The sequence below is a fragment of the Acinetobacter sp. NigerLNRRAM0016 genome, from assembly GCF_054112845.1.
Map to the genome: position 1 here is coordinate 1 of NZ_JBSYVT010000005.1, position 115343 is coordinate 115343.

Here is a 115343-nt window from a genome sequence, read left to right on the forward strand (position 1 = left end):
GAATGCTCAGGATACTTGTTAATGATGCTATCGGCAGTTTGCACATGGCTTAAATCCAATTCAGCTAATTCCAGTGTGTCTGGATGCGCTATAAGTAGTTGATTTAGATCGTCAGGCACTTGAGTTTTATCCCGAATAGTTGCGATTACACTCCAGTGTTGATTGAGTAACTCGCGAACCAATCCTAAACCAATGCCTCTTGAAGTTCCCACTACAATTGCACGTTTATTCTCTTTAGACATAAAATTTTCCTATTCATTATATATTTCGTGGTCTAAGAATCATCTTAAAAGTAAATGTCATTCTAGGATGTTTGAACTATAAATTCTGTTAGATATTAACAAGGGTTTTATCGAATGGATTGTTTTGATAAATAAAAAAGCATGATAACAAGAAGGCTGATTACATCCTTTCCATTTCTAAAATGCTGCGTACAGGTATATGATGTCGCACGGCTGATCATTGATTTATTTCGAGTATGATGAATACGTTTTCTGAGAATAAGCAAGTTAAAGTAGTTTCGAGTTTTCATGAACTCGTGAATTCGCATTTTCAGGGGACGATGAATGCGCTTTGCTGGTCTCGAAATTTGATGGGCGATTTTCAAGAGATCGTGGCTAAACTTGAATTAAAAGAGAATATTACCGAAGTATCTGTTAATGATCTTTTAGCACTGCAACTTTCTGAAAATGGTAGTTTAGCAAGAGTCGTCCTTTTAAGTGATATACAGCTACTAACAGATTTTGGTGCATCCCCGACACTGAATTTATTGAAATGTTACGAGCGCGATGATGAGTTGGATTTCATTTCAACCGATGTTTACTCGTATCATGTTGATCGCTCTCCCATCGCCACAGATACTTTTTTATGTACGTATCATGGTGCTGCGAGTGATATTCTGCCGAATGATCAAGTTGAACAGAAAATTTTGATTCCAGAAATTCGGGCAAAACTCCAAGAATTATACGACGGTCCTGAATCTGAGTTTGACGCTTTTCTAGAAGAGTATTTCTTTGATCTACATTACCAGCCTAAACCCAATGTTACGCCTGTGAATTTGGGTATGGGACATCTTTGGCGCTTGGCAGTAGACCATCCGAGGCAACAGGTTTTACCTTGTGTGCACAGAGCACCTGTTGAAAAAGATGGTGAATATAGACTGCTTCTGATTTGTTAAATAAGTTTCAAAGAAATTCTAGAAAATTGAATTTACGATTTAAGCGGATGATCTTTAAATAATTGTAGTAACCACTCAATAAAAACTTTAAGTCTCGGAGTTAATCGTGTTCTGGAAGCATACAGTAAGGAAACTGGCAAAGATGGTACAGCATAGTCCTTTAATATTTCTTTTAAACTGCCCTGCTCTAGTTCTACGATATGCCCGTAGCGTGGTACTTGAATGATCCCCAAATGTTGTTTTGCTGCAGCCGAATACGTATTTGCACCGTTGACCTGAATCTTAAAAGGAAGTTGGTAGTTTTTTACTTTTTTCTGCACTAAAAATTCTAATGGCAGTACTTGATGCTGTGCTGTGGAATAATATCCCACCATATAATGCTGTTTGAGCTCATCTAAAACTTGTGGTTCACCATGTTCAGCTAAATATTCTGGGCTGGCCAAGGTGATTTGCTGGATTTCTCCAAGGTGTCTGACAATAAGGTCACTATCATTGAGTTGACCTATGCGAATTACGCAATCCATTGCTTCTCTAATTACATCGACATATCGATCATTTTCAATTAGTTGTATTTGAATTTCTGGAAATTCTGATAAAAACTCAGGTAACTTGGGCAGAATAAAGTTCGAGGAAAAAAGACCATGCACGCCAATTTTTAAATTTCCTTTGGGTTTTGCATGCAGAAACTCATGATCTGATTCTTCTATAAAGCCCAAAATATACTTACAACGCTCGTAATAGAGTTGTCCTTCATTGGTCACACTGACCTGTCGCGTGGTGCGAATCAATAAACGCGTATTTAGTTGTATTTCCAGTTGCTTAATTGCATCGGTCAGCGTTGAACGTGGGATATTTAGAATCTCTGCCGCTTTGGTAAAACTGCACTGCTCTACTACATGAATGAAAGCCGTCATTGCATTGAGTTTATCCATATTCCTTTCTTATATTGTCCGAAATACTCGAACAAAAATGTCAGATATTTCCAGATTATGCAATTAAATATGAACAGTATCATGTGACTTAAGCAAAAGTGAGAGCGACTATGAGCAAGAAAGTTATTTTAATTACGGGTGCTTCAAGAGGAATCGGTGCATTTACTGCGAATATATTGGCGCAACAAGGTCATAGCATTATTACCAATTATGCACGTCATGACGAAGAAGCAAATAAGGTAGTGAATAAGATACTTGCCTCTGGCGGATCAGCGAGTGCATTTAAAGCCAATATCGCGCATTCAAATGAAGTCAAGGCGCTATTCGAGTATGTCATTCAAACCTATGGCAGATTGGATGTTCTGATTAATAGTGCGGGGATAATGGCTTTAAGTAAAATTGAACATGTAGAAGATGACAGCATCAATCAGCTTTTAGATGTCAATTTGAAAGGGTCTTTGTACACCATGCGTGAGGCGGCTAAACATTTGAGTTCTGGCGGAAAAATTATAAATTTATCAAGTAGTGTGGTTGGCATGAATCTCGAACAATATGGAGTCTATACGGCAACTAAAGCAGCGATTGAGTCCCTGACCGTGATTTTGGCGAAAGAGCTAAGAGGTAGAAACATTACCGTAAATGCGATAGCACCAGGACCCACTGCAACGGAGTTGTTCCTAAATGGAAAAAGTGAAGAACTGATTAAAAAGTTAAGTCAAGCAGCGCCTTTAGAGCGATTAGGAACAGTAGAAGATATTGCAGCTGTGTTAGATTTTGCGGTGAATGAGGCTAGTAATTGGGTCAATGCTCAAGTTCTGCGTGTTAACGGCGGTATGATCTAATTGTTTTTATTAAATAAAATGAAACTGAGCGCTTAAATTTAATTTGCTATTTTTCTATGTTAATCGATTGAAATTAGGGCATATCTTGATGAGTTATGCCTTAATCATTTAAATCCCACGTAGTGTTTTTCTGAATGTACTAGGCGAACAACCAAGATATAATTTAAACGACCGAGAAAAATTGGAGGCAGAGGCAAAATCCAGTTCTTCTGCAATTTCAAAAATACTTTTATTGCTTTGACTCAACATGTGTTGCGCTTTTTGCATAGCGACATCCATTTTAATTTGCTGAAACGTCATTTTTTTGACTTTTAAATGACGCTGTAATGTCTTTGTGGAAATGTTTAATAGCTGCGCACATTCTTGCATGCTCAGTGCTTCGGTAGAGCTCATTAATAATTGTTTCAGCCATAACACCAAATCCATATTATTTTTTATTGCGTAGATTTGCTCTTGGCATTTTAGCTCTATCGCCCTACGCGTTTCCTCATCGGCTAAACGTAAAGCTTGGTGCAGTAATTTTTGATTCAGTCGAACTCTAAAGCTCGGTTGTTTTAAAGTATTAAAATGAAATTTGACTTTGGACAGCTTCTGATAACGCTGTATATGTAAGGGTTCATTGATCGACATGAAAATATCATAAGGGATTAATCGATCTTCAAGTAATTCATGAATAGAACAATGCAGCGCAACGGCAATTGCCTCTAAATGGAAATTTAAGGCCAGTCGGTCCATCTCATAAACTGGCTCGCAGACCAATTCCATCGATTGATCTTCGTGGTAAAAATACGAAACTCTGAAACTTGGAATAATTAAGGTGAAATATTTCGAGATATAGATGAGAGCTTGTTCTAAATTACTACTGGTTAAAATGGCATAGCCGACCAAGTTGTGAGAACTGACCTTTAAAGATCGCCCAATTTCAAAGGCTAAATCATAATTTTTAGGATATTTCAGACAGAACGAAACAAACTGACGCACTTGTTCTTGGGTAATGGTTAAATCAGGGGCAGTTAAATATTTTTTTAAATCGACATGAATACTCGAAAGCACTAATTCCGTAGATATCTGCCTTTCTTCAAGAATATTCAGAATTCTAAAATAATAGCGTGCGGGTATGTTTGGAATTTGATTTTGCATCGTCTTATCTTTGTTATGGGTAGCAAATAATAGAAAGCATTTGATACCGTCATTGACCTAAATTTCGACCATCTCGAAATCAGCTTTTGAAACGCCACAGTCAGGGCAAGTCCAGCTTTCTGGAATATCTTCCCAAGCCGTTCCCGCAGTTATACCCTCTTCAGGGATGCCATGAACTTGCTCATAAATCCATCCACAAACAATACATTGATAACGTTTCATAAGGTAGTCACCTCTGCTGCCGCATGTTGAAACTCATGCGCATATTTTTCTGAAATCCTTTTATACTCAGGAGCATATACGTTTATTTTATGAATATCGCCTTGATAAAATTGAATTACCTGTTTGTCCATAATACTAAACCAAAATGGTGGAATGAAAACTTGTAAAAATAAGCTGGCATAGCCCGAGGGTAATAGCGGCACATTTTCATAATGGCGTAAAGCCTGATAATTTCGTGTTGGATAAGCATGGTGATCTGAATGGCGTTGCAATTGATACAGTAATACATTGCTAAATAAATTATTGTTATTCCAGCTATGAACAGGCATGGTGCGCTCATAACGCCCATTTTCTAATGTTTGACGTTTTAAACCATAATGCTCCATATAGTTCACTGCTTCAAACAGAGTAATGCCATATAAAGCTTGTGCAATTTGGGTGGGGATAATGTTTTTACCAAATAGTTTCAACATCAAAGCATGATACGTGGCTGACATTGCTCAGCCCTGCAGTAACTCATTGTGGATGGACCAAAATGAATATCCCTTACGTTCTAATCGGCGCTTTTCAATGTGAATGGCAGATTTAAAACTGCCTCTGACGGTTCTTGGCCAGAATTTCCAGAAACTTTCACCAAATTGCGAGGATGCAGGGTCTTCAGGTGTGGCAACACGTAAATGATGACCATAAGGATGTTCAATCCTAAAGTGGTTGTAACCCGTGGGTGCTAAGCACAAATGAGATAAATAATGCTGCAATTTACCCGATTTATGACTTAATTCATGTGCAGTGTTAATGGCTACACCATTCACCACGCCTAGTGTCAGCCCAATTAATATGCGATCGCTCAAAGGCGTAGTTTCTTTACTGGCAATGTAGTTTCCATAGAGGTTGGCAATATATTGCAATGGAATATACAGGTGAATAATTTTGGCGTAATACAGGTCTGCTTCTAGTTCGGCAATCGCCTCTTCGGGGGGATTTTCAGGGTCTTGACCTATGTATTTATCTAATAAGGGAATTAAGCCATGTAACACCAGTGGTCCTGCGGCAGCCAAATAGTTTTTTGGTCTTTTTCGGACCGAATTGATAGCCCAGCATGGTAACATTCGCGATGTTTGGAATAACCAGACCAAGCATCCACAGTTTTCTTTTTTTATCTTTAAATTGAGCAGCTTCCGTTGCAAGTTCTGTCTTTGCATTCATTGAACAACCTTATCACCTTTGACTTTGGGTTGTATTATCATTATGGATTAGGCGTACTCTGTAGATGCTTGAAAAGACACAATCTATTCTTTACAGGACATTTGGTATTTTTAAAGTTTTAAAATGATCAATAGAAAAATGGCGTATTAGGGTCTAAAAATATCCTGTGACTTGGAGTAATTGATGAGATCACTCCAAGTCATTCATTTCAAAACGTCGAATTCAAGAAGAAAGAGCCAAGAGTTGTATAAAATCTTGGCCTATCCCCGCTTAGAATGCCCATTGAAGGGTTGCCGTTGCTTTAAGTGGTTCACCTGGTTGTACCCAGTTATTGGTATAACTAGCGACGTAGTAGTCCCGATCAAATAAATTCTCAATATTTAACTGGACACGTACATCTGGGCGTACTTGAACATATCCTCCTAGATTTACCACGGTGAACTCAGGTAAGCTGCTGCCATTATCGATATAATTAGCACTACGCTTGCCATAATAATTTAAATTGCCAATTAAACCTGCTGCATGCCCGACCAAATTAAACTGATAGTCGGCACTTAAGTTGGCAGTATGCTTTGGAATATTTTTAAGTCTCGCCCCTTTTGCTTCAACTTCACTTTCTACGATTGACGCATCGGTATAGGTATAGTTGGCATTGACCCGCAAATGATCTGTGAACTGGTGTTGCAACTCCAACTCCAGACCATGGCTTTGCACTTGACCACTATCGACATAGTTATCACTAATACCTTCTGTAAGTAAATGCTGTTTATCCATATCGAAATAGGTCAAGCCTAACCAGTTTTTTTCCAAGAACTGATACTTGCCGCCAATCTCCCAACTTTCAGTTTTTTCAGGGTCATACAGCTCATTGTCTTTATTCAAGCCTGTATTCAGCTCAAAAGCTTTGCCCCAGTTGGTATAAAAAGAAAGTTTTTCGGTGGGTTGATAGTTAATCCCTGCGCGTGGGGTAAATGGTGTAAATGCCTGCTCCGATGAATTTCCCGTACGATGATCATCAATTTGCTGTTCCAAGCGATTGAAACGACCACCAATCAAGACATTCCACTGATCATTAAGGAAAATCTGATCTTGAATATTTACGCCCAACATATCCTGCGTTTCTTTCGTATCTTTGGTGATGCGGGTTAATGGAAGAATATCCTGTCCATACACAGGATGGTAGAGATCAATCTGGCTGGATGCCCCTGCCGCACTACGGCGTTGGATCTGATCAATGGTATAGTGCCCCGCTTCTAGATTACTGACCAGTTCATGTCGGATCACTCCTGTATCGAACTTGCCGCGTAAAATGGACTGAAAATTGGTGGTATTGGTTTCAAACTGACGTGAGCGACGAAAACGATTGGCAGTTTGTCCATCTGCTGCAATAGACGAAATTTCGGTCGACGTCCCCCCACGCTCGCCATGACTATAGGTAATTGCTGTGGTGTTGTTCCAATTGTCATTAAACTCATGATTTAAGCGTAATTGATACATTTGATCTTTAATATCAATGTCACCATCACTCGGTTCACCTAAAAAGGTTTTTTTATTCACAGTAAACTGACCATTGACCATTGGAATACCGCGATCAAATACTCCTTTGGATTGCGCAAATTCAGTATCCAGATTCAACTGGGTTTGCTCTGAAAGCTTCCAAGCCAGTTGTGGGGTAATATAATAATGTTCACTATCGACATAATCACGGAAGCTCTGATTATTTTCATACGCCAATCCAAGACGATAAGCCATATCCTGATTGATTGCACCTGTAGTATCCAAAGCAGCACGGTATTCTTCTAAGCTACTGCCACTCAGACTTAAACTGTTCTTGTTCTGCCATTCGGGCTGCTTGGTGGTAATGTTCATGATGCCGCCAATCGCGCCCTGTCCATACATCGCCGCCATAGGTCCTTTCAGGAAATCAATCGCTTGGATATTGACCATATCTCTAGGCGTATGAATACCACTCACGGAACTTAGCCCATTACGCATGTAGATTGTTCCCATATTCGGGTCGGTACTAAAGCCGCGGAAGGAATAATTATCCCAAAAACCTCCACCATAACTGTCTTGATAAACCACACCATTGACCAATGACAAGGCATCACTCACACGTTGAACATGATGATTTTGAATATCTTCAATGGAGACATGAGATTTGGTAAAAGGTACTTCCAACAAGTCATGATTAAACTGGGTAATCGCCTGAGACGAGGTATGGCGCTCATCCTGCTTCTCAGCAGTTAAGGTGATGGTTGCGAGTTGTGTCGTGCTATTTTCATTTGTTTCAACAGCAGCGACGGTGCTCATTGAAAATTGTGCCAGTAAAATACTTAAAGTCAGTGGATGAAAGATAAACTTCGCCATGAGTAAAACCTAAAATCTTTTAAAACTTGAATATGGGTTTTGTTCAATACGGCGTGGTGGTTTGATCTGATCGCTGATAAGAAGCACCGAAATCATTATTCCGATATTTGGCTTAGCGTTTTACACAAGCCTCAAGATCTTGATCATTTGATGAGATCCCTATTTTTTCTTCAGCATGCTTCCTAGCAAAATTAAAATATCTGAAATGAAAACAAGGAGATCTACGTAAAACCACGAAGTATGAACAACACAAAGTTAAACAAATCACGCTAAAGCCGTTTGCTGTAAAACGTACATGGATGATTTGCTACTGGAGTTTTAGGCGAATAAAGGCGGGGCTCGTCCTTGAGGACTTAAAAATAAGCGTTGTAATACAAAGAAGACATGCTTAAACGCTTTCTGAAAAGTCAGTAAACGGATTTGTAAGCGTTCAAAAACTTCTTTGATCTCAAGATTTAAGTTTGCAATTAAATGTCCATAGACAGTACAGAACATACACTGATGATCAATCGTATGGTCATGCTTAGAACTGGAGGTCTGAAGCTGCTGAACATCTTGCTGATGCAAATCATGAGTTTGCATTTGATGCATGCTATGCACCGTTGATTTGGACGTTGTAGATAATTCAGCAATCGTGACGCAAACCCGAGAAATCTGAAATTGCTCAGGTAACAGGGGCTGTAAAAATACAGCAATTTGTAAAAACATCGCCACTAATGCGAGAACCAAAGCCGTTCTCAATCTACCACTCATCCCTTTTTCTTGAGCTCAGGGAAATTAGCATAGATATCATGATGAACGCAACGTAAGGTTTTAGATCAATCTATTGATCATAAACGGCTGGGATCGCGCCCTATAGATACTTTGCAGCTACCTTAACTAATTTAGAATACTGGCAAACGTCTTAATCTCGCCAAGATTCCCCTTTTATACTTAATGTTTCATATGTTTTAAGATTTGTCCGATCGCGAAAATGGCATGTAATACCACTACACTTACGACCCATACAGGCACTAAAAAATAGAGTAAAACTAAGCTAATAATAAGAAGGCTTAAAGGTAGAACATGAGCTTGCTGCCAAAGTTGAAGCAAACTCTTATTCAATTGCTGAATGGACTCTGCGGGACGGCTATAGCTCCACCATGCACGATAAGCAAAAGCGGTAATCACTAATATCCCGAGTGCGCTCAGTACCAAAATCAGTTGATTCCACCAACCAAACAAAACCCCAATATGCATATCGACACCCCAACGCGTCAATTTCGCAGACACGGGGAAATCTTTGAAATGTACTAGATCAATCACTTTTTGTTGAGTGATATCAACCGCTAAAGCATCTACTTGAATAGGATGACGATGATTCATTTCCTCCACCATCCATGCCTGATTGTGCTTATAACTTGGTTTAATCTGTAAGGCCTTTGCCATCAGTCCGTTAGCTCTGGCAATGGTGACCATCTGATCAAAATAGTCTAAGTTCAATACACGCATATCCGTAGCCATATTCATCATGGCATGATGCTCCGCATGTGGGTCGACATGCTGTGAATGTGATGTCATTTGAATTTGTCTATTCAAGGTTGGCGTATCACTATTTAACCAATGCCGAATTTCTGCAATATTGGCGCCTGACCATTTCGACCAAGTTAAACCCGTAATGGATAAGAATAGAAGCATCGGTAAAATCATTAACGCCGTCAGATAATGCCAGCGAATCAAACGATTGCGCTGATGCTGTGAAGTTTTAATTTGTTGCCGCTTAAGCCACCATTGCAACAGCCCTGTAAGTGTAAAGATTCCCAACCAACTTGCGGCCAGTTCGCTATAAAGACGTCCCCATTCTCCAAGCAATAAGTTACGATGAACTTGATCTAGTAAAGTACGTACAGGCAGTACGCCACTGGTGCCATACGCAGCAAGCTGCCCTTGTACTGCCAGCGTATAAGGATTCACAAAAATAGCCATGGTTGTCACGGAATCTTGTGGAGCTTGATACAGAATTCTAGTGGTACTGCTCTCTGTCGGAGCAGTACGTACAGCAATGATTTGGGTATCTTTAGGCAAAACTTCTTGAGCAGCTTTGACCTGTAAACTCAAAGGCTGAGCCAAAGCTCCAACCTCATGTTCGGCAAACAGTTGCTGATGATAAATACTCTGCTCAATTTGTGGTGTTAGGGCGTAAAGTAAACCCGTCAATGCAGCAATAAAAATAAAGGGGGCAATTAAAAGTCCGAGTTGACTGTGACTTAGACGTAACAAGGATTTCAGCATTCTGCCCTCTTAGTTGCTCATCGGCTGATCTTTACCCGACAGGACATCTGTTGAGTCAATGTGCGAGGCATTATACGTAGGAAAAGATGGGGATGAAAACTGCTGATGATCCTAACGCCGTTAGGTCACTGTCTTTATAATGAATTTATCTGAATGTCTTTCTTATAAAATCCTTAACCAAAAGTAATTAACTGAGAACATTAATCATAAAGCCGATATACATCTAAGGCTTGTCAGTAACATCGTTGGATTCTGTGTAATAAATATCCATTAAACGCTTAGCATTATCTTCGCAGCTCATGTCATCTGGTTTATTCTGAATCGACTCGATTAGCTGAAGTAAGTTCTTTTTATTCTCGCTCAGTATTTTTTGCATTTTCGTAATTTCTTTAACTTTATCATTTAAGGTTTCAACCAGTTTTTCATGATTCCAATTTGAAATATTGGCGGGAATTAAGGACTTAATTTCTTCTAAAGAAAAACCGACTTGTTGTGCCTGTTTAATTAAATAGAGTTGTTGGAGATCATTTTCAGAATATTTACGATAGCCATTGGCAAGTCGTTTGGCTTTAGGCAACAACTTGATTTGTTCGTAATAACGGATTGTCGGTGTATTTAGACCACTTAACTTCGATAGCTCACTAATATTCATTCCAATAATCCTCTTTACCTTACTATGATGCGATTTACTACACAGGTGGTCATGGTGTGATGTTTGACTTTTTAGACAATCAAGATCTGCAACGCATTCAAGTTTACTTTAATCTTATAGTATCTCTCTCAAACCTAGGCTCCATATAAAATAAACAAGACTTATCAGGAGAATATTAATGACCGCTACCGAAACAGCACAGTTTGATTTGGTTGTATTTGGTGCCACCAGCTTTGTGGGACAAATTTTAACAACTTATCTGACGCAGTATTTTGCCGAGCAAGGTGCATCAGGTGAACAAATTCATTGGGCAATTGCAGGTCGTTCGCAAAGCAAACTGGATGCTTTAAAACAAACATTGGGGAATGCAGCCAAAGATTTAACCACCATCATTGCCGATGTAAATGATGCCCATGCCATTAAAGCACTGTGTGAACAAACTAGTGTGGTGGTGTCGACTGTAGGTCCTTATGCACTGTATGGTGAAGCCATGGTTAAAGCCTGTGTAGAAACGGGAACAGACTATTGTGACCTGACTGGTGAAACACAGTGGATCAAAAAAATGCTAGATCGTTACCAGAGTCAAGCTGAGCAAACAGGTGCACGCATTGTAAATTGCTGCGGTTTTGATTCTGTGCCATCCGATATGGGCGTCTATTTCTTGCAACAACAGGCTCAAAAACACTGGCACGCACCTGCGACACAAGTCAAAATGCGCGTCAAGGCACTTAAAGGTGGTGCTTCGGGCGGTACGATTGCCAGCATGATCAATATTATTCAGGAAGCGGCAGCCGATCCTGTACTGCGTAAACAATTAGTCAATCCATATTTACTTGCCCCAGAAAATCATGGTTTCCAAAAGAAACAACATTATGTGAAGACTGCTGAATTTGATACAGATTTTAACGCTTGGATTGCACCCTTTGTGATGTCTGCAATTAATGAGCGGGTTGTGCATCGCTCTAATGCACTTGCTAAGCATGCCTATGGCGATCAGTTTTCTTATAATGAAGCGATGCTGATGGGTCAGGGTTTCCGTGGTCGTGCCAAAGCGTATTCTTTGGTGGCGGGGTTAGGTGCTTTCATGTTAGGTGCAGTGAGTAAACCGATTAGCAAAGTTATGGAGCGCTACATGCTTCCAAAACCTGGTGAAGGTCCAACACCAGAACAACAACTTTCAGGATTTTTTGATATCCGTTTTATGGGCAAATCGGACGATGGAAAAATCATGCAAATTAAAGTGACTGGAGATCGTGATCCGGGCTATGGTTCAACTGGAAAAATGCTTGGTCAGGCAGCACTGAGTTTGGTGCTCGATCATCATCGGTATGGGCAGAAAACTGGGCGAAGTGGCGGATTTTGGACGCCTGCAACCATGTTTGACCAACGCTTTATTGAGCGTTTAGAGCACTATGCGGGCATTGATTTTGAGCTGATTTCAATATCTTAAAATTGCTGATAACCAGAAGCGCTTAAGCCGAATTCGCTCGATAGATCTCTTATATGTGATGGTCTAATTTCAAATTCTAGAGCTGGAAAATTTGGATACATCAAAAAAGACCTGATTCAGATTTATACAGAATCAGGTCTTGAAAATGGGTTTGAGCTTTACTCTCAAAAATTACCGAATTGAGGCAATGATATCTTCCGCATGGCAACTTAGGCCCTGTTGCATGATGATTTCTAATACTCCAGTTTGATGCGCTTGCACAGGAACTTCCATTTTCATGGCTTCCATAATGGCGACCACTTGTCCTTGCTCGACCTGTTCACCACTTTTGACCTTCCATGCGCTAATTACCCCGTTAATGGGAGCAAGCAAATGTTCAGGTTGTAGGCTTTGTTCAGGCGTAACCATTGTTTGAGTCGTGTTGACTGGACTTTGTGCAAACATGTTTGCAGGTAGACCTAAACGATGGAGTTTGCCATCAATTTCAATATAGCTCAGAAGCCATGGCTGTTGATGCTTGGGGATACTGCGTTGTGATGGCTTTAACTCTTGCTTAAAGTCATTTTCAATCCAGCGCGTATGCACCTTAAAATCATCTGTGAAATCAGTTTCGTTTAATACCGCACGATGGAAGTCCAAAACCGAGGCAATACCTTCTATTTTGAATTGTTTAAGCGCTCGTTTAGCGCGTGAAATTGCAACGTCGCGTGTAGGACCTGTCACAATCAATTTCGCCATGAGTGAGTCGAAATGACTGGAAACCAAGGATCCTGTACGAACCCCTGTATCTACACGCACCCCAAGTCCAAATGGTGCATCAAATAAGCTGAGTGTCCCAAATGCGGGAATAAAACCGCGTGCTGGGTCTTCGGCATTAATACGAAACTCGATGGCATGCCCTTGGGCTTTTGGTGTTTCTGTAATCGAGAGCGGATGCCCTTGCGCTACGCGAATTTGCTCAACCACCAAATCGACCTTAGCTGTTTCTTCAGTCACAGGATGCTCGACTTGCAAGCGCGTATTGACTTCCAAAAAGGAAAGCTTTCCATCTCGGCTTAGTAAATATTCCACTGTCCCCACGCCGACATAGTTGGCTGCCTGACAGATATTTTTTGCTGAACTAAGAATTTGCTGATAAATCTCATCACTGATAAAGGGTGCAGGTGCCTCTTCAACCAGTTTTTGGTTGCGGCGTTGTAAAGAGCAATCACGTGTGCCCAGTACCACAATGTTGCCGTGCTGATCGGCAATCACTTGTGCTTCTACATGACGGGGTTGATCTAAATATTGTTCAATAAAACACTCACCACGCCCAAAGGCTGCTTTAGCTTCCCTAACGGCGGAATCATAAAGCTCTTTTACTTCGTCAAGTTTCCAAACAACTTTTAAGCCGCGACCACCACCGCCAAAAGCAGCTTTAATTGCAATTGGTAAACCGAACTCTTTGGCAAATGCCAATGCTTCATCGGCATTATTTAGAGGGTCTTGTGTACCTTGTACCAAAGGCGCCCCCACTGAAGCAGCAATTTTACGTGCTTCAATTTTATCTCCCAATTTCTCAATCGCACTGGGTGATGGTCCGACCCACTTTAACCCTGCATCAATCACGGCTTGGGCAAATTCGGCACGTTCAGATAAAAAACCATAACCAGGGTGAATCATGGTTGCTGCGGATTTTTGAGCAATTTCCAAAATTTTAGGAATATTTAAATAAGTTTCAGTGGCGGTGGCTCCTTCTAACCCCCATGCCTCATCTGCCAGTTCCACATGCATACTGCCAATATCATCATCTGCATAAACTGCAACAGATGGAATACCCAGATCACGGCAGGCATGAATAATCCGAACAGCAATTTCACCACGATTGGCAATCAAAAGTTTTTCAGTCTTCATGCTTTGTTCTCTAAATCTGTAAATTCGGCAATTTTTCTAAATTTGATTTGGCAACCTGCTGGAATCTGCGCCACCAAGTCCCAATGGTGTTTCGCCACACTGGCAATGACGGGATATCCGCCAGTAAGCGGGTGATCATTCATAAACAAAACGGGTTGCCCATTGGGCGGAATTTGTAAGGCGCCTATACACGTTCCTTCACTTTCGAGTTCGCGGGTAATTTTGCGCACCAAGGGATATTCTCCTAAAAGTCGTAGCCCGACCCGATTGCTTTCTTGGGTGACCAACCATGTTTGCTGGCATAAATGCTCAATACTGTCCGTATTAAACCAGTCGGTACGCGGTCCCATCACAATGTCCAGCTCAACCACATCCCCAACTTTAGGCAAATTCAGCTTGGCCACTTCAGTTACGCTAATGTGTGTTGTTTTGACCTGACCTTGATAAAGGGTATCGCCGACTTTTAACGGTTCAGGTCCCAATATTGCCAAACTATCAAATGAGGCACTTTGAAGCACAGGTTCTACATCCAGTCCGCCACGAACAGCGAGATAGCTACGCAATCCAGCGGTCGGTGTTTGAATGAAAAATTCATCCCCTTCATCTAGTGCGATGGCTTGATAACTTTCAAAGTTTGCAGTCTGACCATCCGAAAATTTAATCAGGATGGTTGAGATTGCCCCCGTAACTGCAATTACCGTTGCACGATGCACTTTGGCTTTTAAGCCGCCGTTTAAAACTTCAATGACAGCAGTTTGACTCGGATTTCCCACAATGCGGTTGGCACTATGCATGGCGGATAAATCCATTGCACCTGCACTGCCGACACCAATCTTGCTTTGGTGGAGGCGTCCTTCATCTTGGATTAGCATCTGTAAGCTGGGTGCAATTACTGTGAATAATGCATCAACAGATTGAGGCTTGATTGTTGGCACAATTTTTTCAGGCACACTGACGGTGGTTGGCTGATGCGTGACATCTTCAAAATGTACGGTCATACCCGGCAACAGTAGCGCAGGATTTTGACGCTGTAAATCCCACATTTTTTCCGAGGTCGTTCCGATCAACTGCCAGCCCCCGGGACTGTCTTTGGGATAAATACCTGAGTATTGCCCTGCCAAGCCTAAAGCGCCTGCAGGAATTTTTTTACGCGGAACCGATAAGCGTGGAATATCCATAAAGGGTCGATCAGGACTGGTCAAATAGGCAAAGCCTGGAGCGAACCCGATAAAGGCAACATTCCAAACACTTTGCTGATGTTTTTGAATGACTTCAGCAACCGAAAGTCCTTGTAACTCTGCGACTTGAGCAAGATCTTCGCCTGTGTACCGAATCGGGATAATGATCTCTTGGCTATGCAGCTCATAGTTAGAATCGACGGTTAATGACTGAATACAAGTCATTAGGGTTGTGAAATTGGTCTCCAGTTCATTAAAAAACACTAAAATGGTTTTCGCAGCAGGAATTAAGTCTTTAATGCCTTGGAATTGCTTGTTCTGCAATTGATTATATAACGCCATAGTTTCTTCGAGACTGGCAAGCTTGATTAAAAAACAATCTACGTTTACCGATAAAAACCGCATTTGTGTATCCTTGCAAATTCTACTTGGGTCTCAACTCGCCCACCCACACCTAATAAGAAATGCCTGAATTGGGTATAAGCCCTTGAGTCACTTTCTTCAGTTAATGTGCTGCTGTCGTTTTTTGTATAAATGAGCCAACTTGGATGTCATGCTTTTGCAGTTCAGTTTTAATCGCCATTGCCATTTCTAGTGCTTCAGCAGTATCGCCATGTAAACAAATCGTGTCAGCTTGAATTGGAGTAAAGACACCATCAATCGAGTCTACGCCACCATTTTTTAACATCGCGACGACACGGCAAGCAACCATTGCAGCATCATGTAACACAGCACCGTCTAAACGACGCGATACCAAGGAACCATCACTGTTATACGCACGGTCAGCAAAGGCTTCGGACACCACAGTTAAGCCTGCTTCACGTGCTTGATCTACCAAGTTGGAACCCGCCAGCGCCACTAAAACCAATTCAGGATTATACATTTTAATGGCATCAATCACGGCGGCAGCCTGTACTGCGTCTTGTGCGATGGTGTTATAGAGTGCGCCATGGGGTTTTACATAGTGCACTTTAGAGCCTGCAACTTTTGCCAGACCATCCAGCGCTGAAATTTGGTAAAGCACATCAGCAATCAGTTCATCACGGGACAGTTGCATATTACGGCGACCAAAACCAACCAAGTCTGGATAAGAAACATGCGCACCAATTATTACTCCCAATTCAACAGCTTTACGCACGGTGTTTAAAATTCCGAGCGGGTCGCCTGCATGAAATCCACAAGCAATATTGGCACTGGTCACGAGCGGCAAGATTTGGTCATCATTGCCCATCTTCCATGAGCCATAACTTTCCCCCAAATCACTATTTAAGTCTACAAACATGGTCAATTCCTTCATTATCTTTTGAATTCCAGCTATATCAAACTGAACAATACGTTTTTATGTCGACTGATCTGAATGCTGCAAACGCCATAACAGTGTTTGCCGCGCATGTGCAACCCGAGGTTGACGTAATGCGCTTGGCATCCAGATCAGATAGTAGTGAATTTCAGTATGCGCACGTGGCGGAGGAATGATCTGCAATTCGCCATTGTCCAACTGCTGCTGGCATAGAAATTGTGGCATCACCGACCAGCCAGTTCCCTGTACCAATAAACTTCGATGTGCACGTAAATCCTGTCCGACCATGGCAGGCATCAACTCTGCGAGTTCAATCCGATTATGTTGTAGCCAAGGTTCTACCAGTGATAACTCGAGATTGTATGCCAGCAATGGCTCTTGCAGTAACGCTTGCGCAAAATTCTCAGCGTGTTGTATGCGTTGAACTACGCTAGGGGCTGCGACGGCAATCACCTTGTCCGTTAAAATGGTTTCGCTTTTTAGGCGATCATCAGTAACGGGATGGGCAGAGATTCCCAAATCACAATGACCTTCCAGTAACATCTGCGTCACCATGGGGCCATCGCCCGTATGCATTCGGACTCGAATTCCCGCTTCCAATAAAGGCGCTAACTCTGGCGCCAGTTTTTCAGCCATAAAATCAGCATGACCAATCAGTTGCAGTGCACCTGCAACATCGCGTGAACGTGCGCGTGCAGAAGCCAATGCCGCCTCTGCTGCATCTAATTTATCTCCAATATCTGCCGCGAGTTCTTCCGCTGCCGATGTGGGGATTACGCCACTGACTTGACGCTCAAAGAGAGGACGCCCGATTGCGACTTCAAGCCCTGCAATATGTTGTGATACTGCTGGCTGCGTGAGGTTTAACTGACGTGCTGCACTGCTAATGGAACGTTGCCGATAAACTTCTATAAAAGTTCTCAATCTAACCAAAGACATACGTAGCCATAAATTTATTTATACCCCTACCAAAATAGCATTATTATTACTCATACAACAAGAAGTCGTAAGCTTATCTCAACATCAATTACAGCCAAAAATGAGAGAATTTATTATGTTGACGAAAGAGCTTTATCGTACTTCTGCGACTGCCACAGGTGGCCGTGATGGTTATGCACGTACAGAAGATGGTTCACTGCATGTCTGGTTAGGTACACCCAAAGCATTGGGTGGTCGTGATTTCGGCAATAATCCAGAACAACTGTTTGCCACAGGTTATGCGGCATGCTTTTTAAGTGCCATGAAAGCCGTTGTTGCAAGCCAAAAATCACAATTTGTCAAAGTCCCTGAGGACACCAAAGTCACCGCAGAAGTTGCGATTGGTCCTTTAGAAAATCAAGGATTTGGGTTGGCAATCACATTAAAAATTGAAATGCCCAATGTCGATAAAGCCGATGCTGAAGCGCTTGTGGCTGCGGCACATCAAGTCTGTCCTTACTCAAACGCCACGCGTGGCAATATCGACGTCCAATTATTGGTGATCTAAACCGCGCTAACTACCCCATCTAAGGTTTGAAGGACATGACAATGAATTTGCAACAATCTAAAACTGAATTATATAGCATACTAAATAGCTTAAAACGTGCTCACTTAAAACATGGACCGGCCAGTGCGGCTTTGCGACGTGATCGTTTACTGCGAGCAGTACAATTGCTAAGTGAAAATCGTATTGCACTGACCGCTGCAATTGCTGCAGATTTTGGTCATCGGAGTGCTTATCAAACCCTGCTTGCAGATGTGATGAGCAGTATTGCTGCTTTAAAATTTGCGGCAGAACATGTTGAACAATGGATGCAAGCTGAAGTTGTAGCTGCCCCTGCTGAGGGAATGCAAACATGGATTCAACAGCAACCTCTTGGCATCGTTGGTATTATCAGTCCATGGAATTTTCCACTCAATCTTGCCTTTGGGCCGCTGGCTGGCATTTTCGCTGCGGGGAATACCGCGATGCTGAAACCCTCTGAGCTGACACCACGAACTTCTGAATTGCTCGCAGAATTGGTGGCGCGTTATTTTGAACCACATGAGTTGGTGGTGGTTCTAGGGGATGCCGAGTTGGGTCAAGCATTCAGTGCTTTACCTTTCGATCACTTGGTGTTCACAGGGAGCAGTACAGTGGGTAAACATATTATCCGTGCTGCAGCAGAAAACTTAGTGCCAGTCACATTAGAGTTAGGTGGAAAATCGCCTGTGGTTATCGCGGCAGATGCGGATATTCAACAAGCTGCACAACGTATTATGACGGTGAAAACCTTTAATGCAGGACAAATCTGTGTTTCACCCGACTATGTGCTTATACCAGATGCTCAAGTAGATGGCTTTATTGCTGCTGCCCAACAGTTCATCAGCGAAAGCTTTCCGAAAGTGCAACACAATGATGATTACACCTCAATTATTAGCCCTAGACACTATGAACGACTGCTAGCCTTATTATCAGATGCGCGAAGTAAAGGCGCTGAAATCATCAGTTTAGCAACTGCCGATGAGCCTGATTATGATGCGAATACCCGAAAAATTGCGCCACATCTGATACTGAATGTGACGGATGAGATGCTGATCATGCAGGAAGAAATTTTTGGTCCACTATTGCCTGTCAAAACCTATCAACAATTTGAAGAGACAATTGACTATATCAATGCTCATCCGCGACCTTTAGCAGCCTATTATTTTGGTCAAGATCAAGCAAAACAGCAACATTTTGCTACGCATACAACATCGGGTGCGCTCGTGATCAATGATGTTATGACCCATGCTTCCATTGATACATTACCCTTTGGCGGTATTGGCGCTTCGGGTATGGGCGCATATCACGGCATTCATGGATTTAAACGTTTTACCCATGCCAAAGCGGTTGTGGTACAAAGTATGGATGGTGCTTCCAATCTCCGTTTACGCGCTCCATATGAACAAAAGCAAGCTGCTTTGACTACACTTTTTCACAATTAAAACAGATCCACGATATACAACCCGATGAACGGGACAAGGAGTAACTGATGAAGATTTTAATGGTATTAACTTCACATAGTGAACTGGGTAATACAGGACATAAAACGGGCTTCTGGTTAGAAGAGTTTGCCGCACCTTACTATACTTTTAAAGATGCAGGTGCAGAGATTATTTTGGCATCGCCACAAGGTGGATACCCCCCACTCGACCCTAAAAGTGCACTTGAAGATTTTCAAACCGAATTAACACATAGATTTAACCAAGATGCTGAAGCACAAAACGCACTGGCCAACACCGTGAAATTGGACACAGTGAAAGCAGACGATTTTGATGCGGTGTTTTATCCAGGTGGTCATGGTCCATTGTGGGATTTGACCAACTCGGCAGACTCTATTCAGTTGATTGAAGCATTTACTGCTGCGAACAAACCGACAGGCTTTGTTTGTCATGCTCCCGGGGTTTTGCGTCATGTGAAAGCAGCGAATGGCGATGCTTTGATTAAAGGGCGGAATGTCACAGGCTTTACCAATGGCGAAGAAGCCGATGTGCAACTCACAGATGTGGTGCCTTTCTTGATTGAAGATGAGTTTATTCGTCTAGGCGCGAACTACCAGAAAGCTCAAAATTGGATGCAGAATGTCGTCACTGACGGTAAGTTGGTTACTGGTCAAAATCCTGCAAGTTCAGCGCCTGTTGCAGAAGCCCTGTTAAAACTCCTTTCTTAATATGCTAAATCAACAAACATAAGTTTTGATTAAGCCTCTCAATTTGGGAGGCTTAATCGGTTTTCAATATAGATTCATCATGTGCTTCGAGATGTTAGGTATAGCTTTAGACGACTAGCTTTAAAGATTAAAGCCTAACACTTCAATAGGATGGGCTTTAAAATTAAAATTTTAAGCTAAAAGATACTAACGCTGTAACTCATTGATGGTCACACCACCTTGTTCAGCCATCCATTCATCTCGACGTTTAAATAATTGCGGCGCAGCTAAATTGACCTGTTCGATTAAAGCTTGCAAATCAGCATTCAACAGTTTGCGGTTTTCAACCACTGTTTGCCCATTGACCATGGTCATATGTACATCTTGTCCTTGTACGGCATGGACTAAATTGCTGTGCAAGTTAAATAAACGCCCCTGATCAATCAACGGGGTCATTCGTGGTGTCGCCATATCTAAGATCCGCCAGCTTACCAGCTTCGAGTGAACCAATTTGATGTTGCATGCCGAGTGCTTTGGCTCCCATATTGGTCGCCATTTGACAGACTGACCACGCATCGAGTGCTGCAGCATCCAGTCCAGAAAACTTCGCCAATAATGAGGCTGTTTTCATTTCTTCAAACATATCCAGATTATTGTTTTCCTTTTCCCCATCTGTCCCTAAACCCACCGCGATACCCTGTTGCAGCATTTGCATAATGGGTGCAGCACCTGACGCCAGTTTCATATTGGAAATCGGGTTATGGGCGACCCCAACATTGTAATGCTTTAAAATCTCAATTTCGGCAGCGTTGCTCCAAACACAATGCGCCAACAATGCTTTAGGAACATCAAACATCCCAAGATGTTCCAAAGTTTGAATGGGTCGCATGCCATAACGTCGTATATTTTCCTCGACATCAAACTGACTTTCATTACTGTGGGTATGAAAACCCGTCTGATAGTCATTACAGAGTTTTTGAATACGCGCGAGGGCCTTTTCTTCCGCATAAAAGAGATGTTCTAGCCCGACCCAAACCTGAATACGTCCTTGTGCGGCTTGATGCCATTTTTGTAGCAGTTTTTCATTACTACTTAGCGTTTCAAAATAGTGATGATCAGGATGTTCAGCGACATACGGCACCAACACGGCTCGAATACCCAATTCTTCTGCAGCTTCAGCACTGCCATCCATATAACGCCACATATCCACGACAGTGGTCGTGCCTGAAAGTAATGCTTCGGCATAGCACAAGTATGAGGCAATTTTGGCATCATGCGGAGTCAGTACGCGGTGCATGGGGGCGATAAACTGTTGTAGCCAATCCCAAACTGGTAGACCTTCAGCCGTTCCTCTTAGCAAGCCTGAATGGCAATGCGTATTGATCAGTCCGGGCATCAGTAAACTCTTTGCATATTGCGTCACTTCAACATGCGGATATTGCTGCTGAATCTCCTGCAAAGTCCCCACCTGCTGGATATAGGCTCCATCAATTAAAATCGCACCGTCCTTGATACACTCCAAGGCTGAATTCATGGTCAACACATAATCTGCGGTGATAATTTTCATACTTTTTCTCATGTCGATGTGCTTAAGGACTAAAGGTTTTGCCCAATGATGCAGGTAAATTCAGTTTTAATAATTTCTTGTCACGTGAAATAAGCACCAGCACGACAATGGTCGCGAGATACGGCAGTGCTGATAAAAACTCATTTGGAATTTCGATACCTAAAGCCTGCGCATGGAACTGCAAAATGGTCACGCCACCAAATAGATACGCTCCAAGCATCAGGCGTGTTGGTTTCCAAGCGGCAAAAACCACTAAGGCAATGGCAATCCAGCCGCGTCCCGCCACCATGTTTTCAATCCACATGGGGGTGTAAACTGTAGATAAAAATGCACCGCCAATACCTGCCATCAAGCCGCCAAATAAGACAGCGCCATAACGAATTGCCAGCACGTTATAGCCCATAGCATGTGCACTTTCTGGTGATTCACCGACTGCTTTGAGTAACAGACCCAAACGGGTTTTGCTTAACACCCACCAGACCGCAATGAAGGCAAAGATTGAAAGATAAACTACATAATTTTGCTGGAACAACACAGGACCCAGTACAGGAATTTCTGAAAGCCCAGGAATATTTAAATTAGTCAGACCGGGTAAAGTTGTACTGACATAACTTTGACCAATAAATGCTGAGATCCCAATACCAAAGATGGTCAGTGCAAGTCCACAAGCCGACTGGTTAGTGCTCATCGACAAGGTAAAAAAGGCAAAAATCAGCGCCATAAATGCACCCGCTAAACCGCCAATCAGGAGTGCACTTGCCACGCTGGCATCGTACTGGCTTGCAAAGGCAAATCCTGCAATTGCCCCAACCAGCATCATGCCTTCTACACCTAGATTAATCACCCCTGTACGTTCGGCAACCAGTTCCCCTAAACCTGCAAAAATAATCGGAGTTGCAGCAGCGACTGTGCCTGCCAGAATTGCAGTTAATTCAATACTCATATGATGTTCCTTATGATGAAGCCACTTGAGTTGTTACGGCAGTTGCTTTGTTTTTCTTTTTAGAAAAGCGGTAACGGTTTTCAATTAACGCATCGGATGCCAATAAAAAGAATAAAAGTAAGCCCTGAAATACGCCTGTAATGGCTACAGGAAGTTGTAATTCCATCTGAGCGAGTTCGCCGCCCAAGTAAATGAGAGCCATCAGAAATCCTGAAAGAACAATGCCAATGGGATTTAAGCGACCTAAATACGCTACAATAATTGCCGCATAACCGTAACCAGGCGAAATATTGGGGTTCAATTGACCAATGGGTCCTGCGACTTCACAAATACCTGCGATACCAGCCATTAACCCAGATAAACCCAAGCTGAGCCAAATGGCTTTGCGGGCAGAAAATCCTGCGTATTTAGCCGCTTGAGGTGCTTGTCCACTCACTTCAAGTGTATAAGCCAACATGGTTTTACGAATGAAAATCCAAAACAGCCCCACTGCAACCAAGCTAATAAAAATAGAGGCATTGACGCGAGTCCCCTCAATAATCAAAGGTAAAGTCGCACTTTCGCTAAACATCACCGATTGCGGGAAGTTCATGCCATCAGGGTCACGCCATGGACCATTGACCAAATACATCAGTAAGAAAAAGGCAACATAGTTCATCATGAGCGTGGTGAGCGTTTCTTGTGCATTGAAATGCGTTTTCAGCAAGGCTGGAATCAGCCCCCAGATTGCGCCTCCAATTGCTCCCATCACAATCATCAGCGGTAGAATCCACCAGCCCATTTGCTCATGGAACAAGATCGCAATACCACCGCCTAAGATCGCCCCCATGGTCAACTGGCCTTCTGCACCAATATTGAATAACTGTGCGCGAAAGCCGACTGCCAGACCCAAGGCAATCAGGATCAATGGACTGGCTTTAATCAGCAATTCACTCAAGTTATACAGTGAGGTTAATGGCTCAATAAAGAAGATATATAACGCTTTGGCTGGATTCACGCCTAGCATTAAAAACAACAGACTACCGACCACAAGCATTGCCAATAGCGCGAGAATGGGTGATAACCACTTCATTAATTGAGAAGGCTTTTCTCTAGGTTCTAATAAATACATGTTTCTACCTTATTCGTGTCTTTACTGAACTTGTGCATTGTGTGCAGTATGTGTTGCTTGTGCAGAAGTTGGTGGCACTTGAATGCCAGACATCAGTAACCCAATCTGTTCTGCATTGGTTTGCTTTGTTGCAACGGGTGCTGATAATTTTCCAGCAGCCAGAACACAAATTTGATCGCTGATTTCAAATAACTCTTCGAGTTCTTCTGAAATCACCAAAATTGCAACACCTTGGCGGGATAAATCAATCAGGGTTTGTCGAATGAACATTGAAGCCCCCACATCAACGCCCCATGTGGGTTGAGCAATAATCAGGACTTTGGGTTGTTGTAGAATTTCACGCCCGACAATAAATTTCTGTAAATTGCCACCAGATAAACTACGAGCTTCGGCTTGAGGACCTGATGCCTTGACCCCGAATTTTTCAATGCATTGCTGGGTTAGCTGGCTGACTTTATTAAATTGAATAAATCCAAATTTGTTTAAGCCTTGGCGGAACGCGGTCAACAGCATGTTTTGTGTCAGAGGCATCTTAGGCACAGCACCGCGACCTAATCGTTCTTCGGGGACAAAACCCAAACCAAGGTCACGTCGTTTACCTGCAGATAATTCAGAAATATCCTGATTTAAAATGAAAATCTGGTTTTTTTTGCAGGTTTCTTCACCTGAAAGTAGGGACAAGAGTTCTGCTTGACCATTACCTGAAATTCCCGCGATCCCAAGAATTTCACCTGCTTTCAGCGATAAATTGATCTCGGAAAGTGAAACGCCAAAAGGATCATCGGTGACATAATTTAACTGCTTCACTTGAAACAGCGTTTCGGTACAGCCTAAATATTCGGGATGCTCATAACTTGGCAGTTCCCTTCCAATCATTAATTTAGCCAATTCTGCCGTGCTTTTTTCGGCAGGTAATACCTGCCCTGTGACTTTACCATTACGTAAAATTGTTGCTTCGTCACACAGCTCTTTAATTTCATGCAATTTATGGCTGATATAAAGAATAGAAACACCTTGTGATGCCAGTAGTCGCAAGGTTTTAAATAACTGTTTAACTGCCTGCGGTGTTAATACAGAAGTAGGTTCATCTAAAATCAGCAATGAAGGATTTTGTAATAAGCATCGAATAATTTCGACCCGCTGCCGTTCACCTACAGAAAGTGAATAAACTTCACGGCGTGGATCTACAGGTAAGCCATATTGTTCAGAAACAGCGACAATTTTGGCATTTAGGGTTTTTAAATCTATTTTTTCGTCCAGACCCAGCAGAATATTTTCAGCAACCGTCATGGTTTCAAACAACGAAAAGTGTTGGTACACCATGCCGATGCCGAGCTTTCGGGCAGCGGATGGGCTATCAATTAATACTTCTTTACCATTCCAAACAATTTGCCCAGTATCCGCTTTGGTCGCACCATAAATAATCTTCATTAATGTGCTTTTTCCAGCACCATTTTCCCCTAAAATGGCGTGAATTTGCCCTGCCTGCACTTTTAAATGGATGGCATCATTGGCTTTTAGTGAATTGTAGCTTTTGCTGATATTGACTAATTCAAGACGCAAGCTTTTCTGTTCCTGCGTTGATGTTTTGGGTATGTCGCTCGACATATTCGGCAGGCTATTCATCTATTGCCCTCCACTTGTATACGGCTCAGTACATGAGTTCTTCATGAACTGAACCGTTTGAACACTCTAACTTTGCTTCAGCTTTTAAATAACGTAATTCAATTTGTGATTTATTTAGGTAATGAACCTTCAACCCCTTTTACATAGAAGTTCATTTTTGCAAGGGCTTGGTCATTCATTTGGCTGCCTTTTGCAATCGCTAAACTGCCGTCTTGTTTATAGATTGGACCTTGGAAGGGATGTAATGTGCCGTTGTGAATTGCACTTTGGGCATTTAAAGCAGACTGCTTCACTTTGGCAGGCACAGCAGGACCGAAGTTTTCAATTTTTACAGCATCTTGACGTACGCCGTACCAAATTGCAGAGGGTTTCCACGTTTTATTGGCTACGCTTTGCATCACAGGCGTATAGATTTTTTCCCAGTGTAAAACAGAAGCTGCTAAGTGCGCTTTAGGACCAAATTTGGTCATATCCGAATCCCAACCAAAGGCATATACGCCCTTTTGTTGTGCAGCTTGAACCACTGCTGGGGAATCTGTGTTTTGCATGAGCACATCGGCTTTTTGTGAAATTAAAGCCAAAGCAGCATCACGTTCTTTGCCTGGGTTAAACCAAGAGTTCACCCAAATCACTTTGGTTTTGACTTTAGGATTTACACTTTGTGCGCCCAACGTATAGGCATTAATGTTACGTACCACTTCAGGAATAGGGAAAGAAGCGACCACACCCAAGGTATTGGTTTTTGTGGTCTGACCAGCAACTACACCCAACATATACGCACCTTCATAGGTCCGCACATCATATACACCTAAGTTCTTACCTTGTTTATAGCCTGTAGAGTGCATAAACACAGTATTGGGGAACTGTTTAGCGACTTTTTCCATTTGGTTCATATAACCAAAAGAGGTCGCAAAAATGACTTTATTGCCCTGCTGAGCCAAATTGCGAATTACGCGTTCAGCATCGGCAGTTTCAGGGACATTTTCAATATACGAAGTCGAGAATTTACCGCCCAAAGCCTTTTCAGCTTTCATACGACCTTGATCATGCGAATAAGTCCAACCATGGTCGCTGGTCGGACCAATGTAAACAAAAGCTGCTTTATCTGCGGCAAAGCTTTGGCTGCTAAGCACCAAGCCAATTAGCGCAGAGGAAATTAAAGAAAGAACAGTTTTTTTGCCCATATTATGTTGCTTTGCCATATGGCACTCCATGAAATCAATTTAGGTATTCGATGATTAGGCATTGAAATGTGTGCACTTCAAAATGCGGTCTCATTATTCTTCATAGGTTAATTAGCAACATCTATTCCATGTTTTTCTAAAAAAATGACAATGAGCTTATTTTTATAAATAATTTTTAGAACATGCTGTTCATTATTTTTTTTGTTCAATATAAATCATTATTTTTAAAGCCTAATCATGAATTAATGTGGTTCTTAGATTTATAGCATCAAATGTATGTACTCGGATAATCTGTTAGATTGACAGTGGCTTGTGCTGCTATTTTTTATAAAATTGACCTTTAGTTAAACTATAAATATATGAAAAAATTATAGATATACTGCATTTAAAATTGATGACTTGCTTAAATTTGGTGCATAAAAAATGACTGTGCCTTGTTTAGAGTCAAGATATGAAGCGGCATTTCTAATACATTTTGCTCAGTTTTTTTATGAGCATGGAAAAGTTTTAAATTAAATTTATATTTATGGAATTATTATCAAGGGTTATAAACTTATTATTACTTGGATAGATTAAATAGATATTTTTTATTTAAAATATAAATATTCTTCAATATAAAAATCGAAAATATAAGCGAAGCACTCATTATCTAGAGTGCCAAAAATCTTGTTGGAGTTTTACGGTTTCAGCTTCCAATTCTACCACTGGGCCGATTAATTCAATATTTTTCTGACCATGGGAAAATACATATTCTGCGGAGACACTCATGGTCGGGTTCTCACCATGATTGCCAGTACACGCCAATAATCTTTCTTCAGACATGGCATAAACCACCCGACCAATGTTTGCCCAATAAATGGTCCCAGAGCACATACAACACGGTTCTACCGCAGTATATAGCGTACAGTCCGCAAGATATTCAGGCGTGTAATTGCTTGCTGCAATTCGCGCCAAAGTCGATTCGGCATGATTTACCGTATCAATATTACACTGGGTCAGTAAAACAGTCTCATGATCTGGTGCAACCAGTACAGCACCGAAAGGATGATGTCCTAAGGACATCGCTCTTTTGGCGACTTCATTTGAAAGTCTTAAAAAGGATAACATTTGGTTATGGCTAGGCTGTGTCATATATGGCTCAATCTTTTAGAAACGAATCTCGATACACGACATGCATGCTGATATTACGCTTGTAAAATTACTTATCATGTTTGAGGTATTACTGGTAATACCACCGCTATGTTTTATGATTAAAGCAATATTGATGCCATACTGAATTTTTAAAATTGAAGACTTAAGACTCACCTTGTTGCATTATTTTGCTCCTGTTTACACCAATCAATTCATTTAAAATGAAGCAATTGTTTTTGTCATACAGCGTTACTGCTCTTTTTTAGCGCTTACTTGCCTCAATACTAGAGAAGTCCCCTTTTACAGAGCAAATGATTAAAAATCTGCTTTTATACTTTCCATGTTTTGCATCAAGCTCTGTATCAGAAGTTTGGATATTCTAGAAAGTTGGCGTCGTGAACCTGCACAAAGTGCCAAGGTTAGCGGCTGTACCGCTCGATCTACAATTTGAATGAAAACCAGATCTTGATTTTTCACAGCAGAATAAACATCAAGATAACTCATGATTGAAATGCCCATGTTGCGTTTAAGCATAGAAATCATTAAATGGATATCGTTGGTTGATGTCTCAAAAGCAGGGATAAAATTCTGTTTTTTATAAATCGCCATGACCCGTTCATGGATGACGAGTGGTCGATCCGCAATGATATGTCGGTATTCGATGGTGTCTGATAGGTTGAGTTTTTTATTTTTAGCGAGAGGATGTTCTGGACTCATCACAAAACCGAGTGGAATTTCGATAAAGGATAAGACTTCCAGTTGAGCATTTAAAATCGGATCTAGAATCAGTCCAAAATCAATTTCAGTATTGATAATTTTTTCGACAATCTCATCACTGCCATTGGTATGAATATTAAAAGTCAGCCAAGGATATTCGGTTTGTAATGAGGTCAAAGCATCAATGACAAACCCTTCGCTTAACGCTGCAATCAGTCCAAACTCTATCGAACCTCGTTTCAGTCCCTGTATTTCATCAAAACGTACACAGGTTTGTTTAAATTCTTTCTGCCAACGCAGTAAATCTGCATAAAGCAATTCTCCAGCAAGCGTCAACTTCAGTCCATTGGGTAAACGCTCAAACAGCAAAACACCAAGCTCTTCTTCTGCCAGTGCAATTTGTCGATGTACTGCTGAAGCTGAAATAAACAGTTGGTCGGCAGCTTTTCTCAGATTGCCTGATTTGGCCACGACAAGGAAATATTCACTGAATCTTGAAAAAGGTGCGCTCATTTGTGTTCTAAAAAAAAGAATGATGTCTTTAAATCATTGTAATAGACAGAACACAAAAAGCAAATCAAAGTAAAGACAAAGATAGATTATGACTTGAAACAACATGAATGCTCCTATTTCAACCTTAAATTTACATCTCCCTGCGCATTGTTCTTTTACAGCACAAGACTGGTTGTTACTGGCAAAGTATTGGTATCCCGTTGCGCGTGTAGAGGATATTCAGGCTGCACCTGTCAAAGCTACATTGTTGGATGAGCCTTTGGTGATTTATCGGGTCGAAGACCAAATTGTGGTTGCGAAAGATGTTTGCCCACATCGTGGGGTACCACTTTCCTTAGGGCGACATGATGGTGAAGGTGTCGTGTGTCCATATCATGGCTTACGTTTTGGTGCTCATGGTCACTGCAATCGCATTCCTTCCAGTCCAAATCAAGCAATTCCAGCCAAGTTAAATCTTTTTACTTATGCTTCAGAAGTTCGTTATGGCTTGGTCTGGACGTGTTTAGCACTAGAACATGAAACGATTCCACACATGCCGCTTTGGGATGAAACAGATGTACAGCAAGTCGTATGCCCACCCATTGATATTCACGCTTTTGCAGGTCGTCAGGTGGAAGGATTTATTGATGTCGCGCATTTTGCATGGGTACATACAGGAACTTTTGCAGACCCGAACAATCAACTGGTTCCAGACTATGCAACGCAAGAAACTACTTACGGATTTACAGCAGATTATTGGAGTACGGTTGGTGACTACCCAGCCAGTGATGACTTTAAAAAGGAGCCAGATTTTAAAATTCTACGTCACTTTGAAGTGCATGTGCCCTTTACTGCAACCTTAAGTATTCACCTGCGTAATGGTGCAAAAATGGTGATTATGAATGCGGCTTCACCTGTTTCAGCCAAAGAAACCCGTCTGTTTGCACCGATTGTGAAAAACTTCGATTTGAATGACAAGGTCGAAGACATTATTGAATACAACTTAAAAATTTTTGAAGAAGATCGTTTGATGGTAGAAACCCAAAAACCCGAACGGTTACCTCTAGATTTGACGATTGAAGCGCATATTCCAGCCGATCGGAGTTCCATCATGCTGCGTCGTAGTTTGAAAAAAGCAGGTTTTGGTGAGTTTTTCTTGGCTTAAAACCCATCTGTTTTTCAGCCAGTGAATGTGAATCAAGAATAATTGAAGTATATGGAACAATGATATGAAACAACTTTCTGTGGTCGTCGATCGCCTTTCACGCCAAGGGAAAAACAATCTTGCCGTTACCCTTGTTCCTGCGGGTCAAGAAACACTTCCCGCTTGGCAAGCAGGTGATCATATTGATCTGTTTTTACCGAATCAGTTGATCCGTCAATATTCTTTAACGGGTTGCCCCAATGCGCAAAATGAATATCTTATTTGTGTAAAGAAGGAACAACAGTCCAGAGGTGGTTCACGTTATGTGCATGAACAATTAAGAGTTGGGCAAACCCTGAATATTTCATTGCCACGGAATGCCTTTCCCTTGGTTGCCGCACAGCGTTATATCCTTTTGGCTGCTGGCATTGGTATTACGCCATTGTTGGCTTTCGCAGAACAGTTAGACGTGCAGCAAACGCCTTTCGAGCTTTTTTACTATGTAAAAGATTTAGAAGATGTCGCATTTAAAAAACGTTGGCAGAAAGGTTTCAAACATGGACGATGTCATCTTTTATTCAGTAATCATGGGCAAAGTGTACGTCATGGTTTACCTGAAATCTGCCACCAAGCGAATCCCCATACACAACTGTATTTATGTGGTCCAGAAGCCTTCATGCAACATTGTCAGCTGCAAGCCATGCAATTGGGTTGGTCAGCAGATCAGATCCAACTGGAAGCTTTTGCCCCTAGCCAAAATAAATCTCTAGAAACAAATCCAGCATCGGCAGAGTTCAGGGTCATTCTTCGATCGACTGGACAAAGTTTTGAGGTCCCCGCGAACAAGAGCATTGCACAAACTTTGATAGAGCAAAATATTGCTGTACCGGTTTCCTGTGAAATGGGCATGTGTGGCGCTTGCTTAACACGTGTTTATCAAGGGGAAGTCGATCATCAGGATACCGTACAAACCGAAAATGAAAAAAATGCCGCCGAGCAATATGTCGCTTTGTGTTGTTCGCGAGCCAAATCTGCCCTTTTAGAAATTGCATTGTAATTACATTGAAATTTAAATTTCAGAACTTTTAGGAAAAATCAGCATGAATGCCATCCCCGTGATCAATTTAGTTAATAAACCATGTTTCAGTCAGTTTGAAGATCAGGATTGGGACATTCTTTCACAGCATTGGTATCCGATTGCACGGATTCAAGACGTCTCGCAGCAACCGCAGCAAGTGACCTTACTTGACATTAAAATGGCATTGTACAAAACCGAATCTGGTCAAATTCATCTGGTTCGTGATATTTGCCCGCATCGTGGTGTGCCATTAACCAAAGGTTGGGTTGAGGGTGAGGAGATTATTTGTCCTTATCATGGCTTGCGCTATAACGCGGAAGGTAAATGTAGCAAAATTCCTGCACAACCCGAATTAACCAAAATTTCTGATCGCTTTAGTCTGACCAAATTCCCCGTGGTGGAAAAATATGGCTTAATCTGGACCAGCATTCAAAATCGCGATCCAAATACCGCAAATTTTCCTGTACTAGAAACGTGGGATACCGCAGAACATCAATCTATTTTGCCACCTTATGTCGACATTAATGGTTCTAGTGGTCGTCAACTGGAAGGCTTTATTGATGTTGCACATTTTGCATGGGTACATCACGAGGCATTTGCCAGTCGTGAAAACCCCGTCGTGCCTAAATACAGCACAGTAAAAACCGATTATGGTCTACAAACTGAATATATCAGTGATGTTAGTAATTATCCCCATGGGCTACAACATTTGGCGCCAGAAGGATTTTTATGGAAACGTGTTTTTGATATCTATCCACCATTCTCAGCCATTTTGAGCATTGAGTTTCCAAACCAAGGTCTACTGAAAATTTTAAATGCCTGCTGTCCTGTGTCACATAATAAAACCCGACTGTTTGTGCCATTAACGCGTAACTTCGATACCACAGGCGATTTACAAGAAGTCTATGATTTTAATGCACAAATTTTTGCAGAAGATCAGGACATGGTGGAATCCCAAAAGCCTGAAGAGCTGCCGTTGGATTTAACTATGGAAGCCCATTTTGAAGCAGACCGTTCTTCTACCATGTATCGTCGAATTTTGGCAGATTGGGGCTTAAGTAAACGATATACAGTCTAATAGTTTTGTTGGGTTGATCTAAAATGTAATCCAATCGATTGCATTTTAGATCTTTAGTACTGAAATATTGATCAGATCTTGGGCCTTCTTTGTATTTAAAACTTTTACCATTTCAAGCTGATTCATAAAGAATTTTTTGGAAATAAGAGCATTAAAAGAATCAATAAGAGAACTAATGGTGTGGATCAGCTGAGAATTAGAAACTGAAAAGAAGAAGAGATGGGTTTTTAGCTAAAGCACTAATTCAATCGCTTTAATCGAAATATCTGTAATCAACGCCGAGTCTTTGTAGTGTGCTTCGAGTAATACCACCAGCTCTTTCGCCCGTTGTTCCGTGTAATAACAATCCCCTGCACTGAGCTGCTCTAACCATTCTGGTAGAGAACCCAATATCGTCCGCTTACCATGACGTGTGCCATAGTACACATCTACGCCAGACTTTTTGGCTATGATGAGAAATTGTGACATAAGGAATATCCTAAGTCATGGACTGAAATTTTACTGTTCGGTTGAAATTACATTAGACATTAAGTTGACTGAACATGACATCACCATTCCTTGTGATATTTATCAAGATAACTTTCACTCTGTGAGTATTATGTGATCAACTTAACTATCCTAATTTACCAATTCTACATGCAAAAAAGAAGCCTATATTGTATGAATGACAGCAATTTTTGCGATTGAGCCTTCAATATGATGGGTGTGCTATTTTTATCTATAATTTAATATAATTCAATAGATTATATTTTTTATTCGAATTACATCTGGAACAGCATCCAGCAGTCATATAAATAAACCCCCAGTCGATAGTAAGAGTCATTTCAAAGTTATAAGCCTATGTTAAAATTAGAGCAAATCTACTTTAGATAGGTCATGCCATGGAAACAATAATAATTACTGTGATCTTGCTGATCATTGTGGTGTTACTGGTGTTTTTTTATAACAAGAAGAAATAATGAGCCTTGTTATGTTTTATTCAAGAAAGCAAAAATAAAAAAACACCGCTTTCACGGTGTTTTCTCAATAGAAATTCAGCTTAGATCAATTACGATACGTGGTCTGGTCATTTGGAATTAATGGTTGAACCAAAGCGGATTCAGCTTCTTCAGCCTCAACTTTATGACCTTCAGTTTTAGCAACGACAGCCGTTGCGATACTGTTACCAATAATATTGGTTGCTGTGCGTCCCATATCTAAGAAATGGTCAACTGCAAGAATCAACAGAATACCTGCTTCTGGTAATTTGAACATTGCCAATGTCGCAGCAATCACTACCAATGATGCACGTGATACCCCTGCAATACCTTTACTGGTAATCATCAAGGTCAATAACATCAAGATTTGTTGAGAAACGCTCAGTTCAATGTTATAGGCCTGTGCAATGAACAGCACTGCAAATGACATGTAAATCATTGAACCGTCTAAGTTAAATGAATAACCGAGAGGCAACACAAAACTGGTAATACGTTTAGGTACACCAAACTTTTCCAAGGCTGCCATTAACTTTGGATACGCAGACTCACTACTTGCAGTGGCAAAGCCTAAAGCGACAGGTTCACGTACAGTTTTAAGTAAACGGAAGACATCCTTTTTAAGAAAGATATAACCGACACTGATAATAATGACCCAAAGAATGATCAAGCTTGCATAAAACTCGCCAATAAAAACACTATAGTCGAGAATGATTTGCGGGCCTTTTACGGTAATTGCCGATGCAATTGCAGCAAATACAGCAATTGGTGAAAACGTCATGACATAGTCCGTAATACGGAACATGATACGACACAATTCATCAATAATTTTGGCAATAACAGTGCCTTCATCTTGCTGATGATGCACATATGCTAATGCGAACCGAAGAAGATCGAGAATATAAGAATCTGTAAGATTTCATTATTCGCCATCGCTTCAGCAAAGCTTTTTGGGAAGATATGCGTAATAAAGGTTTGAATGCTGAGATTGGCTGCACTTACGCCTACATCTACAGGTGCTGTAGGAATTGGGAGATTCATTCCTACGCCTGGTTGGAAGAAATTGGCCATGCCCATACCCAATAATAATGAGATGAGAGAAGCACCAATAAACCAACTCATCGCCTTGAGTGTGATTGAACCTAAAGATGATGATTTGCCCATGGAAATCAGACCAGAAACGATGGTCGCGAATACCAATGGTGCAATAATCATTTTAATTAATCTTAAGAATATATCTGTAAGAATCTTGAAATATGACGCGATATTTTCAGCTTGAGTAGGACTCAAATTACTATGAAAAAGCCAACCAATTAATATTCTAGACACCATGGCGACAAGAATAAATTTTAATAGTTTTTTCTGATCCATATAAAATTTCCTTTTAATACCCTAAAATCCATAAAAACATCTTATTATTTTATAAGATGTTATGATTTTCTTCCTTCTACGCCAAATATCCATTTGACCTAGGGGTGTTGGCAGAATCTAACCAATATTTATAAAAATTAATAATGCAAAAAAGTATTTTCTCATGCAAAAAATGCATAGGGATTATTAAGAATTAATACAAAATGCCAATGGCAGCTTAGCTGCAAAGATTCTTAAATATTGCCAATGTTTGTAGGAATCAAACATTGTTGTTTATGGAATTTAAAGAACTAGGATCTGGTTAATGATAAATAAAACTCTCCAAACATGCGGCTTGGCACTTACTCTCCTTGCATCTTCTATGGCGCTATATGCAAAAAATAATGTGGTTGTGGTTGCTACAGGTGGAACGATTGCTGGCGCGGGTGCAAGCTCGACCAACAGTGCAACCTATAGTGCAGCTAAAGTTCCTGTTGATGCACTGATTAATGCTGTACCACAAGTTAATGAGCTGGCAAATGTGACGGGTATTCAGGCGCTTCAAGTTGCATCTGAAAGTATTACCGACAAAGAGTTATTGTCTTTGGCGCGCCAAGTCAATGATTTAGTGAAGAAACCTTCTGTAAACGGTGTGGTCATTACCCACGGTACAGACACCATGGAAGAGACAGCATTTTTCCTGAATTTAGTAGTACATACAGAGAAGCCAATTGTATTGGTTGGCTCTATGCGCCCTTCAACTGCCCTATCTGCGGATGGTCCATTAAGCCTGTATAGCGCGGTTGCACTTGCTTCTTCAGATGAGGCAAAAAATAGAGGCGTTATGGTCTTGATGAATGATTCTATTTTTGCGGCACGTGATGTGACCAAAGGGATTAATATTCATACCAGTGCTTTTGTTAGCCAATGGGGTGCTTTAGGGACTTTAGTTGAAGGAAAACCCTATTGGTTCAGAAGTTCCGTGAAGAAAAATACCAACAACTCTGAATTTAATATTGAGAAAATTCAGGGTGATGCGTTACCAAGTGTGCAGATTGTTTATGGTTCTGACAATATGATGCCAGATGCTTACCAAGCATTTGCCAAAGCTGGTGTAAAAGCGATTATTCATGCGGGTACAGGCAATGGTTCTATGGCGAATTACCTAGTGCCTGAAGTAAGAAAACTGCATGATGAGCAAGGCATTCAGATTGTTCGTTCATCACGTGTGGCTCAAGGTTTTGTGATTCGTAATGCGGAACAACCAGATGACAAATATGGCTGGATTGCAGCACATGACTTAAATCCACAAAAAGCCCGAATTTTAACGGCATTGGCACTGACTAAAACCAATGATGCCAAGCAAATTCAGGACATGTTTTGGAAATATAAAGCATTAGTGTAAGCCGAGTGATATAAAGAAAGCCAGATTCAAGAATCTGGCTTTCTTTTTTTGAATAAAAATGAATACATACAGTCTTTATTCCAGCTTAATTGGACCTGTGGTTTGAGCATCAGAATCATACCAAGAGCCTGCATTTCCATGCATTGAGTTGCCTTCTAGCCGATATTGAATAAACCCTTGCTTAAAGACTAAGCCACCATCACTTCTTTTGGCGGTAACTTTTTTGCCATTCACCCAGACATTTTCATCATTATCTACCCGTATGGTGGCAACGGTTTGTCCTGTACTAGCATTTTTTGCCACCCATTGCCCTGCATAAGCATGATGATGCATAGGATAAGAGTCTGCACCAAAACCAGCTTTTTCATTCTCAGCTTTGGTTTTATTAATATCACAGCCCATCATTTCAGACATTTGGGTACAACCCGACTGCTCTAACTTGGTTCTGTATTTAGCATCGATAGCATGTGCCGTATTGAAACTACACAATGCCAAAAGGATCAGACATGTACGACTCAACTTTTTATTTATTCGGTACATCCTTTTATAATGGTATGACATTACTCACAATCAGATGAACTCACTTTATTAATGGTGTTGATACGACCATTGTAAGTGACCGTTGCAATACAACTCGAATTGCTTGAATTCCACCAGTAGTTGGTTTTAGAGCTATAGTCAGCTGAACGACCCGTTAATTGATAGTTATAACGCTTGAATACAGATGTTGCAGAGTTTGCTTTAGTTTCTTCCAGATTTTTTATTTCTGGTGGAATTTGTAGGCTTTCATTCTTTTTATTCGAACTATCTGCGTATTGGGCTAATGCAGAAATTGAAGCTATAGATAAAGCTGCACTGGAGAGCATGGAGGTATTGGTCGGATATTGTTCTTTTGAATTTTCTGATGCACTGTCCTTGGCATTTATCGAAATATTATTCAGTTGTGCAAGTTCGGATGGCGTCGCAGCTTGTGTCAGGGCTGATGTAAGACTGAAGAAGCACAAAGCACTGATTGTTTTATACATATTTTTCATTTTATGACTCCCCTTAATCCGTGAGAAGATTTTTGTTATAGAGATACTCTAAGCTTTTTTTTCCGAAAAAAAAAGCGCTGAAATAATTTTAAATAAAACAAATCTTATTGAAATTTATCCTTATTTTTGTGTGAATGTTTACTTTTCAACTATTTAATATATTTCTAATACATAAAAATAAAATAGCTAGGATGAATGCATCCTAGCTATTTAAAAATAAGTTTAATACAGGGATTAAACGTAATCTGCTTTACTCTGATCTAATAGGCTAAGTTGTAATAGTTTTTTCTTTTTATAACGATAACCAATAAATAGACCAATAAACCAAATTGGAGAAAGCACCAGCGCCACTAATGTATCGTGATCAAATGCTAAAATAACAATAGTGAATGCCAAGAATAACAGGGTGAACCATGCCATAAATAATCCGCCCGGCATTTTGTAGTTAGATTGCTGATGTAATTCAGGATCTTTTTTACGATATGCAATGTAGGAAAGCACAATTAACATAAATGTAAAAATACATAAAATTGAAGTCAGTGCAGAGATAATGGTAAATGCTGTCATGACATTTGGAACAATAAATAAAATTGAGGTTCCAAGTGTTACACACACCATAGAAAACACTAAACCACGGATTGGAACTTTACTTTTTGACAACTTACTAAAGCTTTTCGGTGCATCATTTTCTAAAGACAAACCGTATAACATACGACTGGTCGCGAAAATACCACTGTTCGCAGAGGATAATGCTGAAGTGGCGACAACGAAGTTAATTAAGCCCGCAGCAATTGGTAATCCCACATGGGTAAACATTTCTACATATGGACTCTTTTCTGGAGAAACCTGTGCCCAAGAAGTCACTGCAATAATACAGATCAGAGAGCCTACATAGAACAACAAAATACGTAATGGAATTGAGTTGATGGCTTTCGGTAGTGATTTATGAGGATCTTTAGTTTCTGCCGCAGTTGTACCCACCAATTCAATACCGACAAAGGCAAAAATTGCAATTTGGAAACCAGCCAAGAAGCCAGTTAAACCATATGGGAACATTGAACCGCTTTCAAAAACATGTGAGAAAGATGCAGTCACACCATTTGGCGAGACAAAGCTGGTACTAATTAAATAAAGACCCGCAACAATAAATAGAATAATGGCGGTAATTTTAATTAAGGAGAACCAGAACTCGAGTTCACCGAATATCCTGACGGCGACAAAGTTCAAGATGGTGAGAATGGCGAGCGATGCAAATGCAGGAATCCATACGGGCATGTCTGGATACCAGAATTGCATGTATCCCCCAATGACAATGACGTCTGCGATTGCCGTAATAATCCAGTTACACCAATAGGACCAGCCTAGAAAGAATCCCGCCCAAGGGCCTAAATATGCAGTTGCAAAATCGGCAAATGTTTTAAAGTTGGTATTTGCAAGAAGCAATTCCCCCATCGCACGCATGACGAAGAAGAAGAAAAAACCAATAATTAAATATGTGAGGATAATTGAAGTCCCAGAAACACTCAGTGTTTTACCAGACCCCATAAATAAACCTGTGCCAATTGCACCGCCAATAGCAATCATCTGAATATGACGATTGGTTAATGAGCGTTGTAATTTTTCTTCTTCTTGCTCAGTCATATGCTGACTACCAAGAAGATCTCCCTCTAGAAATGGCTTTCCCTTTTCCGTACTCATGTAGTTGTCTACTCCAATTTAAACACTTGTTACAAGCCCTTTAATGCCGACTCAACTTACATAATGAATAATCTCAATGATTTAAATTAATAACCGTCGTTAATTTAAATAGGTCTGAATAAAATTCATTTATATTGTTTGTTTTAAGTCTTGCCTGACTACTTTATTAAAGGGATTGCTCAAATAAGTTTTATTTAAAACTCAATAATCACTCCAATAAGAATGTGAAATGAATGCCAAAGATTTAATCCAAACAGTCGCTTTTCAGTACTATATTTAGCCGAAATAATAAAAGCGTGGATCATACAGCACACTTAAAACTTTTAGGTTTAATTGCATTTTATTTTTGCTTAATTTAAGAACACTTGTTTAGCTTAAAATAAACGTTTAGCTAAAAAATATGCAGAAAATGGTTGCAATTATCCATTACTCTAGTGTGTTTTATTTTAAGAATTGATGGCTTTAAAATAATCGCCATCAATCCAATTCTGAAGATATTTGAGCATTCAAATGCTCAAATATTTATAAACAAATACCAGGTGAAAGGTTCTCAGGCAAAACCACCTTGTCGCTTTCCAGTGAAGCCATTGGCCAAGCACAATAATCAGCTGCATAAAATGCACTTGCACGATGATTGCCTGAAGCTCCTACACCACCAAATGGTGCAGCACTCGATGCACCTGTCAAAGGCTTGTTCCAGTTCACGATTCCTGCACGCGCCTCAATTAACAGACGCTCAAACAATGCTCGATCTGGTGAAACCAAACCCACGGATAAGCCAAAGCGGGTATTGTTTGCGATGTTTAATGCTGCATCGAAATCTTTATAACGGCAGATAGTCGTTAATGGTCCGAAGTATTCTTCATCAGGAACATTCACATCGGTGACATCCAGAATGCCAGCTGTCAGCAATGAACTGTCTAACTGAGGTCGAGTCATTGCTAACAGTGTTTTTGCACCTAAAGAAATCAGATTAGCTTGTGCCTTAAGAATCTGATCTGCTGCCTGAGATGAAATCACCCCACCCATAAATGGTTGAGGTTCAGCATTCCAAGTACCAACCACCAGCTTGCTCGCTGCTTCAACGAAACGTTGAACAAAGGCATCGCCATTGGCACCTTCTTTCACCAAAATGCGTCGTGCACAGGTACAACGTTGTCCTGCTGAAACAAAGGCAGATTGAATCGCCAAATGCACCACGGCATCGAGTTCCGTCACTTCATCAATAATGAGTGCGTTATTACCACCCATTTCTAAAGCGAGAATTTTCTCTGGACTACCTGCCATTTGTTTATGCAAGTGATAGCCTGTATTGGCACTGCCTGTGAAAAGCAAACCATCAATCTGAGCTGAAGCCGCCAGTGCTTCACCTGTTTGACGTCCACCTTGTACCAGATTCAACACACCCTCAGGTAAACCCGCTTGTTGCCATAGTTTTACCGTTTCTTCAGCGGTCCACGGCGTGAGTTCACTTGGTTTAAATACAATGGTATTTCCAGCAATTAAGGCAGGAACAATATGTCCATTTGGTAAATGACCTGGAAAATTGTACTGACCAAAGACTGCCAAAACGCCATGTGGACGATGGCGCAAAGATGCCACGCCATCAGCCATCACGGTTTCACTAGCACCCGTTCTTTGATGATAAGCACGCACAGAAATTGCCACTTTGGCAATCATGGACTGTACTTCCGTGAGTGTTTCCCAAAGTGGTTTGCTGGTTTCTTGGCTAATGACTTCTGCCAGATGTTTTTTATTCTGCTCGAGCAATGCCGCAAAACGTTCAATCATCTCGATGCGCTGTTCAATTGGACGCTTCGCCCATGCAGGAAAAGCTTCACGCGCTGCAAGCGTGGCTTCTTCTACATCGGCAGAATTGGCTTCATGTGCCGTCCAAAGTACTTGGTTGCTGACTGGATCGGTTTTGATCCAGTCTGTACCCTGCCCATCCAGCCATTGCCCGTTGATGAATTGCTTGCCCTGAATCATGCTTTGTGCTCTTTTGGATTGAGAGACAAAACACGTACAACATCACCTTGCGCCACTTTAAGTTGTTCAGCCTGTGCTTGAGTCAACTGAATGGTTTTTTGCTTTGGATCATGCTGAACCAAAATGCCACGGAACTCTTGGTAATGGTCATTTGAAATTAAATAAGGTTCTGCTTCATTCAAAGTTGCTGTTTCAACAATCGCAACTTGAAGAACCAAGCTTTCTTTAATTGAACGTAAGTTTTCAACATCTGCTTCTAAGGTTGCACCGCCATCGAAAATGTCGACATAACCTTGGAAACGTAAACCTTCACCCAACAATAATTTGTAGGCAGGTAAGGTATTTGGATGAACTTTACCAATCACTTCTTTCGCTGCCGCAGGCAACATATCGACGTAAATCGGATAACGTGGCATCAATTCAGCAATAAATGACTTCTGCCCTGTACCACTCAGATAATCTGCCTTTCTAAATTCCATATCGAAGAATTTATGTCCGACAGCATCCCAGAATGGTGAATTACCAACATCATCTGAATAGCCACGCATTTCTGCGACAATGCGTTTTTCAAAAAGATGTCTAAACGCCGCGATGAACAAGAAGCGGATTTTTGACAGGAATTTTCCGTTCATGTCTTTACGATAATCAGGATCGAGGAACAAGGTACACAATTCACTACATGTAGTATGGTCATTACTCAAAAACAAAGTTTGATGCGCTTTATACACATTTAAATTTTTTGAAGAATGAACCTGAGTGCCCACATGGAAGTTGTACCAAGGCTCACTTAAGCCTAGTGCAACTTCAATACCGCAAAGTCCCACCACCTTGTTAATACTGGTATCTTCTAGAACAAAGAAATAACCTTGATCTGCTTTGCTTAATTTACCGCGCACGGTATCGCAAGCACGTTTCAGTTTTGCCGCCAAAATTTCCAAGTTTGGCTGTAATGATGTCAGTCCATAGCCTGCTTTTTCGGCAAGTTGGTAAATATCATTGATATCGTCTTCGCGGATATAACGGATAATCATCATTTATGCACACTCCTTCAATTCTTGAGCAAATTTTTCTAGGGCTTGTTCAAAACGGCGTAGCCCTTCATCGATATCTTCAAATGGAATAATCAGTGACGGTGTGAAACGAACGACATTTGGACCTGCAACCAGTGCCAGTAAGCCTTCTTCACCAGCCAAGTTCACAATCGTTTTGGCTTGACCCGCATGCTCAGCTTTAAGCACACAGCCAATCAGTAAGCCTTGACCACGGATTTGCTCAAACACATTAAATTTGGCATTGATTTTGTTGAGACCACTGACAAAATGATCAAAACGTTGCTGAACGCCTTCTAGAACTTCTGGTGTATTGATGAATTCAAACACCGCATTTGCTACCGCACACGCCAATGGGTTGCCGCCATATGTTGTCCCATGATCACCTACGGCATACATGTTTGCGTATTTGTCTGTGGTAATCATTGCACCGATTGGGAAACCACCGCCCAATGCTTTAGCCGTGGTTAAAATGTCAGGAGTAACCCCTGTATTCATGTAGGCATACAATGAACCTGTACGACCCACACCCGTTTGTACTTCATCAAAAATAAGCACTGCGCCATGTTCATCACAGAGTTGGCGTAAGCCTTTTAAAAATTCTAAATCAGCCGGTAATACACCACCTTCACCTTGAATCGGCTCAACAATCACCGCACAGGTATTTTCATTGATGACTGCTTTTGCCTGCTCTAAGTCATTAAACGCTGTATGCTGAATACCTTCTGGTAATGGTGCGAAATCTTGAGAGTACTTTGGCTGACCACCTGCAGTTACGGTGAACAAGGTACGACCGTGAAAGGCATTTTTAAACGCAACAATTTGGTTTTTCTGCGGATTGCCACTGAGTAAACCGACCTTACGTGCAAGTTTTAATGCCGCTTCATTGGCTTCTGCACCTGAGTTACAGAAGAAAACTTTGTCTGCAAAAGTATTTTCAACCAACTGTTTGGCTAAACGCAGAACGGGTTCATTGGTATAACCATTGCCAATGTGCCATAGCTTAGTTGCCTGTTCAGTCATGGCTTGAACAGGCACTGGGTGCGCGTGACCAAGGGCGTTTACTGCAATACCACCTGCGAAATCGATGTATTGCTTTTCATTTTGATCCCAAACTTGAGAGCCTTGACCACGAACCAAGATGAAATTTGCTGGTGCAAAAACTGGAACCATCCAATCATTAAAATTTGCACGATTCACGGCGACGTTATTCATTTTGCTTCCTCTTCAATATTTCCAAATTTATTTATCTTTAACGCGTTGTCAAAATCGCCAAAGAAAAGTCCTAATATCTCTGTGCAATGCGCCTAAATTCTGTGAAGCTGAATTGTTATAGAAAACTAGAATTTGTTTCGGATCCTGCAAGACCGAGTAAAATCCAAGATAGGGAAAAATGATGTTTAATCATCGTTTGTGCATGATGGTTATAAGCTGAGGTCATCGATTTTTCCCTTAACAATTTGAGCTTCCATGGCGCTAGGAATCTTCGAAGAAAGATGATCATCAACTTCATCTTGAATGAATCCCATGCGGTTTTTAGTTTTGAAATAAACTGAGTCTTCCGCAGGCCTAGCGCATTTCTATATTATTCAAAATCAAAATGAGTAAAAAAATTTGTACTTTTTTTTAAAATGAATTATTTTTTTCCAAATTGACAATTGCAGGATGCAAAATGAGTGAAATTGATCAAATCATTCTAGGTTTGCTTAAAGAAAATGCTCGAATATCTGTCACGGATTTGGCAGAAAAAGCTGGAGTATCTCGACCAACCATTAAAAGTCGAATTGATTATATGGAGTCGGCGGGAATTATCACGGGATATACCGTACGCTATCGTCCAGATGTCGATCGAAATATTATCCGTGCATGGATGAGTATTATGGTGGAAGGCACAAAAGCCCGTTCGGTGATTAGTGAATTACGCCTAGATTCCGCAGTTGAGCGTTTGCATAAAACCAATGGCAAATGGGATATTTTGGTCGAGATTCAAGCAGATTCACTGGAAAACTTTGATAAGGTTTTAGAGAGAATTCGTTGTATTTCAGGAATATATAACAGTGAAACCAGTATTTTGCTGTCAACGTTTAAGACTTAGTTATAGCTTTTTTGTGAGCAATTTTTATAAGCTAATGATAAGCATATAATTTTCTAAATATTTTCTAGGTAGGTTATATTCATACTTCCTACCTAGAATTTGCATTAAAGGTTAAAAGCGTTCTAAGTTAATTTTCGAATACTCCCATTTATTCTTACATTAAATTTAAAAACTTATGACCATTTTTTTGAAATATAGTCATTCATTTTATCTTTATAGAAATAGGCAATCGCTAACCAAGCAAACCAAAATGGAGCGAGATACAGTCCGACACGCGTATCTTGTTTAAGACAAATAGCAATTAAGACAAAACCAAAGAAAATCAGACACATCCAAGAAAGCACCTTGCCTGCAGGCATTTTGTATATTGAACTTAAATGTAAGTCTGGACGTTTCTTGCGATATGCTAAGTACGCCAAAATAATTAACGACCAAATAAAAATGAGCAAGATTGCTGACAGTGTCGATAATAAGGTAAATAAAGTCATAACATTAGGAATAAAAATTAAAAGTACAGCTCCTGAAAACATACAAAATCCAGAAATAATCAATCCTCTTAATGGAATATTGGCTTTGGATAATACTTTAAAAGTTTGAGGTGCTTGTTTCTTCCAAGCTAAGCCAAATAACATTCGGCTCGTGGAGAAAACACCACTATTCGCGGATGAAAATGCAGAAGTTAATACCACAAAATTGATGACTGCTGCAGCTGCGGGCAATCCTGAAAGTGTAAAGAGTTCGACAAATGGACTTTTATCAGGCGCAATATAATGCCAAGAGGTCACGGAAATAATACAAACCAGTGACAGCACGTAAAACAGCATAATGCGGATCGGAATCGAATTGATGGCTCGAGGTAAATTCCGTTCAGGATTTTTAGTTTCTGCTGCGGTTACACCGACCAGCTCAATGCCGATAAACGAAAAAATAGCAATTTGAAAACCCGCAATAAAACCCAGTGCTCCATTTGGAAAAATAGTTCCAGATTCAATCACATGGTGAAAGGATGCTTGTACGCCATTTGGAGATTTAAAGCCAGTAAAAATCATCCAGAAGCCAACCATAATTAATAGGACAATGGCACAAACCTTAATGATTGCAAACCAGAATTCGGCTTCGCCAAATGCTTTAACGGACAATGCATTGAGCAGAATCAACAAGGTTAAAGCTGAAAATGCGGGGACCCATAAAGGAATGTCTGGAAACCAAAATTGAAAATATCCGCCTATCACTACGACATCGCCAATACAGGCAACAACCCAACTGAGCCAATATGTCCATCCAATAAAAAAACCTGTCCAATTCCCTAAATATTCACCTGTGAAATCTGCAAATGAACGATAGTTTGTATTGGAAAGTAGTAACTCTCCCAAGGCTCTCATGACGATAAACATAAAAAAGCCGACTATCGTATAGGTGAGAATGATGGATGAGCCTGATAAATGAATGGTCTTACCCGATCCCATAAATAAGCCTGTTCCAATCGCTCCACCAATTGCAATTAATTGAATGTGACGGTTTTCGAGTTTCTTCTGTAAATGAACTTCTTGTTCTGTAGATACTACAGTCATATCTGATGATTTGATTTCCATTTCATCCCCTTACCAATAATAAATGCGATTAAGTACTCAATGATTTACTTCCTAAAATCACTGTATTGAATGCTGCCATCTTAATAATTTGTGTTTAGTTAATCGGCTGTCTGATGTGTTAGGAAAATTTCAGCCAGCATGCAGCGTGCTCCACCTCCGCCGAAATCTTCAATGACATCGATAGGTGCTAAAGCAATATGTGCATAATTGGATAATTGATGTTGCTGTTCTGGTGTAAAGGCTTGCCATGCGCGTTGAGACATTGCGTACACAGGTTGATTATTCTTGTTCTTTAACTCTAAGATATTACAGGTGAAATTTTCCATTTGGCTATAACTAACATCAATGATCATTTTGCCGCAGCGTTCCAAATGGCTAATTAAATCGTGGCGTTCTTCATTATTTTTCACAGATTCAAGGCAAACAACAGCAAAGCGTTTGCCTACACTCATCATGACATTTGTGTGATAAATGGCATTGCCAGTACGGTCAACTGCATCAAACCAAAACAGATCATAGCCTGCCAATTTTGCGTATTCCTCCCCCACCAATGTTGCACTACGTGATGAGCGACAAACAAAAGCTTGACGATATTCGTGTTCTAAAATTAAGACACCTGTACCTTCAAAATACATTCCCTGATTTTCGTATGGAGATAAGTCTATGTGTTTATTACAGATAAATTGCTGATGTAACGCCTTCAATATTTCAGGGCGTCGTTCACGACGACGATTTAAAGCTTCCATTGGAAAAGTAAATATCGTGGCATCTGTAGAGGTGCTGATCCAGTTATTAGGAAAAATAGAATCAGGTGTTTCATGAATTTCAGCATCCTGAATTACTAAAACATTAACACCTGCACGTAGCAGCACATCGTGATATTCATCAAATGCATGTTGAGCTTGTTGAGTTACCAAAGCATCTTTTTCACATTTTTTTTGAAAAGAATTAGTTTGTAACGTTTGCGGATTACCATAAAAAGTCGCAGGTCTTACCATCAAAACGGTATCTGTCGTTTGCATAGAAAATACTCAATAAAATTATAAGGAAAAGTTCATTGTTTCTTAAAAGATCTTCATTAAGGTGCATCTTTTTATGCTTAAACTATTGAACTTTTCACTATTATTGAGAATCAAAATGGGTAAATAAATTTATAAGATGAACTCCATTTTTCTATTTTTTTCCAAATTGAAAAGTTTTTTTTCAATTTGATCAGATATTGTCATGCATTTGAGACGTTACTTAAGCTATTGCTTCTGATCTTCGTGAATAAGCTATTGTTAAACTTATTCGGCTTGGTACTAAAAACATATAGGTAATTTAGAATCTTCAATGAACAAATAGTGATAGAATTTTTTGGAAAAAATATAAGTGAAAAGTAGGAAGCCATGATGACACAATTAGAGTTTTATCAAGCCAAACTGAACTATGAAATGGACTCTTGGGATTTATTCGAAGCAATAAATCAGGGGCAGAATATTGTGGTAGTCGATGGTCGAAGTACAACGGCATACGCGCATGAGCACATACCCAATGCCATTAATATTCCACACCGTGGAATTACCGCTGAATCCTTAGCACATTTAGATCAGTCTATATTGTATGTGACCTATTGTGATGGAATTGGTTGTAATGCTTCGACTAAGACTGCTCTTAAAATGGCGACTTTGGGCTTTCAAGTCAAAGAGCTTATCGGCGGTTTGGATTGGTGGAAGCGAGATGGCTACCAAACAGCGGGTGAAAATGCACAAGCAGGCACCAGCTTAGATTGTGGCTGTGCAGGTTAAATTTAAAATAAAAGAAGCTTGATTTGTATTCATTCAGATCAAGCTGATTTCACCCAATATAAGAAAAAACAAAGGGCCATCCCATCAATAACATTAACAAATTATTGCGTATTTTCTTAGCTGCATTTTTGATATTCTTTATGATAAAAATCAACTTTTAATTCATCTTAAGCATCATAAACTGAATAAGACTATTAAAACTTTTGGCAACATCAATAAAACAGAAGTCAGGAAAGACTGAATCGACAAACTAAAAAGCTTGCTAGGGATGGTGGCAATGGATTTCAAAACTCAACGCAATACACCTACTTTCTTCTCATTACATGCAATTGCCATTATTACCTTTGCTCAACTTTTTGGTACATCATTATGGTTTAGTGCCAATAGTGCTGCGCTAGATTTAATCCGAGAATGGCACATTACGGTCGCAGATATCGGCTGGCTGACCAATGCGGTACAAGCGGGTTTTATCATAGGCACCTTTCTCATTGCATTTACAGGTTTTGCCGATCGCTTCAAGGCGAGTTCCATTTTTACTATTGCGGCATTATTAGGTGCATTTTTTAACCTGTATTTTGCTTGGTTTGCACACGGTTTAGTCGATGGCATGATTTATCGCTTTTGTGTGGGTGTTTGTCTGGCAGGTATCTACCCCATTGGAATGAAATTGGTGGTGCAATGGGCACCTAACCGAGCTGGGCAGGTTTTAGCACTTTTGGTTGCCATGCTGACCTTAGGTTCTGCCTTGCCTCATGCCTTAAATGGCTTATCTGCCAATTTAAACTGGCATTATGTAATCACCTTATCCTCAATTTTGGCATTGATAGCCGCATCACTTATTTTCATGTTAGGTGATAGTCAAAATGCAAAATCGTCATTAAAAAAGATGAACAAAGCCTCAGCATTTCAGGTATTTAAAATTCCAAAATTTAGAGCTTCTGCATTGGGATATTTTGGGCACATGTGGGAGTTGTATGCCTTCTGGACAGTACTTCCTCTGCTCATTGCTCATTCTGGGGTATTAAACATACTGCGTTTTTCTAACCTCGCCTTAACCACCTTTTTTGTTATGGCTTTTGGGGCTTTAGGCTGTCTGTTAGGTGGATATTGGTCAAAAAAATATGGCAGTGACAAAGTCGCGATTGGGGCTTTATTTACATCAGGCCTAAGCTGTCTGATCTTTGCGATTGGTTGGCGTTCTTTGCCTGAGTGGTTGATATTGCTGGTGCTAATTATTTGGAGTGCATCTGTGATTGCCGATTCGCCACAATTTTCTGCACTGTCTTCTGCTGCTTGTCCGCCTGAGAATTTAGGTGCAGGGCTTGCTTTACAGAATTCAATTGGCTTTGCCATTACCATCATCTCTATTGCTTTGACCACTCATGCGTTTGATCGCATTGGTTTAGATTCAACTTGGATCCTACTGATTGGACCTGTACTCGGAATCTTTGGTTTTTATAAAACCCTCATCAGCAGTGAATTAAAACAAACTATTAGATAGTTACTATATTTTAGTAAGTATATTCACCTTGCAACTAACTATTCTATTGATGCCGATTTAATTCAGGTAAAAGTATCCATCATGATGATGGATACTTTTTCAAATAAATTAGTATTTTATGGTGTAACTCAAAGCGAAAGTTCGTCCTTCTGCTGGAATTGCTAAGAGTGAATTGGCATTGGTCACAGCAGCTTGTTGTGCAAAGACAGTTTTATATTGCTTACCCCAAACATTATAAACTCCAAAGTCCACACGTCCTTTTGCTAGTGGGAAGTGTGCCAATACATCCATTATTGTATACCCTTTAATTTCTGCTGCACTATTGCCATCGCTCAGTCCAGCAGCTTCAAGCTCTAGGTCATCTTTATAGGCTTTATTGGTTCCTTGAATAGCCAACATTTGCGCACGTAGACCATAACCCGCAGCATTGCTCCATTCCGCAAATAATGTTCCTTTCATCGGTGAGATTGTGAAAGCATTTAACTCATGCCATTGGTCGGCTGCATCTTTGTATTGACCACGGGTATAACCCAAAGTTCCGCCTACTTTATAGTTCTCCAAAAACGGATAACTCACAGTGGCTTCTGCACCATAAATACGTTGATCGGTATCGACTATATTCACAGATCGGTCTGAGTTAAATTGAACGACTTTATCTGAGGTATTGTAGAAGCCTGTTAAACCCAAATTTAAACCAGAATCTTGGTTGAATCGCCAACCCAGTTCATAACTGTTTACGGTAATTGGTTCTATGCCAGACGTGGTCAGTGTATACGCTGCCACATCTCTTAATACACGCTGTACATCTGGGTAGCTATAACCCTGAGAGAAGTTGGCATAGATTTGTTGTGCATCCGTCAATTGAAACACTGTGCCTAAGTTAAACAGAAACTTATCCGAGTCAGTCGAATCGGCTGCCATTAAGGTATAAGGCTTACGTGCTGTTAAGTAACTGTCTGTATCTGCCTGTACATACTGGTAGCGTACTCCTGCCTGTACATTGAGCCGATCTGTTAAGGCATAATCCCCTTGCACAAATGTTCCAATGTTTTGAATTTCAGTATCGGGACCTAAGCCTTGAGTTTCCCCCGTTGCGGTATACACCAAACCATTGTTGCTTGGCGTATAAAACTCAGCCCATTGATGGTCTTTTTCCCAATCATAATCCAGACCATACGTCAGTTTTAAATCGCGTTCGGCAACTTTTAGGTCCGACTGTAGGGTTGTTCGAATTCCAGCAAAGTCCACATCTGACTGACTTTGTTTAACATTTACACCGTCCGCAGAATAACCATAAGGAACGAAACGGGATTTTTCATTTCGATAATAGGCTTCAACATTTAAAACCTGCCCTAAGAAACTCTGATTTTGATACTGGGTATTGAAGGCATAACGCTCTGTGAATGGCTGTTTGTCTAAGCTCCAGCCTTTTACTGCTTTTAAGGAAGGTTCTGCGTTTGTCTGTAGATAAGAGTAATCTGGACCATATTCTGTATCTTGTTCATCTTTATAATATTGCGCACCAAAACTTAAACTTTGGCTATCAGTCAAATTAAAATTCAGGCGTCCATTTACATCTATGGTATCGGTATCCATGGTACTGCCTTGCCATGGGCTTAGCGCAATACGATCTCTGTTGCCATCAAACTGCGAACCGCGACTGGTATAGTCCACACCTAAAAAACCATCGACTGAATCATTGGAAAATGAAGCACTTTGTCCAACTTGATAAGCTAAGCTATCACCCCGAAAATTATCTGCCGATGTCACCCCTAATTTTGTTTCGAAACTGACAGGTTCCGATTTGTCTGCACGTTTGGTAATAATATTGATAATACCGCCTGTTGCCCCAGAACCATAAATACTGGTCGCGCCCGAAACCACTTCAATATGATCAATCATATTTGGGCTAATACTATTCAATTGACGCGCGACATCTCTAGATCCTGTTTGAGATACCCCATCAATCATCACCAGTACATTACGTCCACGCATGGTTTGCCCGTAATTACTGCTGGTTCCACTACTCGGTGCTAAAGATGGCACCAGTTGAGCAAGAATATCTGCGACTTTTTTCCCTGGTGCTGCTTGTTGAGCAATTTCGGCTGCCGAAATGGTTTGTACTGTTCCTGCAATTTCAGCAATACTTTTCGGTGTACGTGTCGCAGTCATCACAATGGTTGGAAGCTTCGCTTCGGCATTTTGTGTTTCAGTCCCTATTGCAACGGAATCGTCTGCATAAAGTTGACTGCAAATTGCTGTTGTAAGCACGCAAAGGCTAAAGTGTGACAAGCGCATTTTTATTTCCAAGTAGTAAGTATTAATATTGGTGCAAATAGTAATCATTATTATTATCAATGTAAAACGGTTATTAACTTTTTATCATTCAGTCACGTGTCTTAACGCCTATGGCACTATGTAATCTAGATACAGTCGCTGCGAACTCTATAAGATATCTTTATTTTCTGAGATTCTTTTCAGTTTATTCCTTACCAACTAAAACATAGTTACTTTCTTTTATTATTTTTTTAAGGATATAAACCACATTCTTTTAACAGGATCTGCTCATGTTAGAATGCAAAGCATCGACTTGATAATAATTGAGAGAAACTCATGCCGTATAACTTTGCTGACTATTTGGATTAAACAGTTTATGGGTATTGCTATCTTCTGTCTGATTCTCGGTTTTATTATTGGCTATTTATTTCGTGATTCTCGTAAAGAGACAAATGCCCCAAATGCTAAAGCCAGACCCAATACACGAAATGTTTATTTGAGTTTTAACGAAAGACAACGCGCCAAACTTCAACATTACAGCGATGCAGATCGTATTCGAGAGCTTAATTTACTCTCTCCAAATGAAAGCAAATTCATGCGTTTATTACAGCATCATTTTCAACATGAATTGTTGATTATTAAAGATCGTCGCTTTTATATTGCAGATCAAGACCGCTACCCGATAGCAATCTTTGAATATCGGGATGGTTCCAAAGAACTTAAAGTCCAAGACGTGGAAGATGGTATTCCCGTTTTTATTTATAAGGCGATTCTTTCCAGTGATGCCATTGCTGAAGACTATCTATTCATGAAGAACAATAACTCTGCGAGAAAGTAGAACTATCTCATAAGTCCTTTTCAAATATTCCCTAACAAGCCCTCTCATCCTTGCCTTCTCTAAAAATGAGAAGGCATTTAAATGTTGAAAGTATGGACTACTCATCAGTTGCGTATAGCCATTCACCATCCAACGCGATAGATCTGACAACCAGCTTAATCGTTAGTTTTAATGAAAAACAACACTCCAAATTAAACGCAATGCAATTCCAGCCAAGAGCACCCCCATCATTTTTTCAAGTACCGCGTTGTATTTGAGAAAACTTGATCGAATGTTGGGTCGTGTGAAGATCAAACTGACGCCTACAAACCATAGCGCATTCACCAAACACATCCATCCTCCGTAAAAGATCTGAATGCCTAGCGGTGTTGTTGCATTTACAATGCTGGTAAAAATTGCGAGAAAGAAAATGGTTGCTTTGGGATTCAAAGCATTGGTTAAAAAGCCCGTCATAAATGCTTTCTGAGCGGTCATCTCAGCTAAATTGGATGCTTGATCAATGCTCAATTCAAGTGGTTTGGAAGCCCCTTGAATACAATTCCAGCCTAAATAAAGTAAATATGAGGCACCTATCATTTGGAAAATGCTCATAAAATTTTGATTCTGAGACAAAATCAGTCCAACCCCAATGAGGGTATAAAACACATGGACTGAAATACCACAGCCTATGCCCAGCGCTGTTATACATCCAATACGATGACCATAGAGCGTGCTTTGTCGAACCGTCACTATAAAGTCAGGTCCAGGAATAATCACCGCGAGAAAATGGATAAGCGCTAAAGTTAAAAATTCATGGCTATAAACACTCATCCCGCATGTCCTAAAGCTAATCCATAACGTATAGTGAGTTTTCCTTTCTTGATTTCAATTTTCTGAATCTCAATTTCACCTATTTCTACCAGCGATTGGACATGTGTACCACCACATGGATAGGCATTGAAATGACCAAATGCAATTTCACGAAAGCCCTCAATATTGATCGTGATTTTGGCAGGAAGATCAGCATCAATCGCCTGTTTAAGAAGGTTTTTTAGATGCAGATAATCTATTTCTTCGTTTTTTTCAGTTGCTATAAATTGTACTTTGGCATCACTTGGCCAATGCTGTGCTTTAGTGGGCTGCCACCCGTAAGCCTCTACAATATGTCCGATTAAATGCCCTGCACTATGTAACCGGCTATGCAAATGTCGCTGCTGTTGATTTACTTTTGCAGATACATGACCTAGGGGAATAGCTTGTTTGCACTCATGAATAATGTTGCCATTTTCAAATGCAACATGAATGACTTCGCTCTCTGCAATCGTTCCGACATCACTCGGCTGTCCTCCGCCCTGCGGATGAAAGGGCGTTTGATTTAAGACGACTTTGAAATTTTCATTCGCAAGTTGTTCACATGATAAAACTTCAACTTCATGTTCGGTAATACCATATAAATAAAGATTTTTTTCCATCAATCACAATCCATTCCAGCTTATGGAAAAATTGTATAACGTTGTTCTGATCGTGATAATCTATTAAAAAACCAAATAACTTTTGCCTTATGAGCACAAATCAAAATCTAAACTTACTGAATGAAATGGCGACATTTGTGAAAGTGGTAGAAACCAATAGTTTCTCAGAAACGGCACGGCAGATGGGGACTACGCCATCAGCAATAAGCCGAGCGATTTCAAGGCTCGAAAAAGCTTTGGGGACGCGATTAATTCAACGCACCACACGAAAACTGCGTTTGAGTGAAAGTGGACAAGCCGTCTATGAGCGTTGCCTCGACATGGTGAATGCTGCACAAGCCGTAATGGAGAGTTCAGAGAAATTTCATGCGGAACCACAAGGACAAATTCGCATGAGTGTACCTAAAGCAGTTGGGCATTACTTAATTCACCCGCATTTACCAGAGTTTTTAAGACTGTATCCCCAAATAGACATTCAACTGCTTTTAGAGGATCGCTATGTAGATTTGATTGAGGATGAAGTTGACCTTGCGATTCGTATTACGGAAAAGCCACATAATGGCTTAATGGGGCGAAAACTGATTGAAATTGATCATGTGATCTGCGCATCTCCCGAATATTTAGCGGAGCATGGAACACCACAACATCCACACGATTTAAAGGAGCATTCTTGCATTTATTTAGGCGAACAAGCCATTGATTCAAAATGGAAATTTCAACAAGGCAGTAAAAATATTTCAGTGCATGTTAAAGGTCGCTATGCAGCCAATCATACTGGAGTGCGGCTAGATGCTGCCTTACAACATATTGGTATTGCTAGTTTGCCGTACTTTGTTGCCAATCAGGCCTTGCAAAATGAGCAATTGATTCAAGTCCTGCCCGACTGGTATTTCAAAACCTATTATAGTGGTGGTGCATGGCTCCTTTACCCAGCCACGAAGCATTTACCGCCTAAACTGAAAGTTTTAATCCAGTTTCTCGCTCAGAAACTTGAACAAGCGCCAACATTGTTAAGACCAGATTGATAAAAGATGAGCAGACAATCTGTCTAAAGCTTTATAAGATGGATCAATAATGAAGTGTTGGGATAAGCAGAAAAACAAATAGATCAGAATGAATTAAGATTTAAAAAAAATATTTTAGGCATTGTATAGATCCATTTAAGTGATTTTTATTTTTGATTTATACAATGCCTGAATTGATTATTGAATCAAGGTATTCCAGATATAATCCATGCGCTGAGAATAGATTACTTTACTGCGAATAATATAAACATCCTGAAAAAAATGATAATTATCTAAGACTCTTAATTTATTTTCTGCAATCTCTTCTTCAATTAATAGTTTAGGCAGCCAAGCAATGCCTAGTCCTTGTAAAACCAAGGCTTTTAGATCACCCGCATTATCTGTTTCATATAAAATTCGATAATCAAGTTTATCTTCAATTTCACGATCAACACATTTTCTCAAATATGCTTGTTTACTGTACGACAGTAAAGGGAAGTTTTGATCTAAACTGTATTTTTCGTATTTATCACGTGCAGATGCGACAGGTAATATTTCCATTTTCACAATTTTATGAAATGCAAAAATTGCATGGTCCAATTGTTTTAAAGTTTCTTCATCACAATAGCAAATCAAGAAATCACATGAACCTTCTTTCAATAATCGCATGCCCTGTTTCATGTTTGCTGCAATAATTTCAAGTTGTAGATCTTTAATATCTGTATATAAATTGTGAATGAAGTTCGGAAAAAACTGTGTGATTAATGAATGAGAAACCGCAAACTTGATTGAAAGCTCATTGTTTCGGATGTTTTTCTCCAAATACTTAATAGTTGTATCTAGTTGATTTTGTATATTTTTTGCGGAAGATAGTAAAATTTGTCCTGCATCTGTAAAGTCTACGTTCTTGCTATAGCGTTTTAAAATTTGAAAGCCAAGTGCATCTTCTATGGCTTGAATTCTGCGTGTGAAAGCAGATTGTGTTACATGTCTGAGTTCAGCCGCTTTTGAAATTGACTTCTCTTGTTCTAGAGCAAGTAAATCTTCAATCCAGCGAATTTCCAATGACATTTGCGTTGTCCATAATTTAAACGGTGCTATTAATTATACAGTGTTATGCAAAAATTGCATGGATAAATATTTTTTTACATTAGCCAGCATGAGGGTTCTGGCTCTAAGATAAATTTAACCCCGATATAGAGCTTCTCTAAATGAATATTGAAATTAAATCACGGACTGAAAAAGACTTACTCGGTTTTAAAGAAGTCCCTTTCCATTGCTACTATGGTGTACAAACGCTTAGAGCTTTAGAAAATTTCAATTTAAGTCCTAATAAATTAAGCCATTTCCCTATTTTTATTAAAGCATTGGCAATGGTTAAATCTGCATGTGCAGTATCGAATTTTAAATTAAATAAACTCGAAGAAAATAAATACAATGCGATTCAATACGCATGCCAACAGTTGATGAATGATTTATATCATGATCAATTCCCAATTGATATGATTCAAGGTGGTGCTGGTACTTCAACCAATATGAATGCAAACGAAGTTATTGCAAATATTGGCTTGGAATATATGGGTCATTTAAAAGGTGAATATAAATATTTACACCCGAATAATGACGTTAATATGTCACAATCAACCAATGACGTATACCCTACTGCCATTAAAGTTGGTCTATTATTTTCTTTAGATAAACTTAACAGACCATTCCAAAACTTAATTAATAGTTTCCGTGCAAAATCTGAAGAATTTGCGCATATTTTGAAAATGGGTCGTACACAGCTACAAGACGCTGTGCCTATGACTTTAGGTCAAGAATTTGGTGCATTTGCCAATACTTTGCAAAATGACTTGAATATGCTTTACAGCATCATGCCGAATGCATTGAGTGTTGTGAATTTGGCTGGTACTGCAATTGGTACGGGCATCAACACTGAAGTTGAATACCGTTTACATGCCATTGAAGCGTTGGCACAAATTACACAAAAAAATATCTCTAGTTCGCCTGACTTAATTGAAGCAACTTCAGATATGGGTGATTTCGTTTTATTGTCTGGTTTCTTAAAACGTACTGCGACTAAACTTGCGAAAATTGCCAATGACCTTCGTTTATTATCGAGTGGTCCACGTGCAGGTTTAAATGAAATTCATTTAGAACCACGTCAACCAGGCAGTTCAATCATGCCAGGTAAAGTGAACCCTGTAATTCCAGAAGCAATGAACTTGGCTTGCTACCAAATTATTGCAAATGACTTGGCAATTACCCTTTCTGCTGAAGCAGGTCAGTTACAGTTAAATGCTATGGAACCGTTAATCGCGTTCAAACTTTTCGAATCAATTGATTTGTTAGGTAAAGCTATGCGTATGTTCCAGCAAAAATGTATCGAAAACATCCAAGCTAATGCAGAGCATTGCCAACACTTGGTCGACAACTCAATCGGTATCATTACTGTATTGAACCCATACCTTGGCTATGAAACAACAACGCGTATCGCTAAAGAAGCAAACGAATCTGGTCAAAGTATTTTGGCGCTGATTAAAGCTGAAAACTTGCTTTCAGATGAAGTTTTAGCAGAAGTTCTTTCTGTACAAAACATGGTACACCCTAAACAGTCTGCTTAAGCAACTGTTTTAATATTTTAAAATTAGAGAAAGGAACTTAGTCATTAAGTTCCTTTTTTGTTACTGTACAGCCTAAATTTGACTGTAAATTTGAAAAATTGATGATGTTTTGATTACCATACCCACTCGCTAGTTTATTGTGAGTGTCATTTACGATCATTTCTGTATGCCGTTTGTTTTTCAATTCTTTATTTCTCTTCGATTTTAATTTTTAAAATCTTCGATGTAATGACTCACTTTTCTAGTTTTACATCCTTCTGTTTTAAAGCCATAACGAATTCTCAGCATCAGTTCATTTCTATAACACTTGCTCTATCTATTCTTTTTTAATCTTGTTTAGGAAACTTACATGCTTAAAAAATATGCTGCTCTGACGAGTTTACCTATTTTCTATTTTTATTCACCACTGGCCTTGGCTGATGAGGCAAATTTTGAATTTTCTGGGGTGGTCAATAGCAACTATCAATATAAAGAATATGCTGCCACTGAAAAAAGCAAAGCTAAATTTAATGACCTGACGTTGTATTTAAACTATCAAAAGGATCAATGGTCTGGCGCAGTGACCGCACGTTGTTACCAATTCGATGAATTATGTGATTTTACTGTGTTGTCAGATGCCTATTTTTCTTATCAATTTGATCCGAGTAAGTTGCTCACGGTGGGATTACAGCCTATTCCTTTTGGTGCCGATACTTATTGGGACAGCAGTTATTATGAAAGTATGATGTATACCTTAGGTATGCAAGACACGCATAATTTAGGCTTTCGTTATGATCATCAAATTCAGCAACATGCATTAAGTATTGGTTATTTCCCCAGCGATGGTGGCAACTATATTGGTACAAGTCCTGATTCATCGCGCTATAGTGCTAATTTTGTAAAAGGCAGTTCACTCGATACAACCCGCATCAAAGAACAGCATATGCTCTTTGGTAAATACAGTTATCAGCATAAATATGCAGACTTAGATTATAAAGTCGGCAGTTCTCTTTGGTATTCCCAACTCGACAACCAAAACACGCATAAAACAGGTTCACGCTTGAATGGCAATATTTTTGCCAAAACCACAAAAGATCAGTTTGATTCGACCTTAACCTTGGGCTATCAACAGATTGATAATGCGCAAGATGACTTAAATTACTCCACTTTCGGATCTTTTGATTCCGAATATAACCTTGCCAATAAAGCTTATTATTATGTGGCAGATCTAGGTTATCGAATACCTGATCAATTTCAAACCCTGACTGGCTTCCGTCCTTATTTGGTGCTCAGCGGTCTTATGAAAAAAGATAACCAGCCAAACTCCTATCGCAATATTGCTGGACTGCAGTTTGACTATAAGCAATTGCGGGTCAATGCCGAATATATGTGGGCAAAGAATGATGCATTTATTGGTGGTGATATGAATGCTTTTGCTGATTCAAAAGATACGGACTGGAAGCAATTCTTCTACCTGAATTTTGCCTTTACCTTCTAAAGCCAAAGAGATGTGATCAGACTCGGCTGAGCACATCTCTATGACATTTAAGACAATCGGTTGCGAAACAACCAAGCTGCCAAGGGCAAAGTAATACAGGTCAGGACAATCATTGGAATAAAATCATATTTCACTTGGGAAAATTCAGCCCCTTCCAAATACACACGTAACACCAAATCAATGCCAAATCGTAAAGGATTGATATAGGTCGCAATCTCAAGAAACTGAGGCATATTCTGTACGGGTGTCAGTAATCCAGACAACAACATAAGCGGCATAATCAGCAAGAACGTAAAAAACATGGCTTGTTGCATATTCAATGCAATTGCAGAAATAGACAGCCCAACCCCCACAACCGCAACATTAAAGCTAATCAAGCCTAAATACAGCAAGCCAATCGAGCCTTGCATCGGGATTTGAAACCAAAACAAGATAATCAGAAAAATAATCGTAGATTGGATTAAGCCAACAAAGATCGGCGGCAAAGCTTTGCCAATCATAATTTGTACAGGGGTATATGGGGTCACTAAAAGTTGATCGAATGTCCCTTGCTCCCTTTCCCTTGCCACAGATAAAGAAGATAGCAGTAAGGTTTGCATCATACTTAAAGCCGCAATCAAAGATGGCATGATCCCCCAGCGTGACTCATGATTAGGGTTATACCAAGTTCGCGTTTCTATTGTTAAAGCGGGACTGTTTTGTAAATACTTTTGATTAAACTGCTGCACAATCGTTGAAATATAGGCACTTGCTGCTCCCGCGGTGGAAGAGTTCCGCCCATCGACAATCACTTGAATCGGTGATGCTTGTTGCTGCGTCAATTTCTGTTCAAAATCTTCGGGAATGGTAATTACGGCCAGAGCTTGACGCTCATAAATGATCGGAGCAATTTGCTGACTATTTTCAAGCGTGGCTGTACGGTGGAAGATACCTGAGCCATCCAGCTTGGCGATGAGTTCTGTCGATGTACGGCTATGGCTTAAATCCAGAATGGCATAGTCCACATTATTAACATCATAAGTAGCCGCATAACCAAACAATAAAGACTGAATCAGCACTGGTGCAAACAATACGGTTCTGTTCGCTGGATCACTAAATATGACCAGAAATTCTTTTCTGACCAAGACAGCCAGATATTGAAACCATGCTAAAAAGCGATGAATCATGTCTTTATCTCAACTGTTTTTTAAGTGATTTACATGCTGCAAACATCAGCGCAATGACATAAAGCATAAGGATACTGCATTCCTTGAGCCATAATCCCCAATCATCTCCCCCCAGAAATAGGGTTTTAATCAGTGACATAAAGTGTGTTGCAGGCAGTATCTGGCTAATGATCTGTATCACTAAAGGTAAATTTCGAATATCAAATACAAAGCCTGATAGCATCATTGCAGGCATAAAACTGGCTAAAAGTGCAAGCTGACTGGCTTGAAACTGACTCTGAGAAAAGCCCGAAATGGTTAGCCCCAATAATAAGGAGACCAATAAATATAGAAAACAGGCCGTTAAAATTGCAAACATTGAACTGCGCATTGGCACGTCAAACAAAACGGAAGATGCAATCAGACAGATCACTATATCAATCAACCCAACCACTAAATATGGGATGAGCTTGGCAATCACCAATTCTAAGGGGCGTACTGGCGTGACAAACAATGCTTCCAGCGTGCCTTGTTCTCGTTCTCTGGCAATCAATAAACCTGTCAGAAATGCCCCGATTAAGGTCAGTACCAAAACAATTAAGCCAGGAACCAAGAACCATGTACTGTTTGCCGATTCATTAAACCACATCCGTTGTTCTACGCTCACCGTCGCTTGGTTAGCGGTTGCATTCTGTCGTTCAGATTGTAAATTTAAACTGTTGGAAATGGCGCCTGAGACATAACTTTGCATGCTGGAAGCAATACTGGTAGAACGACCATTGGTCAGTAATTGAAGTTTGCCATCCCCTTGTAATTGCGCTGCCTCAAAATTAGCAGGAACCACTAAAATGGCATCAACTGCATCATTTTTAATTGCAGAAATGGCTTCAGGCATGTTGTGAAATTGCTGTGCCGTTAGATACGGACTACCGTTAATTCCAGCCACAATTTGCTGCGTCTGAGGAGAGGATTGCTCAACCACGACCGCAACACGCCCGTTGCTTAGGTCAAAAGACAAGCCATAGCCAAACAGCAGAATCAGAATAATCGGTAATAATAATCCAATCGCGAGACTACTTTTGGCACGTAACAGTTGGATCGACTCTTTACGCGTTAAGGCAATCAAACGAATCAAGAAAGAAGACTGCATTAGACACTCTCCTTTTCTATTGACTGAACCTGCCGTGCCTGCTCAACAATGGCGATAAAAGCACTGTTCATATCTTTGCCAGCATGTAGTCCTGCTTGTTGTCTTACCTCCTGAGGAGAGCCAAGTGCCAGTAACTTTCCAGCATCTTGAATGGCAATACGGTCACAGTATTCTGCTTCCTCCATAAAATGGGTTGTGACAATAATGGTAATACCGCGGTCTGCAAGCTCTCCGATGGTGTGCCAAAACTCACGGCGTGCCAGAGGGTCAATCCCGCTGGTCGGTTCATCTAAGAATAAAATTTCAGGTTCATGTAGCAGTGCAGCCGCCATAGAAAGTCGCTGCTTAAATCCCGCGGGCAAGTCCCCGCTTTTAGCTTCAGGTTTTAAATGGAACTGCTGCAACATTTTTTCAATTTGCTGCTTCAGCCTTTTGCCTGAAAGCCCATAAGCCCCGCCAAAGAATTTCAGATTTTCATGCACACTCAAATTTCCATATAGGGCAAATTTTTGCGACACATAACCAATTTTGGCGCGCGCATGAGCACGTGCAGTTCTTAAATTTACCCCTGCAACTTCGAGCATCCCACTACTGGCAGGTAATAAACCGCATAACATGCGGAAAGTTGTGGTTTTACCTGCACCATTGGGTCCTAGTAAACCGAAGATTTCCCCGCGATGCACATCAAAAGAGGTACTGGCAACCGCAGTAAAATCACCAAATTTTCGCACGAGATTTTGAACGCTGATGACTTTTTCATCGCTATTATTGGGCTGGTCAAACTTTAAAGCTTCTGAAGTTTGATCCTCTTCCTTGTTATTTTGAATCAATGCCTTGGGTGCTGACTGTTGCTGTGTTTGATGCAAAATCAGCATAAAAGCATCTTCTAATTCAGCGGGTCTGGATTGAGCATGTATATTTTGTGGCAACAGTTGTTCTGGAAAAGCAGCATAATCTTCTTGGGTGATAAAACGAACCACTTCACCTTTGGGTACAGCATCGCAATACAGCGTCGTATTGTCTAATAACGCTGCTTGTAACACCCGTGCTTTCATGTGTTTTGGTGGTACGGCTTGCCATGTTCTGCCTTGTGCATATTCTCGCAATTGGCTTGGTGTACCTTGCTGGATCACCTGTCCCTCATACATTACATAGACTTGATCACAACGTTCTGCTTCATCCATGTAAGCCGTGCTAATGATGACATTCAGCTTTTCTTCCTGAACTAATTTTTCGATGATGCCCCAAAGATCCCGACGGGAAAGCGGGTCTACACCGACACTGGGTTCATCGAGCAGTAAAAGTTCAGGCGAGCGTACCAGCGTACATGCCAATCCCAATTTCTGCTTCATTCCACCTGAAAGTTGACCTGCCAATCGCTTGGTAAAAGCAGCCAAATCGGTAATGTGGAGTAAACGTTCGAAACGTTGCTGACGGACGTGTTGCGATACCCCATGTAAGTCTGCATACAAATTCAAGTTTTCAATAATGCTTAAATCTTCATACAGTCCAAAGCGCTGTGGCATATAGCTAATTTGGTTTTGAATGGCTTGCGCATGTTCAGCGACATTCAAACCCAATACGTCAAGTTGTCCTGCTGTCGGCTGATATAAACCTGCAATTAAACGAAGAAAGGTGGTTTTCCCTGCACCATCTGGACCAACCAAAGCAGTGAGTTCGCCTGCTTTAATCTGCATATTGATATTGTTCAGCGCGCAAGTATCTTCAATGTGTTTTTGTTGAGACTTAAACACATGCTTCAAATCTACCGCCTGAAGAATGTAGCTCTCACTCATGTTATTTTTTCTCTGGCGCTGAATTTACTGATGGCTTGATTTTTACCGTAACAGGCTGTCCCATTTTTAATTGATCGGTCGGGTCTTCGACATAAACACGCACTTCATAAACCAAGCTGGTGCGAATATCTTCTGTTTGTACTGTTTTAGGGGTGAATTCTGCTACAGATGCGATATATCCAACTTTTCCCTGAATGGGTTGGTCAGGCAAGCTATCCCGATAAATTTGCGCCAAGTTTTCCAAATGTATCTGATTCAATTGTGCTTCATTGGCATATATCCGCACCCATTTCGGATTGGTCAGTGCAAGCGTATAGACTGCTTTTTGTGCATTGGTCATATCCCCGACTTCTTGAAGACGAGTACGCACCACCGCATCATTCGGGGCAATAAGTACCGCCTGTTTTTGTTGATATTGGATATATTCTAGATTGGCTTTGGTCGCCTGATATTGGGCTTTGGTTGCTTCACGATCTTCTTTACGTGCGCCTTGCAGTAATAAATCCAGATTGGCTTGACGCTCTTTGACCGCAGCCTGAGCTGTATTTTTATTGCTTTGCGCAGCGTCAATTTCCTGTTGGCTAATGGCTTTACCCGCACTGCTAGAATTTAAAGCCAACAGACGTTGCAATGCCTTACTGGTTTTGTCTAGCTCTGCTTGTGCAGAAGCAATTTGTGCGCGTGCCTGCACAATCTCTTCAGGTCGCGCTCCTTCATCTTGGGTCAAAATCGCCTGTTGCTGGATGTTTAATTGTGCTTCGGCTTGCTTTTCTTGAATGTCTAGTGCAGAAGTGTCAAGTTCTGCCAGCACTTGACCTAACTGAACATGATCACCTTCTTGCACGTGCAAAGTTTTAATTCTTCCAGTATTTTCAAAGGCTAAAGACACCTGACGAATATCCACGTTACCGTAGAGGGTTAGGTCACTTTCGTTTGAACGATGTTTAAAGTAAAACCAAGCCCCAACACTCCCCACGATTACTGCTATTAAAATAATGACTGCAATAGCTGTCTTTTTCATCAGTGCTAGCCTTTTCTAATTGTGCTTATGCTACAAAGTTTAAATTCAATTTAAATTTAAATTACCATAAGAGCAGGATCAAAGATATACTTCATCTTAATATACATTTGGGTGAAAAGATGTCCAGAACGAGACGTAGTGATGGCGATGTAACAAAGACGAAGATTCTTGAAGCCGCAGGTCAGCTAATTGCCCAATTGGGTTGGGCGAAAACAAGTAACAAGGAAATTGTTAAACTGGCTGAGGTTGATCTTGCTGCCATCAATTATCACTTTGGTGGACGTGATGGCTTGTATCAAGCGGTACTGAGCGAAGCACACGCCCATTATCTGAATGAGCAAGAACTTCAGGCTATTGCCGATTTGCAATGTGATCCAGAAGAAAAACTGGGCATATTTTTTGAAACATTGGTGGTTAAATTGGTCGAACACGATGTTTGGCACGGCAAAGTTTTTATACGTGAAATATTTTCACCTTCCGCACATTTATTAAATTTTTTTGAAACTGAAGGCATGCGTAAGTTTCAAATTATACGTCGTATTATGAGCCAAATTACCAGTCTAGATGAAAATGACCCGACCCTATTGCCCTGCATATTTAGTGTTGTTGCACCCTGCCTAATGCTGATCATGACCAGTTTGGCTGTTCCTGGTCCATTACAAAGTATGCGTTACATTCCTGCCAAGCAATTGACACAACACTTTAAAACCTTCTCTTTGGCGGGTTTAAAAGCCGTTGTAGAAGCGCAAAAGCAATCGATCCCACACTAAAAAATCTAGTTTTATTTTAATTCATAAGCCTGCTTACACTTTTTATAGTGAAGTAGGCTTATATCATTTAGCTACAGTTCTAAGCTTTCATTTTTTAAAAGAGTCATTCCATAATAAGAGCACCCACTCAGCATAATAATAAGGAGTGCAACAATGAATAAAGTAAACGGAAATGTAAGTCGTGAAGTCCATGATCATCTTTTACTGATTGGTTTAGATCGGGTCAGCAAAAGAAATGCCTTTGATAGCCATATGATTTTAGCGTTATCGCAAGCCTTGACCGATTACGAAGCTGATCCAGCTTTACGTTGTGCAGTCATTTTTGCACATGGTGAACACTTTACCGCGGGGTTAGATTTACTTGAGTTGCAAGATAAATTGGCACAAGGAATTTTTAACTTTAGTGCAGATCAAATTGATCCATGGGGTGTGAGTGGTAAGCCCAGAACCAAACCCGTCGTGGTTGCTGTTCAAGGAACCTGTTTTACCGCAGGAATTGAATTAATGTTGAATGCAGATGTTGTGATTGCCAGTGAAGACTGTAAATTTGCGCAAATGGAAGTACAACGTGGCATTATGCCATTTGGCGGCGCAACCGTACGTTTTATTCAAGCCGCAGGCTGGCAAAAAGCCATGCCCTATTTATTAACGGGGAAAAGTTTTACATCTGCCACAGCTTTAGATTTAAACCTGATTTCAGAAAGTGTCATTCGTGGTAAGCAGTTCACGCGTGCTGTAGAAATTGCCCAAGAGATTTGCAAGTCAGCACCACTAGCAGTTCAAGCTCTAATTCAATCCGCACAAGAAGCGAATTTGAAAGGTTCAGCTCAAGCATTGCAAAATTTAGCTTCATATTTGCCTGCATTATTTCAATCGGAAGATGCACATGAAGGCGTGATGGCAATGGTTGAGAAACGAAAACCTGTATTTAAAGGGAAATAAATTTGAATTATAGAGTGTTATTTTAAAAATATTAATCTATTGAAAGATAGAGCAAAATTGATATAAATGGCGGTGATTGATTACTGCTTTTCGTACTTCAAAGTATATTCAAAGATCAATTCATCAGATGTTTTATCAACATCTTCTTATAGACTAGCTAAAGAAACTGACTTAGAAACCTTGCACCATGTTTGACGCTTTCCAGCAACAATTAAAACAAAATGATTTTACTCAACTAGAGATAGAACAACTAAGGCATTCAGCAAAACGAATTGAATTACCGACGCGGCATATCTTGCTCCATCAAGGTGAAGTTGCTAAAGAGATTTTCTTTCTCTTGGATGGAATATGTCACGCCAATTACCTGACGGACAAAGGTAAAGAGTTTAGCAAACAGTTTTATTGGGAAAATGACTGGATTATTGGCTTTGAAAGTCTAATCGAGCAACGACCTTCACCCTATCAGCTCGAATCTCTTACCCCATGCTCTATTCTGTCGCTGTCTATTGAAACATTGAGAACATGGCGTGCGCAAAAGCACAGTATTTATCTAAAGTTGCTGGAAACGCAACTCATGTATAAGGAAAACAAAGAACGCTTTATGTTGCTCTATACCCCTGAAGAGCGCTATGAACTGTTCTGCCGACATTATCCTCACTTACTAGAGCGCCTCAACGATTATCAAATTGCGGCTTATCTTGGCATTACTTCTATCAGTCTAAGTCGTATCAAAAAGCGTAGCCAAAATTAACAATTGTTAATGCTCAGATTCCCAAGCCTTGTTACATTTTAGACTTTATCCATAGCATGACAGCAATAGAATGATTACTTGGCAACTCAAATTGTTTTCTCAACTAAGCACAATGCAACTCTATCAACTCCTTCAACTGAGAGTTGATGTGTTTGTGGTTGAGCAAAAATGTCCTTATCCAGAATTGGATGGCAAAGATTACGGACAAGATGTTCACCACTTATTAGGTTATCAAGCTGACAAACTCATTGCCTGCGCGCGCCTATTGCCAAAGGGAGTGAGTTACCCTTCAGTTAGTATTGGCCGTGTGGCGATTGCAAAAGGTCATCGCGGAGGTGGCTTGGGGCATCAACTGGTACAAGAGGCTGTGAGTGCTTGTGGAGTGTTATGGCCTAGAGAATCGATTGAGATTGGTGCTCAAGAGCACCTTTCAGAATTCTATCAGAAGCATGGATTTATCCCGACTTCGGCCATGTATTTGGAAGATGACATTCCACATATCGATATGAAGTTGGAAAAATAAGCGTGCCTTTATCTGTAACTCATGTTGCGATAGTACTTCTCATCATCGGTAACTTTGCCACTTCACTTTCTGATGTTGCGGTAAAGTTGCTGAATGGTGAAATCTCAACCTTTCAATACATTTTTATACGCCAATTGTTTTCTACTTTGGTTATTTGCCCTTTATGGCTGAAGCAGTCTAAGCAGCAGCGAAAGCTGTATAGTCCTAAACTCAATCTATTTAGAGCACATCTGATTATCATCGGCAGCGGTTGCATGGTTGTGGCCATAACGCACTTAACGCTAGCAACGGCTAATGCGGTTTTTTATGCAGCACCACTGGTGATGCTACCGTTATCCATTCTACTGCTCCGCGAGAAACCCACTCTTGGGCAGAGTGCTGCAACGCTTTTAGGTTTTATTGGGGTTATCGTTGTGTTGAGACCATTACAATTTCAGTGGGCAGCCATCTTCGCGCTCGTGACCACTATAACTTTAGCGCTATTTAACCTTACTGCGAGAAAATTACCAGAGCAGCAAACGGTGATCAGCACGCTCTTTTGGACATCGTTACTTTCACTCCCTATTTCAGCGAGCCTAGCACTGTTCTACTGGGTACCTATTTCGAGCATACAGCTGTTGTTGATTTTAGCGAGTGCAGCTTTAGTACTGATTTACAATGGATTGGCTGTGGCTGCGTATCAGCGGGCACCCGCGAGTACAATTGCTGTAGCAGAGAACTCAGGGCTTATATTTGTCACTTTAATTGGTGTGATATGGTTCAATGAAGTGCCAGATTCACTGACTATATTGGGGATCTTCCTAATCATACTGCCATTATTGCCTTGGAATATATGGCTTAAAATGAGGCCAGTGTCGACTCAGGAATCTGAAAAGCCGAAAAGTATGATTGAGTAATATCAAGTTGAAACTTATAGAATTGTCACTAGACTTAGCGCTCCTCAAAACATAACAGACAGTGCATAAATGAATCTACTGTTATAGTTTTTTAGCGCAAAAGTGTATCTACTGATATTGCTTGTGTCACCGCATAATCATGACAGATCTTAACAGAGTGAGTTTTGTAATGAACGATGATCACGGTGCAAAGAAACCCGAAAAATATGCAGACAGCTCCATTTCAGACAAAGCCTTTAAACGTATGATTCTCTGGTTTTTCTTATATTGTGCTTTTTTCTGTATCTGCGTGATTTTTGTGGTAAATGCCGATTCTGCTTTTATGCCTTAAGCCACTGAAACACTAAATTTAAAAATTGATCTGTTAAAATAATGCATCAGTAACCAAGACTTTGAGCATGGTGACTGATGCAAATGATCATGTACCAATAAATTAAAAAAATTATAAAGATACGCAAAATGTTAAGTCTAAGAACTTGTCTTAAATCCATCTAAAAATTATGGTGTTTATGCCCTGCAGAATCAGTTAATATTTTTTAAAATAATTATACCAATCTGAGAAATATATGAGTGCAGAAGCCACATCTATCAGCCTTCTATCCCCTGTCATATTACTCACGGCTGCAGTGATCGCAGTCCCCTTAATCAAGCGCCTAGGACTAAGCTCTGTATTGGGATATTTAATTGCAGGATTAATTATTGGTCCATTTGGTCTGGCATTTTTCTACGATTCTGCGTCTATTCTGCATATCGCTGAGCTTGGTATTGTAATGTATCTGTTTGTGATTGGACTAGAAATGCGTCCATCGCATTTATGGAGTTTAAGAAAAGAAATTTTTGGATTAGGCACATTACAAATTATTGCCTGTTCATTGGGGCTAACAGCTGTAGGTTTGGTCTATGGCTATTCTTGGCAAGTGAGTTTTGTGTGTGCTGCGGGCTTTGTACTCACCTCGACTGCAATTGTGATGCAACTTTTGGGTGATCGTGGTGATATTGCTCAACCACGAGGACAAAAAATTGTCTCGATCCTGCTGTTTGAAGACTTATTGATTGTACCTTTATTGGCAATTGTCGCTTTTATCGCACCGAATCATGTAGTTGAAAGTACTTCTACGCGTTTGCAGAGCATTGGGATTGGTTTAATTTCAATTGCAGGTTTAATCGCTGCGGGCTATTGGTTACTTAACCCTTTATTTCGCTTATTAGCCGCAGCCAAAGCCCGTGAAGTCATGACTGCAGCAGCACTCTTGGTGGTGCTCGGTGCAGCATTACTGATGCAAGTCAGTGGCTTATCAATGGCCATGGGGGCATTCCTTGCAGGGGTATTACTCTCCGAATCCACTTTTCGCCATCAGATTGAAGCGGATATTGAACCGTTTCGTGGCATATTGCTCGGGTTATTTTTTCTGGGCGTAGGCATGTCATTAGACCTTAATGTCGTGAAAAATAACTGGGCGTTAATCTTAAGTGCTGTACTTCTGCTGATGTTTGTCAAAGCATCTATGATTTACCTGATTGCACGCCTGACCAAAAGTTCACACCCCGAAGCACTCGATCGCGCATTACTGATGGCTCAAGGGGGTGAGTTTGCTTTTGTACTCTTTACTGCCGCCATGAGTGCTCAAGTTATTAGTGCTGTTGAACGCTCTAACCTGACTGCGATTGTGGTCTTATCGATGATATTGACCCCCATCATAGGCATTCTATTTAAACGTTTTACCCAAACTACAGAACAAACTTCTTTGGAAAATATCCGTATTGCCGAAGGACTATCTGGAAAAGTCCTGATGATTGGTTTTGGTCGTTTTGGACAAGTCTCCAGTCAATTACTGCTTGCTCGAGGCATTGACGTGACCATCATTGATAATGATATCGACATGATTCAAAACGCTGAAAGATTTGGATTTAAAATTTATTATGGCGATGGTTCCCGTTTAGATATTTTACATGCCTCGGGAGCAGATACGGCTGAAGCAATTGTCGTTTGCGTCGACCATAAAGAAACGACGAATAAGATTGTAGAGTTGGTGCAACATGAATTTCCTTTGACCAAGTTACTGGTTCGCTCTTATGACCGTGAACATGCACTGCATTTAGCAAAACAAAATGTAGATTACATGATACGCGAAACCTTCGAGTCGGCAATGCTATTTGGCGGTGCGATTTTAGAAGAATTGGGTGTTGACCAGAGTGATGTTGAAGAAATTAGCCAAGAAATCCGAGAACGAGACAATGAACGTTTTGAAACAGAAGTTGCAGCAGATGATGTTTATGCGGGTGTCGGTTTGCAATACACAGGACCGCGTCCGACTGCACCCTTAATTACACCAAAGCACACAGGGCAAATTCTGAATGAAGGTGATACGCAGCAATAATTTTGCGTGTTAAACCCAAATAAAAAAGAGGTCTGTGTAAACCTCTTTTTTATCTTTTGAGATATGTTAACGCGCTAAAATTTCATGGCACATTTGTCTTAACCATTGATGACTGGTCTTGTGATGGCAAGACATATGCCAGAACTGCTTGACGCTATACGTCGGGAAAGAAATTGGTGCATCAAAAATTTGTAAATTGCCGCGAGATAACAGCACTTCACTTAAGTAGTAAGGAACTGTGGCAATCGCATCTGATTCCTGCACCACCAAACCCACACCTAAGTAACTAGGTAAGCGCATGATAATATTGCGTTTTAAGTCCAATCTTAACAGCTCATTTTCAATATGATAATTACCAATACCCGCATCAATATCAATATGTGACTCTGCCAAATACTGTTCGATGGTCAAATGATTTGGGGTTAAGCGCGGGTGATTCTTTGCCGCAATCACCACATAATATTGTTCAAATAACAGTTGTTGATAGAAACCATTTTCCATATGCGGCAAGAAACCAATCGCAAGATCAATTTCACCATTTGCCATTTGATAACTGGTTTCAGAGGTAATGGGTCGTACATTCAATCGGACATGCGGTGCATGCTGTTTCAAATACTGTGAAATCTTTGGCAACAACACTAAGTGCGATACATCGGTCATCGCAATATTAAATTGCTGATGCGAGTTCATTTCATCAAAATCGATGGTGAAATTATTAATTAATTCAATACGGTTCAGCGCTTCACTGACCAATGGAAATAACTGTTTGGAGAGTTCCGTTGGCATCATTTCATTGCCAATACGTAAAAACAGTGGATCGTTATAATGCTGACGGATTTTATTCAGGCTATTACTCACTGCAGGTTGGCTCATGCACAGTTGTTCTGCCGCGACAGAAACACTTTTAAATTTATACACGTAGAAAAAAATGCTGAGCAATTTACAGTCAAGTTCAAACACTAAATTTGGAATCCTGTTCTTTTTGAAATAGGTTTATATCATCGCTTTTTTTTATAAGATCTCCAATATCAAATTCTACCTTTTTATGTGATTGTATGTATTTTCTAAAGCTTTAGCCTACTAATTGCCCTGCTTGCATTGTTAAGATTTGCGCATCCAAACTTTCTAATTCTTCAATATGATGAGTGACATAAATCATGGGCAAATTTAGCTCATCTTTAATGCGCTTTAAAAAGGGCAAGATTTGTTGTTTGAGCTGAATGTCCAAGCCTGTAAGCGGTTCATCCAGCAATAATAAATCTGGCGAAGATAATAATGCGCGTCCTAAACAGACGCGCTGTGCTTCCCCACCTGAAAGCTGATGTGCTTTGCGCTGAATCAGTTTCTCTAATTCTAAGAGTTGAATAATCTGCTCATAATGAAACTTGATTTGCGATGTATTTTTAAGTTTTTCTGCATATTTCAAGTTTTGCTGAACATTGAGATGCGGAAATAATAAAGCTTGCTGAAACACCAATGCCACATGCCGCTGATGGGGAGCAAGATCAAGATTTTGCGTAGAATCAAATAAATACTGTTGATCAAGGCAAATACTACCTGACTTCGGTTTAAGTAAACCCGCAAGGTTTTTTAGAAATGTCGTTTTGCCACTCCCCGATGCACCGACTACACCTAAAATCTGTTGTTGCATTTCGAGCTGAATATGTAGATTAAACTCGCCGCGCTGGTAATGGAAGTTACAGTTCAACATAGCCTAACCCCCAATTCGCTTTTGATATTTCTGTAAAATGACATAATTGGCGATTAAAGCACTAAACGCCAACAACAACGATAACATCACCAGACGCATTGCCATCTCTTCGCCATTGGGTTGCTGAAGAAATGAATAAATGGCGATGGGGATGGTACGGGTTTCATCAGGAATATTGCCAACAAAGGTAATGGTTGCGCCAAACTCCCCCAAGCTTCTGCTAAAGCACAAAATACTCCCAATGATGATGCCGGGAATTGCCAGTGGCAAACTGATACTGCAAAACACACGGAGCGGGTTTGCCCCCAAGGTTGCTGCAACTTGTTCCAATTGTTGATTAATCAGTTGAAAGGATAATCTGATGGGCTGCACCATCAGCGGAAAGGCAACAATGATGGATGCGAGTACAGCTCCTTTCCAATTAAATGCAACTTGAATACCCAATTGATTTAAATACCGTCCTATCCAGCCCTGCTGACCAAATAGTACCAACAGCAAATAACCCAAAACGACTGGGGGTAAGACCATTGGCATTTGTAAAACAGCTTCGACTAAGAATTTAAGTCGGAACTCGTAACGTGCCAGCACCCACGCCAATGCAATTGCGAATGGCAAGCTAATGATTGTGGCGAACAGTGCTACTTTTGCCGAGAGGTATAATGCACTGAGCTCTTCTGGACTTAACATCACATTGTCCTGTTACTTCAACACAAAACCGTAGCGTTGAAAAACCTGTTTGGCTTTGCTGTTCGTACGTATATATTGCTCAAACTGTATCGCCTCTTTATTGCGCATCCCTTGTTGGGTTAAAGCCATTGGATAAATAATGGGGTGATGGGTATTCTCGGGAAAAGTTCCAATGATTTTGACTTTTTGACTGATGAAGGCATCGGTCTTATAAACGATTCCGACGGAACATTCGCTACGTTCGACAAACGCCAATGCTGCACGGACATCATCCGTTCCAACAATTCTACCTTTTAAATCATCCAGCCAGCCCAGTTTAATCAAACTTTGTTTGGCGTATTTCCCTGCGGGAACTGATTCCATCTGACCTGTACAGAGATGTCCTTGAAATGAACCTGAAAAGTTAAATTGTGGCTTGGCTTGAAATGGAATGTTCAATTGCTTCGGACTAATCAGTACCAATTGATTCAATAAAAATGGTCGGACCTGTGTACGCTGAATTTTCTGTTTTTGTACCAGATACTCCATCCAGTCAAGGTCAGCAGAAAAATAAATATCGCTACTGGCACCTGCTTCAATCTGTTTGGCTAAAGCAGAAGAGGCTGCAAATACAGGAACAAGCTTAGTTTGAGGAGATTGGGTTTGGTAGAGTTTTGAAATATCCGTTAAGGCATTGGTTAAACTTGCAGCCGCATAAACTTTTACCGTTGCAGCATGCCCTGTCGCTGTCAAAAGTGTCAAGATTCCAAGTATGACTGCATTTACGACTTTCATTTCACCACCACGCTTTGCCCTAATAAAAATACATGAACAGACTAAATAAACAACCCTTGTACTACGGAGCCTTCTGACAGCACCTGATTATCAGGTACTCGCACCAAACAGTTGGCTTGCATCAAATTACTCAGCATATGCGACTGTTGTTTCGAGAGATTTTTAACACTTAACTGTCCTTGCTCAAAACATGCATGCATTCTTAAAAAGCGCTCTCTAGCATCACTTTTAATGGGCTGAGTCAGTGTGGCTGTAAACCAATTTGGTAACTGTGCCTGACCTTGCAGTGCCTGAAGCAAAGTTGAGGTATAAACTTGCATGCCAACAAATACCGCGGCAGGATTACCCGGAAGTCCCAACAGATAACATGATTCTTCAGGTGAACGCTGAAATTCAGCAAATAACATCGGTTTGCCAGGTTTCTGTTTGACCTTCCAGAAAATTTGCTGAAAGCCTTGAGCCAAAGCAACGGGGCGAACAAAGTCATAATCCCCAACCGAGACTCCGCCCGTTGTGAGAATCACATCATATTCATATTTTAATTGTTGAATAAGTTGCACCACAGCAGATTCAGTGTCTGCTACATGGAAAATTTGAACCTGATGTTGTCGTTCTGCAAACCATGCTTGTATGAGTGGTGCATTGGCATCGAAAATCATGCCTGCTGCAAAATCCTCTAGATTATGAGCAACTTCATCGCCAGTAATCACCACAGCAACACGTGGATAGCAGTAAACTTCAACCTCTGTAACACCTGCCATACTGAGTGCTGCAATTGCACCGACAGTTAAATGTTGCCCTTGATTTGCCAGCAGTTGACCTTTACTGAGTTCTTCGCCTACATCTCGAATATCGGCATGGGCTGCTAGATTTGTTTCGATCTGGATTTGATTTGAGCCTAAAACCTTGACGATTTCTTGTCGCGCGACAGTGGTTGTCCCTTCAGGAATTTGGGCACCCGTAAAAATACGTAATGCCTGCCCTTGTGCTAGTTGTAGGTTTTGGTCTTGTCCTGCACGTATTTCACCCACCAATTCAAATTGGGCATCGGTTAAGATTGTTTCATGGCTACATAGCGCATAACCATCAACCGCACTTTGGCTAAACAGCGGCAAATCGATTTTAGAATAAATGTCAGTTGCCAGATAGTGATGCAGTGCGTGCTGTAGCGAAATTTTCTTACTCGCTAAAGGCTTTACAGTTTCAATTATCATCGCCAAGGCTTGGTCAACACTGATTAAGCCTTTTTCTGCACCACACCCTGACATTATTGGTATCCTCCAGCATGTGGAATATTTTTCTGTACATCAAAAAGATGAATTAATGCAGGTTGAATCGCAATCAGCGACTCCTTTGCTCCTTGACGGCTTCCCGGCAAGGTAATCACCAAACTCTGATCAATATAACCAGCAACACCACGGCTCAATGCTGCATAGGGTGTGCGTTTTTGTCCGAAACTTCTGGATGCTTCCATAAGCCCCGGAATTTCACGTTTCATCAAGGGTTGTAAGGTTTCTACAGTCAGATCTTTAGGTCCAAGCCCCGTTCCGCCAACTGTCAAAATCAGTGGATATTGATTTTTCTGTTGTTCAATTAACGCCAATAACTGTTCGGGATTATCAGGAATGACTTGATAAGCAATATTTTTAAAGTTTGCCTCTTTTAAAATATCGAGCACATTCAGTCCCGCAGTATCAGGCTTTTTACCAGCAGCGACTGTATCGGAAAGTACAATGATGGATGCAGGAATGGCTTCTTTGAGTGCACGGGTATAATGCGATTTCCCGCCTTTCTTTTGTGCCAACTTACATTGATCTAAACATAAATCTTCAGGTTCACAATGCGGCTTGAGCATGTCATATAGAGTTAAACCTGCCAAACTGACTGCAGTTAAAGCCTCCATTTCTACACCAGTAGGTCCAATGGTTTCTACAGTGGCGGTGATCAGCACATGTTGTTCAAACAGTTCATACTCAACATCTGCACGGTAAATTGGTAAAGGGTGGCACAAAGGAATCAGTTCATCGGTCCGTTTCGCAGCCAAAATGCCCGCAATACGCGCTGTTTTCAGTGCATCGCCCTTTTCAGTATTGCCATTACGCAGTAATTCAATGCAATGTGCAGGTGCATGTAAAATGCCTGTTGCCACGGCTGTTCGATAACTTTCGGCTTTCATGCCTACATTTTTCATTGCTGATTCCTATAACTCTATTTTTTATACGGCTACTGATTGCGTATGGTGATGCTGACAATCATGCTGGTGCGGATGCTCAGATGTCTTTGCCACATAATCATGGTCTTTGCGAATACAACAGCCTTCTACATATTGACTGCTACCATCTGCATAGAATTCTTCTTTCCATACAGGCACTTCATGTTTAACCCGTTCAACAGCTTCTTCACAGGCTTGAAAGGCTTCTCTGCGATGTGCTGCATAAGCCATGGCAATAATTGCGGTATCACCAATCTCTAAAGCACCAATGCGATGTACCACTCTGACATAGGAAACCTGATATTTGGCTTGAATTTCTTGCTCGATAGCCCGAATCATTTTTTCAGCAACCGGTGCATATGCCGTATATTTCAAGGCTTTGACTGCTTTACCTTCGTGATGGTTGCGTACTGTACCAATGAAGATGCCAATTCCACCACACTCGGGGAAATGCTGTATGCCATCAAAATTGGCTTGGTCGAGTGTCGTAGATTGCACACGCGGAAAATTCTTTAAGCTCATTGCTTAACCTCCCGCTACAGGTGATAGCAGCACCAAAGTCATTGCCTGCTGAATGGGGGTATGACGCGGTACAATATCTTCACCAATTGCGCAGGCACAGCGTTCAATCAGGGTTTTTGCTTCAGGATATAATGCCGTAAGTTGGGCTAAGGCAGCGCCAATATCAGTGTGTATGGGAGTCTGAATCATCAAATTTGATGGAAGTAGTTTTTCTACAGCACCGTAGGCTTCAATTTGAATTTGGATGGTTGAACTGGCTTGCATCATACTAACCTCCGATCATATGCATACTAATTTTTCTGTGTGTCTGCTGCGCCTGTATGGCATGAAATCCAGCTTTTTTGTTCCAGATATAAGTTTCCAGCTTTTGCACTAACTCGTTTGGCAATACGTCCAAATGGGTTTGTAGCTGTTCAATTTCGGTTTTTAAAGCCAAACCTCGCGTTGCAAATAAACAGTTATAAAATTCACCTTGCGCAGTCAATCGAACACGGTCACATTCACCACAAAAGGCATGGGTAATGGTGGAAATAATGCCAATTGGATGGCCATCGACCAAATACTGTCTTGCTGGACTTCTGGACTGCTCGTGGATGGCTTGAACATTAAATTTCGATGCAAGCGTATCCAGTATTTGCTGTTCACTGACCACATGTGCTGTGGTCCAATGACGATCACCGTCTAAGGGCATAAACTCAATAAAACGCAGCGGAACACCAAGGTTTTTTGCCCATTGCACCAAGGGAATGATTTGCTCGTGATTTTGTCCTTGAATGAGCACACTGTTAATTTTTAATGGTAGCCCCACAGCTAAAGCAGCTTGAATTCCATCCAGCACGGGAGCGAGTTGTTTTTGGGTGAGTTGGTAGAACCCTGCTGCATCGACGCTGTCGAGACTGACATTGATATTGTCTAATCCCGCAAGCTTGAGTTCTTGCGCATATTTTTTTAAGTAGTGACCATTCGTGGTCATGGAAATTTGCTGAAGACCAAGCTTTCTCAGTTGTTGTAATTCTGCAATAAAATGAACAACACCTTGACGCATTAATGGTTCTCCGCCAGTAATGCGAATATGTTGAATGCCACGCTGCACCATAAATTGGCAAAACTGAAACAAGGCTTCAAAGCTTAAAATCTGATGTTTCTTCATCCATTCAGGATGTTCGGGCATGCAATAGACACACTTAAAATTACAGCGATCCGTCACTGAAATTCGAAGTTTACGCTTGCTGCGACCATATTGATCGGTAAATGCAGCAGCACTTTCTGTCATAGATACTGTCATGCTTTGATTCCAGATTGAGAATGACCTAGCGCACAATCACTGTGCTGATTTACACCTTGCACTTGAATTGTGCCGATATGCAGAAACTATCCTGCAATAAATGTTCCAACTTTGTGCTTAAGCTGAAGTTAGCCCAGAAGTTTTAATTGTTGATACTGCTGGAGTTCATCCAGTGAGTTAATACTGTGAAAAAATAGATTTTTATTACTAAAGCGTGCAACTTGGGGGTGCATTGCTGCAAAACACTGCTTCAAACTGAACTGTTTTAGATCAATATGCTGATTTAAACGCTCCAATGCACTACGTTTGAGCAGGCAGAAGGGATACAGTGCCCGACCATTTATTTCTACATAAGCCACTTCCGCATGGATGTTTTTGGCCAGTGCTGTATGCAGCTTTTCAATCACACGTGATGGTATATAGGTCACATCACAAGGTATAAACAGGACATAGTCTGCCGTGACATGTTGCCAAGCGCTTTTCATACCCATCAGTGGACCTAAAAAACCAGTCTCATCATCTTGATAATAGGCAATACTTGGCACCATTTTACGGTACAATGAATAGTCGCGATGACTATTCACCCAGATGCTCTTCACCTGATGTTTCAGGCTTTGATGAATTTTTAACAATTGCATTTGATCATCAAAGGTTTGTAAAAGTTTATTCATCCCATTCATACGTCGAGCCTGTCCTCCAGCGAGGATGACAAGATCGGTCTCAGGATAAGGTTTCGTCATTCCACATCCTCCGTTTGACACGCTTTAATTAAGCCGCGAATTTCAGGTAAGCAAGAACCACAATTACCACCTGCTTTTAAACACGCTGTCACTTGTTTTTCATTGGTGATTTTCTTTTCTTTAATGGTTTCGATAATGCGGTTTTTACCCACTTTAAAACAGCTACACACCAATGGCCCTTCATTATTGCTCATTGACATGGGCTGACCTGCCAGCAAAGCTTTACGATGCATAGCGCTTAAGCGTTCACGTTTAAATAAACCCGCCACCCAATCACGATCAGGCAACAAGGCACGTGGTGCGATATATAAGCTCGCAATCAAAATGCCATCTTTTAACACAATGCTATGACTGATTTGAGCTGTGTGATCATCGACATTGAGCCATTCAAAACTTTCATCTTGGAACGGCAACAGGGCTTTTAAATGTTCGGTAATGTCGTCATATTTGCGACGGTCTGCCAGTTCATAGCGCACTGCTTTGGCGGTAGTGACTTTGGTCCACCAAACACAAGCTTCAATCGAGTCTTTGATCATCGCGGCAAACTCATTGCGCACATAAAAGACCCCTTGCCACTGGGTATAGAATGGTTGCAGCATGACAGGCGTGTGCTTAAATTCGGGTTCTCCTGAAATGGCATCCACCACTGGATTCACCACCTTACCTATACGTGCATCTGAAGCAACTTGATCATTCCAATGAATTGGCGCAAATATTTGACCACGGCGTATTCCTTGAGAAATGGTGGTTTTGAGTACACAACGTCCCCATGCGGATGAAACCTCTACCAAGTCCCCTTCTTTTAATCCATACTTCAACGCATCTTGCGCATGAATTTCACAAAACGGTTCTGCACGATGCGTACTCAGGTTCGCCGACAATCCTGTGCGGCTCATGGTGTGCCATTGATCACGGATACGCCCCGTATTTAACACCAACTGATATTCACTGTTGCAGGCATGCACTGGTGCGACATTTTCCACCGCAATAAATTTAGCTTTCGCATTGACATGGCTAAATTGCCCATTGGCATAAATTTGTCGTACGCTTTCAGCAGGCTGCTGTTTATCCCAAACTGGCCACTGAATTGGAGCTAAATCCTCATATTCTTGTGCTGTAAGTTCAGTTAAACCTTGCAGATTGAAATAGCGGAACGTGTCTGATTCATCACGATGTGCCAAAGAGACATTTTCATGGGCTGAAAGTTGAGCATGTTCAGTAAAAATTTCACTGGCATTTTGAAAGTTAAATCCGAGAAAACCCATTTTTTTTGCGACTTGTGAAACCGTCCACCAGTCTGCTTTGGCAATGCCGGGCGCATCTAAAAAGGCACGTTGTCTGGAAATGCGACGTTCTGAATTGGTCACTGTGCCATCTTTTTCCCCCCAACCCAGTGCTGGAAGCAATACATCGGCATAGGCAGTGGTATCGGTATTTTGACAAATATCCGAAACCACAACAAAAGGACATGTTTCTAAGGCACGTTTAACCTGATCTGCATTGGGTAAGCTCACCACAGGATTGGTCGCCATAATCCAAAGCGCTTTGATTTTTCCACTTTCTACCGCCTCAAATAAATCGACAGCTTTTAAACCCGCAGATTTGGCAATAACGGGACTTTTCCAAAAGTTTTGCACCAACTGTTGATGCTTCGGATTATCAATATCTAAATGCGCCGCCAGCATATTGGCTAAGCCACCGACCTCACGTCCGCCCATGGCATTCGGTTGACCTGTCATTGAGAACGGTGCTGCACCCGTTTTACCAATTTTGCCGCTGTATAGATGGCAATTGGTAATCGCATTGGCTTTGTTCACGCCTTGCGAAGATTGATTAACGCCCATCGAAAATAGTGTCATTACCCGTTCAGTTTGTGCAAATTTCTCATAAAATTGCTGGAGTTTTTCCAGTGAAATCCCTGTTTGCTTAGCGACATCTTCAGGATCTTGTTCAGCCTGACTGCTTTGTAAAGCTGCGTCCACGCCTTGGGTATGAGCATCAATAAAAGTCTGATCAGCAAAACCTTTTTGATGTAGATATTGCAATAAACCATTAAACAGCGCGATGTCTTGCCCCGGTAAAATCGGCAAATGTAAATCTGCTTGTTCACAAGTACTGGTAAAACGTGGATCAATCACAACCACGAAAATATCTCGTTCGGCTTTGGCTTGCATAATGCGCTGATATAAAACTGGATGGCACCATGCGGTATTGGATCCGACCAACACCACCATATCGGCCTGTTCAAAATCTTGATAACTGGCTGGAACAATATCTTCACCAAAAGCCCGTTTATGTGCTGCCACAGCAGAAGACATACATAAACGGGAATTGGTATCGATATTTGCTGTACCTAAATAGCCTTTTACAAACTTATTCACTACATAATAGTCTTCAGTCAGTAATTGACCAGACACATAAAAAGCAACACTTTCAGGTCCATATTGCTCGATACAGCTCTGAAACTGCTGCGCGATCTGACTGATGGCAGCATCCCAAGTCGCCATTTTACGCTGTGTATTTCGACCTAACATCGGCTGTAATAAGCGTGTTTCTAAGCCAATGGTGTCGGCTAAATTGCTGCCTTTAATACACAATTTACCGAAATTGGAGGGATGCGAGGCATCCCCCTCAACGCTGACCACCTGACCTTGCGCCGTATGTTTAACATGTGCAACCACACCACAACCGACCCCACAGTATGGACAAGTTGTGTTTGTGCTCACAGTGACTGGAGTCGTCGAGCTTTGAAGTTCCACAAATGGAATACTGGTCATACGGTGCTCCCTTTTATTACTTTTGAACCCATGGCAGCGAAAATGTTGTACCTAAAATTAGCCTACTTTTTTTAATGCAAAATCCCGACCAAAAAGCAATTTATTGCGAATATTCGAGATTGGAGTTTCATCTGCAATCAGTTCTGCATACCAAGCACCATCTTCGGTATCGCCAAACAACACAGCACCAATGACTTTGTCATGCTGAATAATGATGCGCTTATAAATTTGACGCTTTTCATCATTCAAGATGATGTCTTCAAAATCCTCTGAGGGTTCGAAATTCCCTGCCGAAAACACATCCACACCGCTGACTTTCAGTTGTGTAGGCACAGTCGGTGCCTTAAAGGTTAAACTGCCATGCTCTGCCAAATGCGAAGCACAAATAAACGCTTGTCCCCATAGGGGTTCAACCAAACCAAAGGTTTGACTGCGATGCTCGATACATTCACCGACAGCATAGATACTTGGGTCATAAGTTTGCATGGTGTCATTCACCATCACACCACGCTGGGTTCTTAAGCCTGCGCTTTGTGGCAAACTGATATTTGGTCGAATGCCGACAGCAAACACCACCAAATCCGCATCTAATAGCGTTCCATCTTTCAGGCGAATTTGATTGACATGACCATCCACACCCAACAAGGCTTCGGTATTAGCTTCAGTGATAATATTGATGCCTTTTTCTTCAATGCTATGGCGTAACATGTGGCTGGCGCGATTGTCCAGTTGACGGTCCATGATTCGATCCATCAAATGCAGCACCGTTACATTCATACCACGGCGTTTCAAACCATAGGCCGCTTCAAGCCCAAGCAAGCCACCACCAATCACCACGGCATTTTTCTTGTTTTTGGTATATTCCAGCATCTGATTGACATCATAAATGTCGCGGAAGCTCATCACACCTTTTAAGTCCGTCCCTGCAATCGGTGGAATAAAAGGTTTGGAACCTGTCGCTAAAATTAAACGATCATAATTCACTACCATGCCTTTTTGGGTATGCACTTGCTTACGTGGACGATCAATCTTGATTGCAGGATCATCCGCAATCAACCGAATGCCTTTTTCGCTGTACCACGCATGTGAATGCAGCATGATATCTTCAATGGTTTTATCGCCTGAAAGCACAGGTGACAACATAATACGGTTGTAGTTGCCCCATGGTTCTTCACCAATCACAGTAATTTCATAACGGTCGGGTGCCATATCCAATAAGTCTTCTAGGCAGCGCATCCCTGCGAGTCCATTGCCGACCAAGACCAGTTTCATTTTTTCTGAACTGATACCATTATTGGTGATATAGGTTTTTTGTGCTGTCGGACAGACCATGACGCGATCATTCAGAATTTTAGTCGGGAAAACCAACAGTTTTTGGTCTTTGTCTTCCAAACAGCGCCCAGTCGCTAGACTAAAATGCTGTTTATAAATTGGAGAGGCGATTACGCGCTCACCTTGCAAATCACCAATAATGCCGCGACTCATGACATTGGCTTGGCTGAACGGATCTTTATTACTGAGTGCATAAACACGCTTTTCTGTACCTACACGAAACAGTGCAACAGCTTGTCCACCCACCAAGGCGCCCACACCTGTATTGGGTGTGATGTCATTCAAATCACAGACATCAACCCATTCTTGTTCTGGAAGCATATTTTTGTTGTTTAAACTGGTCATCTTGATTCTCCTTATTATGCTTCAACCATTGGAATACGTTCTGCTGCACGCTCAGCATCATTTAGTGGGCGAATTTGATCGCGCACTTGGGTAAATTGAATGTGTGGATCGGCTTGTTGATCGGCATCGGCATTAATATACGTTTGGAAGCGTTTGCGAATTTCAGGATCTTCCACCGCAGTACGCCATTCATCTTGATACGTGCCAACAACGTGTTGCATACGGCGTTCTAATTCAGCGGCTAGACCAAGAGAATCTTCAACAATGACCGATTTTAAATAATCCAAACCACCTTCCATGTTGTCGCGCCATACACTGGTCCGTTGTAAACGATCTGCGGTTTGAATATAGAACATGAAGAAACGGTCGATATAGCGAATCAGGGTTTCCGTATCCAAGTCAGAGGCAATCAGTTCTGCGTGGCGAGGTTTCATGCCGCCATTACCGCAAACATAAAGATTCCAGCCTTTTTCTGTGGCAATCACCCCGACATCTTTGCCTTGTGCTTCTGCACATTCACGGGTACAGCCAGAAACTGCCATTTTGAGTTTATGTGGTGAGCGTAAACCCTTGTAACGGTTTTCAAGGTAGATGGCTAAACCGACTGAATCATCGACACCATAACGGCACCATGTACTGCCGACACAGGATTTAACGGTACGTAATGATTTGCCATAAGCATGACCAGACTCGAAACCCGCGGCATTAAGTTCTTCCCAAATCAATGGTAATTGATGAATTTGTGCCCCAAACATGTCAACACGTTGACCACCTGTAATTTTGGTGTACAGGTTATATTTTTTGGCAATTTGACCTACAGCAATTAAGCCGTCTGGCGTGACTTCACCACCTGCCATACGCGGCACTACCGAATAAGAACCGTCTTTTTGAATGTTTCCCAAGTAATAGTCATTACTGTCTTGTAAGCCCGCATGGCTCGGCTTAAGCACAAAATCATTCCAACAGGATGCAAGGATATTGGCAGCCGTCGGTTTACAAATGTCGCAACCTAGACCATGCCCATGTTGATGAATCAAGTCATCAAAAGTCTTGATTTCATTAACACGTACCAAGTGATACAACTCTTGGCGTGAGTACGGGAAGTGTTCACAAATGTGATTGTTTACCGTTACACCTTGACGTTGTAATTCAGATTTTAAAACCTGTGTGACCAAGGGTGCACAGCCACCACAAGCCGTTGCCGCTTTGGTACATTTTTTCAGTGCACCTAAAGAGGTTGAACCATCACTAATGGCTTGGCAAATATCTGCTTTTGAGACGTTATTACATGAACAAATGGTGGCACTGTCTGGAAGTAAGTCGACACCACTACCGCCTGCTTTGACACCTGAGTCGGCAAAGCCCGGCATGATCAGACTTTCTGGTACTTCTGGTAATGCCAGTCCATTCAGCATCATTTGCAGTAGGTCATTGTATTCTTTGGCATCGCCAACCAGTACCGCACCTAGGAGTTTGGTTTTTTCCGCATTGACCACAATTTTTTTATACACTAGCGCTGCTTCATCGGCATAGAAATAGCTGAGTGAATTAGGCGTCATCGCATGTGCATCACCGACCGATGCGACATCGACACCCATCAATTTCAATTTGGTGCTCATGTCAGCGCCAGCAAATAGATTGGTGTCTTGCTGCATCATATGTTTGGCTGCAATACGCGCCATGTCATAACCTGGTGCAACTAAACCAAAAATTTTATTGTTCCAGAGTGCACACTCACCAATCGCATAAATATCTGCATGGCTGGTTTGGCAGTAATCATTAATCACAATCCCGCCACGCTCACCAATCGCTAAACCACTACTGCGTGCCAGTTCGTCACGTGGGCGAATACCTGCTGAAAACAAGACGATATCGGTTTCAAGTTCAGAACCATCGCCAAATTTCATCACATGCACTGCGGACTCACCATCTTCAATCGATTGGGTAGCTTTTTGGGTATGAACTTTAACCCCAAGATTTTCAATCTTGGTGCGTAATACTTTACCGCCCAAGTCATCAACCTGAACCGCCATCAAGCGCGGTGCAAACTCAACCACATGGGTTTCAAGTGCTAAATCACGTAATGCTTTGGCTGCTTCCAGACCCAATAATCCGCCACCAATCACCACACCTGTTTTGGCATTTAAACTGGCTGCTTTAATTGCATCTAGATCTTCAATGGTACGGTACACAAAGCAATTCTTGCGGTCATTGCCTGGAATTGGCGGTACGAAAGCATAAGAACCAGTTGCCAATACCAGTTTGTCATAACTGAGGGTTTCACCATGATTGGTGGTCACGACTTTATTTTCTGGATCAATCGATGTCGCTTTGGTATTCAGACGTAAATCAATACCATAGGCATCCGCAAAGTCTGCGCGAGCAAGCGATAAGTCTTTGGCACTTTTGCCAGAGAAATATTCGGTTAAATGTACGCGGTCATAAGCAAGTCGTGGCTCTTCGGCAAGGATGGTAATTTCTACGTCATCTCCTGCATGTTCAAGCACACTTTCAATAAATTTGTGCCCAACCATACCATGACCAATCATAAGTAGTTTCATATTCATTCTCCTTAATTTTTTACTTATGCCATGTTGTTGCGATCAAGCACGGCTTGTTCAAATAGACGTTGTTCTTTCTGTTTGTGTTCGACTGAAAAGCGAATCATCAGGACAAAACTTGCGGCAATCACCACCAGTCCGCCTAAAACCATGAGGCAGGTTTGAATATCCAAGACACCTTTAAGGAGAAAACCTGCTGCAACCGCACCGACATTACCGCCTGCGCCAATAATGCCGGCTACGCCACCCAAAGCATCACGATCAATAAACGGCACCAAGGCATAAGTTGCACCGCATGCCATGTGGGTAAATAAGGCAAAAATGGTCATGCTAAGAATGGCGTACATGGCAGTATTCATTTGCGAGAATAAGATCAGGAACAGACCTTCCATCAAGATCATGCCGAACAAGACTTTGGTTCGACCATCCAAGCCTTTTTTCGTAGCAACTTTATCTGAAATGATGCCACCCAAAGCACGGGCAAACAGTGCAAGTAAACCAAAGATGCCTGCAGCTAAACCTGCTTCTTTTAAGCTGAAGTCAAAGTTTTCGACGTAGTACATTGCCACAATGTTATGAATGAAAATTTCAATACCAAAGCATGCTGCATATGATGCAAATAGAATCCAAACACGGTAGTTACGTGCGGCATGTAGCAGAATGTTCAAACCACCTTTCTTATCACTACCGACATGGACACCTTGGGCACGTAATTCTTTAAAGTTACCTTGAGGACAGTCTTGGGTATATTTCCAATACAAGCCACCCACAATCAGCATCATGATGCCTGGTACAAGGAGTGCGATGCGCCAGCCCATTGCTTGCTCTACACCAAACATGACAATCGCAGACAGTAACAGTGGCATCAGCGCTTGAGTTGCACCACCACCCGCATTACCCCAGCCTGCTGTGGTTGCATTTGCAGTCCCCACGACATTTGGAGCAAACATGATGCTGGTGTGGTATTGGGTAATGACGAAACTTGCGCCAATCGCACCAATTAACAGTCTAAAGAACAGAAAAGATTCGTAGCTGTTCGATGCTGCAACACCAAACACAGGAATGCTGCCTAAGAGTAATAACGCGGTATAGGTTTTGCGTGGACCATATTTGTCACACAGAGGTCCAACAATCAGGCGAACCAGAATGGTAATTGCGACTGCTGCAATATTAATATTGGCAATCTGATTTTTAGTGAGATGAAATTCACCTGCAATCACAGGCATTAAAGGTGCACAGGCAAACCATGCAAAAAAGCAGACAAAAAAGGCGAGCCAACTCATGTGGAAGGCCCGCATCGCTGAAGTCTTAAAATTGAAAAGACTTATTGTTGTGGCTTTTTTCTCATATAAATTTGAAGACATAACCATCTCCTTCCTGAACTGAACGTATTTAAAGTTCTGTTATCTAGCGAGTGCTGTTTAACAGTTCGATCAGAACGGACTTCGTTGGCCGTCTTGCAAATTTTTAGAGTCGTCTTTGACTCGAATGAAATAATGCAAACGGTATGCCAATATTTTATATTTGTTATTAAACATCTGTTTTTATATTAAAAAATATTTTATCCATCCCTTTTTGGATATATTTTTTTACATCCACAGGCTGAGCAAGGTCATTTTTTTATGATGACTGCATTACGAATCTGCATAATGCATCTAAATTGCACATTTTGCTTCCTTTTGGTGCAGCAACTTCAACTTGTATGTGCGTAACGTTATTTTTTGTATTCATAGATCGTAAAAATGGTCGGTGGTATATTTTTTGCTAGAGAAAATTTAAGTATAAATCGAGTCTATTCAGACTCATCTCATTAGCGATAGCTCAATATGCCAAAGCTTAAACTTAAAATTGCCCTGATTGATGATGATCAAGATCGTGCGCACTATATTCAAGATTCACTCATCGCACATGATTTTGATGTGGTCGCCTGTTTGACCATCGATCATCTGAATATGTTCAAACTAGAACACTTACAGGCAGATGTGATTTTGTTAGATATGGATCATCCACATCGAGACATTATTGAAAGCTGCGTCAGTCAGTTTGATTTGCCGACCGTTCTGTTCACGCAAAATAGCCAAAAAGAGTTGATTAAAAGTGCGATTGATGCGGGGGTTACTGCTTATATCGTCGATGGTATTGACCCTGCAAAACTGGACAGTATTTTAGAAATTTCCATTGAGCAGTATAAAAAGCATAAAAAGCTACTTTCCGATTTACAAGAAACCAAAAGCAAATTGGCAGATCGTAAAGATGTGGAAAAAGCAAAAGTCTTGCTGATGCAACTGCATCAACTGACCGAAGATCAGGCCTTCCAACTATTGCGTAAAAATGCGATGAGCCATCGTATCACGATGGGAGAAATGGCACGCCGTCTACTTGATGCGCAAGAACTACTCCAAACTCAATTGAAGGATTAAGCCATGTCTGCATTAGAAAAAACTCAAATCCAACTTGGCTATATTCCCTTATTAGATTGTATCGCGCTACTTTGGGCGAAGCATCGTGGCTATTTTGAGGAACTGGGTCTCGAAGTGACCTTGGTCAAAGAAGCCTCTTGGGCGAGTCTGCGTGATCGTCTGGCCTTTGGTGTGTTAGATGCGGCACATTGTCTTTCAGGTATTTTACCCGCAGCCAGCATCGGCACCGACCAAATTGGCATCCCCTTTCAAACGCCTTTGGTGCTGAGTGTAAACCGTGCCTATATCAGTTTAAGTCAAAAGCTCTGCTTTGCTTTGGATGTTCAAGCAGAAGATACGCCTAAAGACGTTGCAGAAAAAGTGACTCAAGCGATTCAGCAAGGGCAAGATATTCAACTGGCGCATGTGTTTGCCAATTCGATTCATCATTACTGTTTGCGTGAATGGTTAGCACTGGCGAATCCTGAGTTAGCACATTCCATCAAACTCAGAATTTTACCGCCGCCTTATATGGTGGAAGCGTTAAAGAGTCAGGTGATTGATGGTTTTTGTGTCGGTGAACCGTGGAATACCCAAGGTGAAATTTTAGGCATTAGTCAGATTGTCGCTTCGAGTGAAGATGTAATTCCTGCGATTGCTGACAAGGTGCTGGCGGTTACACAAGATTGGGCAACAGCCAATCCCAATACCCTCAAAGCCATGACTCAAGCCATTGAAAAAGCACAGGCTGAAATTAAAGTCATGTCCGACTTTAATCAAATTTGGGAGTTGTTGCATGCCTATGATGTGATTCAATTTGAATGTTCAGATACCGTACATGTGCAAAAATTTCATAAAATCCAGCAGATTATTCGTAATTTTATTGAAGACAGTGCCAGCCCCAAAATTGAAGACTTTGCATGGTTAATTCAGCAAATGCAGAAATGGAGCAAGGTACAAGTGAATGATGCTGAGCTTAAACAGTTAAGTCAGCAATGCATCATTCAGCTTTAATTGCGGGATGGGCGATTAGAGTTTTCTCAAAGTCAAAATTTGCTCACTGCGACCAAAGGGTCCATGTATGTCATGCAACACGGTGCTGGTGAGTCCAATACCATCTGTACCATATTGTTGCTCGACTTCAAGTCCGAGCCATTGCCCTTGTGGCATACGATAAAGATGGATTTGTAAATCCAAATTTGGAAATGCCCAACCTGCTTGCGGGTCTTGGCGCGGAACGACACCATTTGCGGTATCCACCATGCCCATCAATTTGACAAAGTCACTTGTAGTTTTTCCTTCTACCATGTTGCAGTGATTGGTCAACCAAACCACGCCCTTGCCTGCACGTCGCGTCGCTTCTGCACGGGTTTCAATGCTTTGAATATATCCACCTGGCCAGCACTTCATGCCTTCCCATACAGGCAATTGCTCTGGATGCTGAACTTTTTCATCCTCAAGCCCCGCAATACTATGCGTATCTTGCATCAGCATTTTCCATGCACGTGCCACAATACAAGTTTTGCCATTGGCTTGCATTTCGCTCTCAATCAATTCGATGGTTTTACCGCCCCGAATCATCCGCGTGGTAATGCTAAAATCACCAAAGGCAATCAGACCGAAAATATCGAAACTGATCCGTCCAATACGCATATCATCACGGGGTAAGAACTGTTCCAATTCCGCACACATGACGCCTGATGCTGGTGCCATATGTTGTTCATGTGGATTCCACGCCCCTTGAGCATGTAAGTTCGATTGATAGTGTGCAGTTACGCTGCCATCAGCATTATTTTCACGCTGAATCAAACGATAATAAGCTGGCATAGTGACATCCTGTTGTTGCATGACATAGTGTTCTATCGGTCCATGACCATGTGTAGTTGGTTATTTCACGGCACAAAAACCGTAATAATTCATAATCTGGCTGTAGGTTTTAACTTTTTTGAAGCCAACATTTGAAAGCAGTTGCTGTCCCATTCGCGGTGAAACCAGAAAGAAATCCTGTTGTAAGCGTTCTACCATTTTTTCACTCTGACCTTCTGTTAAGCCATTGTTTTCACAGAACTGTTTCAATACTAAAATTTCATGTGCTTCGGTTTCTTTCATCAAGTCATACGTCAGCAGCATGCCATTCGGTTTTAATTGATTACAAATGTCTTTAAAGAAGTTTTGTTTCGATTCCAGAGGAATAAAGTGCGCAACCAAAATGGACAACACTGCATCAAAGTTTTGAGTCGCACCAATACTTTTGGTGTCGCCATGAATAAAACGGATCCGCTCTAAAACGCCTTGTTTCTCCAAATGCTGTTTGGCTTTGCACAGCATCACATGTGATGGATCTACCGCGGTAAATTGCCAAGTGGGATGCTTTTGCGCAAGATATTGAATTTCATATCCTGTACCGCATCCGACCACCAAAATTTGTACATTTTCTTGGTCGCCATAATGATGCGACAAAATTGCATCCACTTGTTGATGGGTTAATTCATACCCTGGTATCAGTTTACGGATATGCTCATCATATCCCTCCACCACTTGTGGGCTGTTAAAGTCTTTGGCCATGCTGCACTCTATTTTTAATTGTTCTGCATACGACAAGAAACTGGGTAAAGTTTATGTACCGTGCTGCTTTATGGTTGAATTAAGCGACTGACATTGCATCCAGTGTCAGTTCCGCAATTGAAGGTTTTGGTTTTTCCACCGTTAAACCTAATTTTTGAAATAATTGTTGATCTTTACCCTGTGCCACATTTGGTGTAGTCAGCAGTTTTTCCCCCGAGAAAATCGAATTCGCACCTGCCATAAATGCCAAGGCTTGATCACTGTCGGTTAAAGATTCACGTCCTGCTGAAAGTCGGATATAACTTTTCGGCATTACAATACGCGCAACCGCAATGGTACGAATCCACTCAGTGACATCCAGTTTATCTTCCTGCGCCAGTGGCGTACCTTCAATCGGCACCAACATATTGACTGGCACAGATTCAGGATGAATCGGTAAAGTCGCCAATTCAAAGATTAAACCAATCCGATCTGCTCGCTGTTCACCCAAACCAACAATGCCACCACTACATACTTTTAGCCCTGCATCACGTACATGTTGTAAGGTCGCTAAACGATCATCAAAACTACGGGTCGTGATAATATTGGGATAATGTTCGCGGGAAGTATCCAAGTTGTGATTGTAATAATCCAATCCCGCTTGTTGTAAGCGTTCTGCCTGAGATGCATTCAGCATACCCAGTGTCATACAGGTTTCTAAACCTAATGCTTTCACTTCACGCACCATGTCTAATACATAAGGCATGTCGCGTTCATGCGGATTTCGCCACGCAGCGCCCATACAAAAACGTGAAGAACCTGAAGCTTTGGCCTGTTTCGCTTCCTCAATGACTTTTTCAACCGCAATGCGTTTTTCTGCTTCTAGCTTAGAATCATAACGTGCGGATTGAGAGCAATATTTGCAATCTTCAGGGCATTTTCCTGTTTTAATCGACAGCAAAGTGCTGACCTGAATATGATTGGCACTAAAATTTTGTCGATGAGTCTGTTGAGCCTGAAAAACCAAATCTAAAAATGGTTGCTGATACAGGTCTTGTATTTCTGCGCGAGTCCAATCGTGACGAAGTTGCATCATGATTTCCTTATTTTTGTTTGGGTAGTTCAGACGTTTTCTTTCCTTTACCCGACTAGCGAATAAAGGAAAGTCTCAATACCAAGATCGCGTTATGCAATATCTTCCACTAAGTTCAGTTCATTCCGCATAAATTCACGTAATTTGAATTTTTGTGCCTTGCCTGAAGCGGTCATTGGGAACTCAGTAAAGAAGCGGACATAACGTGGTACTTTGTTATGCGAGATAAGTTCCGCACAGTAACGACGAATGCTTTCTTCCGTGGTTTCATGGTGTTCATGCAAAATAATGCAGGCACAGAGTTCTTCACCATAACGTGCATCTGGTAGACCAATCACCTGTACATCGCTGACATCTGGATGGGTATATAAGAAGTCTTCAATTTCTTTCGGGAACAGGTTCTCACCACCACGAATCACTACATCTTTAATACGACCTTTGATTTTTACAAAGCCGTCATCGTCCATTTCTGCGATGTCACCGGTATGCATCCAACGTGCGTTATCAATGACTTCTTGGGTTTTCTCGCCATCTTCCCAGTAGCCCAACATGACTGAATAACCACGTACACAGAGTTCACCCAGCTTGCCACGCGGCACGACTTTACCCGCTTCATCGACAATCTTAATTTCCAAATGTGGATGTACGCGACCTACCGTTCCAACACGTTGTTCAACTGTATCGCTGGTCGAGCTTTGTGCGCTCACAGGTGCAGTTTCGGTCATGCCATAACAAATGGTAATTTCCGTCATGTGCATACGTTCCATGACGCGTTGCATAATTTCACGCGGACACGGGCTACCCGCCATAATGCCTGTGCGTAAGCTGCTTAGGTCAAAGTCATTGAACTGTTCATGCTCTAAGGTCGCAATGAACATGGTTGGCACACCATACGCCGCGGTACATTTCTCTTGCTGAATGGCTTTTAAAGTATCTAAAGGATTAAACACCGCTGAAGGATAGACCATGGTTGAGCCATGCGTGATGCAGGCTAAATTGCCCATGACCATACCAAAACAATGGAATAACGGTACTGAAATGCACACGCGATCTTGCGGGCTTAAGTGAATGGCTTCACCGACAAAATAACCATTATTTAAAATGTTATTGTGGGTCAGCATGGTGCCTTTCGGGTTGCCTGTTGTGCCCGAAGTAAACTGAATATTAATGGTTTCATCAAACTGCAATTCACTCGCAACCGCTTCTAAGCTGTCGAGTTGCTTGGCTGATGGTTGTACCAAAAGATCTTGAAAACGATGAATGCCTGTATGCGGAGCATCATCAATTTTAATTACATGTTTTAAATGAGGTAAGCGTAGTGCATTTAAGATTTTATCTTCAGCTTCTTGCAGCTCAGGTGCTATCTTAGTCAAAAGCTCTTGATAATTTGTGGTTTTAAATTGCGAGGCAATGACCAAACCTTTACACGACACCTTATTCAGCACGTATTCTAACTCGTTGCTTTTATAGGCAGTATTTAGGTTAACCAAAATAATGCCTGCTTTAAATGCAGCAAATTGAGTAATGGTCCATTCCACACAATTGGGTGACCAAATGGCAAGGCGATCGCCTTTTTTAAATCCCAGCTTAAGTAAGCTACAAGCCAGTGCATTTACCTGAGCTTGTAGCTCTTTGTAGCTTAAGCGTACATTCTGATGCACACTGACCACAGCATCCTGATCTGCATATTGCGCACATGCCTGATCAAATTTTTCACCAATGGTCATGCCCAGTAAAGGTTGACTGCTGGTTCCATACGCATAACTTAACCGTACCTGTGTCATTTGAATCACTCTCCTTGATTCTTTGTAATTCTGATTCTTACTGTTTTATTTTGATCACACGGATTACTTTGTACGCGATTCCCTATTTTGCATATAAGACTATTTAATTACGCTCCTGTAATTGCACAGCTTGTACACAAAAATCTGCAACCTGCTTCACAAAATAATCTTTGTAGTTTTGATCAAACATCACATTACGAGATGGATTTAAAGGCTCAATTACGACGAAAGTCATACTTCCGACAATGCATAACGCCACCGTATTTAAGTCTTCAAAACCAAACTCGCCATTGACTTTCCCTTCGGCAAGAATCTCGTTAATGCTTTGCTTGATCAATTGTTTACTGCGAAAACGCTCATGTTCAATAATTGGATCTACAGGTTCGAACATGAGTGAATACGACAGTTGAGGACTATTCAATGCCCGCTTAACAAAGATGGTGACTGCCTTATGTAATTTTTGCTGTGCTGTAAATCCTTCGCTACTCGCAATGGTATTCAGAATATGAATCTCATGCTGAATCGCTTCAGACAACACTTCAATTAAGACTTCACTTTTATTGTCAAAATAGCGGTAAACCAAGCCACTGGATACGCCTGCACGTTCCGCAATCGCCTGAATTTGGGCATCCTTAAATCCCCCTTGAGCAATAAGTTCTCGCGCAGATTGCAAAATCGACTGTCGATTTTGTTCCATTCGCTCTTGCATCAATGTCGATCTTTTATAACTCATAATCTTATTCTCATCCAGATAAAATGAATTGTAAATCATTTTGTGAATTTTAGTTCACTTTTTTAAAAAATAGATGTATTGTAAAACTACAAGCACAACAACAATGCTTATTGGACAACAAATATAACCTCAGGATGAACAGCATGAACGCACACGTTCCATTACAACTCAGTCTACAAACCTTAAGTTTCGGTTTGGACGAAACATTGATCGCACTGCGTGATTCAGTTGCTGCATTTTGTGCAAAAGAGATTGCACCAATTGCGCAGCAAGTAGATCGTGACAATGTCTTCCCTGCTCACCTTTGGAAGAAAATGGGTGATATGGGCTTACATGGTCTAACAGTGAGTGAAGAATATGGTGGTTCTAACCTCGGTTATTTAGCGCATATTATCGTTATGCAAGAAATCTCACGTGCATCTGCCGCTATAGGATTGTCTTACGGGGCACATTCTAACCTATGTATCAACCAAATTAAGCGAAATGGTAACGAAGAACAAAAACAACGTTACTTGCCTAAGCTTATTTCGGGTGATTATGTCGGTGCATTAGCCATGTCTGAACCCAATGCTGGCTCGGATGTAGTGAGCATGAAGTTAAAAGCGGAAGAACAAGGCGATCATTATGTATTAAACGGTTCAAAAATGTGGATCACCAACGGTGGTGATGCCGATGTATTAGTTGTCTATGCCAAAACGGATTTACAGGCTGGTCCTAAAGGCATGACCGCCTTCCTGATTGAAAAAGATATGCCTGGATTCAGCCACGGTAACCATCTCGATAAATTGGGTATGCGCGGTTCAAATACTTATCCCCTGTTTTTTGACAACGTGAAAGTGCCAAAAGAAAACGTATTGGGTGGTGTCGGTAATGGCGTAAAAGTGCTGATGAGCGGTCTAGATTATGAACGTGCGGTCCTCAGCGCTGGTCCTCTTGGCATTATGGATGCTTGTATGGACACCGTGATTCCTTATATTCACGATCGCAAACAGTTTGGTCAGGCACTTGGTGAATTCCAGCTCATGCAAGGCAAAATTGCCGATATGTATTCAACTTGGTTGGCCTGTAAAGCACTGGTATATGCAGTAGGTGCTGAATGTGACAAAGCGGAGCATAGTCGTAGCCTGCGTAAAGATGCTGCCAGCGCTATTCTTTATGCTGCGGAAAAAGCCACGTGGATGGCGGGTGAAACTATTCAAGCCTTAGGTGGAAACGGTTATATCAATGAATTTTCAGCAGGACGTTTATGGCGTGATGCGAAACTTTATGAAATTGGTGCAGGGACTTCGGAAATCCGCCGTATGTTAATCGGTCGTGAATTATTTAACGAAACTGCTTAATCCCTTTTGCCCAATTTATACAAGGAAGTTTCTATGAATCCATTACAAACCCAAATGCATAGTGATCATGATGAGTTTAATCTGGTACACATGCCAAAACAGAGCAATCAGCAGATTACGTTTGCAAGCCAAGGCTCAGATTTAAATCAGCTGAAAAGCAAAATTAACAGTCGTAGTGATGAATTTAAAAATAATCAGGCGACTATGCTGAATCTGGTGCAGGATTTAAAGCAAATCAGCCAGAAAATTGCCTTAGGTGGTGGTGAAAGTGCGCGTCAAAAACATATCGCTCGTGGCAAATTATTGGCGCGCGACCGTATTGATCAACTGATTGATGCTGGCACAGCTTTCTTGGAAATTGGGCAATTGGCTGCACATAAAGTCTATGCCGACGATGTCCCTGCTGCGGGCGTTGTGGCAGGCATTGGGCAAGTCAATGGTGTGACTTGTATGATCGTTGCCAATGATGCAACGGTCAAAGGTGGTACTTACTACCCGCTGACTGTGAAGAAGCACTTACGTGCACAGGAAATTGCAGAACAAAACCACTTACCTTGCATTTATTTGGTGGATTCAGGCGGTGCCTATTTGCCAATGCAAGATGAAGTGTTCCCAGATCGTGACCACTTCGGGCGTATTTTCTACAATCAAGCCCGTATGTCGAGCTTAGGCATTGCCCAAATTGCGGTGGTAATGGGTAGCTGTACCGCAGGTGGTGCTTATGTCCCTGCGATGTCAGATGAAACCATTATTGTACGGAATCAAGGCACCATTTTCTTGGGTGGTCCACCTTTAGTAAAAGCCGCGACAGGCGAAGTCGTGAGCAGTGAAGATTTGGGTGGTGGTGATGTCCACACTCGTCTTTCAGGGGTTGCAGACCATTTGGCAGAAAACGATGAGCATGCAATTCAAATTGCCCGCAATATCGTGGCGAACTTAAACATCAAACCGAATAAAACTGCTGAAGAGATTGAAGCACCACTTTTCCCTGCTGAAGAACTGTATGGCATTGTGCCAAGTGATACCCGTAAACCTTTCGATGTACGTGAAATTATTGCCCGTATTGTCGATGGTTCACGCCTAGACGAATTTAAAGCACGTTTTGGTACTACCCTAATTACAGGCTTTGCCAAAATTTATGGGATGCCAGTCGGCATTATTGCCAATAACGGCATTCTATTCTCTGAGTCAGCACAAAAAGGCGCGCACTTCATTGAACTGTGTGTGCAACGCAATATTCCTTTGTTGTTCTTACAGAACATCACAGGCTTTATGGTGGGTCGTCAGTATGAAAATGAAGGCATTGCCAAACACGGTGCCAAACTGGTGATGGCGGTTGCCACTGCGAATGTGCCTAAACTGACTTTGATTATTGGCGGATCGTTTGGTGCAGGAAACTATGGCATGTGTGGTCGTGCCTATTCCCCACGCTTCTTATGGACTTGGCCAAATTCACGCATTTCAGTGATGGGTGGTGAACAAGCGGCAAGCGTACTTTCGACCATTAAACGCGATCAAATTGAACAAAAAGGCGAATCTTGGTCTGCAGATGCAGAAGATGAATTCAAGCAACCGATTCGTGACCAATATGAACGTCAAGGTCATCCGTATTATGCTTCTGCACGTTTATGGGATGACGGTGTTATTGACCCTGCACAATCTCGTCAAGTCTTGGGTTTAAGTTTGGCAGCAGCACTGAGTGCGCCAATTCAGCCAACCAAGTTCGGCGTGTTCCGCATGTAAGGGGTGAAAAATGGACTATCAATTTTTACAACTCGAACAGCAACAGCAAGTGGCAACGGTTTGGATCAATCGTGCGGAACTACATAATGCCTTCAATACCACGGTGATTGAAGAATTATATGAATGCTTTCAACAGCTGAATGGACGTGATGATATTCGCGTGGTGATTTTAGCGGGTCGTGGCAAAAGCTTCTCCGCGGGTGCTGACTTAAACTGGATGAAGCAGGCTGGACAAGCCTCTCAAGCAGACAATGAAGCTGATGCTTTGAAACTGGCGAAAATGCTGCAAAGCTTGGCAACGCTAAAACAGCCGACCATTGCTCGAGTTCAAGGCATTGCCTTTGGTGGTGGTATGGGGCTCGCTTCTGCTTGTGACATCTGCGTGGCGAGTACGGATGCAAAGTTTGCGACGTCTGAAGTGCGTCTAGGTTTAGCCCCTTCTACCATTAGTCCTTATGTGATTCGTGCCATCGGTGCCCGTCAGGCTTCACGTTATTTCCTCACGGCTGAACGAATTACGGCTGAACAAGCCTTACAAATTGGTTTAGCCCATGAAGTTACCACGCCTGAATTACTCGATGCCAAAGTCGATGAAATTGTACAAGCCTTATTATTGGGTGGACCTGAAGCTCAAGCTGCATCGAAGCAATTGATTCAGATGGTGAATCAGCAAAGTGTGGATGAAAGTCTACTTTTGAAAACGGCACAACATATTGCCCATGTGCGCCAAGGCGAAGAAGCAAAAAATGGACTGAATGCTTTTTTAAACAAACATAGCCCAGCTTGGATCAAGGCAACGGCATAACAACAATAAGGACAGAACAATGTTTGAAAAAATTCTAATTGCGAACCGTGGTGAAATTGCCTGCCGTGTGATCCGTACTGCGAAAAAGTTGGGTATTGCAACGGTTGCAGTTTATTCAGATGCCGACGCGCAATCTCAGCATGTTAAACAGGCGGATGAGGCCATTTATATTAGTGAATCCCCTGCTGCACAAAGTTACTTACAGATAGACCGTATTATTCAAGCGGCTCTAACGACAGGCGCTCAGGCAATTCACCCTGGTTATGGTTTTTTATCTGAAAATGACCAGTTTGCAGAAGCCTGTGAAAAAAACAACATTACCTTTATTGGTCCACCAGTTGCTGCCATTTTAGCGATGGGCTTGAAAGCCACGTCTAAAGCATTGATGGAAAAAGCGGGTGTGCCACTCACTCCGGGTTATCACGGTACCAATCAAGATGCAGCTTTCTTAAAACAACAAGCTGACCAGATTGGCTATCCCGTGTTAATTAAAGCTAGCGCAGGTGGCGGTGGTAAAGGGATGCGTCTGGTGGAACGTGAAGCTGACTTTTTAAGTTCCCTTGCATCTTGTAAAAGTGAAGCCAAATCGAGTTTCGCCAATGATGATGTATTGATTGAACGCTATGTGATACAACCACGCCATATTGAAGTTCAGGTCTTTGGCGATACGCATGGCAATTATGTACACCTATTCGAACGTGATTGTTCAGTACAACGTCGCCATCAAAAAGTGCTGGAAGAAGCACCAGCACCGCTGATGCCACAGCATAAACTAGAGGCGATGCGCCAAGCTGCCATTGATGCAGCGCGTGCTGTCCATTATGTCGGTGCGGGTACTGTTGAATTTATTGTCGAGCAAGATGGTACGGCGTACTTCATGGAAATGAATACCCGTCTGCAAGTGGAACATCCTGTCACTGAAATGATTACAGGACAAGATTTGGTTGAATGGCAATTACGTGTAGCTTATGGTGAGCCATTACCGAAGCAACAACTTGAATTAGAGATTCAAGGTCATGCCATTGAAGCACGTGTTTATGCGGAAGAACCTGAAAAAGGTTTCTTACCTGCGATTGGTCAAATTAGCTATCTGCACTACCCAAATCAAAACCAAAATGTCCGCGTGGATAGTGGTATTGTCGAAGGCGATGAAATTACCACTTTCTATGATCCGATGATTGCCAAGCTGATCGTCTGGGGTGAAAACCGTGAAGCGGCATTGGTTCAAATGCACAATGCTTTAGGTCAATTTCATGTAGAAGGTTTAGGTAACAACATTGCATTCTTAGACCGAATCATCCGTTGTGATTCATTTAAAAATGCCAAACTGGATACCAACCTAATTCAACGTGAAGATGCATTCCTCATGAATGCTGAAGCAGCTTCATCTGAAACCATTGTTTCAGCGGCATTAATTGAATTGTTAAAACGCTTTCACCAGCAGCAAAAGTCGCATTCAGTCTGGTCTTCAGCACCCCTTTGGCGTGTCAATGTAAAGACTCAATACAGCGTTAAATTGCAGCTCAATCAACAAGCTATCGAGGTGCGCTTTACCGCAATTGATCACGGCTTTATTGCACACTATCAAGGTCAGGACTACCCACTTCAGGGTCAACTACTGGATGCACATTTAGCACAACTCAATCTGAATGGTCAGCAATCCAAAGTGGCATTTAGTGCAGATGCCGACCACCTTACGGTTTTCAAAGATGGTCAAACGCATAAATTTGCCTATGTACGTCCAACTTATGGCAATCAGGATGCACAGCAAAATGAAGGCAATTTAAAAGCGCCAATGCCGGGTGTGATTACTCAGGTCTTGATTGAAGCCAATGCACAGGTGAAAAAAGATGACATCCTGCTCACTTTGGAAGCCATGAAGATTGAATATGCAATCCGTGCGCCACGTGATGGTGTGATTACATCTGCCTATTTCCAACCGGGCGACCAAGTTAAAGCAGGTGATGAACTGGTGGAATTTCAGGCTTTAGCAGAGGAAGTGGCATGACTGAATTTGTGAAAATCGTTGAAGTCGGTCCGCGGGATGGACTTCAAAACGAGAAAACTCCGCTCACGCTTCAAGATCGTAAACAACTGATTCTGGACTTGATGCAAACGGGCCTCAAAGCGATTGAAGTCGGTTCTTGCGTGTCGCCGAAATGGGTACCGCAAATGGCATTGAGTGATGAACTCTATGCACAATTACCTAAAGATCCGAATATTCAATTTAGTTTGCTCACCCCAAACATGAAAGGCTTTGAATCTGCTCTGGCGGTAGGCTGTAAAGAGGTTGCGGTGTTTACCGCAGCTTCTGAGAGCTTTACGCAAAAGAACATCAATTGTTCGATTGATGAAAGTTTTGAAAAATTTGCCGATATTCTCAAAACTGCCAAAGAACATGACATCAAAGTTCGTGGCTATGTGTCTTGTGTGGTCGATTGCCCTTATGAAGGTGCAATTGATCCAAAACAAGTCAGCAAAGTGGTGACGCGTTTATTCGATATGGGCTGTTATGAAGTGTCTTTGGGTGAAACCATTGGGACAGCGACCCCAAATCGTGTCAAAACCATGTGGGACGCCTGTTTAAGTGAATTAGATGCCCAATTTATGGCAGGACATTTCCATAATACTTATGGCATGGCGATTGCCAATATTTACCAGTCACTTGAACAAGGCATTCGGATTTTTGATTCATCTATCGCGGGTTTAGGTGGATGTCCTTATGCCAAAGGTGCTTCAGGCAATGTTAGCACTGAAGATTTATTGTATTTACTGAATGGCATGGGCTTTGAAACAGGGATTCATGTTGAAGCCCTGATGCAAGCCAGTCAAAACATCAGTCAGCGTTTAGAGCGGAATAATCCTTCAAACTATGCCAATGCTTATTTGCAAACGCGTTGTGCTTGAACTAGAACTCCGACTAAAAAATCAGCCGCTCAATGAGCGGCTGATTTATTCTCAATTTAAATAAATTTGGCTTAATCCGCAGAGATATCTTCAAACAGTACAGAAGATAAATAGCGTTCACCGCTGTCAGGTAAAATCACCACAATGTTCTTGCCTGCATTTTCAGGACGAGCTGCCAACTGTGCCGCTGCTGCCATTGCTGCACCACAAGAAATACCGACTAAAATACCTTCTTGTGTTGCAGTTTTACGCGCCCAGTCAATCGCATCTTGGCTCGTAATCGTCACGACTTCATCGACTAAATCAAGATCCAAGTTTTTTGGAATGAAGTTTGCCCCAATGCCTTGAATTTTATGTGGTGCCGGTGTAATTGCTTCACCACGTTTGGTTTGACTAATAATTGGAGACTCTGCAGGCTCTACAGCAACCGAGTAAATTGGCTGGTTTTTCACTTTTTCAAAGAAGCGAGAAATCCCTGAAATGGTACCGCCAGTTCCTACACCTGCAACTAAAATATCGACTTGACCATTGGTTGCTGCCCAAATTTCAGGACCTGTTGTATCTTCATGAATTTGTGGATTGGCTGGGTTTTCAAATTGTTGTGGCAGGAAATAAAGCTCTGGTTGTTCAGTCGCTAAACGTACCGCTTCATCAACCGCGCCTTTCATGCCTTTTGCCGCTTCCGTCAGCACCAAGTTAGCCCCCAATGCTTTGAGGACTTTACGACGTTCAATACTCATGCTGGCTGGCATGGTTAAAGTAATGTCATAACCTTTTGCCGCAGCCACAAAGGCCAACGCAATTCCTGTGTTCCCACTGGTTGGTTCGACAATATGCATGCCCGCCTTTAACACACCACGCTTTTCAGCATCGGCAATCAGTGCGGCACCAATACGACATTTCACAGAAAAAGCTGGATTACGGCTTTCAACTTTGGCAAACACATTTGCACCACCTGAAATGACACGATTAATGCGAACCATTGGCGTGTTACCAATTGCTTCAGCATTATTGCTATAAACCGCGATACCTAAATTATTTGGTGTTGGAAAGGCTGAATCAGTACTCATGTTATATCCCTAAGTTTATTGACTATTTATAACTGAATCATGATACAACCAATTTTGCTGAAATACAGATGGCACTGAGCATTTTCTGTAGATTTCGTTTTAAAACCTTCTTTGTGAAAATCTAGAGTTCGGCATTTCCCTATGCCGTTTTCAGTTTAAGCTTCTAAAACTGTTTGGTTCCATTGTTCAAGCACAGAAACCGCTGCAGTAAAATCCATCTGCTCCGCTTGAGCTTTCGGAATTTCCTTAAACAGGGCTTGAATACTTTCAAAAATCGGCACGTTTGCATCCTGCTGTTGCGCTAAATCCAAGCCAATTCCAATATCTTTTTGCAATAAATTCAAGGCAAAAGTTTTGGGAAAACTACGGTTCAACACCTTCTGCGCCATGATGGAATCAGACACGGTACTTTTACCACTAGAATGATTGATACAATTCAATGCTGCTGAAACATCAACCTGTTGTTGCTTCAGAATGGTCAGTCCCTCCGCCAAAGCCCATAAATGAGTTGCCATCAGCACATTATTCACGGCTTTCACCGCAAAGCCTGAACCGCTACAGCCGACATATTCAACCAAGCCTGAAAATGCTGAAATGATGGGCAATGCGCGTTGGTAGGCGTGCTCATCACCACCCAACATCACCGTTAAAGTACCACGTTCCGCGCCGATGGTTTGACCCGACACAGGTGCATCTAAATAAGCAACCTGATTTTGCTGAAGCTGATGCGATAACTTACGTGCTGAATCTGGTACACCACTGGTACAGTCAATCCAGATACTGCCTGCTTTTGGCGGATATTGTGCAATTAACTGTTCAACATCCGCACTGGTCGGCAAGCAAGAAAATATAAAATCGGCTTGCACGGCTTGTTCTAAACTCACAGCGTGTGTACCAAATTGCTGTGCATGTTGTTCTGCTTTTTCAGTCGTTCGGTTCCAGACATACACAGGTAAACCGAGTTTTGGTAGATGGGAAGCCATATGCCAACCCATCGCACCTAATCCAATAAAAGCAATACTTTGATTCAATTTCTTTCTCCATTCAGGCGCATTAAGAGCCTTGTGCCACACTGCTGTTTACTTCACTGTCCACGCCTTGCGCCTTGGTGACCGTTTCTTCACCACGGTTCAGGAACAAATTCAGTAGAATTGCCGCCAGTGTTGCAGTACCAATGCCACCCAAGTCAAATGAACCAATGTGTAAGCTGAAATTCCCTGCACCCATAATTAAACTTACGGCTGCAATTATTAAGGTGCTGTTTTGCGTGAAATCAACTTTGTTATCCACCCAGATTTTTGCCCCAGCCACGGTAATCAAACCAAAGACCACAATGGATGCACCGCCTAATAATGCCACTGGAATCGTGCTGATCACCGCCCCGAATTTTGGTGACAAGCCCAGTAAAACAGCGAAGATCCCTGCAACCACAAAAATGGTGGTGGAATACACTTTAGTCACAGCCATCACACCAATATTTTCCGCATAAGTGGTCATGCCTGTACCACCAACCGAAGCAGATAAAGAAGTACACACACCATCAGCGAAGAAGGCACGCCCCATATACGGCGACAGGTTTTTTCCTGTCATGGCTGAAACCGCTTTGAAATGCCCCAAGTTTTCAGCAACCAAAATAATCGCGACAGGTGCAATCAGTAACATAGCATTGGCATTAAACACAGGTGCATGGAATGTCGGCAGGCCAAACCACGCAGCGTTGCCAATGATTGAAAAATCAATTGGTTTCCCGAACCCCATCACATTGGCAAGCAAGAAATACACGAAATAAGAAGAACAAAGCCCAAGCAGCAACAATAAACGTCGCACCATGCCACGCGTAAAGACCGCAACCGCACTAATGCACACAATGGTAATAACCGCCATCCACGTATCGAATGTATTGGCAGAAACACTCTTAATCGTAATCGGTGCGAGGTTCAAACCAATGATCATCACAATCGCGCCCGTCACAATCGGTGGCATCAACTTTTCAATCCAGCCTGTTCCCGTTTTCATAACCACAAGACCAATCCCAGCATACACCAGACCACAGGCAATGGTTCCGCCAAGCGCGAGCGCCAAGTTGGGATTTGAACCTACACCGCTATAGCCTGTTGCCGCAGCAACTGCCCCAATAAAGGCGAAACTCGACCCGAGATAACTCGGCATGCGTCCACCCGTCATCAGGAAGAATAAAATGGTGCCAATCCCCGTAATGAAAATGGTTAAGTTGGGATCGAAACCCATCAGTAAGGGGGCCAGTACCGTTGCCCCAAACATGGCAAAGGCATGTTGTAAGCCAAGCACGATACTGCGTCCGACTGGGAGATATTCGTCAATTTGAACAGGGGTTGTATCTAAGTCGCCTTGGTAAGGCTTAAATTTTGGAAACCACGATTGTTTTTCTTGCATGGGTTTCCCCTCCTTCTCATAGGATTTGTTCTTTAGCACATACGGTGTGGTTCACAATAAGCACGGTTAAAATACATCAACGCATTTAAGCCTTGATTGTGTTGAATTGCTTTGACCTGACAGAACAAAACATCATGACTTCCGACACTCATGCTTTGTACAATTTCACAGTCGAAACTAATCAAGGCATCTTGCAAAACAGGTGCCTGCGTGGCGAGCGTTTCCCATTGCCCCGCAGCAAAGCGTTCTGGCATAGGTGTTTTGCCACCAAATACATTGGAAAGTGCCATTTGATGTGAAGCCAAAGTATTTACACATAACACTTTATTTTCTTTAAAGGTCTCAAATACCGAAGCTGAACGATTCAGGCAGACCAACAAGGTTGGTGGTGTATCGGTTACACTACAAACGGCGGAGGCAGTAAAACCTGCAACACCTGCGGGTCCATAAGTGGTAATAACATTCACCGCAGCACCCAGATTTGACATGCCTTCACGAAAGGCTTTTTGATCGACATCCGTATGTGTGGTTTTTTGCGTATTATAGATGTGTTCTAAACATTCTTCTTTCATCAAACTTTTCAGTAATTCTGCATTCATGTTTATTCTCCTGTTGGGGCTAATCTCGCTACTGCCTAAGCCGTAGCGACATGGGCAACACTGGCAATTTCGACGAGAGCATCTGGTTTTACCAAACCCGCCTGAATACAGTAGCGGGCAGGTTTATCCCCTGGGAAATACTCGGCATAGACTTGATTGATCGCAGCATAATCCGCCCAATCTTTGACAAAAATATGGTTGAAGGTCACATCATCCATACTGCCGCCCGCTTCTTTCAAAACTGATTGAATGGTTTCTAAAATGTGTCGTGCCTGTGCTGCGGCATCGCCGACATGCACCACATTGTTATTTTCATCAAAAGCCAATGTGCCAGAGACATATACAATGTTGTCTGCCTTGGTTGCTGGAACATATGGCGCTAAAGGTTTTGAGGTTCCTGCTGGAATAATGACTTGTTTAGGCATGTTGAGCGCTCCGTATTAGGCAGATTTTGCAAGTTGGTCGGTATTAGGAACAAAGGTATCAATAAAACTTTGTGTATCGGACACCCAGCCAAAGAAGGTTTTAATGTTGTAGAGACTCGCCGCTTGCATTTCTGCTGGACCCGCCTGATAACACGCATCTTTTAATGCCACGCCAAAGTACTCGAGGAAAAAGCCATCTCTTAAGGTCGATTCCACACAAACATTGGTTGCAATACCCACGAAAACCAAATTACGGATACCACGGGCGCGTAACATGCTGTCTAAAGCGGTATTGAAGAAACCACTGTAGCGAGGTTTTTCAATCACAATATCTTGCGCTAAAGGTTGTAATTCATCGATCAGCTCAAAGTCCCAACCGCCTTTCGCCAGTAATTTGCCTTGAAGTTCAGGCTGCTTACGCATGGTTTTGAGCGCATTGGATTTATGGAAATTCGGTGAGCCGCGTCCTCCCGCTTCGACATATTGATCATCCCAGCCATTTTTAAAGTAAATCACTTGAATATTGGCTGCATGTGCGGCTGCTACTGCTTTTTTAATGTTCTGCACCACAGGTTGAGTCGTTGAAACATCAAAACCTGCCAAATCCAGATAGCCACCAATGGAGGTATAGGCATTTTGCATATCAATCACAATTAAGGCGGTTTGTTCAGGTGCAAACTGAATGTTTTCAGGCTCTGCCTTTAAGGTTTTGCCTTGACCTGTAGCTTCAGTAAAATCACTAATCACAATAGGTGTATTGATTTGGCTCATGCTGATTTCTCCAAAACTGTTACTGGTGCTTGTTCCGCTAGATCCATCACTACGTTCTGACGACATTGCATGAGGGGTTGGATCTTTTGACCAAAATCTTCTACACCCTGAACAAAATCGTCAAAAGTTAATAAAATGCCTTCCGTCCCTTTGATTTCACCAATTTCATCCAACATCGCGGCTACTTTTTCATAAGAACCGACCAATGTTCCCATATTGATATTGACTGGAGAAACGCTAGAGGCCATTTGGCGAATATTGGTATCGGTCCCTGAAGTTGTGTCTTTTCCGCCCTGATTCATCAGCCAGTTAATCGCTTCCATGTCAGCACCATCGTTATAGCTCTGCCATTTTGCAAATGCTTCTTCATCGGTTTCTGCGGCAATCACCATAAACAACACATAGGTTTGAACATCACGTCCTGTTTTATCGGTATGTGCTTTTAAGCGGTCATTGATTTCTGCATAAGCCGTTGGTGTATTAAGTCCCTTACCAAAAACAAAGTTGTAATCTGCATATTCAGCAGAGAACGCGAGTCCTGTATCCGATTGACCTGCACAAATAATTTTCATATCTGCTTGTGGCGTTGGACTGACACGACAATCATTCATTTCAAAGTGTTCACCTTTGAAATCTGACTTGCCTGTAGCCCAAAGTTCACGAAGAATTTGTACATATTCAGATAAATACTCATAGCGTTTGCCAAAGTATTCATCTCCTGGCCACATGCCCATTTGTGTATATTCAGGCGCTTGCCAGCCTGTCACGACATTTAAACCAAAACGACCATTGGAAATAGAATCGATGGTCGATGCCATACGCGCCACAATTGCAGGCGGCATAACCAAAGTTGCGGCAGTTGCATAAATTTTGATTTTGCTGGTAACCGCAGCTAAACCAGCCATGAGGGTGAACGTTTCTAAGTTATGATCCCAAAATTCAGTTTTGCCACCGAAGCCACGCAACTTGATCATGGACAAGGCAAAATCAAAACCATAATGCTCGGCACGTTGTACAATTTTCTTGTTCAATTCAAAGCTCGGCATGTACTGCGGTGCATTCTCAGAGAGTAACCAGCCGTTGTTCCCGATTGGGCAAAAAACACCTATTTTCATGTATTGCATCCTCATTCAATCATTCAACAACTCAAAATTTATTTCCGACTATTTTTTAGAAAATAAATTTATTAATTCTTGATTTTATGATTGCATGGAGTGTGCCAACTTATTATATATTAATAATATCAATAGTTTAAAATCATTATAAAATTTATGTATTTTACCAAAGGGTAAATTTGTTATTTTTCACCTGCACTTTTTTTGTGAGTCATGATCTAAATTTGTGCACTTTTTTGACCAAATGGAAAAATAAATAAAATAAAAAAGGCACTAACTAAACCGTGCCTTTTTTAATCTTGATAAAAAATTTTCTGATGCTATGGATGAATCTCGTCTATTAACTCGCCGCTAAATTTTCAACAGGTTTCTTGAGTAGTTTTTCCAAGAGTAATACATTGAATGTTTCAGCTTGCGAGACCGTTACCGCATGTGCACCATGCGCTAGAACATCCAATTCAGCATGTGGAAAGACCTGTTTTAATTGAGAACTTTGTTGATACGGCACCAAAAAATCATCTTCCGTCGCGATTAAATACAGTGGAATCTTATTCAGACTGGAAATCGTTTCAGCCTTCAGTTCATAATTCATTAAAGCTTTGAGTCGAGTGAAGACATTCAGTAAAGGTGGAAACTTCTCAATCTGTTGATTTTCCTGTAAATATAAAGTCGAAATATGTGCTGAAATCCATGCTGGCGGATATAAAAACAAGGCTTGCGCTCGAACATAGGCTTCTACACCTGCATATTGCAATAATGATATACGGGTCTTGAAACACTTCTCTGTATGCGCATCTAAATGTGCCCAACCATTGATGATAGTTAAGGACAACATGGTTTTCTCCGTTTTTTCCAGCAAAACAGCCAGTTCTGCACCAATGAAACCACCCAAAGCATGCCCGATAAAATGAAATTCATGGATGTTTAATATCGCTAATAAGTCTACGACCTGTTTGGCTAAATGGGTCATCGTGTAGTTTTCATCAAGGATTGCCGCATTTTTATGACAACCTTCTTGGTCATAAATCACCACATGAAAATGTTGCTGTAACGCTTCAATTTGCGGCGTCCAAAATTGTCCGTGTCCGCCTAAACCTGAAGATAGAACTACATATTCAGCGTGTAATTTTTGTGAAGGAAAAACCTGATACTGCATCATGATGTACCTTGAACAGGGAAAGTATTGGCTTGAATTCAGCAAAAAATATGCCCATTCCCTTTTCCTTGGTTTTATTCAGTCAGTTTCGGCAAGGTTGATGTCGAATGACCATGTAGGATTCAGATACGATCTGTTACATGCTTTATGTTCTAATTAGCAGCAAAAGCATTTGTATTCTTAGGCAAGATTGAACAAAATAATCTCCGAAACATGGTTCATAGGAATAACAATGTCCAATAAAGGTTATCGCCAATTTTATCGTCAACTCACACAGAAAATTCTAAATAAAGTCGTGAGTCCACAAGTATTAGGCACGACCTCTGAACTTGAACAACAATATTCTGTTTCGGCCAACGGCAATCCTATTTGCTATGTTTTGCAAGATGCCTCTCTCAGCAATACCGTGCTGATTGATCATGAAGCCCAAAAAAGACAACTGCCTTCGGTCTATCAGCCGTTACGGCTTGGTACAGTACAAGAAGAAGATTCTATTTTGGTTTTGAATGAAAAGAATCATTTGAAACAGGGATTACATTACCCAGCCAAACTCATTCGCTTGATTGAACTACTGGAAAAGCATCCAGAATTCGATTTAGATTTGGTTCCAGTCACCATGTTGTGGGGACGTGCGCCTGAGTATGAAGACTCTTGGTATAAGGCGTTATTTGCCGATGCTTGGTCAACCCCTTCTCCGTTAAAGCAAGCGATGAATATTTCCCTGTATGGTCGCGAAAATTATCTCGAATTTCACAAGCCGCTGTCTTTGCGTAAGCTCATGACTGAAGCTAAAGAGTTAAGTCCTAACTTCTCGCCTGCGCATCATGTGATGAAGCAGTTGAATGCCAACTTTAACAAATATAAAGAAGCCATTTTAGGCCCCGATTTATCCGACCGTCGTAACGTCATTAACAACTTGATAATCAGTGATGTCATCAAACAAGCGATTCGTAAAGAAAGTATTGCTGAAAATATCAGTATGTTTGAAGCAGAAAATCGCGCGCGGCACTATCTCACAGAAATTGCCTCTGATTTCTCATATTCTACTTTGCGCTTCGGTTATCTGGCTTTAACTAAATTATGGACGCAACTCTATGATGGGATTGAGGTGCATAACTTCGATACGGTGCGCGAGTTGGCCCAAGACTATGAAATTGTGTATACCCCATGTCACCGTAGTCATATCGATTACTTGTTACTGTCGTATGTGATTTTTAATCGTGGCTTGATGGTGCCACATATTGCGGCGGGGATTAACCTCAATCTTCCAGTGGTTGGTCAATTGTTCCGTGGTGCTGGGGCTTACTTTATCCGCCGTAGTTTTAATGGCAACGAGCTTTATACCTCGGTCTTTAAAGAGTATTTACACAGTCTACTGATGCGTAATACACCTTTAGAATACTTTATTGAAGGTGGACGTTCGCGCACTGGTTTATTACTACCTGCGAAAAAAGGCATGTTGTCGATGACCATTCAAAGCCATCTCAGAGGAAACTCCAAACCAATTGCCTTTATTCCAACCTACTTTGGCTATGAAAAATTATTGGAAGGTACTTCCTATTTAAATGAGCTGAGTGGCAAACCGAAAGAAGCCGAATCGCTGTGGGGTATCTTAAGTTCAGCACGCAAAATTGAGAAAGTCTTTGGTCAAGTCTATGTCAACTTTGGTGAGCCTGTTTTTCTGGACGATGTATTAAAACAGCAAAATGCTGAACATCTGAGTCTGAATTTCAATGACAAATTGCCTCCTACAGTTGTAAATACGGTGGATCAAACAGCACAATCAATTTTAGAAAACATTAATAAAGCGGTGGTAATTAATCCAATTTCCATCATTTCCTTAATTCTATTAAATGCACCGCAACATCAACTCTCAGAAGCAGAGCTAACGACCACTCTTGATCAGTATCGAACACTGCTTGCGCAAAATCGTTATGATGATCGAATGATTATTTCTGAACTTTCTAGTGCTGAAATCATTCAATATGCCTTGAAATTAAAGCAGGTCGAGCTTCATACGCAAGATCAGGTCACATGGGTACGTGTTGCAGAAAGTCAAAAAATCTTATTGAGCTATTTCAGCAATAACATTCTGCACTGCTTTATTTTGCCTGCTTTGGTTGCCCGTATAATTCAACACTTTGGAAAAATCGAAGCACCTGAACTAATTGGCTTAGTTCAATCTTTATATCCATTCATTCAAGAAGAATTTTTCTTGAAATGGCAAACTGATGAAGTAGAAGCTCAAGTTGTGCGTATTTTAGAGCGTTTCGAGCATGATCAATGGATTGAGCGTCATGACAACCGAATCATACAACTCACAGACAACCCCGCTGGCTTAAAAACCCTTGCAGCATTGTCGGAACGTAGTCTTAATAACTTTGTGGTCATGCAAGGTCTGTTCTCTCAATATGCCCATACCCAAACATTCTCAGAAAAAGTTTTTGAGAAAATGGCGAAGGCCGTTTTACAACAATTGAGTCACAATCAAGTGATCACCCACGGCTACTATTTTGATAGTGCTACCTTAAAAGGCTACTTAACGACACTGAAAAAATTGGGCTTAGCTGAAGTTACCCGTGAGCACCTGCTACTAGCACCAGACTATGCACCACAAATGCAACGCCGTCTGGCTTGGTATGCACAAGATCATGAAGAAACATTTAACAAAGCCATGCAATTTAATGATAAAGAATTGAAACATTTTTACGAAAGTGTGAAGCCGAAAAAGAATTAACATAAGCTCTTCACACAGTATGTACATTGAAATCAATTTTCATACTGTGTGAAGAATTACTTATAAATAAATCTGATATTTGTTTTCATTAAAAACCATTGAGAATGAAAACTCTGATACATGTAATCTGCATTTTCTACTATTATAATAATACGCTGATTTAGTGAGGCGCTCTAATGGAAAATGATTTTGAAATTACATCTATGCGAAATTCAGCAGAGGATGTCGTGAGTATTTTAAAATCACTGGCGAATACAGATCGTTTACTGATTTTATGTCATTTAGCGAAAGAAGAACTGAACGTATCACAAATTGAACAAATTACGCATATTACCCAACCAACACTTTCTCAACAATTGATGATGCTACGCAAAAGCGATGTCGTCAGTACCCGACGTGATGGCAAGCAAATTTTTTACTCGATTAAAGATGAAAAATTAGTTCAAGTCCTCCAAACCCTCTATGAACTTTACTGCACCAAGCCTGCATTTAATTAAATAAAATCATTCGCCTACTTTTAGCTATGCCGCATATTTTTTGTGCATAATAGAGTTAAAGTTGCGATTTAGATCGGCACATGGCTCATTCAAAAAAAAGCGTCTTAAAATATTTGCCTGCATCGGCATGGTTGACTGGTTACACTGCCAGTAAATTCAAATCGGATCTTCTTTCCGCACTGATTGTCATTGCCATGCTGGTGCCGCAAGGTATGGCCTATGCCATGCTGGCTGGATTACCGCCCATTACGGGACTATATGCCAGTATTCTGCCGATGATTGTCTACGCACTGTTCGGCAGTAGTCCATCGCTGTCGATTGGTCCTGTAGCCATTATCTCCATGATGACCTTTGCTACACTCACACCATTTTATGCAGCAGGCTCTGAAGCTTATATTCAGGCAGCTTGCTTGCTTGCAGTCATGGTTGGGATCATTTCTTTTTTACTGGGGCTGTTCAAATTTGGTTTTCTCATCCAGTTGATTAGTCATCCTGTGATTCACAGTTTTATTATTGCCTCAGCGCTTTTGATTGCTTTAGGTCAAATCAAATTTTTACTGGATATCCCCCTTCAATCTAATAACATTCCAGAACTAAGCATTAGTTTTTATCACTATGTAAATCAAACACATTGGGGCACGTTACTGTTTGGTCTGGTTTCCATCCTATTTTTAATTTACTTGCCTAAATTACTGGGTTTAAGCCATATTCAACAACGTTTTCGCTTTGCCGGCTTCTTGGTTAAAGCCGTTCCCTTAATTTTGGTTGTTGGCTCAATTACTTTGGTTTCATTGTTTCAGTTAGATGATGTTGGGATTAAAACCGTAGGGGAAATTCCATATGGTTTTCCACCATTGAGCTTACCACACTGGAACTGGACACTTGTACTTCAACTCTTGCCTGGTGCAAGCATGATCGCGATGATCAGTTTTGTGGAATCACTGTCCATTGCTCAAGCGACTGCCTTACAACAACGTAGTGCATTAAATAGTAATCAGGAATTAATTGCCCTAGGACTTTCAAATTTAAGTGCGGGTCTCAGTTCGGCATTTCCCGTCACAGGCAGTCTGTCTCGTACAGTTGTAAATGCGGATGCGGGGGCAAAAACACCAATGGCAGGTATTCTATCTTCCTGTTTTATTGTGGTTGTGAGCTTATTTTTTACAGGTTTTTTCCAGAATTTGCCCCTCGCCATACTTGCTGCGACCATTATTGTGTCAATCTGGAAATTGGTAGATTTCAAACCATTCTTTGAAACATGGCACTATTCTAAAGCCGATGGCATTGCCATGTGGATCACCTTCTTTGGTGTTATTTTTATTGATATTTCCACAGGTCTGATTTTAGGCGTCATCTCAACCTTTCTACTCATGCTTTGGCGCATCAGTCGCCCTCATATGGTGGTAATTGGATTAGTCGAAGGCACACAACATTTCCGCAACCAGCAACGTTATCCTGTAAAAACGGTAGATTCCATTCTCTCACTGCGCATTGACGAAAGTCTGAACTTTTTGAATGCCAATAGCTTCAAAGACTTCTTTATTAATGCTCTGAGTGAAAAGAAAAACGTCAAATATGTCGTGGTGAATTGTTCGGGTGTCAGCCGGATTGATTACAGTGCTTTGGAAATGCTGGAAGAACTAGATTCGGAATTGCAAAAGCAAAATGTTGAATTGCACTTCTCTGAAGTCAAAGGCCCTGTGATGGATAAACTGATCCATTCCAAATTGTTTGAACGTTTAGATGGACGTATTCACCTCACCCATTATCAAGCGATACAAGCCTTAGATCCTGAATTTTTAAGCCCAGCTTGAAAAGCTAAGTAAATAATTACAAAGCTATTATTTTTATATAAATCTCTTGAAAAGCCATTTTTTGCAATAAAATTCGGTTTTTTCTCGATTTAAAACAGAAAATATCAACTTTAAAATGAATAATTTAGTTTTTATAGCAAAATATTTTTTAATCATTGTAAATTTTAGGTATAGAATTGCACACTTAATTTTAACCTCTGCCCTCGTAGTACTGACAAGGCTAGCCTATGTTTTCAGCTTTTGCGCGTTTAAGTTTAGTTACGCGAATTATCATTGCCATCATTCTGGGGATGGCTGTTGCCTTCACTTTCCCGAATGTGGCTCCTTATTTAAGCCTTTTAGGCGACTTATTCATTAAGGCACTAAAATCTGTCGCGCCAATTCTGGTCTTTGTTTTAGTGATGTCATCTATTGCTAACTTTAAAGTTGGACATAGTGCAAATCTTCGTCCGATTATGATCTTGTATGCTGTAGGCATGTTACTCGCTGCATTCAGTGCAGTTGCTGCAAGCCTGGCTTTCCCAAGTACATTGTTCTTGGATATTCCTGCGCAAGGTGATTTACAGCCACCTGGTAGCTTGGCTGAGATTTTAAAGAACTTACTTTTAAGTTTTATTGCCAACCCTGTGGTTGCAATTTCTAATGCTAACTTCATTGGTATTTTGGCATGGGCAATTGCGCTTGGTTTAGCCTTCCGTCATGCACAAGATTCAACCAAAGCGTTTATTTCTGATGCTGCTCACGCGGTAAATAGCGTTATCCGCATTGTCATTAACTTTGCACCGATTGGTATTTTTGGTTTGGTTGCCGTAACTTTTGCTGACGCTGGCTTAAAAACACTAGAAAGCTATGCCCAGTTATTGGCAGTATTACTTGGTACCATGGTGTTTGTTGCTTTGGTTATTAACCCGATCTTGGTCGCTTTGGTGATTCGTCAAAACCCATATCCGCTGGTTTTCAAATGTTTACGTGAAAGTGGTATTACGGCCTTCTTTACCCGTAGTTCTGCTGCAAACATTCCTGTTAACCTTGACCTCGCAAAACGCTTAGGCGTGAATGAAGCGACTGCAGGTGTTGCAATTCCATTAGGTGCAACCATTAATATGGCGGGCGCTTCAGTGACAATTACCGTACTGACATTAGCTGCTGTGAATACTTTAGGTATTTCAGTTGATTTAACTACAATGTTAATTTTATCTGTAGTCGCTTCTATTTCTGCGTGTGGTGCTTCGGGTGTTGCTGGTGGTTCTTTATTGTTAATTCCTGTGGCATGTGGTTTGTTTGGTATTTCTTCGGATATCGCGATGCAAGTGGTTGCTATTGGTATGGTCATCAGCGTATTGCAAGACTCGACTGAAACAGCTTTAAACTCATCTACTGACGTTTTATTTACAGCAGCAGTTGATCGCGCGGCGCGATAATATTATTTTATAAATAATAATTTAGACATTTCTTGGATGGTTGTATCACGATATGCCATTTCAAACTTTACCGTTTTGGATGCAACTCGGGGCATTCTTTCTTGCCATTAATGCAGGCATGATTAACGTACTCGGACTGGTGACTGTATTGCACCAGTCCGTTTCTCATATGACTGGGAATGTAAGTATGTTGTCGATGGCGCTAGTGCAATGGCAACCTGCAACGATTCTCTATCTAGTTCTAGTGATCCTGTGTTACGTGGCTGGGTCGTGCTATAGCGGACTGATTCTTGGAAATAGCAATTTCCAACTGGGACGCCGCTATGGTGTTCCACTGAGTCTAGTCGCCTTTTTCATTTTTATCTGTTGGTTGCTTTTGCCTTATTTGCCACGTTATGCGTTGTTATGGGCATGTGCTGCTATGGGTATTCAAAATGCCATGGTCAGTCACTACAAAGGCACCATTATTCGAACCACGCACCTTTCAGGTGTGTTAACTGACTTAGGACTGGCTTTAGGCTATCGTCTGCGTGGCTTAAAAGTCGGACAGAAACGAATAATTTTACATTTACTCATTTTATTTGGCTTTCTTATTGGTGGATTAGTTGCAAGCCTGATTTATCCTTATTTAAAATTAAATGCCTATCTGATTCCTGTCGGTTTAAGTTGCTGCTTAAGTCTGGTGTACTGGATCATTTACTTTCAATATCGTCATCATTAACCCTTTCGGAATTTATTATGGTTAAAAATGCATTGCAGGCTCAGTTGCTCAAAGCGGGTCTGGTAGACAACAAAAAAGCGAAAAAACTGTCGAAACAGGCAGTGCATGAGCAACGTACAGGGCAAAATGACGATGCCGAGATCAAAGCTAAAATTGCCAAAGATCAACAAGCGAAAATGGAAAAAGACCATACGCTAGAGCAAGAAAAGAAAGCCATCTTGCAAGAAAAAGAGCTCAAAGCGGCCATTGTGCAAATGATTCAACAGCACAAGATTAAAGATGCTGCGGGCGATGTTGCCTATCAATTTATTGATGAATCCAAAATCAAAAAAGTCTATTTACAGCAGCAAGTCTATAATGCGCTGGTGTCTGGTAGTTTAGTGATTGCCAAAGACCAAGACAGCTATGCCTATTTGCCAAAAGCACTTGCAGATCGT

The 115343-nt window shown here is 41.3% G+C and carries 98 protein-coding genes and 5 pseudogenes (1 of these 103 running past the window's edge); 38 read left to right on the top strand and 65 right to left on the bottom strand.

What is annotated here, in order from left to right; genetic code table 11:
- A pseudogene (locus tag ACWQ4X_RS04960) lies at positions 1-242 on the bottom strand (short-chain dehydrogenase); the annotation flags it as partial.
- Positions 243-478: 236 nt separating this feature from the next.
- On the opposite strand from ACWQ4X_RS04960, the gene ACWQ4X_RS04965 reads away from it, so the two are divergent.
- The gene (locus ACWQ4X_RS04965) at positions 479-1177 is read left to right on the top strand and encodes a DUF1826 domain-containing protein (protein WP_457902917.1); all 699 of its coding nucleotides are present in this window, start codon (positions 479-481) and stop codon (positions 1175-1177) included.
- Between the two features lie 32 nt (positions 1178-1209).
- Here ACWQ4X_RS04965 and ACWQ4X_RS04970 read toward each other — a convergent pair whose 3' ends face one another.
- Complete coding sequence (locus ACWQ4X_RS04970) at positions 1210-2109, bottom strand: LysR family transcriptional regulator (RefSeq protein WP_457902918.1); 900 nt, start codon at positions 2107-2109, stop codon at positions 1210-1212.
- A gap of 110 nt (positions 2110-2219) precedes the next feature.
- Here ACWQ4X_RS04970 and ACWQ4X_RS04975 point away from each other — a divergent pair, with 110 nt between their 5' ends.
- The gene (locus ACWQ4X_RS04975) at positions 2220-2951 is read left to right on the top strand and encodes an SDR family oxidoreductase (protein WP_457902919.1); all 732 of its coding nucleotides are present in this window, start codon (positions 2220-2222) and stop codon (positions 2949-2951) included.
- Between the two features lie 108 nt (positions 2952-3059).
- On the opposite strand, the gene ACWQ4X_RS04980 is transcribed toward ACWQ4X_RS04975, so the two are convergent.
- From ACWQ4X_RS04980 to ACWQ4X_RS05010, 7 genes and pseudogenes are all read right to left on the bottom strand, one after another.
- Positions 3060-4091 carry a helix-turn-helix domain-containing protein gene (locus ACWQ4X_RS04980; protein WP_457902920.1) on the bottom strand — a complete coding sequence of 344 codons (1032 nt, stop codon included), beginning with the start codon at positions 4089-4091 and terminating at the stop codon, positions 3060-3062.
- A 57-nt stretch (positions 4092-4148) separates the two neighbouring features.
- Positions 4149-4313: a rubredoxin gene (locus ACWQ4X_RS04985; protein WP_142768791.1), complete on the bottom strand. Its 165-nt coding sequence runs from the start codon at positions 4311-4313 to the stop codon at positions 4149-4151.
- Positions 4310-5519: pseudogene (locus tag ACWQ4X_RS04990) on the bottom strand (alkane 1-monooxygenase). Before ACWQ4X_RS04990 ends, ACWQ4X_RS04985 begins: the two are co-directional and overlap by 4 nt.
- 270 nt (positions 5520-5789) lie before the next feature.
- On the bottom strand, positions 5790-7889 hold the full coding sequence (locus ACWQ4X_RS04995; protein WP_457902921.1) for a TonB-dependent receptor: 2100 nt from the start codon (positions 7887-7889) through the stop codon (positions 5790-5792).
- Between the two features lie 318 nt (positions 7890-8207).
- Complete coding sequence (locus tag ACWQ4X_RS05000) at positions 8208-8642, bottom strand: DUF2946 family protein (RefSeq protein WP_457902922.1); 435 nt, start codon at positions 8640-8642, stop codon at positions 8208-8210.
- Between the two features lie 180 nt (positions 8643-8822).
- Positions 8823-10160, bottom strand: a complete 1338-nt coding sequence (locus ACWQ4X_RS05005; RefSeq protein ID WP_457902923.1) for a PepSY-associated TM helix domain-containing protein — start codon at positions 10158-10160, stop codon at positions 8823-8825.
- A 223-nt stretch (positions 10161-10383) separates the two neighbouring features.
- Complete coding sequence (locus tag ACWQ4X_RS05010) at positions 10384-10812, bottom strand: MerR family transcriptional regulator (protein WP_457902924.1); 429 nt, start codon at positions 10810-10812, stop codon at positions 10384-10386.
- Between the two features lie 23 nt (positions 10813-10835).
- Between ACWQ4X_RS05010 and ACWQ4X_RS05015 the strand changes: the two are divergent.
- Positions 10836-10910: pseudogene (locus ACWQ4X_RS05015) on the top strand (type 1 glutamine amidotransferase domain-containing protein); the annotation flags it as partial.
- An 80-nt stretch (positions 10911-10990) separates the two neighbouring features.
- Entirely contained in the window at positions 10991-12262 is a 1272-nt protein-coding gene (locus ACWQ4X_RS05020) for a saccharopine dehydrogenase family protein (protein ID WP_457902925.1), read from the top strand.
- Between the two features lie 171 nt (positions 12263-12433).
- Here the strand turns inward: ACWQ4X_RS05020 and ACWQ4X_RS05025 are convergent, their stop codons facing one another.
- From ACWQ4X_RS05025 to ACWQ4X_RS05040, 4 genes are all read right to left on the bottom strand, one after another.
- Complete coding sequence (locus ACWQ4X_RS05025; protein ID WP_457902926.1) at positions 12434-14155, bottom strand: acetyl/propionyl/methylcrotonyl-CoA carboxylase subunit alpha; 1722 nt, start codon at positions 14153-14155, stop codon at positions 12434-12436.
- Positions 14152-15738, bottom strand: coding sequence for a 5-oxoprolinase subunit B/C family protein (locus ACWQ4X_RS05030; protein WP_457902927.1), 1587 nt, complete (start codon positions 15736-15738; stop codon positions 14152-14154). Before ACWQ4X_RS05030 ends, ACWQ4X_RS05025 begins: the two co-directional genes overlap by 4 nt.
- 100 nt (positions 15739-15838) lie before the next feature.
- On the bottom strand, positions 15839-16615 hold the full coding sequence (locus ACWQ4X_RS05035) for a LamB/YcsF family protein (RefSeq protein WP_457902928.1): 777 nt from the start codon (positions 16613-16615) through the stop codon (positions 15839-15841).
- 57 nt (positions 16616-16672) lie between these two features.
- Positions 16673-17572, bottom strand: a complete 900-nt coding sequence (locus ACWQ4X_RS05040) for a LysR family transcriptional regulator (protein WP_457902929.1) — start codon at positions 17570-17572, stop codon at positions 16673-16675.
- Positions 17573-17684: 112 nt separating this feature from the next.
- Here ACWQ4X_RS05040 and ACWQ4X_RS05045 point away from each other — a divergent pair, with 112 nt between their 5' ends.
- The 3 genes from ACWQ4X_RS05045 to ACWQ4X_RS05055 are packed head-to-tail and all read left to right on the top strand — an operon-like array spanning position 17685 to position 20304.
- Complete coding sequence (locus ACWQ4X_RS05045) at positions 17685-18119, top strand: organic hydroperoxide resistance protein (RefSeq protein WP_328703739.1); 435 nt, start codon at positions 17685-17687, stop codon at positions 18117-18119.
- 41 nt (positions 18120-18160) lie between these two features.
- On the top strand, positions 18161-19579 hold the full coding sequence (locus tag ACWQ4X_RS05050; RefSeq protein WP_457902930.1) for a coniferyl aldehyde dehydrogenase: 1419 nt from the start codon (positions 18161-18163) through the stop codon (positions 19577-19579).
- A gap of 47 nt (positions 19580-19626) precedes the next feature.
- A complete protein-coding gene (locus ACWQ4X_RS05055; protein WP_457902931.1) occupies positions 19627-20304 on the top strand; it encodes a type 1 glutamine amidotransferase domain-containing protein in 678 nt (225 codons plus the stop codon).
- A 186-nt stretch (positions 20305-20490) separates the two neighbouring features.
- On the opposite strand, the pseudogene ACWQ4X_RS05060 reads toward ACWQ4X_RS05055, so the two are convergent.
- From ACWQ4X_RS05060 to ACWQ4X_RS05090, 7 genes and pseudogenes are all read right to left on the bottom strand, one after another.
- A pseudogene (locus ACWQ4X_RS05060) lies at positions 20491-21850 on the bottom strand (amidohydrolase family protein).
- Between the two features lie 22 nt (positions 21851-21872).
- Positions 21873-22793 (bottom strand): ABC transporter permease, encoded by a 921-nt coding sequence (locus ACWQ4X_RS05065; RefSeq protein WP_457902932.1) that lies wholly within the window; start codon positions 22791-22793, stop codon positions 21873-21875.
- Positions 22794-22803: 10 nt separating this feature from the next.
- Positions 22804-23904, bottom strand: coding sequence for an ABC transporter permease (locus tag ACWQ4X_RS05070; protein WP_457902933.1), 1101 nt, complete (start codon positions 23902-23904; stop codon positions 22804-22806).
- 21 nt (positions 23905-23925) lie between these two features.
- The gene (locus ACWQ4X_RS05075; protein WP_457903028.1) at positions 23926-25512 is read right to left on the bottom strand and encodes an ABC transporter ATP-binding protein; all 1587 of its coding nucleotides are present in this window, start codon (positions 25510-25512) and stop codon (positions 23926-23928) included.
- Positions 25513-25640: 128 nt separating this feature from the next.
- A complete protein-coding gene (locus ACWQ4X_RS05080; protein WP_457902934.1) occupies positions 25641-26732 on the bottom strand; it encodes a BMP family ABC transporter substrate-binding protein in 1092 nt (363 codons plus the stop codon).
- A gap of 627 nt (positions 26733-27359) precedes the next feature.
- The gene (locus tag ACWQ4X_RS05085) at positions 27360-27845 is read right to left on the bottom strand and encodes a nucleoside deaminase (RefSeq protein WP_374532053.1); all 486 of its coding nucleotides are present in this window, start codon (positions 27843-27845) and stop codon (positions 27360-27362) included.
- 315 nt (positions 27846-28160) lie between these two features.
- Positions 28161-29075: a LysR family transcriptional regulator gene (locus ACWQ4X_RS05090; RefSeq protein WP_457902935.1), complete on the bottom strand. Its 915-nt coding sequence runs from the start codon at positions 29073-29075 to the stop codon at positions 28161-28163.
- 103 nt (positions 29076-29178) lie between these two features.
- Between ACWQ4X_RS05090 and ACWQ4X_RS05095 the strand changes: the two genes are divergently transcribed.
- From ACWQ4X_RS05095 to ACWQ4X_RS05105, 3 genes are all read left to right on the top strand, one after another.
- Entirely contained in the window at positions 29179-30219 is a 1041-nt protein-coding gene (locus ACWQ4X_RS05095; RefSeq protein ID WP_457902936.1) for a Rieske 2Fe-2S domain-containing protein, read from the top strand.
- A 64-nt stretch (positions 30220-30283) separates the two neighbouring features.
- Entirely contained in the window at positions 30284-31255 is a 972-nt protein-coding gene (locus ACWQ4X_RS05100; protein ID WP_457902937.1) for a PDR/VanB family oxidoreductase, read from the top strand.
- A 43-nt stretch (positions 31256-31298) separates the two neighbouring features.
- Positions 31299-32354: an aromatic ring-hydroxylating oxygenase subunit alpha gene (locus tag ACWQ4X_RS05105; protein ID WP_100240777.1), complete on the top strand. Its 1056-nt coding sequence runs from the start codon at positions 31299-31301 to the stop codon at positions 32352-32354.
- A 231-nt stretch (positions 32355-32585) separates the two neighbouring features.
- Here ACWQ4X_RS05105 and ACWQ4X_RS05110 read toward each other — a convergent pair whose 3' ends face one another.
- Together ACWQ4X_RS05110 and ACWQ4X_RS05115 are read right to left on the bottom strand one after the other, a co-directional pair.
- A complete protein-coding gene (locus ACWQ4X_RS05110) occupies positions 32586-32822 on the bottom strand; it encodes a hypothetical protein (RefSeq protein ID WP_142768770.1) in 237 nt (78 codons plus the stop codon).
- Between the two features lie 576 nt (positions 32823-33398).
- Positions 33399-34699 (bottom strand): annotated as a pseudogene (locus ACWQ4X_RS05115) (dicarboxylate/amino acid:cation symporter).
- Positions 34700-35003: 304 nt separating this feature from the next.
- Between ACWQ4X_RS05115 and ACWQ4X_RS05120 the strand changes: the two are divergent.
- The gene (locus ACWQ4X_RS05120) at positions 35004-36083 is read left to right on the top strand and encodes an asparaginase (protein ID WP_457902938.1); all 1080 of its coding nucleotides are present in this window, start codon (positions 35004-35006) and stop codon (positions 36081-36083) included.
- 75 nt (positions 36084-36158) lie between these two features.
- Here ACWQ4X_RS05120 and ACWQ4X_RS05125 read toward each other — a convergent pair whose 3' ends face one another.
- The 6 genes from ACWQ4X_RS05125 to ACWQ4X_RS05150 all read right to left on the bottom strand — a co-directional run bounded on the left by ACWQ4X_RS05125 (position 36159) and on the right by ACWQ4X_RS05150 (position 43068).
- A complete protein-coding gene (locus ACWQ4X_RS05125) occupies positions 36159-36602 on the bottom strand; it encodes a hypothetical protein (protein WP_457902939.1) in 444 nt (147 codons plus the stop codon).
- Between the two features lie 41 nt (positions 36603-36643).
- Entirely contained in the window at positions 36644-37117 is a 474-nt protein-coding gene (locus ACWQ4X_RS05130; RefSeq protein WP_457902940.1) for a hypothetical protein, read from the bottom strand.
- A 234-nt stretch (positions 37118-37351) separates the two neighbouring features.
- Positions 37352-38815 (bottom strand): amino acid permease, encoded by a 1464-nt coding sequence (locus ACWQ4X_RS05135; RefSeq protein ID WP_216071761.1) that lies wholly within the window; start codon positions 38813-38815, stop codon positions 37352-37354.
- 522 nt (positions 38816-39337) lie between these two features.
- Entirely contained in the window at positions 39338-40804 is a 1467-nt protein-coding gene (astD, locus tag ACWQ4X_RS05140) for a succinylglutamate-semialdehyde dehydrogenase (RefSeq protein ID WP_457902941.1), read from the bottom strand.
- Positions 40801-41838: an arginine N-succinyltransferase gene (gene astA, locus ACWQ4X_RS05145; protein ID WP_457902942.1), complete on the bottom strand. Its 1038-nt coding sequence runs from the start codon at positions 41836-41838 to the stop codon at positions 40801-40803. Before astA ends, astD begins: the two co-directional genes overlap by 4 nt.
- A complete protein-coding gene (locus ACWQ4X_RS05150) occupies positions 41839-43068 on the bottom strand; it encodes a bifunctional succinylornithine transaminase/acetylornithine transaminase (RefSeq protein WP_457902943.1) in 1230 nt (409 codons plus the stop codon). It abuts the gene before it with no gap.
- 457 nt (positions 43069-43525) lie between these two features.
- On the opposite strand from ACWQ4X_RS05150, the gene ACWQ4X_RS05155 reads away from it, so the two are divergent.
- Entirely contained in the window at positions 43526-43948 is a 423-nt protein-coding gene (locus ACWQ4X_RS05155) for an Lrp/AsnC family transcriptional regulator (RefSeq protein WP_457902944.1), read from the top strand.
- Between the two features lie 173 nt (positions 43949-44121).
- Here the strand turns inward: ACWQ4X_RS05155 and ACWQ4X_RS05160 are convergent, their stop codons facing one another.
- Together ACWQ4X_RS05160 and ctlX are read right to left on the bottom strand one after the other, a co-directional pair.
- Positions 44122-45540 (bottom strand): amino acid permease, encoded by a 1419-nt coding sequence (locus ACWQ4X_RS05160; RefSeq protein WP_100240788.1) that lies wholly within the window; start codon positions 45538-45540, stop codon positions 44122-44124.
- Positions 45541-45638: 98 nt separating this feature from the next.
- Complete coding sequence (ctlX, locus tag ACWQ4X_RS05165; RefSeq protein WP_457902945.1) at positions 45639-46562, bottom strand: citrulline utilization hydrolase CtlX; 924 nt, start codon at positions 46560-46562, stop codon at positions 45639-45641.
- Between the two features lie 366 nt (positions 46563-46928).
- Between ctlX and ACWQ4X_RS05170 the strand changes: the two genes are divergently transcribed.
- Positions 46929-47327 (top strand): rhodanese-like domain-containing protein, encoded by a 399-nt coding sequence (locus ACWQ4X_RS05170; protein WP_457902946.1) that lies wholly within the window; start codon positions 46929-46931, stop codon positions 47325-47327.
- Between the two features lie 277 nt (positions 47328-47604).
- Positions 47605-48828: an MFS transporter gene (locus tag ACWQ4X_RS05175; protein ID WP_457902947.1), complete on the top strand. Its 1224-nt coding sequence runs from the start codon at positions 47605-47607 to the stop codon at positions 48826-48828.
- Between the two features lie 108 nt (positions 48829-48936).
- Here the strand turns inward: ACWQ4X_RS05175 and ACWQ4X_RS05180 are convergent, their stop codons facing one another.
- Complete coding sequence (locus tag ACWQ4X_RS05180) at positions 48937-51126, bottom strand: TonB-dependent receptor (RefSeq protein ID WP_457903029.1); 2190 nt, start codon at positions 51124-51126, stop codon at positions 48937-48939.
- A 355-nt stretch (positions 51127-51481) separates the two neighbouring features.
- On the opposite strand from ACWQ4X_RS05180, the gene ACWQ4X_RS05185 reads away from it, so the two are divergent.
- Positions 51482-51943, top strand: a complete 462-nt coding sequence (locus ACWQ4X_RS05185; RefSeq protein WP_457902948.1) for a hypothetical protein — start codon at positions 51482-51484, stop codon at positions 51941-51943.
- Positions 51944-52111: 168 nt separating this feature from the next.
- Here the strand turns inward: ACWQ4X_RS05185 and ACWQ4X_RS05190 are convergent, their stop codons facing one another.
- On the bottom strand, positions 52112-52753 hold the full coding sequence (locus tag ACWQ4X_RS05190) for a LysE family translocator (RefSeq protein WP_457902949.1): 642 nt from the start codon (positions 52751-52753) through the stop codon (positions 52112-52114).
- Positions 52750-53394 carry an alanyl-tRNA editing protein gene (locus ACWQ4X_RS05195; protein WP_457902950.1) on the bottom strand — a complete coding sequence of 215 codons (645 nt, stop codon included), beginning with the start codon at positions 53392-53394 and terminating at the stop codon, positions 52750-52752. Before ACWQ4X_RS05195 ends, ACWQ4X_RS05190 begins: the two co-directional genes overlap by 4 nt.
- A gap of 89 nt (positions 53395-53483) precedes the next feature.
- On the opposite strand from ACWQ4X_RS05195, the gene ACWQ4X_RS05200 reads away from it, so the two are divergent.
- Positions 53484-54419: a LysR substrate-binding domain-containing protein gene (locus ACWQ4X_RS05200; protein WP_457902951.1), complete on the top strand. Its 936-nt coding sequence runs from the start codon at positions 53484-53486 to the stop codon at positions 54417-54419.
- Positions 54420-54596: 177 nt separating this feature from the next.
- Here the strand turns inward: ACWQ4X_RS05200 and ACWQ4X_RS05205 are convergent, their stop codons facing one another.
- Positions 54597-55469 (bottom strand): LysR substrate-binding domain-containing protein, encoded by an 873-nt coding sequence (locus ACWQ4X_RS05205; protein ID WP_100240796.1) that lies wholly within the window; start codon positions 55467-55469, stop codon positions 54597-54599.
- A gap of 140 nt (positions 55470-55609) precedes the next feature.
- Between ACWQ4X_RS05205 and ACWQ4X_RS05210 the strand changes: the two genes are divergently transcribed.
- Positions 55610-57025: an aspartate ammonia-lyase gene (locus tag ACWQ4X_RS05210; RefSeq protein WP_457902952.1), complete on the top strand. Its 1416-nt coding sequence runs from the start codon at positions 55610-55612 to the stop codon at positions 57023-57025.
- Between the two features lie 349 nt (positions 57026-57374).
- The gene (locus tag ACWQ4X_RS05215; protein ID WP_457902953.1) at positions 57375-58502 is read left to right on the top strand and encodes a porin; all 1128 of its coding nucleotides are present in this window, start codon (positions 57375-57377) and stop codon (positions 58500-58502) included.
- Between the two features lie 47 nt (positions 58503-58549).
- Here the strand turns inward: ACWQ4X_RS05215 and ACWQ4X_RS05220 are convergent, their stop codons facing one another.
- From ACWQ4X_RS05220 to ACWQ4X_RS05235, 4 genes are read right to left on the bottom strand one after another with little or no spacing between them, the layout of a single operon-like run.
- The gene (locus tag ACWQ4X_RS05220; protein WP_457902954.1) at positions 58550-59668 is read right to left on the bottom strand and encodes an ABC transporter permease; all 1119 of its coding nucleotides are present in this window, start codon (positions 59666-59668) and stop codon (positions 58550-58552) included.
- Positions 59669-59672: 4 nt separating this feature from the next.
- Positions 59673-60797 carry an ABC transporter permease gene (locus ACWQ4X_RS05225; RefSeq protein WP_457902955.1) on the bottom strand — a complete coding sequence of 375 codons (1125 nt, stop codon included), beginning with the start codon at positions 60795-60797 and terminating at the stop codon, positions 59673-59675.
- Positions 60797-62593, bottom strand: coding sequence for an ATP-binding cassette domain-containing protein (locus tag ACWQ4X_RS05230; protein ID WP_457902956.1), 1797 nt, complete (start codon positions 62591-62593; stop codon positions 60797-60799). The genes ACWQ4X_RS05225 and ACWQ4X_RS05230 overlap by 1 nt, the downstream gene beginning before the upstream one ends.
- Before the next feature lies 1 nt (position 62594).
- Positions 62595-63614 (bottom strand): HlyD family efflux transporter periplasmic adaptor subunit, encoded by a 1020-nt coding sequence (locus ACWQ4X_RS05235; RefSeq protein ID WP_457902957.1) that lies wholly within the window; start codon positions 63612-63614, stop codon positions 62595-62597.
- A gap of 119 nt (positions 63615-63733) precedes the next feature.
- Here ACWQ4X_RS05235 and ACWQ4X_RS05240 point away from each other — a divergent pair, with 119 nt between their 5' ends.
- The 7 genes from ACWQ4X_RS05240 (at position 63734) to ACWQ4X_RS05270 (ending at position 69874) form a co-directional block, all read left to right on the top strand.
- Positions 63734-64384: a TetR/AcrR family transcriptional regulator gene (locus ACWQ4X_RS05240; protein ID WP_457902958.1), complete on the top strand. Its 651-nt coding sequence runs from the start codon at positions 63734-63736 to the stop codon at positions 64382-64384.
- Positions 64385-64537: 153 nt separating this feature from the next.
- Positions 64538-65326, top strand: coding sequence for a crotonase/enoyl-CoA hydratase family protein (locus ACWQ4X_RS05245; RefSeq protein WP_457902959.1), 789 nt, complete (start codon positions 64538-64540; stop codon positions 65324-65326).
- A gap of 187 nt (positions 65327-65513) precedes the next feature.
- A complete protein-coding gene (locus ACWQ4X_RS05250) occupies positions 65514-66077 on the top strand; it encodes a Crp/Fnr family transcriptional regulator (RefSeq protein WP_457902960.1) in 564 nt (187 codons plus the stop codon).
- Positions 66078-66147: 70 nt separating this feature from the next.
- The gene (locus ACWQ4X_RS05255; protein ID WP_457902961.1) at positions 66148-66600 is read left to right on the top strand and encodes a GNAT family N-acetyltransferase; all 453 of its coding nucleotides are present in this window, start codon (positions 66148-66150) and stop codon (positions 66598-66600) included.
- A 2-nt stretch (positions 66601-66602) separates the two neighbouring features.
- Positions 66603-67496, top strand: a complete 894-nt coding sequence (locus tag ACWQ4X_RS05260) for a DMT family transporter (RefSeq protein ID WP_457902962.1) — start codon at positions 66603-66605, stop codon at positions 67494-67496.
- 169 nt (positions 67497-67665) lie between these two features.
- On the top strand, positions 67666-67827 hold the full coding sequence (locus ACWQ4X_RS05265) for a hypothetical protein (RefSeq protein WP_171334027.1): 162 nt from the start codon (positions 67666-67668) through the stop codon (positions 67825-67827).
- A gap of 235 nt (positions 67828-68062) precedes the next feature.
- Complete coding sequence (locus tag ACWQ4X_RS05270) at positions 68063-69874, top strand: monovalent cation:proton antiporter-2 (CPA2) family protein (protein ID WP_457902963.1); 1812 nt, start codon at positions 68063-68065, stop codon at positions 69872-69874.
- A gap of 66 nt (positions 69875-69940) precedes the next feature.
- Here the strand turns inward: ACWQ4X_RS05270 and ACWQ4X_RS05275 are convergent, their stop codons facing one another.
- From ACWQ4X_RS05275 to ACWQ4X_RS05340, 14 genes are all read right to left on the bottom strand, one after another.
- Entirely contained in the window at positions 69941-70834 is an 894-nt protein-coding gene (locus ACWQ4X_RS05275; protein ID WP_100240809.1) for a LysR substrate-binding domain-containing protein, read from the bottom strand.
- A gap of 112 nt (positions 70835-70946) precedes the next feature.
- Positions 70947-71585 (bottom strand): ATP-binding cassette domain-containing protein, encoded by a 639-nt coding sequence (locus ACWQ4X_RS05280; RefSeq protein WP_142768744.1) that lies wholly within the window; start codon positions 71583-71585, stop codon positions 70947-70949.
- Positions 71586-71588: 3 nt separating this feature from the next.
- The gene (gene modB, locus ACWQ4X_RS05285) at positions 71589-72272 is read right to left on the bottom strand and encodes a molybdate ABC transporter permease subunit (protein WP_457902964.1); all 684 of its coding nucleotides are present in this window, start codon (positions 72270-72272) and stop codon (positions 71589-71591) included.
- Positions 72273-72284: 12 nt separating this feature from the next.
- The gene (gene modA, locus ACWQ4X_RS05290; protein ID WP_457902965.1) at positions 72285-73046 is read right to left on the bottom strand and encodes a molybdate ABC transporter substrate-binding protein; all 762 of its coding nucleotides are present in this window, start codon (positions 73044-73046) and stop codon (positions 72285-72287) included.
- A 41-nt stretch (positions 73047-73087) separates the two neighbouring features.
- Positions 73088-74314, bottom strand: a complete 1227-nt coding sequence (locus tag ACWQ4X_RS05295) for a molybdopterin molybdotransferase MoeA (RefSeq protein WP_457902966.1) — start codon at positions 74312-74314, stop codon at positions 73088-73090.
- Positions 74314-75237, bottom strand: a complete 924-nt coding sequence (moaCB, locus tag ACWQ4X_RS05300) for a bifunctional molybdenum cofactor biosynthesis protein MoaC/MoaB (protein WP_457902967.1) — start codon at positions 75235-75237, stop codon at positions 74314-74316. Before moaCB ends, ACWQ4X_RS05295 begins: the two co-directional genes overlap by 1 nt.
- Positions 75238-75261: 24 nt before the next feature.
- Complete coding sequence (locus ACWQ4X_RS05305) at positions 75262-75780, bottom strand: molybdenum cofactor biosynthesis protein MoaE (protein WP_457902968.1); 519 nt, start codon at positions 75778-75780, stop codon at positions 75262-75264.
- A 3-nt stretch (positions 75781-75783) separates the two neighbouring features.
- Positions 75784-76047, bottom strand: a complete 264-nt coding sequence (locus ACWQ4X_RS05310; protein ID WP_457902969.1) for a MoaD/ThiS family protein — start codon at positions 76045-76047, stop codon at positions 75784-75786.
- Between the two features lies 1 nt (position 76048).
- Positions 76049-77065: a GTP 3',8-cyclase MoaA gene (moaA, locus tag ACWQ4X_RS05315; protein WP_457902970.1), complete on the bottom strand. Its 1017-nt coding sequence runs from the start codon at positions 77063-77065 to the stop codon at positions 76049-76051.
- A 128-nt stretch (positions 77066-77193) separates the two neighbouring features.
- A complete protein-coding gene (gene mobA / locus ACWQ4X_RS05320; protein WP_457902971.1) occupies positions 77194-77805 on the bottom strand; it encodes a molybdenum cofactor guanylyltransferase in 612 nt (203 codons plus the stop codon).
- Positions 77802-80582: a molybdopterin-dependent oxidoreductase gene (locus ACWQ4X_RS05325; RefSeq protein WP_457902972.1), complete on the bottom strand. Its 2781-nt coding sequence runs from the start codon at positions 80580-80582 to the stop codon at positions 77802-77804. Before ACWQ4X_RS05325 ends, mobA begins: the two co-directional genes overlap by 4 nt.
- Positions 80583-80639: 57 nt before the next feature.
- Positions 80640-82259 carry a nitrite reductase small subunit NirD gene (gene nirD / locus ACWQ4X_RS05330; protein ID WP_457902973.1) on the bottom strand — a complete coding sequence of 540 codons (1620 nt, stop codon included), beginning with the start codon at positions 82257-82259 and terminating at the stop codon, positions 80640-80642.
- 14 nt (positions 82260-82273) lie between these two features.
- Positions 82274-84820: a nitrite reductase large subunit NirB gene (gene nirB, locus ACWQ4X_RS05335; protein WP_457902974.1), complete on the bottom strand. Its 2547-nt coding sequence runs from the start codon at positions 84818-84820 to the stop codon at positions 82274-82276.
- Between the two features lie 23 nt (positions 84821-84843).
- A complete protein-coding gene (locus ACWQ4X_RS05340) occupies positions 84844-86184 on the bottom strand; it encodes an MFS transporter (protein ID WP_100240893.1) in 1341 nt (446 codons plus the stop codon).
- 462 nt (positions 86185-86646) lie between these two features.
- On the opposite strand from ACWQ4X_RS05340, the gene ACWQ4X_RS05345 reads away from it, so the two are divergent.
- On the top strand, positions 86647-87240 hold the full coding sequence (locus ACWQ4X_RS05345) for an ANTAR domain-containing response regulator (RefSeq protein WP_457902975.1): 594 nt from the start codon (positions 86647-86649) through the stop codon (positions 87238-87240).
- A gap of 3 nt (positions 87241-87243) precedes the next feature.
- On the top strand, positions 87244-88233 hold the full coding sequence (locus ACWQ4X_RS05350; protein ID WP_457902976.1) for an ABC transporter substrate-binding protein: 990 nt from the start codon (positions 87244-87246) through the stop codon (positions 88231-88233).
- Between the two features lie 15 nt (positions 88234-88248).
- Here ACWQ4X_RS05350 and ACWQ4X_RS05355 read toward each other — a convergent pair whose 3' ends face one another.
- The 5 genes from ACWQ4X_RS05355 to ACWQ4X_RS05375 form a co-directional block, all read right to left on the bottom strand.
- Positions 88249-89046 (bottom strand): thioesterase family protein, encoded by a 798-nt coding sequence (locus tag ACWQ4X_RS05355; RefSeq protein ID WP_457902977.1) that lies wholly within the window; start codon positions 89044-89046, stop codon positions 88249-88251.
- 60 nt (positions 89047-89106) lie between these two features.
- Complete coding sequence (locus ACWQ4X_RS05360) at positions 89107-89784, bottom strand: class I SAM-dependent methyltransferase (RefSeq protein WP_457902978.1); 678 nt, start codon at positions 89782-89784, stop codon at positions 89107-89109.
- 79 nt (positions 89785-89863) lie between these two features.
- On the bottom strand, positions 89864-90856 hold the full coding sequence (bioB, locus tag ACWQ4X_RS05365; RefSeq protein WP_457902979.1) for a biotin synthase BioB: 993 nt from the start codon (positions 90854-90856) through the stop codon (positions 89864-89866).
- A gap of 92 nt (positions 90857-90948) precedes the next feature.
- Positions 90949-92640: an AMP-binding protein gene (locus ACWQ4X_RS05370; protein WP_457902980.1), complete on the bottom strand. Its 1692-nt coding sequence runs from the start codon at positions 92638-92640 to the stop codon at positions 90949-90951.
- 103 nt (positions 92641-92743) lie between these two features.
- Entirely contained in the window at positions 92744-93373 is a 630-nt protein-coding gene (locus ACWQ4X_RS05375; RefSeq protein ID WP_457902981.1) for a TetR/AcrR family transcriptional regulator, read from the bottom strand.
- A 143-nt stretch (positions 93374-93516) separates the two neighbouring features.
- On the opposite strand from ACWQ4X_RS05375, the gene ACWQ4X_RS05380 reads away from it, so the two are divergent.
- The 5 genes from ACWQ4X_RS05380 (at position 93517) to ACWQ4X_RS05400 (ending at position 100168) form a co-directional block, all read left to right on the top strand.
- A complete protein-coding gene (locus ACWQ4X_RS05380) occupies positions 93517-94713 on the top strand; it encodes an isovaleryl-CoA dehydrogenase (RefSeq protein WP_457902982.1) in 1197 nt (398 codons plus the stop codon).
- 90 nt (positions 94714-94803) lie between these two features.
- Positions 94804-96456: a carboxyl transferase domain-containing protein gene (locus ACWQ4X_RS05385; RefSeq protein WP_457903030.1), complete on the top strand. Its 1653-nt coding sequence runs from the start codon at positions 94804-94806 to the stop codon at positions 96454-96456.
- A 10-nt stretch (positions 96457-96466) separates the two neighbouring features.
- Complete coding sequence (locus tag ACWQ4X_RS05390) at positions 96467-97261, top strand: enoyl-CoA hydratase/isomerase family protein (RefSeq protein WP_457902983.1); 795 nt, start codon at positions 96467-96469, stop codon at positions 97259-97261.
- Positions 97262-97280: 19 nt separating this feature from the next.
- Positions 97281-99269 carry an acetyl/propionyl/methylcrotonyl-CoA carboxylase subunit alpha gene (locus ACWQ4X_RS05395; RefSeq protein WP_457902984.1) on the top strand — a complete coding sequence of 663 codons (1989 nt, stop codon included), beginning with the start codon at positions 97281-97283 and terminating at the stop codon, positions 99267-99269.
- Positions 99266-100168 (top strand): hydroxymethylglutaryl-CoA lyase, encoded by a 903-nt coding sequence (locus ACWQ4X_RS05400; protein ID WP_457902985.1) that lies wholly within the window; start codon positions 99266-99268, stop codon positions 100166-100168. Before ACWQ4X_RS05395 ends, ACWQ4X_RS05400 begins: the two co-directional genes overlap by 4 nt.
- 71 nt (positions 100169-100239) lie before the next feature.
- On the opposite strand, the gene cysK is transcribed toward ACWQ4X_RS05400, so the two are convergent.
- The 8 genes from cysK to rutD all read right to left on the bottom strand — a co-directional run bounded on the left by cysK (position 100240) and on the right by rutD (position 107716).
- Positions 100240-101238 carry a cysteine synthase A gene (gene cysK / locus ACWQ4X_RS05405; RefSeq protein ID WP_100240831.1) on the bottom strand — a complete coding sequence of 333 codons (999 nt, stop codon included), beginning with the start codon at positions 101236-101238 and terminating at the stop codon, positions 100240-100242.
- Between the two features lie 155 nt (positions 101239-101393).
- A complete protein-coding gene (locus tag ACWQ4X_RS05410; protein WP_457902986.1) occupies positions 101394-102269 on the bottom strand; it encodes an NAD(P)-dependent oxidoreductase in 876 nt (291 codons plus the stop codon).
- Between the two features lie 22 nt (positions 102270-102291).
- Positions 102292-103650, bottom strand: a complete 1359-nt coding sequence (gene rutG / locus ACWQ4X_RS05415; RefSeq protein ID WP_457902987.1) for a pyrimidine utilization transport protein G — start codon at positions 103648-103650, stop codon at positions 102292-102294.
- Positions 103651-103682: 32 nt separating this feature from the next.
- A complete protein-coding gene (rutF, locus tag ACWQ4X_RS05420; RefSeq protein ID WP_374528956.1) occupies positions 103683-104222 on the bottom strand; it encodes an NADH-dependent FMN reductase RutF in 540 nt (179 codons plus the stop codon).
- Between the two features lie 62 nt (positions 104223-104284).
- Positions 104285-104674 (bottom strand): pyrimidine utilization protein C, encoded by a 390-nt coding sequence (gene rutC / locus ACWQ4X_RS05425; protein ID WP_100240835.1) that lies wholly within the window; start codon positions 104672-104674, stop codon positions 104285-104287.
- 15 nt (positions 104675-104689) lie between these two features.
- Complete coding sequence (gene rutB, locus ACWQ4X_RS05430) at positions 104690-105445, bottom strand: pyrimidine utilization protein B (RefSeq protein WP_457902988.1); 756 nt, start codon at positions 105443-105445, stop codon at positions 104690-104692.
- Complete coding sequence (gene rutA, locus ACWQ4X_RS05435) at positions 105442-106560, bottom strand: pyrimidine utilization protein A (RefSeq protein ID WP_161933861.1); 1119 nt, start codon at positions 106558-106560, stop codon at positions 105442-105444. The genes rutB and rutA overlap by 4 nt, the downstream gene beginning before the upstream one ends.
- 340 nt (positions 106561-106900) lie before the next feature.
- Positions 106901-107716, bottom strand: a complete 816-nt coding sequence (gene rutD, locus ACWQ4X_RS05440) for a pyrimidine utilization protein D (RefSeq protein WP_457903031.1) — start codon at positions 107714-107716, stop codon at positions 106901-106903.
- A 232-nt stretch (positions 107717-107948) separates the two neighbouring features.
- Here rutD and plsB point away from each other — a divergent pair, with 232 nt between their 5' ends.
- The 6 genes from plsB to ACWQ4X_RS05470 form a co-directional block, all read left to right on the top strand.
- Positions 107949-110453, top strand: coding sequence for a glycerol-3-phosphate 1-O-acyltransferase PlsB (gene plsB, locus ACWQ4X_RS05445; protein ID WP_457902989.1), 2505 nt, complete (start codon positions 107949-107951; stop codon positions 110451-110453).
- 176 nt (positions 110454-110629) lie between these two features.
- Positions 110630-110950: an ArsR/SmtB family transcription factor gene (locus tag ACWQ4X_RS05450; protein WP_142768718.1), complete on the top strand. Its 321-nt coding sequence runs from the start codon at positions 110630-110632 to the stop codon at positions 110948-110950.
- Between the two features lie 80 nt (positions 110951-111030).
- Positions 111031-112764 (top strand): SulP family inorganic anion transporter, encoded by a 1734-nt coding sequence (locus ACWQ4X_RS05455; protein WP_457902990.1) that lies wholly within the window; start codon positions 111031-111033, stop codon positions 112762-112764.
- A gap of 227 nt (positions 112765-112991) precedes the next feature.
- Entirely contained in the window at positions 112992-114185 is a 1194-nt protein-coding gene (sstT, locus tag ACWQ4X_RS05460) for a serine/threonine transporter SstT (protein ID WP_457902991.1), read from the top strand.
- Between the two features lie 52 nt (positions 114186-114237).
- Positions 114238-114906: a YoaK family protein gene (locus ACWQ4X_RS05465; RefSeq protein ID WP_142768716.1), complete on the top strand. Its 669-nt coding sequence runs from the start codon at positions 114238-114240 to the stop codon at positions 114904-114906.
- 17 nt (positions 114907-114923) lie between these two features.
- Positions 114924-115343, top strand: the 5' portion of a protein-coding gene (locus ACWQ4X_RS05470; protein WP_142768715.1) for a DUF2058 domain-containing protein. Its footprint extends 117 nt past the window's final position; 420 of the gene's 537 nt are visible here — the first part of the coding sequence; its start codon is at positions 114924-114926; the stop codon falls past the right edge of the window.

Excerpts from the sequence above, each read along its gene's own strand:
- ACWQ4X_RS05465 (WP_142768716.1), top strand. The coding sequence starts at position 114,238 with ATGCCATTTCAAACTTTACCGTTTTGGATGCAACTCGGGGCATTCTTT.
- ACWQ4X_RS05205 (WP_100240796.1), bottom strand. The coding sequence starts at position 55,469 with ATGTCATTGGAAATTCGCTGGATTGAAGATTTACTTGCTCTAGAACAA.
- plsB (WP_457902989.1), top strand. The coding sequence starts at position 107,949 with ATGTCCAATAAAGGTTATCGCCAATTTTATCGTCAACTCACACAGAAA.
- ACWQ4X_RS05005 (WP_457902923.1), bottom strand. The coding sequence starts at position 10,160 with ATGCTGAAATCCTTGTTACGTCTAAGTCACAGTCAACTCGGACTTTTA.
- ACWQ4X_RS05020 (WP_457902925.1), top strand. The coding sequence starts at position 10,991 with ATGACCGCTACCGAAACAGCACAGTTTGATTTGGTTGTATTTGGTGCC.
- ACWQ4X_RS05175 (WP_457902947.1), top strand. The coding sequence starts at position 47,605 with ATGGATTTCAAAACTCAACGCAATACACCTACTTTCTTCTCATTACAT.
- ACWQ4X_RS05010 (WP_457902924.1), bottom strand. The coding sequence starts at position 10,812 with ATGAATATTAGTGAGCTATCGAAGTTAAGTGGTCTAAATACACCGACA.
- ACWQ4X_RS05195 (WP_457902950.1), bottom strand. The coding sequence starts at position 53,394 with ATGGAAAAAAATCTTTATTTATATGGTATTACCGAACATGAAGTTGAA.
- rutA (WP_161933861.1), bottom strand. The coding sequence starts at position 106,560 with ATGAAAATAGGTGTTTTTTGCCCAATCGGGAACAACGGCTGGTTACTC.
- ACWQ4X_RS05295 (WP_457902966.1), bottom strand. The coding sequence starts at position 74,314 with ATGTCAGGGTGTGGTGCAGAAAAAGGCTTAATCAGTGTTGACCAAGCC.
- ACWQ4X_RS05270 (WP_457902963.1), top strand. The coding sequence starts at position 68,063 with ATGAGTGCAGAAGCCACATCTATCAGCCTTCTATCCCCTGTCATATTA.
- rutG (WP_457902987.1), bottom strand. The coding sequence starts at position 103,650 with ATGCAAGAAAAACAATCGTGGTTTCCAAAATTTAAGCCTTACCAAGGC.
- ACWQ4X_RS04995 (WP_457902921.1), bottom strand. The coding sequence starts at position 7,889 with ATGGCGAAGTTTATCTTTCATCCACTGACTTTAAGTATTTTACTGGCA.
- ACWQ4X_RS05100 (WP_457902937.1), top strand. The coding sequence starts at position 30,284 with ATGAAACAACTTTCTGTGGTCGTCGATCGCCTTTCACGCCAAGGGAAA.
- rutF (WP_374528956.1), bottom strand. The coding sequence starts at position 104,222 with ATGAAAGAAGAATGTTTAGAACACATCTATAATACGCAAAAAACCACA.
- ACWQ4X_RS05380 (WP_457902982.1), top strand. The coding sequence starts at position 93,517 with ATGAACGCACACGTTCCATTACAACTCAGTCTACAAACCTTAAGTTTC.
- ACWQ4X_RS05370 (WP_457902980.1), bottom strand. The coding sequence starts at position 92,640 with ATGACACAGGTACGGTTAAGTTATGCGTATGGAACCAGCAGTCAACCT.
- astA (WP_457902942.1), bottom strand. The coding sequence starts at position 41,838 with ATGATGATTATCCGTTATATCCGCGAAGACGATATCAATGATATTTAC.
- ACWQ4X_RS05215 (WP_457902953.1), top strand. The coding sequence starts at position 57,375 with ATGCTTAAAAAATATGCTGCTCTGACGAGTTTACCTATTTTCTATTTT.
- ACWQ4X_RS05040 (WP_457902929.1), bottom strand. The coding sequence starts at position 17,572 with ATGTCTTTGGTTAGATTGAGAACTTTTATAGAAGTTTATCGGCAACGT.
- ACWQ4X_RS05265 (WP_171334027.1), top strand. The coding sequence starts at position 67,666 with ATGAACGATGATCACGGTGCAAAGAAACCCGAAAAATATGCAGACAGC.
- sstT (WP_457902991.1), top strand. The coding sequence starts at position 112,992 with ATGTTTTCAGCTTTTGCGCGTTTAAGTTTAGTTACGCGAATTATCATT.
- rutD (WP_457903031.1), bottom strand. The coding sequence starts at position 107,716 with ATGCAGTATCAGGTTTTTCCTTCACAAAAATTACACGCTGAATATGTA.
- cysK (WP_100240831.1), bottom strand. The coding sequence starts at position 101,238 with ATGAGTACTGATTCAGCCTTTCCAACACCAAATAATTTAGGTATCGCG.
- ctlX (WP_457902945.1), bottom strand. The coding sequence starts at position 46,562 with ATGCAAACGACAGATACCGTTTTGATGGTAAGACCTGCGACTTTTTAT.
- ACWQ4X_RS05360 (WP_457902978.1), bottom strand. The coding sequence starts at position 89,784 with ATGGCCAAAGACTTTAACAGCCCACAAGTGGTGGAGGGATATGATGAG.
- ACWQ4X_RS04980 (WP_457902920.1), bottom strand. The coding sequence starts at position 4,091 with ATGCAAAATCAAATTCCAAACATACCCGCACGCTATTATTTTAGAATT.
- ACWQ4X_RS05170 (WP_457902946.1), top strand. The coding sequence starts at position 46,929 with ATGATGACACAATTAGAGTTTTATCAAGCCAAACTGAACTATGAAATG.
- ACWQ4X_RS05105 (WP_100240777.1), top strand. The coding sequence starts at position 31,299 with ATGAATGCCATCCCCGTGATCAATTTAGTTAATAAACCATGTTTCAGT.
- ACWQ4X_RS04970 (WP_457902918.1), bottom strand. The coding sequence starts at position 2,109 with ATGGATAAACTCAATGCAATGACGGCTTTCATTCATGTAGTAGAGCAG.
- ACWQ4X_RS05280 (WP_142768744.1), bottom strand. The coding sequence starts at position 71,585 with ATGTTGAACTGTAACTTCCATTACCAGCGCGGCGAGTTTAATCTACAT.
- astD (WP_457902941.1), bottom strand. The coding sequence starts at position 40,804 with ATGATTCAGGGCAAGCAATTCATCAACGGGCAATGGCTGGATGGGCAG.
- ACWQ4X_RS05375 (WP_457902981.1), bottom strand. The coding sequence starts at position 93,373 with ATGAGTTATAAAAGATCGACATTGATGCAAGAGCGAATGGAACAAAAT.
- mobA (WP_457902971.1), bottom strand. The coding sequence starts at position 77,805 with ATGACGAAACCTTATCCTGAGACCGATCTTGTCATCCTCGCTGGAGGA.
- ACWQ4X_RS05305 (WP_457902968.1), bottom strand. The coding sequence starts at position 75,780 with ATGAGCTTAAAGAATTTTCCGCGTGTGCAATCTACGACACTCGACCAA.
- ACWQ4X_RS05150 (WP_457902943.1), bottom strand. The coding sequence starts at position 43,068 with ATGAATAACGTCGCCGTGAATCGTGCAAATTTTAATGATTGGATGGTT.
- ACWQ4X_RS05070 (WP_457902933.1), bottom strand. The coding sequence starts at position 23,904 with ATGTATTTATTAGAACCTAGAGAAAAGCCTTCTCAATTAATGAAGTGG.
- ACWQ4X_RS05310 (WP_457902969.1), bottom strand. The coding sequence starts at position 76,047 with ATGATGCAAGCCAGTTCAACCATCCAAATTCAAATTGAAGCCTACGGT.
- ACWQ4X_RS05055 (WP_457902931.1), top strand. The coding sequence starts at position 19,627 with ATGAAGATTTTAATGGTATTAACTTCACATAGTGAACTGGGTAATACA.
- ACWQ4X_RS05390 (WP_457902983.1), top strand. The coding sequence starts at position 96,467 with ATGGACTATCAATTTTTACAACTCGAACAGCAACAGCAAGTGGCAACG.
- ACWQ4X_RS05230 (WP_457902956.1), bottom strand. The coding sequence starts at position 62,593 with ATGAGTGAGAGCTACATTCTTCAGGCGGTAGATTTGAAGCATGTGTTT.
- modB (WP_457902964.1), bottom strand. The coding sequence starts at position 72,272 with ATGTTAAGTCCAGAAGAGCTCAGTGCATTATACCTCTCGGCAAAAGTA.
- ACWQ4X_RS05455 (WP_457902990.1), top strand. The coding sequence starts at position 111,031 with ATGGCTCATTCAAAAAAAAGCGTCTTAAAATATTTGCCTGCATCGGCA.
- ACWQ4X_RS05180 (WP_457903029.1), bottom strand. The coding sequence starts at position 51,126 with ATGCGCTTGTCACACTTTAGCCTTTGCGTGCTTACAACAGCAATTTGC.
- ACWQ4X_RS05090 (WP_457902935.1), bottom strand. The coding sequence starts at position 29,075 with ATGAGCGCACCTTTTTCAAGATTCAGTGAATATTTCCTTGTCGTGGCC.
- ACWQ4X_RS05225 (WP_457902955.1), bottom strand. The coding sequence starts at position 60,797 with ATGCAGTCTTCTTTCTTGATTCGTTTGATTGCCTTAACGCGTAAAGAG.
- ACWQ4X_RS05210 (WP_457902952.1), top strand. The coding sequence starts at position 55,610 with ATGAATATTGAAATTAAATCACGGACTGAAAAAGACTTACTCGGTTTT.
- ACWQ4X_RS05110 (WP_142768770.1), bottom strand. The coding sequence starts at position 32,822 with ATGTCACAATTTCTCATCATAGCCAAAAAGTCTGGCGTAGATGTGTAC.
- ACWQ4X_RS05240 (WP_457902958.1), top strand. The coding sequence starts at position 63,734 with ATGTCCAGAACGAGACGTAGTGATGGCGATGTAACAAAGACGAAGATT.
- ACWQ4X_RS05000 (WP_457902922.1), bottom strand. The coding sequence starts at position 8,642 with ATGAGTGGTAGATTGAGAACGGCTTTGGTTCTCGCATTAGTGGCGATG.
- ACWQ4X_RS04985 (WP_142768791.1), bottom strand. The coding sequence starts at position 4,313 with ATGAAACGTTATCAATGTATTGTTTGTGGATGGATTTATGAGCAAGTT.
- ACWQ4X_RS05155 (WP_457902944.1), top strand. The coding sequence starts at position 43,526 with ATGAGTGAAATTGATCAAATCATTCTAGGTTTGCTTAAAGAAAATGCT.
- ACWQ4X_RS05200 (WP_457902951.1), top strand. The coding sequence starts at position 53,484 with ATGAGCACAAATCAAAATCTAAACTTACTGAATGAAATGGCGACATTT.
- ACWQ4X_RS05235 (WP_457902957.1), bottom strand. The coding sequence starts at position 63,614 with ATGAAAAAGACAGCTATTGCAGTCATTATTTTAATAGCAGTAATCGTG.
- ACWQ4X_RS05025 (WP_457902926.1), bottom strand. The coding sequence starts at position 14,155 with ATGAAGACTGAAAAACTTTTGATTGCCAATCGTGGTGAAATTGCTGTT.
- ACWQ4X_RS05065 (WP_457902932.1), bottom strand. The coding sequence starts at position 22,793 with ATGAGTATTGAATTAACTGCAATTCTGGCAGGCACAGTCGCTGCTGCA.
- moaA (WP_457902970.1), bottom strand. The coding sequence starts at position 77,065 with ATGACAGTATCTATGACAGAAAGTGCTGCTGCATTTACCGATCAATAT.
- ACWQ4X_RS05160 (WP_100240788.1), bottom strand. The coding sequence starts at position 45,540 with ATGGAAATCAAATCATCAGATATGACTGTAGTATCTACAGAACAAGAA.
- nirD (WP_457902973.1), bottom strand. The coding sequence starts at position 82,259 with ATGACCAGTTTAAACAACAAAAATATGCTTCCAGAACAAGAATGGGTT.
- ACWQ4X_RS05220 (WP_457902954.1), bottom strand. The coding sequence starts at position 59,668 with ATGATTCATCGCTTTTTAGCATGGTTTCAATATCTGGCTGTCTTGGTC.
- ACWQ4X_RS05325 (WP_457902972.1), bottom strand. The coding sequence starts at position 80,582 with ATGACCAGTATTCCATTTGTGGAACTTCAAAGCTCGACGACTCCAGTC.
- modA (WP_457902965.1), bottom strand. The coding sequence starts at position 73,046 with ATGAAAGTCGTAAATGCAGTCATACTTGGAATCTTGACACTTTTGACA.
- rutB (WP_457902988.1), bottom strand. The coding sequence starts at position 105,445 with ATGAGCCAAATCAATACACCTATTGTGATTAGTGATTTTACTGAAGCT.
- ACWQ4X_RS05085 (WP_374532053.1), bottom strand. The coding sequence starts at position 27,845 with ATGACACAGCCTAGCCATAACCAAATGTTATCCTTTTTAAGACTTTCA.
- ACWQ4X_RS05345 (WP_457902975.1), top strand. The coding sequence starts at position 86,647 with ATGCCAAAGCTTAAACTTAAAATTGCCCTGATTGATGATGATCAAGAT.
- ACWQ4X_RS05395 (WP_457902984.1), top strand. The coding sequence starts at position 97,281 with ATGTTTGAAAAAATTCTAATTGCGAACCGTGGTGAAATTGCCTGCCGT.
- ACWQ4X_RS05185 (WP_457902948.1), top strand. The coding sequence starts at position 51,482 with ATGGGTATTGCTATCTTCTGTCTGATTCTCGGTTTTATTATTGGCTAT.
- ACWQ4X_RS05245 (WP_457902959.1), top strand. The coding sequence starts at position 64,538 with ATGAATAAAGTAAACGGAAATGTAAGTCGTGAAGTCCATGATCATCTT.
- ACWQ4X_RS05255 (WP_457902961.1), top strand. The coding sequence starts at position 66,148 with ATGATTACTTGGCAACTCAAATTGTTTTCTCAACTAAGCACAATGCAA.
- ACWQ4X_RS04975 (WP_457902919.1), top strand. The coding sequence starts at position 2,220 with ATGAGCAAGAAAGTTATTTTAATTACGGGTGCTTCAAGAGGAATCGGT.
- ACWQ4X_RS05340 (WP_100240893.1), bottom strand. The coding sequence starts at position 86,184 with ATGTCTTCAAATTTATATGAGAAAAAAGCCACAACAATAAGTCTTTTC.
- ACWQ4X_RS05035 (WP_457902928.1), bottom strand. The coding sequence starts at position 16,615 with ATGTTTGTAGACTTAAATAGTGATTTGGGGGAAAGTTATGGCTCATGG.
- ACWQ4X_RS05385 (WP_457903030.1), top strand. The coding sequence starts at position 94,804 with ATGCCAAAACAGAGCAATCAGCAGATTACGTTTGCAAGCCAAGGCTCA.
- bioB (WP_457902979.1), bottom strand. The coding sequence starts at position 90,856 with ATGCAACTTCGTCACGATTGGACTCGCGCAGAAATACAAGACCTGTAT.
- ACWQ4X_RS05030 (WP_457902927.1), bottom strand. The coding sequence starts at position 15,738 with ATGCGGTTTTTATCGGTAAACGTAGATTGTTTTTTAATCAAGCTTGCC.
- ACWQ4X_RS05135 (WP_216071761.1), bottom strand. The coding sequence starts at position 38,815 with ATGAGTACGGAAAAGGGAAAGCCATTTCTAGAGGGAGATCTTCTTGGT.
- ACWQ4X_RS05050 (WP_457902930.1), top strand. The coding sequence starts at position 18,161 with ATGAATTTGCAACAATCTAAAACTGAATTATATAGCATACTAAATAGC.
- ACWQ4X_RS05075 (WP_457903028.1), bottom strand. The coding sequence starts at position 25,512 with ATGTCGAGCGACATACCCAAAACATCAACGCAGGAACAGAAAAGCTTG.
- ACWQ4X_RS05130 (WP_457902940.1), bottom strand. The coding sequence starts at position 37,117 with ATGAAAAATATGTATAAAACAATCAGTGCTTTGTGCTTCTTCAGTCTT.
- ACWQ4X_RS05350 (WP_457902976.1), top strand. The coding sequence starts at position 87,244 with ATGTCTGCATTAGAAAAAACTCAAATCCAACTTGGCTATATTCCCTTA.
- ACWQ4X_RS05355 (WP_457902977.1), bottom strand. The coding sequence starts at position 89,046 with ATGCCAGCTTATTATCGTTTGATTCAGCGTGAAAATAATGCTGATGGC.
- ACWQ4X_RS05095 (WP_457902936.1), top strand. The coding sequence starts at position 29,179 with ATGAATGCTCCTATTTCAACCTTAAATTTACATCTCCCTGCGCATTGT.
- ACWQ4X_RS05190 (WP_457902949.1), bottom strand. The coding sequence starts at position 52,753 with ATGAGTGTTTATAGCCATGAATTTTTAACTTTAGCGCTTATCCATTTT.
- moaCB (WP_457902967.1), bottom strand. The coding sequence starts at position 75,237 with ATGAAAAATGTAGGCATGAAAGCCGAAAGTTATCGAACAGCCGTGGCA.
- ACWQ4X_RS05400 (WP_457902985.1), top strand. The coding sequence starts at position 99,266 with ATGACTGAATTTGTGAAAATCGTTGAAGTCGGTCCGCGGGATGGACTT.
- rutC (WP_100240835.1), bottom strand. The coding sequence starts at position 104,674 with ATGCCTAAACAAGTCATTATTCCAGCAGGAACCTCAAAACCTTTAGCG.
- ACWQ4X_RS05450 (WP_142768718.1), top strand. The coding sequence starts at position 110,630 with ATGGAAAATGATTTTGAAATTACATCTATGCGAAATTCAGCAGAGGAT.
- ACWQ4X_RS05250 (WP_457902960.1), top strand. The coding sequence starts at position 65,514 with ATGTTTGACGCTTTCCAGCAACAATTAAAACAAAATGATTTTACTCAA.
- nirB (WP_457902974.1), bottom strand. The coding sequence starts at position 84,820 with ATGAAACTACTTATGATTGGTCATGGTATGGTTGGGCACAAATTTATT.
- ACWQ4X_RS05080 (WP_457902934.1), bottom strand. The coding sequence starts at position 26,732 with ATGGCAAAGCAACATAATATGGGCAAAAAAACTGTTCTTTCTTTAATT.
- ACWQ4X_RS04965 (WP_457902917.1), top strand. The coding sequence starts at position 479 with ATGATGAATACGTTTTCTGAGAATAAGCAAGTTAAAGTAGTTTCGAGT.
- ACWQ4X_RS05120 (WP_457902938.1), top strand. The coding sequence starts at position 35,004 with ATGATAAATAAAACTCTCCAAACATGCGGCTTGGCACTTACTCTCCTT.